The organism is Candidatus Goldiibacteriota bacterium (genome assembly GCA_016937715.1).
Classification (GTDB): Bacteria; Oederibacteriota; PGYV01; order PGYV01; family PGYV01; genus PGYV01.
The window spans coordinates 1-115,343 of record JAFGWA010000050.1; the positions used below are offsets into that span (position 1 = coordinate 1).

The window sequence follows — 115,343 nt, forward strand, 5'->3', positions numbered from 1 at the left end:
GGGGGAGTACAGTCAATGAAAATTTACGCTTAATTTTCATATAGGGATACTTTTTTTATTGACTGTTTTTTACATAGATATCCCTACGAAAACAAAACCAAAGACCGCAGATACCAAAACAAATACTACCCAAAAAAAAGCCCCGGGCTTGTGCCCGGGGCTTTTTGGATTACTTTTGTTTACTTATTGCCTATCAATATCACAAAGTTTTTACTGTTTTCAATTCCTTTTGACTTAATTGACACTTTAAGCACATACGTACCCGCGGCAAGTTTGTGACCTGCGGCGGATTTTCCGTCCCACTGTACCGAATGTTTGCCTGTGCACACATTTGATACTCCGGTTATAACCTGCTTCCACATAAGCCTTCCCTGCGCCGTGAAAATTGCCAGTGTTACAACCGCGTTCGGGTCGTCCACAGCCATTAATTTATTATCCGCTGACTGGGACTGTATCGTGCCGCCTTCAACAGTGTACTGCAGATATGTTGTGTCCCCGCTTACAGCCGGGTTTGGATAGCTTAACACGCTGCTTATGCTTGCTGTAAGGTTGGTGGCCTGCGCTGACGGTTCGTTTCCGTATACTAATGCTCCGGAAACATACGCTGTCATTCTGTCTGTGCGCGCGTAAACCTGGCTTGAAGCAAAGCTCCAGTCGTTTGACTGCAGCATGGAGCTCCAGTCTGTTTTGTTGAACCTTGCCTGAACTTCCGCGAACTCATTAGGCGCAAGCACAATTGAAGAATTAAACTTGAAGCTTATGTAGTAATTCTGGGTTCCCAGGGCTGTCTGCACGGCAGATACTGACATGTTCTGCGTGATAGTGCTTCCCTGCGGAAGTTTTCCCGCCCAGTCAATGAAACCCTGAACCTGCTGTCCTGACGCCGAATCAGAGTTTATCCAGTACCTTACTTCCATTCCGTTTAAGTTAAGTGACGCGCTTCCTGTATTAACCACCCTGAACGAAGGATGCGGGCTTGAAACATTTTCTGAATCCGAATTCTTAAGCATAATTGTGAAGTTTGCCACGACAACCTGCGTGGATGTTGCTGTCGGCGGTACTGCCGTGTTTGTAGCTGTGTTTGTGGCTGTCTTTGTAGCTGTGTTTGTCGCAGTGTTTGTCGGAGGTAATGAAGTTGAAGTTGATGTCGGCGGTACTGTTGTGGATGTGGATGTTGCTGTAGGCGGTACTGAAGTATTTGTAGATGTCGGAGGTACTGTTGTAAATGTGGATGTTGCTGTAGGCGGTAATGAAGTATTTGTTGATGTAGGCGGTACTATTGTACCTGTAGATGTCGGAGGTACCTCTGTATTAGTTGCCGTGTTTGTCGGCGGTACTGATGTATTTGTTGATGTTGATGTCGGAGGCACAGCCGTGTTTGTCGCGGTGTGTGTTGAAGTGTTTGTCGCTGTTTTTGTTGCCGTGTTTGTAGCTGTATTTGTTGATGTGTTTGTCGCTGTAGGAGTTGATGTTGCAATTACAGGCTGCGGTATTATCTGAATAGCGCATACTTTCGCGTTATCCACGGCTGCCGGCCCGAATTCAATTGTAATTTTTCCGCCGGCCGGTGCTATGTTGTTAAACACCATGTCAACCGCTTTGTCCGCGCCTGCCGCAGCAAAGATATCATAATTTGTCATAACTTCCGTGCCGTTTACAGAGACATTAAAGCTGCGTGAACCTGCTGCCGTAAAATATGTCTCTGCCATTTTTAATGTCACCTGATAAGAACCCGCGGGAACATTAAACGTGTACGTGAACGGATTGCCGTAGCGTTCGCTCTGATACAGCGCCATGTCTGACGATGCAGGCAGCGCGCCCGATACTGTTTTTGTGGTGCTGTACGCTGTTCCGCCTGTAAAGTTGGTGTCAGCCGACCACGTAAAGCCATTGGAATCAACATACGCTGTTTCGCGTCCGGAAACCACGCGCCAGGTTGTTGCTGTTACAGGTGTTGCCGTTAATGTCGCTGTCGCGGTTGCGGTTGCTGTGGCTGTTAATGTTGCTGTCCTGGTGGGTGTCGCTGTTACGCCGCCATCTTTTGCAAAAGCCAGGTCATCAACGTAGAAATTTCCGGTGGTGGTGTCTGTTTCCACAAAAATCCTTGCAACCCTTAAAAGCCCGGTCCATGTGACGTTCGCGGAACCGCTTACCTGGCTCCACTGCGTGCTGTTGGCAGCGGCAGAACCTAAGCTTATATACTTTCCGCCTTCGTCATCTTTTATATAAAGTGTAATCTTTGCGTTATCCGTGCCTGAAGCAAGCCTTGCCCACGCGCTTGCGCTGTATGTTCCCTGCCCGTTCTGCAGCAGATACCACAGTATGTGCTGGCCAATACCCTGATACGCCTGCGACCTGTTTGAAACCCTTGCGGACTTTGTTCCGCTGTGTACTATTGAGGTTTCTTCCGCTATCGCGCCGCCGGACATTTCGTTGAAGCAGTATATGGAACTTTCAAATCCGCCGTTGTAAATACCGTTCACGGGATTCAAGCCTAACACTGTCTGTATCGCGTAATACGCGGGTTTCTTATTATAATTCGTGTCAAAGATAAGCGCCGCGTCTGACGCGCCGTCGGTAAAGCCCGGTATCCAGGAATGTTTGTCCGTGAAGCCCCACAGGAACATTTTCTTTATGTTAGGGTGCGTCATGGTGAAGAACGTCATATCAGCGTACGCCTTTGCCTGTGACTGAAGTTTTGTGGAATCAACAGGAACCGGTATTGCCACGTCAAGTTCCGTCACTGTTATTTCCAGCCCAAGCGCGGTAAGCCTCTGCGCGTTTTCATAAATATCGTCGTTTAAGCGCCAGCTGCTGCTTACATGGCACTGCCAGCCCACGCCGTCAATAGGCACGTTCTGGGCTTTCATATTTTTAACCATATCGTAAATGTAATTTGACTTGCCGTTTAAACCTTCATTGCCGTAGTCATTGTAATAAAGTTTGGCGTTAGGGTCAGCTTCCCTTGCCCATCTGAAAGCGTTGGGGATGTAATCGCCAAGCTTCTGATACCAGAAGTCATTGGAACGGTAGCCGTAAGGCGCTCCGTCTGTGACAGCTTCGTTTACAACGTCCCACTGGTTCATCTTTCCAGCGTACCTGGCCGAGATTGTCTGAACATACGACTTAAGCATATCGCTTACCTGAGTGCTGGTGTAATTTCCGGAACTCATCCAGCTTGGGACCACCGTGTAATACACAAGTACGTGTCCCCTCATATCCATATTGTTCGCGTCCCTGAAATTTTTGTAATAATCTGTGGTTGTGAAATTGTAAGAATACGGCGCTGTCCACAGATACGCCTTAAATTCATTTTCCCCGCCAAGCCAGTTGAATTCTTTGGCAAGCGTGGTCCTGTAAATAGCTTCGTTCTGAAGCGGGCTGTTTGCCGCTTCCGCTCCAAAAAGCATTCCCTTTGCCGCGGCAAGGTCCCTTAACCCGCCTGTAACAACAGGAATTGTGGGCGTTCTTGTCGGTGTGGGTGAAGCAACACCCTGCGTGTTTGTGGGTGTATTTGTCCTGGTAAATGTTGAAGTAATCACCGCGGTATTGGTGGGTGTTGTTACCGCTCCCTGATAGAAACGGTACGTATATATATTGAAAAGGTTTCCTGTTCCGCCGGTGAATTTAAAGAATATGTCTTTCACGCCGGATAATCCGCTTACATTGCACGTAACGTTCTGCCATGTCTGCCATCCGCCTGTTACGGGAACAGCGCATGTGCCCGCAATTGTGCCTGTAATGCTGCCTACGCGTATTTCTATATTGCCGCCCGCACCCGCGCTTGCGATGCGTGCTTCAAAGCTTGAAGCGCCTGTTCCAAAATCAAAATTCTTAACCTGAATCCAGTCGCCGTTTTCTATAAACCCTACATCCAATCCGCCTTCAGTGCATGTTTCGGTCTGAATTCCGGATTCCTTTGCCATGGTTACCGCTTTATTAGTTGTATACGGATTCGCCAGTTTAAGCGCGTTTACGCCTGTTGTGGTTGTAACCACTTTCTGTATGGTTCCGTCCGCGTTAAAATACATCCTGTCAAGCGCGACGCTTCTTTCGTATATACCGTTGCAGTTTCCAAGGTTAATGTTGGAAAGCCTTCTTGTGTGATAAGCGATGTACCAGTCATCCCCGATATTTACTATTGAAGCGTGGTTGTTGTTTCCGCAGTTATCCGGCGGATTGCCCAGTATTGTACCGCGGTGCGTAAAGCCTGTCATAGGATTGCTGCTGGTCATGTAGTCAATTGTCGCAGCAGGTGAAGCGGAAAAATCAGTTGAATACGAAAGATAATATATTCCGTTTCTCTTATTCATAAACGGCGCTTCAAAATACCTTGGCGCGTCTATGGTTACGGCCGAGCCGCTTATGCTTATCATGTCAGCGTTAAGCTTAATTACCCTTAAATTGCCCGGCCCGCCGCCGCCAAAATACATGTACGCCTGGCCGTCGTCGTCAACAAATACACCGGGGTCAAATACATATGTCATGCCGCTGCATCCCGGTGTGCTGCCTGTAATTATCGCGCGTCCTACAGGGTCTGTCCATGGCCCTGTCGGGCTTGTGCTTCTTACAACGCCTATGCTTCCGCCGCCGTTGCCGTAATAAAGGTAATAATAGCCGTTCCTGTAAATCGCGGCCGGCGCGTATGTAAGGCCCGCCCACGTGGTGCTTGACGCCTTGAAAGTTTCGCCTTCATCTGTCCAGTTTACAAGGTCATCGGATGACATCAACGTTACGTCGGTTATGTCATAACCCGTTGCCCCGTCTTTATCGTGCGAATTATAAATATACATCCTGCCGTTAAACCAGCAGGCATTTGGGTCCGCGGTGTATTTCTGATACATAAGCGGGTTGCCGCCAAAGAGCGTGGTTATCGGCGTGTTTACCGGTGTAACCACAGCGGTTGCAGTTGATGTGGCAGAGCTTTGTACCGTGATTGTAAACGCCTGCGTGGATTTTGCGCCGCACGCGTTTGTATATGTGGCGGTAAATACGTTTATCCCCGCGCTTAACGGTATTGATGTAAGCTCTCTTGAAGTTGAAGTGAATCCGTTAGGGCCGGTCCAGCTCCATGTGCCGCCGGTTGTCGGCTGAGGCCCAAGGTTTACTGTTGAAGGAAGCGACGCCACTGTAACAGCGGCTGTCTGCTGCCATGCGCCGGTGCCAACCTGAAGGTAAGGTACTATCGCGGTAGGCACGCACGGTGTATTTGTCGCCGTAGGCCCTACAGCGCTTGAACCCACAAAAGAAACAATGCTGCGCGCCGGCAGCGTGTATGTAAATGTGTTGCCTGACACGGAAACCGCGGGCTGCGCCACAAGGTTTACGCTTGCGCTTGTAATCCACGGCGTTATGGATGTTACACTGACGCCGTTTAACGCGAATGTCTGGCTTGTCGCGGAGCTGTTATTATTAATTGCCACAAAAACAATTTTAGACGGTGACGAATTGTTTGTATTCTTAAACGCGCTTACCTGCACGCCGGACGTGGGCGATGCTGTCGCGGCCATTCTGTAATATCCCGGCCTGATAAACTTGCTGTAGCTTCCCAGCGCGTAAGCTTTTATATTGGGCTGGCCGTTTGTTATCATATCCTGAAGCCACCAGTAATGGAAAGCGTTCATGCTTGCGTTTACAAGGCATGTCTGCACCCATCCCGCCTGCTGCAACGCGCCGGAAATATCGGTGGTGTTGGCGGAAATTTCGGTTTCCCAGAATTCCTGATTGGTAACCTGCGTAAAACCGTATGAAGAAAGCGGGTTTGGCATAGCGCCGTAAAGGTGCGTTCCAAGTATGCCCACATAAGACGCAGTTGTGGGGTTGTTCATGGCTGTCGCTGCCAGATTCATTCCGCCGGGATTAATAGGTTCCGGTATCATAATCTTGGTTGTAAGCCCCGCCGCGTTAAGCGCGCTTTTAAACGCGCGCACAAAAACTTCAAACTGCCCGGCTGTCCAAAGGCATGATTCATAGTCCGGGTTCCAGTTGGGTTCATTCTGCGGCGAAACAGCGTAAAGGTCTATGCCGCGGCTTTTAGCGTACTGAATATATGAAACCAGATAGTTTGCGTACCCGGTATCCGCCCAGTTAGGCGTTCCGGATTCCGCGCCAAGAAATGTATTATTAGGCATGTCTCCGTTTACATTATTATTTGCCTTGTACTCCGGCGGAGGAGACCATTCAGCAGCCCAGCAAAGCAGGTTTGAATAGGCCGCTTTGGCAGCCACAAGGTTATTAACTTCAGCCGCGTGGTTGCCGTTTGGGTCAATCCTGGCCCTTAGCGATGAAATCCCGATATGGCCGTTTACATTGTCGTCGGCAAAAAGGGTTGTTGCATTCCCTCCTGCCAAACCATACCATGCGCTTGATACACCAATGGCACGGATGTACTGGTACGTGGTGCCTGCATCAACGGTACATGTACCCGCGTGCAGGACCGGAACAAACAACATCAAAAGCACGATCAACAACATACTGACTTTTTTCATTTTCCGCTCCCCTTTACTTTTATTTTTTTCTTCTCAATTATTTTTAGTCTCACTTTTATATGAACGTTCATATTTTTTTGCTTAAAAAAACCTATGTTTATCTCTCTGTTATCATTGCATATGAACGTTCATACTTTAATACAAATTTACACCCGTAAACCCGGTTTGTCAAGAATTATTTTTAAGAAATTTGGTTTTTGGACAAAAACAGCCAAAATATGGCTGTTTTACACTGCAGAATTATGTTTATTTTGCGTTTTAAAGTTGACTTAGACATATCTCTATCCGGTGCGATTTATAAATCCATGTAAACTTCCGACCTATGTTTAATGGAAATCACTATGACCTTGTTTCTTATTTCATCAATCTGATAAATCACCCTAAAGTTGCCTACCCGCAGACGGTTATAGTCGTACCCTTTTAACTTTATAGACATCTGCGGATGTGGGTCATTCTTTAACTGTGATATTTTTTGAAAAATTACCTTTGCTTCCTTCTTGTTTATTTTTGAAAGGTCTTTCTCCGCCTTACTATAATAAATTATTTCATATTCCTTCATTTACAACCCAAGGCGTTTTTTAACAGATTTTTCATCATGAAAAACTTTGTTCTTATCGTTTTCATATCCGCTTATAGCTTCCATATCCTCCATAAGCTCCTCTTTCGCAATTTCCCTTCTTACTTCATGCTCTATCGCATTGGCAAGAAATTTCTGGATTTTAATCCCTGTCCTGCCGCAGAAATCATTCATTAAGTCCCTTTTATCGTTTTCAATCTTTACCGTAAATGAAACCACTCTTGGCATCGTAATCCGCCTCCTAAATTCTGATTTATTACTTTTTTCAATATAATTATAGCAGCGGTTTAATATCAAATCAAGTATAAAAGTGTTACTTTTTTACTTAGACAAAATTCCATTAACTCCTTACGCGGATTCCCGTTTAACCAGTTCCGGTTCAAAGACAAGATTTTTTGGTTCTTTTAACTTTCCCTGCATTGCCTCCAGCGTTATCACAAACGCCTCGTTTCCCATTCTTTCCACCGGATGCCTTACAGTTGTAAGCGAAGGCGTAAAAGCCGACGCGACGGGTATGTCGTCATACCCTATAACGGCAATATCTTCCGGCACGCGAAGCCCGGCTTCTTTTACAGCGTTTATGGCGCCTATTGCCGTGCTGTCGCCGGCGCCGCAGAATATCGCGTCAATATCCCTGTGGGACTTTAGAAGGTTCTGCGTAATGGCGCGGCCTTCATTTATATAGTTGTTGTTTACCTCTGCCATAATCTCATCGCGGACTGAAATGCCGCGGCTTTTAAGCGCCTTTTTATACCCTTCTTCCCTTTCTATTATAGAAGGCCATGTCTCGCCGCCTGTCTTTGCCATTCCTATGTACGCTATATTGCGCCTTCCTTTATTTATAAGGTAATCCGCCGCCGCGAAAGCGCCTTTTTCATTGTCACATTTTACGCTGTTCGCGCCATCCAGATACGCGTCTATCAGAATTAATGGAATCCCGGCTTTTTTTAACTTTTCCATGTGTTCCTGCCCCGGTTTTATGCCAAGCATTATTATGGCGTCCGCTTTTCTGTTGAAAATAATAGAATCAATTATCTGGTCTTTGAACGCGCCTTCGCCCCTTGTGGAATACGGTATCAGGTCATAATTTGCCGACATGCCGGCTAAGTGCACGCCGTCTTCAATTTCGCGCAGAATATTCATTCCAAAAATAGACGTGAACCGCGTGCTTATAAAAGCTATGGAGTCCGCCTTGCCGCCCACAAGCGCCCTGGCTGCTTTGTTGGGCCTGTACTGCAGTTCTTCTATTGCCTTTAACACCCTCTCTTTTGTCGCGGGCGCCACTTTATCCACGCCGTTTACCACAAAAGATACCGTGTTGTATGAAACTCCCGCGATTTTCGCGACGTCTTTTATCGTTGCCATTTATTTGTTTACCTTCCCCTTTTTATTCTGCCTTATTATAAAAGTATTCTCGTTATAATTACCCTTCCTTTTATATACCACCTTATCGCACAGGGCCATTATGGTTTTTATTCCCATTTTTCCGCCAAGCCCTTTTTTCAGCCTGCGGGATGTATCCGGAATTTCATGCGTTGTCATGTCAAACTTTGCCCCTGAATCCAGAACTGTTATTTTAACTGACGGAAATTCAAGCTTCATTATAATATCTGTCTTTCCCGGCTTTTCCGCGTACGCGTGCCTTATCAGATTCTCTATGTGCTCTGTTATTGACACTTTCATTGCCGATATTTTATCCTGCGCAAAGCCGTTGTTCTTCATTGCCGCGTTTATAAATTTTCTTATCACGCCCAGGTTCTGCGCTTTCGCGTCCACTTTTAATTCGGATACTTCAGCTTTATTTGGCATAGCTGTCCAGCGCCTCTTTTACTGTTTCATAACTGCCTATCACGCCGTCTATTCCCACAAGGCCGTACACCCTTTTCGCGTCAGCCTGCATGGCCGCAAGCTTCATTTCACTTCCTGACGCCTGCAGCGATTTGAATTCATTTAAAAACGCGGTCCACCCCGCGGAACTTATAAAATCAAGCTGTTTCATATCCACCACATATTTCGCTTTTTTATGTTTGGACGAAATTTCTTTAAAGCCCAGCGTGAAAGCCGCGACCGACGAAGAGTCCAGCTCGCCGTAAACCCGCACAATTATTATTTCTCCATCCGCGTTTTCCCTGATTTCAAATGACATTTTATCACCTCCGTTAAGCTGTCCTTCCTATAGACAGTACAGCGATATCATCGCTTTGTTCCTCTTTACCCGTAAAAACATCAACATCATTAAGCAGGCCGTCAATTATTTCCCGGCATGCCCTGCCGCCGTTTTTCTGCAGTGACGCGGCAGCCCTTTCCATACCAAACCTTCCTCCGGATGCGGCTTTAGCCTCGCTTATGCCGTCCGTAAAAAGAAGCAGCCTGTCACCCGTTTCAATTTTAACGGTTATCTTTTCAAGGCGCGCTTCAAAATTATTGCCTTTTAAAATTCCTATAGCCGCGCCTTTGGGGCAGTAAGATTCCACCGCGGCCGCGCCGCTTTTATAAAACAGTATTTCGTGGTGCCCTGCAGACGCCATTTCTATCGCGCCTTTTGCCGTATCAAGCACGGCGTAAAAAATTGTCGCGAAAATATTTCCTTCCACCCTGCCAAGCAGCCCGTTGTTAAGGTTTATAAGGACGCGCACAGGGTCGGAATTTAACACGGCTTCGGTGTTTAATATGCCCCTTAACATCGTCATAATAAGCGCGGCAGGCACGCCTTTGCCCGATACATCCGCCATTACTATGCCAAACCTTCCGCCTGTAAGCGGGATTACATCGTAATAATCCCCGCCTATTTCTTTAGCGGGTTTATAAAACGCGGATGCTTCATAATTTCCCATATCGGGAAATTTCTTAGGCAGCAGCGAATCCTGAAGCCTGCTTGCAATTTCAAGTTCTTTTTCCATTGCCAGTTTTTCAAGCGCGGTTTTCTGCGCGCGTTTCAGGTCATCCGTCATGGCGTTAAAAGTATCCGCAAGCAGCCCAAGTTCATTTTTTCTGTTAATCATAATTTTGTGGTTTAAATCCCCGCTGCCCGCAATCTTTACGCCTTCGGCAAGGGTGTTTATGGGCTTTGTAATTGCCGTGCTTAAAAAGAAAGCGCCGATAACACTTAAAATTACCGCAATTACCGTCACCAGCGCAATGTTCATATATGTGCGCTTTAGCGCGCGGCCGATAAGGTCATACGATACCGCGACGCGCACCACGCCTGTCCTGGCTTTGTGTTTGGCAACTGCCGCGGCGGTAAATTCTATTAATCTGCCGCCGGACGCCGTTTCAAATATAATGTTTTTCGCGGCGGTTGTTTTTATTGCTTTACCGGGCGGCGCGTATCTTTTTTTCACCTGCGTCATGTCATTATGCGCGATTATAACGCCGTTTGAATTTACCACCATGGCATAAATTACGCCCTTATTCTGCATCGCTTCTTTTAACACTTTCGCGGCTTCAAGTTCGTGTTTCATCATTATAAAGTCCGCGATGTTGTTGGCTATATTACGGGCCGTGCTTATACCCCTTAGTTCCACTTCGTTTACAAGGCTTTTCTTATGTATGTTAAGCAGCATAAAACTCATTATTCCGGTTATGATAAGGGTAAGCGACAGAACAACACCCATCACTTCCCATTTCATGCTTTTAAATTTTTTGTTCATTCTATCCCGCGCCTTTTAAGTTCTTCAAGTTCCGCCTGTGTTTTTCTTAAATCCCTCTGCGATTTTACGTCATCCGGGTTTATTGCCAGGACTTTTTTCCACATTTCAACCGCTCCCTTTAAATCACCCTCTGTGTAGCTGTTAACGGCAAGATAATACATCCTGTCCGCCGCCTCTTTCTGTTCCCGGGTCAGCCGTACTTTACCGCTGCCGGATTCCATGTCTTTTTTTGCTTTTAATATTAAAGCTTTCAGGGCTTTATTTCCCGGCCTGCGCTTTAAGGCGTTTTCCCACTGTTTAATTGCCTCATCATACTGTTTTTTCTCGTATAATTCAATGCCCGCGGAAATATAACCGTCGGTATCGCCGCTGTAATCCGTGCCTTCCGCGCTTTTTATTTTTTCTTTAAGTTTTTCTTCAAGAATCTTTTTCATTTTCAGCGACGGCTCGTAATCTTTTTTCCATTCCAGCGATTTTTCAGCCTCTGTCAGCGCGTCTTCAAATTCATTTCTAAGGTAATAAGCGTAGGCGCGGCGGTAATACGCTTCCGCCTCTTCTTTTAATTTTATTTTATACCTTTCTTCCACTATCCTGCGTACTTCTGCGTAAATACTTCTGCGCCTGTGCGCTTTCTGCTCTTCTAAGGTCATACCAAACGCGTATGAAAGTGTGTACCTGTCCATCCTGCCAAAACTGCCGTTTGACACAAACGCGTAATCAAATTTAATATCATATAAATAAAGGCCCGCGCCAAAAGTAAATTCCCCGTCTGTATAACCCGCCCTGACACCCGTAATACCCGCCCATTTTACCTCTATGCCAAACCTGTCTTTAAAACTTTCCTTTTCACCCGCAGAGATGTCATAAGCGGCCTTAAATTCAAAATCCGCGAATTTGTGTTTTGCCAGCACCCCAAGGGTGTATGTGCGGCCAAGCGTTTCCGTGACCGACTGCATTGAAAAAGCCGGCGTTATAAGGTTACGTGCAATAAGCCCGGCGCGCAGAAAAGAAAAAGGTTCGTACAGTAAGCCGATATCCGCGCCGAATCCGGCGTAGTTAAACCGCGCCATATTGGAGTAATAGATGTCAATATTCGCGCCCGCGGAAAAGCCGTCGGTTATTTTGCGCGCGTACGATAAGGCCGCTTTGTACTGGCCGTTTTTAAAATCAGAAGTTTGGTTTCCGTTTATGTCATAACCTTCCATACCGTCAGCGGAAAACATAAACAGCGCCGCGCCTATGGTCCCAAAATTAAGCAGCGGCTGCCCATAGGAAACCGACCCGTAAGACACACCTTCATATAAAGGGTAATACAACAGAGCAATTTCCTGTTTTTTAACAAGCACAAGCCCCGCGGGGTTGTAATGTATGGCGGACAGGTCGTCTGCCACGGCGGTAAAAGCGCCTGCCATGCCGTCCGGCCTGGAACCGGCCCCGGCCATGAATACGTTTTCACTGCCGTAATCGCCGGGCGATGCCATGACGGGAAAAAAATAAAACACCGCAAGCGCTGCCAGCGCCGTCAGTTTAATTTTTTGTATACCTGTCATAACCGCGGCCTTTTTCACAAAAACCTCATCACCCGTTAAAACCTGTTTTTATTATCACCTTAATACGGCCATTTTTTTAACAAGTTTTGTTGTGCTGCCTGTTGCTTTATCCTTAACTTCCAGCACGCATAAATAAACGCCGGACAACACTTCAATTTTATTCTCATTCGTACCGTCCCATTCATCTTCAGAATGGCGCCCCGCGGATTTTACGGTTTTATCCAGAATTGTCTTTACGTGTTTTCCCGTGACGGTGAAAATTTTTATACTTACTTCCGCGTCATTTTTAAGGTGGTAACTGATAACCGCGGGCGACTGCTTTGGGTCCACCGGGTTTGGAAAAACATGAAACGATTCTTTAAGCGCGGGCGGAACCGGCGTGGCTGTTGCCGTGGGGCTGGGGCAGAACCCAAGCATAATATCCCCCAGATTCGCCGAACTTTCCCAGTTATCCTCATCCCCGTTCCATACAAGCTGTCCCACACGCTCCGTGGTGCCGTTGTTAAAATCAATCTGCACGTCAAACTGATAAAAATTTCCGGTTACAGGGACAACGCCCAGCGTTGACCACGGTATCATCACTTCCATTATATAGCCTGCCGCGTCATAAGTGCTTTTATACACAAGCCCGCCCGGCGGCAGCGCGACAGTGGCGTTTAAGCAGAACTGCAGGCTGTCGTAGCTTATCATAAAATGAAAATCGCCCACAGAGCCGGGATAAGGCTGGCTGCCGTGGTCATTGGCCATATCAAGGTATATTTCCACCGCCGAATCATTGTAATTGGCGCACGCCACCTGCGTGGCGTTTAAATAGGAATCATTTACGTCAATCCCGACGTACAGGTTGTCATTATCCCACAGGGTTTTAAAACTGCCGGAAATATTATTCGGGTTTGTTCCAAGGCACAGTTCAGAGACCTGATATTCCTGCGCGGATGCCCACGAACTTTCATTCATTAATCCGTCAATGGTAATTCCACGCGCGCATCCGGCTGTTGCCGTCAATGAAGCCGACATTGTTATATAATAATTTTGATTCGCCTGGCTTCCGCAATCATCTGTATATACCGCAGAAAAAGTGTTAAGGCCGGGTGTTAAAGGTATTGCTGATAATTCACGCGATAACGAAGTAAATCCTGACGGCCCTGTCCAGCTCCACGTGCCTCCCGTTAACGGCTGCGGCCCAAGATTTACCACAGCGCCCTGATTTACGGTAACAGTATCTGTCTGCTGCCATGTTCCGCCATTTACCTGCAGGTATGGAAGTACTACAGGCGTAGAACACGGCGTGCGTGTGCAGGTGGGGGTGGGCGGCATCGGGTTTATCTGCACAGCGCAGACCTGCGCGTTATCAATAGAGGCCGGCCCAAACTGTATTAATATCTGCCCTGCCGCCGGCGATATATTATTAAAAGTTTTGCTTAACGCCCTGAAAGCGGAACCCGCTTCATTATAAATATCAAAATCGTCAAGCACCCGCGTGCTGTTTATAAAGACGTCAAATATCCTGTCACCGGCAGCTTCCCAGTATAATTCCGCGAATTTAAGCGTAACCTGATAATCGCCCGGCGGCACATTGAACGTGTACGTGAAAGGATTCCCGTACCTTTCATCCTGATAAAGTATGCTGTCAGCGGTATTTGCAACCGCAACCGTGACGCCGTGTCCGTACCCGCCGCTGTAATTTGTATCCGCTATCCAGGTGTTGCCCCAGCTGTCAGGGTATACATCGCCGCCCGCGTTTACCCGCCACACAGATGAAACCGCAATGTTATATGTAGGGGTAATAGTGGCGGTAGCCGTGATAGTAAGCGTTGCCGTTGCGGCGTTAGCGGCGCACGCAAATATTAAAGTATACAGGAGGACATTCAGGCTTTTAATCAGAGTTACCGGAGCACTTGCCGATTTTTTCATAAACACCCCGCAATATTAACGTACATATTATCCGGGTTTTTTTTAACCGGGTAATTATACAATATGGACATTTCAAATACCCTATCTATAATAATGTATACGGTCAGAATATACCGTTGTGCGCGGGCTGTCAATAAAAGATATTTCCCCCTGCCTTAAATCTCCATCTTTTTCAGCCGGTTAATCCCCGCCCACAGCGAAAATACGGTGATTGCAACCGATGAAACAAAAGCCGCGGCAAACAGCCATATATATTCCCGCGGGTTAAATACAATCGCGCGGACAAGGGTTGACCTGTAATAATCCCTTACAGGGTCGGCAATAAGGGCAAGCGTTATGCCTATAAACACCATTGTCACAAACATGTACGAAAGCCCGGCTACGCCGGTAATCATCTCTTCCGCGTTTTTTATTTTAAAATTCGCGAAATACCCCCCAAAACCAGTGCCCACCCCCGATATCACCAGAGTCACGCATACGGTGGAAAATATGGTTACATAATTAATGAACGGGTCTGATTTTAAAATCTTAATTGAAAGCAGCGCTATTACAAGCCCGATAATCATCATTGGAATTCCGTAAGCGATAAACTTGTCAATGACATACTTTGTCATTGTAGAGGGGGCGGAGCGGTATATCCAGAACGCGCGCCCTTCCACGCTTATCACGGGAAGAATAAACCTGGAACCAATAGCGGAAATTATGAACCCTATAAAACCTATATTAAGGAAGTAAATTACGTTTTTAAGGTCAAACAGTTCGGACGGCATCTTGTACATATTAAAAAGATAAATGACCACAACGCCGAAAAGAAAAACCACCTGTATCCACTGCGAAGTGTCCCTTACAAGGTATTTCACATCCTTGATAAGCTGCGATTCAAACACCTTTCTTCTTATAAAAACGCGGCCGGCGGCAAGCGGTTTTTCTTTTTTATAAATCCCTTTTTTTCCGTAGCCGTCAAAGTACCATAAACCGGCGGCTTTTATTACAAGGGCGAATATAACAAGCGCGGCTGACCCGTACGCCAGCAAAGGGCCGATACCGCGGTAAATGCCGTAAGCAGTAACGTCCTTTACGATGGAGATAAAATGCGTATGCGGCAGAAAGAAGCTTTCCGGAGTGCGCAGGTATTTTAAAAACTCCGAAACATCCTGCATGGAACCCGCGGACAGCTTTTCCGGTTCCAGCATCCTGAAATACAGGACAATCCCCACAAGAAAAATACCGCTCATCGCTATTGCTATGTTGCGTATGCTTTCCGCCGGAAAATATCTTACCAGCACAAGCGTAAGCACAATACCCGCGGACGCCATGACAATAAAAAACGGAATATGCGCGGCCATAATAAAAAGGTACTGATAAATATCTATTTTTAAAACAGTACTGTATGCCGCAAAAACGGGAATGGACATTAAAAGCATCATCCAGCACGCTTCAAAAATTATCTTTAAATACTGAAAAGTAAAAATGTCTTCCGCTTTTATAGGCGAGCTGAAAAGAAAATCCATATCGCGGCTTAAGTATAAAACAGGAATTGCCGATACCACAGCCGACATCACAATCATATAGGAGAAAGTCATATAGATAGCGGACAAAAGCCTGTTTACCAGAAGCCCGCCAATTAACTGCGCCCCGTAAAAGTGTTTGAAGATAAAAAAGAAAAGCTGATATATCATAGGAAAGAACACCAGCGAGAAAACAATCAGCAGAAAGAACTTAACAAGATCCCCCTTTACAGGGTGTTTAAACTTGTTTTTAAACTGTGTAAAATAAAACCCTGAAAGTAACGAAATCTCCCTCATATAACCACCTTTCCTTCTGCTTTAAATAGTAATATAGCTATTATAATACAAAAACACACTAATTACCCGGCTTAAACACCGGCCGGTTTTTTACAGCCAATTACGTACAACAAGTTCAGAATTTTCAATGTTTCCAGCTTTAATAAATCTAATATCTTTAAGCATACGCTTTTTTATCTTCGGCGAAGCACAGAAAAAAGCTTACTTTCAGGAACTCTTATTCAATTTAATCCCTTTAAGCGTTTTTATGCCTTTTTGCGTTGCAATATACTTTTGTTTGGAACTGCTTGGTTTATCCGGTATTGTCATTTTAATCAGGTTGTGTTTTATAAGCGGTTTTATAATTTCGTTCCTTGTCCTGCTTTTATTTGTTTTTCCAATCAGCTCCATTACGGCCTGCAGCGTTGTTTCACCGGAAGCTGCGGTTAATACAGCCACCGCTGTGTTTATACTCATGAACTTAGGACAGACCTGAGACAGACTTGGGACAGACTTAGGATCAACCTGAGACATTGACAGTGTTTTTTCAGATACGTTTTTATCTGCAGTTGCATCAAAAAAGGCCTTATGTGGTTTTATAACTGCCAGAAAGTAAGTTCTGTCTTTATTTGTTTCAAATACAGGCACCGGAGACCCGTTCACTTTCAACGCACGCCTTATTTCCGGAAAACCTGTGCCTTTTGCCTCTGTCATATCAAGTTCTTTCAAAAAATCTCCTATTCTCCTGTTCCTGTATTCACGCACAGGTACACGCTCTTTTTTCAGGTCTTTATTATCTATAGGCGGCATGGGCCCGGGTTTTGATATTATTTCCATCCTGTCAGGAAATATATTTACCTCAACAGGGTCTCTATAATCGTAACCCTTATGATAAACAGCATTGGCAAGAATTTCTTCAATTGCCTCATAAGGATAATTAAATACCCGTTCCGCTTCTGCGCGCCCGGGTATCTTGCTGATTTTTTCCTTAATAACCATATTTTGAAGATACAACAGAGCATCTTTTAGCTGTCTATGCACAGGCCCTCTGAAAATTTTTTCCGTAAATTTCCTGCCTGTGCCTTCATTGTCCTCAAATTCCGCTATTTCAATTCTCGCCCCGGGGAAGAACAACTCCGGATCATCTGAAAACATCAGCAGTCCCGCGTTTAACGGTTTTAAATTTTCTTTTGAACCGCGGCAAACCTGTAATAGCCTGCAAAGCTCCGGCAGAGCCACACCCTTTGCGCTCTCATATAAACCGCTGCCTGTGTCTTTTAAAAATTGAAGTATTATATCCCTCTTCATATCCCGTATATCGGCATTATGGTTAACCCTGTCGTCAAACGGAATGCGGGCAGATATTTCCAGAAGCTGTTTTTCCTCATGCTGATTTGCTTTTACTGTTGTGGAATGCCGCCTGATATAATAAGCCTTTTCTGAACCTTCATAGCTGACAGGCGCCTTATATGGACGGTTTTCCCCTCCCGGCACCCATAATACCAGGACTCTTTTTTTAAGATAAATTTCAGGAGATAGAATCACCTGCGGAAAAGGTAATATCTTATACTGGGTTTCGATTATTTTCTTTTGGTATGCTTCAACCTGTGATTCTTTCAGGCCGGCCGGCGGAAGTTCAGGTGCACCATCCGAGGATTTAACACCAAAAATTATATAACCGCCCCCGATATTATTAATATCATTTGCAAAAGCACATATTGTCTGCGTTACTTTTTCCGGATTAAACCCTTCCTTATAATCCAGCCTGTCAGACTCTACGGTAAGGCCTTTGAATAATTCCTCTATCTTTATGGGTAACGGCATTTAACCTCCTGCTTTGCCATACAAAGCATATAATATTAATTATTGTATGGCAAACATAAATATATTTGTCCATTAAAAAACTTTTTAGCTGTGTTCCCGGGTCTTTTAATCCCTGTCTTTCCACTTCTTTTTTTCATTGTGCCGGTCAAACTTGGGCGGGCGCGCGGCTTCATACGGTTTTGGCAGCGGTATCAGCGGCACCGCTGTAAAACCTTCATGCGGAACCTTATGGTGTTTTACAACCGGAATAACCGTCCTTATAATACTTTCAATATTTTTTACTTCCAGCCCCTGGTCAGGGGTGGCCAGCGATATCGCGCGGCCTGTCATGCCGGCGCGGCCTGTCCGCCCTATCCTGTGCACATAGTTGGATGCGTCATCAGGCAGGTCGTAATTAATCACAAGTTCAATTCCTGTCACGTCAATGCCGCGGGCTGCAATATCCGTGGCAACCAACACCCGGTACTTTTTTGATTTAAACCCTTCAAGAGACCTGTTTCTTTCATGCATGGCAAGGTCTGAATGTATCTCTGCCGCGGCAATACCGGATTTTTTTAATTTTTGAGCAATCTTCGCCGCTGACTTTTTTGTGCGCGTAAACACAAGCACGCTGCCTGTCACTTCCTTTAAAAGTTCCAGCACAAGCACGCTTTTCATCTCTGCTTTCACCACGTACATTTCCTGGCTTACAAGTTCTATAGCCGTGCCCGCAGGCGCTATTTCCGTTACAACCGGCAGGCGCATATATTCTGAAGCTATTTTTAAAATATCCCCCGGCATTGTGGCGGAAAAAAGAAGCGTCTGCCTCTCTTTGCTGATGACAGATAATATTTCCTGAATATCCCTTAAAAACCCCATATCAAGCATTCTGTCCGCTTCGTCAAGGACAAGAAAATTAACTTTATTTAATTCCAGATTTCCCCGGTTAAGGTGGTCTATAAGGCGCCCCGGCGTGGCAATAATGATATCCGGAGAACGCCCGATTCCGTCCACCTGCCCCTGCATGTCATGGCCGCCGATAATTACAAGGCTTTTCATTTTAAACGCCGGGATAAGCTGAAGCAGGGCTTCGTTTACCTGAAGCGCAAGTTCGCGTGTGGGTAATAAAATCAGGCCTTTGCCCCCGTTTTTTGCAAGCATCTGCACCATAGGAATGCCAAAAGCAAACGTCTTGCCTGTTCCGGTCTGCGCTATTCCTATTATATCTTTTCCTTCAACCGCTATGGGAATGGCTTTTGCCTGTATCGGGGTGGGTACGGTGAATTTTAATTTGGCAAGGATATCAAGTATCTTTTTATCAATCCCCAGCCCTGAAAATAAAGCGTGAGTATCCGTCATAGAATTGATATCATCCGGTACATCATGATTTGATATTATTTTTATCAGTTATCATAAAAAACAGGTCTTCCAGCCGTTCTGTCCTGTTGGCTGCTTTAATCTGCTGCACGGTGCCTGTTATTAGAAGTTCCCCTTTGTCTATAATCCCAACCGTGTCGCACGTCTCTTCCGCGGTTTCCATTGAATGGGTGGACATAAAAACCGTCATGCCTTCCTTTGCCGCGGCTTTAAGTTCGTTCTTTAGCACCCGCATGGACTTGGGGTCAAGCCCCACCATTGGCTCGTCAAGGATAAGCACCTTAGGCGAATGTATCATTGCCGCGACTATCAGAAGTTTCTGGCTCATGCCGTGCGAATAGCTTTCTATAAAGTCATTTACAAAATCACCCACGCCAAAAACTTCCACATACCTTTTATACTGTTTATTATAGTGTTCTTTATCCACCTTATACAGGTTTGCGATAAATTCAATAAACTCTATGCCGCGCAGTTTTTCAAACATATACGGGTTATCGGGGATAAGCGAAAATTTATGTTTGTATTCAACGGGATTATCGCTTAAACATATCCCGTCAATACATACAGAACCGGAAGTAATCTCTGTCAAGCCGGTCATCATCTTAATGGTGGATGTCTTACCCGCGCCGTTGGGCCCTAAAAACCCGAAAATCTCGCCCTGCTTTATTTCAAGGTTAAGCCCTTTGACCGCGGTAAAACTTCCGTATTTTTTTACAAGGTTCTCTATTTTTATCATTTGGCCTCTTCGCCCGCTTCTTTTTCAATTTCGGGGGTGACATTAAATTTATTTTTGAAGTGTTTGATGATGGTGGGGATAAAAAACGAAAATATAAAAAGCAGCACCGGCAATACCACATCCGCCCTCCAGATGTCAGCGGAAAGCGATTTTATTATATCTTTATGAACAGCATACTTTATGGCAAGTTCTTTTAAAGCAGACACCAGAAATGTAATTACCACAAGCCCCGGTATTACGCCTATCACCGTGCCCCAGAAAAAATCCCTGAACCTTATCTTGGAAAGCCCCACCGCGAAATTAAGGTATGTAAACGGCACAAACATAAGCCTTAAATACATGATAACCGAAAAACCGTGTTCCGCCGCTTTTTCATCAAGCGCCTTAAAATGCCCCTTTTCCAGCATCTTGGACGCCATGTCCCTCATCAGATAGCGCGCTATATAAAACGAAACAGCGCCGCCAAGGTAAGCGCCAAGAAGGTTTAAGGCAAGGCCAAACCACTGCCCGAAAAGCAGCGCTCCTATAGAAGTGAAAATACTTGCAGGCACAAAAAATAAAAGTGATAACGCGTATATCAGCACAAACATAAAAGGCGCCCAGAAGCCAAGGCCGTCAAGGTATGCCTGCAGCCCCGCGTAAAATTCCTGCCTTCCGTCTTCCGTAAAGAAATAATGCGACAGCGGGGAAAATTTAAGCACATAAACCACCGCGGCTATAAAAAGGATAAGTATTACAACCTTTAATTCTTTTTTCATCTTTATCTCCCCGTTTTATAAATTTAACTAATTTTATCACAACTTGCGTTTAAAGACAAAAATATATTAAAACCCGTTTAATTATAACTTTTGTCCCGTATTTTTTTTATGCTATACTGTTGAAAATCAGGAGGCTTTAAGCAGATGAACGAAACCGACAGTAAAAGGTCTTTACGGGTAATTATAACCGGGCTTATCGGGAATGTCTCCCTTGCCGCTTTAAAAATGGCGGCGGGTATCTTTGGACACAGCCAGACAATGATTGCCGATTCCGTAAACCACATAGGGGATACCCTGTCAGATATCATGCTGCTTGTAGGCCATAAATTCTGGACCGCGCCCCCTGATGACACACACCCCCACGGCCACAGGCGCATTGAAACTTTTATAGCAATTATAGTCGGTGCGCTTATAGCTTCAACAGGAATTTTTATAGGCTATAACGCCATAATCACTTTCCGGGAGCCGCAAGGCGCAAAACCGGAGCTTATTGCCCTTTACGCTGCAATATTTTCCATGATAATAAAAGAACTTCTTCACCGCTACACAATAAAGCACGGCAAATCACTGCGCTCCCCCGCTTTAATAGCAAAAGCCGCGGACCACAGGGCGGACGCGGTGGAAGCAATTCCCGCGGCGCTTGCGGTTGCCGGCGCTATTTTTATCCCGCAGTGGGGGTTTCTTGACCACGTAGGCGCGCTTATAGTAAGCGTCTTTATTATTCAGATGTCCATTAAAGTAATTGTGCCTTCATTCAACGAATTAACAGACAAAGGCGCGCCGCCGGAAACGCTTGCGGCAATAGAGGATTTATGCATAAACGTGGAAGGGGTTAAAAGTTTTCACAAACTGCGCACACGCCACCTTGGAAGCATGCTTGCCGTGGAAATTCACATCCAGATTGACGGCGATTTGACGGTACGCGAGGGGCATATTATTTCCGGAAAGGTCAAAAACTGCCTTTTAAATTCAGACCTTGATATTATAGACGTGGTAATTCACATAGAGCCTGAAAAATAAAAAAGGCGCGGCAGACCCTGCCGCGCCTTTAGAAATACTTTTATTATTTAACCTGCTGTTCCGCCAAATCGCCTATTACAGGCAGTTTAAATGTCTCTTTCTGAAACGCCTTTACCATAAGAATAACCCATAATACCAGGATTCCAAGGCTTATAGCAGGGCTTAACACCGGCCCTATTACCGGAATAAAGGCAAGAATCATCCCCAGTATTCCAATTACAAAACTTGCTATGGAAAAAAATATTGACTGCAGCGCGTGAAACTTTACAAACTTGCTTTCTTTTTCCGTCAGAAGAAAAATCAGCCCTGTTACCCAGCCAAGCACATAGCAAAGCAGCCCTTCCACGTTTTCTTCAATTCCCAGTGATGTTTTCTTTTCATCCGCCATTTTCAATTACCCTCCTCTATGATTTTAAATCCCTGCAATAATATATAATAATTTCAAAATTAAATCAAATTTTTTTATGTTATAATTTATTCGCCTGAAGAAAATATTAACAGGAGGTTACTCATGAAAAAATTAATTTGTTCCGCACTTATATTTTCATTAATCACCGCAGGAATATTGGGTTCGGCAAAACCGGCGTTTGCGGCAACAGCCGCCGAAGAAGACGCAGAAGCCACAAAGTTTGCTTTATTAATAACCGCAGGCGTATTGGGCGTTGTGGCTCTTATAGTGCTGGCAGATTCAGCCGGAAGAGAAGAACTTGCAAAAGCCGAAAAAGTAAGGCTTGATGCCCTTGCTGTTTCCAATAATGAAAAACTGGACAAATGGACGTTTGACGACATGCTTGCCGAATACGGCAAACCCACGGAAATAACGGAAGGCGATACTATAAAAATAGCCGTATATGACGAACGTGTGGCCACCGTTGTGGAAAACACGGAATATCAGTCCGCCACTTTTCTAAGCAACGCCACTTCACAGTCGTACGCAAACACCTTAAAAAACGGCGTCCTTAAAACCTTCATATTTGATAAAAAGACAAAAAAACTTACCAAGTGGCGGTATCAGGTTTTCAGAGGCGGGTCGGCTATAACAGACCGCGCGGGCCAGAAATAAAATTTAAACGGCAGGCAGAGTAAAGCAGAATTCAGAACCTTTGCCTTCTTCAGATTCCACCCATATATCCCCGCCGTACCCTTCTATAATCTTTTTGCATTTGGCAAGGCCTATTCCGGGCCCTTCATATTCATCTTTTGTACAAAGTTTCTGAAGTATTATAAATATTCTCTGAAAATATTTTGAATCTATCCCAATACCGTTATCTTTCACGCAAAACATCCAGTGCTTATTTGTTTTTTTTGCCGTTACGCTTATAACAGGCCTGTTCTTTTTCGCCGAGAACTTTATGGCATTATCCAGAAGTTCCATAAAAACTTCCCCCACCTGGCCGCTTTCAGCCGATACCATCGGAAGTTTTCCGATGTTTATTTTAGCTTTGCTTTTTACTATTTTTTCTTCCAGCCGCTTTAACACCTCTTTAACCGCAATATCAGTATCGGTTGTCCTCTTCTCATTGTGCGCCTGCTGAATTGACATATACTGTATAAGCCCCCTTAACAGCGCACTCATCTGTTTTACGCCTTCAACCGCAAAATCTATATACTGAAGCGATTCCGCGTCAAGGGCCGTTTCATTCTTTTTCTTAAGCATCTGCACATAAACAGATATGGTCCTTAAAGGTTCCTGCAGGTCGTGCGACGTTGCAACGGCAAACTTATTAAGCTCATAATTGCTTTTTTCCAGCGCGTCTATAGTGTCTTTAAGCCTTTCCTGCATTGTCTCAAGCTGCGTTACATCCACAATATTAACAAAATCAGCGGGTTTCCCTTCATATTGAATTGTTCTGGACAGGATATTTATCCACTTTATTTCCCCGGTTTTTGTTACAGCCTTAACCTGATAATTATTTATCACATCTTTTTCACCGGACTGTTTTTTTAAAGCCTGTTCAGCCACAAACGCCCTGTCATCAGGATGAACTAACTGTAAAAAACCTCCCGGGCCCATCCCATAGAGTTCCTCCCCTGAATAACCGGTTATTGTCAAATACCCTTCATTAAAATATTTAATTACATTATCCTGCAGAATCATAATCCCAAGCATGGACTGTTCTGACAGCGTTCTGAATTTTATTTCGCTGGCGGCAAGTTCATCCTGCGCCTTTTTCATATTGTCTTTTTCTTCATTAAGGGCGCGGTTTAATTCACGCACTTTTCCAATCTGAATTTCCAGCGCTTCATTTTTTGTCTTAATTTCTCCCGCGCGCTCTTCCACCATCTCTTCAAGCTGCTGCCTGTATTTTGCCAGTTCCATCTCTACCCTTTTCTGCCTGCTTCTGTCAATTCCAAAACTTCTTACCCCTGTTAAATTTCCGGTTATTCCATAAATTCCCTTATTTGTCCACGCCACCCATACGCGTTCCCCGTTTTTACGCGTGTTCTCATTTTCGCTGGAAAAATACCTGTCAGGCGCTTCATAAATACTTTCAAGAAGTGATTTTAAATCCCTTCCCGTGCTTTCAAATTCAGGCACAATAGTGCCCACAACATTTTTTCCCATTATCTCGCCGGCAGTAAACCCAAAAAAAGAAAGGGCAAACTTATTCATATATATAACCTTTCCGGTTGTATCCATGTCCAGTATTATTGTGCTGGAATTTTCAATTAAATCCTTATATTTAGTTTCGCTCTGCAGAAGCGTAATAACGCGCTTTCTGTAAACAAGCCAGAAAATTAAAAGGGAAAGGGCGCCGCCGGCAAAAAAAACCGCGGTTAAAACAGGCATATCAAAAGATGTTTTTTCCGGATACGCATAAAGGATAACACCGGCAGATAATAAAATTAATACCGATAAAATTATTATCCTGAAGGCTTTATTCAGGCGGATTAAAAGTCCACTATCCACAAATGCCCCCGAAAATGCATTTATTGCCCATATATAAACCTGTTCACCGCACCTGAATTAATTATAACATATTTCTATTTGATTTTAGGAGCGCCATTATGTATTATGGCTTTAACGTTAAACTTAGGAGTAAACCATGAAAAAAATACGAATTGCTTATTTAGGCGCGGGAGAAATATCTGACAGGTTTATCACACAGGCGCAGGCGCTTAAAAACACACAGCTGTGCGCCATATATTCAAGGCACATAAAAAACGCCGCCGCAAAAGCAAAAAAGTTTTCCATACCGGTATATTATGATGATTATACGAAGATGCTGGAAGAAATTAAACCGGACGCAGTTATAGTTACTTCGCCTCACTCCCTGCACGCGCGCCACGCAGTTGACTGCTTAAACGCGGGGTGCCATGTGCTGTGCGAAAAACCAATGGCCGTTTCATTTAAAGAAGCAAAAGCCATGGCTGAAGCTGCCAAAAAAAACAAAAAACTTTTAATGGTCTTGCCTTTTGACCACTACCCGCACTACCTGGCATCATTTGATTTAATTAAAGAAAAATATATCGGGAAAATAATTTCAGCGCACTCTGAACTGTCTTTCCCGGGCCCTCCCAGAAATAACTGGTATTATGATAAAAAAATCGCAAAAGGCGGGGCTATGCTGGACGTCGGATGCTACGCTTTATCCAGAATGATAACCATAATGGGCGGGGTAAAGAAGATATCCGCTTTTTCAAATATGCTGCTGCCCAAAAGGATACTTGAAGGCGGCAAAAAAATAACCCCTTCAGTTGATGACAATAACGTTATGATTATGGAATTTGAAGGCGGGGTTTTTGGCACGGCAAAAGCCATGTGGCAGCACCCGTACGTGGAAAACAGGACTGTTATTTACGGCAGGCACGGCGCGGTATATATCCATTTTGACGGAGTGGATGATGCCCCCGGAATTGTGGTGCAGACAAAAAACCCTTCAAAGAACCTTAAAAAAATAAAATACCGCGGGCTGCCTGACTGTTATACCCCGGTTAACATGCCCAAATGGGGGCCCAAGTATGACATTATGGGAAGATTTGTTGAATATATTACCGCGGGTAAAGTTATCTCTTATGACGCAATACAGTCCCTTCATATAATGGAAGTAATGGATAAAGCGTATGTTTCGGCAAAAACAGGAAAAATACAGTTAATAGAAACGCCTTTCAGGGTCTGGTGGGATAAGGAAAAGACAATACAGAAATTTAATAATTATGTTTAATTTTTACGTAAAAGACATAAGCCATTCAAAAGCTTCTTCTTCAGTTTTAAACAGCTGAAGTTTTCTTTCAGACTTTGCCATGACAGACTGAAGCATCTTCATCTTGATTTCAGGAAGGCACGCGACCGCGGAAGCTTTTATAAAAGGGGTGTTTTCTTTCAGATAATTTATAAACATTTCATGGTCGGTAAATATCGGGGTATTTTCCCCGCCTACAGCTATGGATAAAATGGAATGAGGCGGTTCTTTGGACACAAGATCCATGGATTTATTAAGCATCTCCGCGAATTCAGATGCATCGCAGTCTTTCATATCATGATAAAGTATCCTTTTGCCTTTATAATCCATAAATTTTACGTCAAACATATCTTCTCCTGTTTTTTGCCTTAACATATTATAACCTAAAAATAAGGCAAGTAAAGCCGGAAAGGAAAACAAACCGAGGGACGGATGCACAGAGGGACGGAGGGACGGAAGTAAAGGCAAAAATAAAACCAATATTGAAAATTCGAAATTGGAAAATTGTATGAACAGAAACAAAACAGGGATTGGGTATGTTTTTTCAGAACGTGCCGCACAAGCACAGTATATATGCGCCAGTGGCGGTTTAATGCAGCGGCGGCAAATTCGTATGTACCGCGAATTCCCGATTGCCAATGAATTAACATGCCTGTTGATTCCGGGTTTATTTGGATGCAAACATACCAATTTGCGGCGCGTGCTGAAAAAATATACCCAAACCCTGTAAAGCCCGAATCCGGCAAATCAAACCATACAACTATTCGCTGTAATCGTTTATAAACTTTAATACTTCAGATTTTATTGAATCGCGAATATCCCGGATTTTAGCCAGTTTTTCTTCTTCAGTACCTTCGGCTTTTGACGGGTCATTAAACGGCCAGTGCAGTTTTTCGCCTGTTCCCGGGAATATCGGGCAGCGCTCCGCGGCTTCCGCGTCGCACACAGCCACAACATAGGAGAATAATTTTCCCTGTTTATAAAAATCAAACACGCTTTTGGTTTTATTGCCGGATATGTCTATGCCGTCTTCCGCCATAACTTTTACAACAAGGGGATTTAAAACGCCCGGTTCCAGCCCCGCGCTTTCAGCCGTGAACTTTTCCCCTCCGAATTTATTCAAATAAGCCTCTGCCATCTGCGAACGCGCGCTGTTGTGGATACAGATAAAAAGCACTTTTTCCATAATTTCCTCCTGCTTTAAATTTAATTTTATATTATTTTCTATCAGGGCCGTTAAGCGTTAATGAACTTATTGTTAATTTTCAGTTAAAAGAACGCGCCATATAAAAGGTATATGGCAGCCGCAATCACAAGAACTCCGCACACTTTTTTAATAAAAATAACCGCTTTTGATTTTTTGCCCCAGCGCAGATATTTTTCCACAAGTTCCGTGAATGTTCCGGCAAGGACTATTACACCGCAGTGTCCCGCGGCGTAAAGCGTGACAAGGCTTACAGAGTACAAAAGATTTTTTGAAGCCTCATTAAACGCCACTGCCAGCATCGGCGCCATATAGGCAAACGTGCAGGGACCAAGCGCCACTCCAAAAACCAATCCTAAAATAAAAGCGGCAATGTATCCCCTTTTTTCAAACTTAGGCTGGCTTATATTGTTCAGGAAAGGAAATGAAATTATTTCAAGCAGATAAAGCCCCACAATAATAAATACAACGGCAACAAAAACATTTCCCCACACTCCGGTATTTCCAAGCATTTTCCCCATAAGCCCGGTTATAACCCCGATTACCGCGATAGTTATAAGAATACCCATAGAGAATAAAAAAGAAAGAAAGAACGCCTTCTTGACCGTAATTTTATCGCCCTGTGACCCTACAAAACCCACTATAAGAGGGATGCTTGCAAGGTGGCACGGGCTTAAAAGTATGCTTAGTATCCCCCAGATAAAAGAAGCTGTAAGCGCGATTGCCGGCGCTTTATCAAGCGCAAGGGTCAGCGATGAAAACAGTTCCTGAATCATTTTACTTCCTCCGCGGCAATTGCCTTTTTTATCACTTCATTAAGCGCGCCTTTGTTGAATTCAGAAGCGCTTGCGCTGTATATCACCGCGCCTGTTTTATCCGTAAATACCAGATAGGGGAAATATCCCATCTTATATTTATCCATTACTTTAACCGTTTCACTGTTTTTTGCTTTATCATAGACATCAAGGACGATAACGCCCTGATAATTATTAACTGCCATAAATTTTTTCATTTCCGTTTCCATATTCACACACCTGTTTTTAACGCACGTGCACGCGCTGGAATCAACCGCCAGCACAACTGTCCCGGTTTTTACAGAAGCGCATCCGGCAAATAAAGCGGCCGTTATAATTAACGCGATTTTTCTAATCAACTTTTACGCCTCCCTGTTTTAATACAGGCAGTATCTGTTCCAGGGGATAAAAGCCCGTGTGCCTGTGAAATTCTTTCCCGTTTTCATCCAGGAATATCTGCGTGGGAATTCCCCGTATGCCGTACTGCTTCGCGTACGGCTCGCCCGCGGGCGTCCACACATCATGAAACACCACCTTTACATCTTTTCCGTATTTCTTCTCTATTTCTTCCATTACCGGCACCATCATCTTGCACGGTACGCATTTAACAGAGCCAAGTTCAATAAATGTGACTTTTACTTTTGATACCGGGTTTGCCGGTGCGGCTTTAACCGCAGCTTCAGTTTCCTTGGGTTCAACCTTATCTGTACCAACAGCTTTAGGCCTGCTTCCCGCGTAAACCGAAACCGCAAACATAAACATTAAAATTACAACAGCTGCTTTTTTCATTTTTTTCTCCTTAAAGCCCAAGGGCTTTTTTAATTTCAGCTTCTGTGGGAACTTTACCCGCAATCACCACTTTGCCGTCAACCGCCACCGCCGGCGTCATCATAACGTTATATTTCATAATCTCGCTTATATCTTTTACCTTTATCACTTCCGCGTCAATTTTATTATCCGCCACGACTTTTCTTACAACCTCTTCTGTCTTAATGCACTTTGGGCATCCTGTTCCCAGTACCGCTACTTGCATATTATTACCTCCATTAACCGCCCGGCCGGCATGAAACAACGCCCTTGCCTTTTCGCGGGTTTATTTTTTTATCTTACCGCCGCCGTTTTTACAACACCGTTCAACAGCAGCTGCCGCCGCACCCGCAGGAGCCTTTTTTGTCAATAGAAGCGGAATTGCCCGGAGTGTTATTATTTACAGCTTTCTGAATTTTCATAAACGCTTCTTTTACAGTATCATCCGACATTCCTGTTTCCCCTTTTTCAAAACCAAAAGAAGTAACCACATAAGACTCTGATTTGACCCCGTGCCTGTCCATTATTTTCTGAGAGCATTTTACAGGACAGCCGTCTATAACAATAACCCTGTCAGCTTCTTTCGCGCCTTTAACAAAGCTTTCAATATCCGCGCCGGCTCCTGCCAGGCAGTACATTCCTCCATGCCCTGCCACAGACAGCATCCTTGCCGTCCTATCACTGATAAAACCCACATCAGCCGCGCCTGAACACGCGCAAATAATATTCTTTTCTGCTCCGCCGCAGCAACCGCTCATAAAAAATACCTCCTTTAAAATAAAAACCCGTACAGCATACCTGTTACAGCTGACATCACTATAACAAGCCCCACATATACAGTTGTTTTTTTAAATCCCATAACACTGTTTATTACAATCATGCTTGGCAGGCTTAAAGCAGGGCCTGCAAGAAGAAGGGCAAGCGCCGGGCCTTTGCCCATTCCCGCGCCTATTAAGCCCTGCAATATCGGAACTTCAGTAAGCGTTGCAAAATACATTAACGCGCCAGCAACTGACGCGAATAAGTTCGCGCCTATGCTGTTGCCGCCCACAAGCGACACTATCCACTTTGACGGGATAAGAGCCTCGTGGCCGGGCCTCCCCAGAAGGAATCCCGCGGCAAGAACGCCGATAAATAAAAGCGGAAGTATCTGCACCGCAAACCCCCACGATTCTTTCATCCATTCTTTTTTCTCTTCGTTATTGAACCAGCCAAACACCATAAACGCCAGAACCACCATCAGACCGCCGGAAACTATCCATTTGGCTTTATATATCATGTTCCATACAGCCATTGATTCGTCTTTTCCCCAGTTTAAAAATACAAGTATTGCTGTCATTACAAAAAAATATGAAATAAGTTTCCAGGCAGGCCTGCCCTTATCTGTATCTTCCTGCGCGGTAAATTCTTCCATACGCTTTTCTTCTTCTTTTTTAAATATTAATTCCATTAAGAGCCCGATTATTACGGAGAACCCCACAGCCCCTGCAACACGCGCTATTCCCAGTTCCAGTCCAAGCACCCTTGCTGTCATTATCATTGCCAGCACATTAATAGCCGGGCCGGAGTAAAGAAAAGCCGAAGCCGGCCCTATGCCCGCGCCCCTTTTGTATATGCCCGCGAATAAAGGCAGAACAGTGCAGGAACATACAGCAAGCACGCTGCCCGAAACAGACGCCACCATGTACGCGATTACTTTATTGGCTTTTGCCCCAAGGTATTTTAAAACAGCGCTGCTCTTTATAAATACAGCTATGGCGCCTGCTATTAAAAACGCCGGAACAAGGCATAATAACACATGCTGCCTTGCGTAATCCTGCGTCATGTACAGCGCTTCCATGACGGCGTTCTTAATAACTGCAGAATCCACAGGTACAAAATAGAAAATAAGAAAACCGGATAAAATATACAAAAACTTTTTTAATTCACTCATAAAAATCTCCTGATATGCTTTTATGCGCTTTGGTGCATATAATAAATTAAAAAAAATAAAAGTCAGCCCGTATTTTCAGCAGCAGCACGCGCCGTTATTTTTGCCCGATGAAAGAATGGCGGCGGCGCAGCCGGGGCCGGTTTCAACGGTTATGGCGTTAAACCTGCAGTTTAACGCGCACGCCCCGCATTCAATGCACGCGCCTTTATCCGCAAGCGCGGCTTTATTGCCGTCCATTTTAAACACAGCGCGCGGGCACACCTTTACGCACATTGTACAGCCGGTGCACTTGTCCGGATTGTAAACCAGCGAGACCGCTTCATCCAGATATCTTAGTTTCATGCCGTCACCCTTATTATCATCTCCGTAATTATAAGCAGCAGCGATATTACACCGCCGGCTATGATAAACGGAATGGAATTTTTCACTTCAGTTTTAACGCCGGAAATGGACGTAAATGTTGAACACCCTGTATAGTTCATGGCGGCAAAGGATGAAACCGCGGTTATTATTAATACCGCCGCGGGAAGGTGCAGCGCCATATACGGACCGCTTAACACGCCGGAAAACAAAACAAAAAATACCGCGCCTGTAATTCCGGCGTAAAGGCCTTTAACTGAAAAATACCTGCCCGGAAGCACCGGTAATAATAACGAAAATAAAACAGAACCTGAAATCATTCCTGTCAATGCGGCGTACAGATAAAACATGCCTCGGTATACAGCGTCATACAGCACAAATCCCCTGCTTCCTATTCCTGATAAAACTATTACCGCTATCATGGGCCAGAACAATTTGTCCATTGCCAGTATCAGCTCCAGCCACGAAACTTCAAGCCTGCGGCCGGCATTAAAACTTACTTCCCTCATTTTCTCATCCGTTTTCATATTGTTATCAAGAAAATATTTTATGTCATACGCTTCCACCGGCCCAAATACAGCCTTGTATCCGCAAAGCTCTTTTACCTTATGAGCGGCCACTCCCGGCGCTGACAGCTGCGGTAATATTACCGTATCATGTTTAACAAGCCGTCCAAGATTAGACCTTAATATCTCCTTGGACACTTCTTCGGCGCTGAAAGTGCCTTTACCCGCGGAACACCACACATTAACTCCTTTGGTGTCAACCGCAAGTATCCAGCTATTAATACCTTTAAGCTCCCTTTTTAATACATCAAATGACAGTTTGTAATTCGCGGAAACAAACACAGGTGAATTTTCATCCGGCGTGTTGACAGCGTAAACGCCGGGCTCAACCGCATAGCCCATGCGTTTAAAACCAAGCCTTACCATAGCCTCGCCCATACGCTCCGCGGAGCCCCACCGGGTGTTCACCCTTGGTATTTCAAGGCCGCCTGATGTTACCGTGCCGTCTGATTCAGGCTCTTCATACTGAATCTGTGTATTTATCCCGCCGCAGCACGGCTGTTTGGCTTTTGAATTATCCTTCGCGGGATTATTTTTCATTAAAACCTCTCTTTAATTTAAACGCCGCGTTTACAAGAAGCACAAGCACGGGAACTTCCACAAGCGGCCCTATTATCGTGGCAAAAGCCTGGTGTGAACTTATGCCAAAAAGCCCTATAGCCACGGCAATTGCAAGTTCAAAATCATTGCTTGCGGCAGTAAAGGATACAGCCACGGTCTGTTTGTATGTGGCGCCCAGTTTTTTTGAAATTATAAAGGTGCCAAACCACATAATAAGAAAATATATTATCATCGGAACCGCCACAATAAAAACATCCAGCGGCTGTTTTACTATGTATTCGCCTTTCATTGAAAACATCACTACTATTGTAAAAAGCAGCGCCGCCAGAGTTACAGGGCTTATCTTTGGTATGAATTTTTCTTCATACCATTGTTCGCCTTTTAAGCGCAGCAGCAGATACCTTGTCATAATACCCGCAAAAAACGGGATTCCAAGATATACAAGCACAACTTTAGCGGATTCCCACATGGATATATTTATTTCAAGCCCTTTTGTCAGACCGAATAACGGAAGCAGGAAAGAGATAAAAAACCAGATGTATACCGCGTAAAAAAGCACCTGCGCCAGCGCGTTAAAAGCCACCAGCCCTATTCCAAGCTCCCTGTCGCCGCGGGCAAGGTCGTTCCAAACTATAACCATGGCAATGCAGCGCGCAAGGCCTACAAGAATTACGCCTATCATGTATTCGGGATGGTCGCGCAGGAAAAGCACCGCAAGGCCAAACATCACCAAAGGCCCTACAACCCAGTTCTGCACAAGGGAAAAAGCCAGCAGCTTCTTATTGCTGAACACTTTACCCATCTTTTCATATTTAACTTTTGCAAGGGGCGGATACATCATAAGAATAAGCCCTATCGCTATAGGGATTGAAGTGGAGCCTATCTGCATTGAGGATATAAATTCGGAAGCCTGCGGCCAGACAAAACCCAGAACAATACCCGCGGCTATTGCAAGAAATATCCATAAGGTCAGATACCTGTCTACAAAAGAAAGTTTTATTTTTTCTTCCATCATTTCACCTCTTTATCCCGCAGCACACCTGCGGGGATTTTATGGAGCCGGCGGTTTTTTGGGCGTCAGTATCGGCGGCAAGTTCTTTTTTTATGATGTTATTTATCCCTTTGGTTTTTGGATTGTTATTAACCGAGTAGTAAACCCACAGCCCCTTTTTTGTATCAGTGACAACACCCGCGTTTTTTAAAACATTAAGGGCTTTTGACACCGCGGCCTGCTTCATGTTAAGGGCGTTTAATATCTGGCAGACGCACAGCCCGCCTTTCGCGTTCTTGGAGAGCAGAAGCTTGACAATTTTAAGCCTTGTTTCATCCGCGTAAGCTTTGAATATTTTTACCATTATTTCCCTCCTGTATTACTATATGAACATTTGGTAATATAGTTATACAGGAGTATTTTATGGAAGTCAATATTTTTATTTGAAAATTAAAAAAACCGCGGGATTACTCCCGCGGTTTTTTGGATGTGATTTAAAGGTTCTTACTGCCCCATTTTGCTGCTGTCTTTTGTATATACATCAATTAAATTTTTAAGTTTTGCCATCGCCCTCTGTTTTTCATCTTCAGAAACGCTTGCTTCTATTGTTTTTACCGCTTTGCCCTGCCCGTTGACGCCCGTTATATTACCGGTATAAATAACGCCTATTTTTCCTTCAACTATCTTCCAGTTTTCATCATACCTTGCCTTGATAATAAACTGCCTGGTTTTTACCTCTTTTTCAACAACACTTTCAGTCGCTTTTTTTCCGCCAAGCATGTTTGAAAACAGGGTATTTGTAAGCCTGTCACCTTCGCTTCTCATCTTGTAAGATTCGCCGACAAGAATAACGGGAAGATTAGTTGAATTCCTTACTATCTTTAAACCGTCATCCAAAAGGCACTTTCTTGCCGCATAATACGCTTCCGTATAACCCGCCGTCATTACAATCTGGCCTTCGGCTTCCTGCGCGTTGTAGTTGGATTTAACAATGTACTTTTCCAGCTCCGCGCACCCCGCAAACATAAAAACAAAAACAGACAGCATTAAAACAATTACGGATTTCTTCATGGTACCCTCCCGATTTTTTTTCCCTCAAAATAATTATAAACAATATAATACTTTTTGTATAGCCGGTTTTTGACGGAGGATTTGGGCATAAAATTTACTGATGTCATTTAGTTTTTACCCTTATGCGCTTTTTTTGTTTTAACCCCTATACTTTCCGCGAATTCATCCAGATTGACGGCGGTTGCTTTCTCGTTTGCCATGTAATTAGCGTATGTAAGGTAATCACTCTGAATCTGCCTCCTGGTTAATTCATTCTTTACGGCTTTTTCAATAAATTTATTCAATTTATACCCTTCTTTGTCGCAGAATTCCCTTAATTCGTTTTTAATTTCGCTGTCCATCTGGATTGTAAATGAAGACATTTTCACGCCCATTTTTACTGCCTCCTTTTAATTATCCTTGCCTGCCGCTCTTTTACTTTTCATTCTTAACTAAATTTAACAGAAAATAACTAAAAATCAACAAATTATAACAGATTTAGTTTTAAATGGATTTATATGAGGGACGGATGTGTTTTGCATTAGTAGACGCGGGTCTTTAGCCCGCGGTTTTTTGCGTTCTATCTTTATTAACCTTCTTACAAAACAACTTCAACTACCGCGGGCTGAAGACCCGCGTCTACCACTGCAGATATTATTTAAACGCCCTGTCTGGGGTCAGACCCCAGACAGGGCGTTTAATACAAATCAAAACATAAATCTAAAAAACGCGTCTTACTTATTTTTCGCAGCCGTAAATTTCCACCCCATCTATCATCAGTTCCACGCTCTGGTGGGGCTGTTCCCTTGTCTGCCACTGGATGTCCTTTATCATTGAAAGGGCGTCATCCGGTTCTACAAACGAGCCCCAGTAAGGCTCTTTCACAAAAGAGTAAATGGACATGTCAAAAAGCTGCCATTCGCCGCTTGTTTCAAATTCCACGCCCAAATGATTATCGCCTTCGCCCTGTTTAAAGTCCGGGTGTGTGGAGATTAATTTTACCCTGTATTTTTTGCCGTCGCCTTTATGCCAGAAACGCACTCCGCCGCACTTTGTTAAATTTATTGTCTGCCCGTCCGCGGATAATTTTGTCCCCATCCCTATGTATCCCCACTGAAACATTGTGGTGACCTTTCCTTTCATGACAACGGCTTTGCCTTTATTATCTTTTCCGCTGCCGCTTTTTTCAAAATTACTGCCGGGCTTTGGCCAGATTTCTGACGTGCCGTTATTACTTTTATCATCATAGGTGTACCAGATGTATCCAAGAAGGTTTTTAGAGCCCGGATTGGATGAATTATCTATAAGTATTTTTACCCCTGTTTCAGGTGTTACCGTAAAAGTAATTGTAATCGTGGGCGAAGCCGTGCACGTGGGAGTTGTTGTCTCTGTGGGAGTGGATGTGACAAACGGCGTTACAGTACCTGTGGGCGTAATTGTGGATGTGGGAGTGGCCGTAACATACGGCGTAACAGAATGCGTCTGCGATATTGTGGGTGTAGGCGGGGTGTAGTTGACAAGTTTGATATTATCCAAAAGAATAATTGTCACCTTATCCGCTATCCCTATCCACATAAGTTCGCTTATGAATTTATCACCTGAAACCATCATATCCTGTACCGGAAACCTTGCTTTTGTCCATTTTTCTGAAACAGGTTTTTCCGAATAATCATTGACGTTAAGCATCATATCGCCGGAAGCGCCCATGCTTAAACCAAAATACAATTCAGGCATAACGCCTTTTACAGTTTTTATATCAAATTCAATGTAGTTATAACCCTGCGGGTCAGCGGGTTTTTTTAACCGCCATATTTTCTGTATCTCTGTATTATTTCCCAAAAAGTGCATCCTTAACGCCCTGCCTTTTACCCCTCCGTTAAAATCCATCACGCCTTCCGGCTGCCCCTCTGTTCCGTCTTTTATCCTTTTGCCTTTTGTGTCGCCGTCATAAATTAAATCTTTCGGCACCGGCGTGAATGTGGCAGTTGCCGTGGGAGGCGTCCCTGTTATTGTGGCAGTGGGAGTATATTCCGGGCCGTCATATAACAATCCCGCAAGCGCGTATATTAAAGACGCGTTCCAGTTTATGGCAATTTCATTTGTCGCAAAACTTCCGTATTCATCTTTCCACCCTTTTGCGTCGTGGCCGCCGCCGACAAGATATCCCGGCCATGGCTCTTTCTGATTATCGGCCATGGATCTTCTGTCGTGCGGGTCCAAAGGAGGATTGTGCCCTATTCCGGTCACATACGACCTGCCGTAATAGTTTCTTCCAAATATGTGCGCCGCGGCGTCCGCGGCGGTTTTTAAATACGCTTCATCGGGTTTTATTAAATTGGCTGACCGCAGTATTAAAGGCTGCCTTGCCACGCTGCCGTTGCATCCCCAGTAATAGGACGTGCCAAGCCCCCTTGCGTACGGGTTTTCAGACGCGGTTTTTGTAATAGAATCGGCACAGGCGATTAACTGCTTTTTCATGTCATCAATAAGGGTATTATTTTTACCTTCACGTTTTGAAAATAAGTAGGTAACCATTCCAAGATTTTTTACATTTGGCCAGTCCCAGTCTGTGTCAAACTTGGAAGGATACTGCGCCGCGGCTTTTTCAAACTCTTTTAAATATTCTGATTTTCCTGTCGCGTCCCACAGCTCCGCGTACATCCACAGCCTGTCATCGCTGTCGCCCGTGTCATAAGCGCCGGTGGAAAAATCTTTCTGGTCGGATTTATGGTTGTCCGGATTTGCCTTTAAAAAACGCGCCGCGTTTTCCGCGGCTAAAATATAATTCTCTGCCGCGGATGAATCATAAGGTTTTAAATTTTTTGCCATAGCAGCAAGCACAGCGGCAAAGTCCGCGGTAGCCGCGCTTGACCACGGCACAAAATACCTGCGCGCCCTGTCCCTGTCCGGCATTACCGCGCCGGGAAATGATAATGTTGAAATTTTATGATAAACGCTGCCGTCATCCGCCTGCATTTTTAAAAGCCAGTCTGTTTCATATTTTATCTCCGCCAGGTAATCCGGTATTGCGCCGCCCGATTCGGGAATATCAAGTTTTATCCTTTTTATAATATCGCCGTACTGCTCCCACGCTTTTAACATAAGCCCTACTGTGATGCCGGCGTTGACCGTATATTTCCCGTAATCGCCCGCGTCGTGCCAGCCGCCTGTGCCGTCTTTTCTGCCTGTGCCGCCCACATAATCAAGATAAGCGTCATCTGTATGGCACTCTTCGGCGCTAAAAGTATTGCCATTATGTACGGCACTTACAGCGGTGCCGCATCTCCAAAGGTACATTCCCATTACTAACGTATAAAAAACTGAATCATAAACATTTTCAGAAATTACAAAATTACACGACCTGCCCGCATGCGCGGCTTCTATATAATATGTACCCGGGGTTGTAAGACCGGAAAAATCAATGGTGCATAAATCCTCCCCAGTTTCTTTGTCAAACACAGACTTTAATACCTTTCCATTATATACCGCTTTATTATCCGCGGCAGACTTTACAGTAAATTCACCGCACTTACCCGCGACAGTGGCAAACTTTGCCATTTCCGGCTTAAACCCCACGGAATTAAGGCGGATTTTACCGCTGATTTCAGAGGCAAAAACAGGCAATACGCAAAGTATTAACAGAATGGATATTATGGATTTTTTAATCAGTTTAAGGTTCATTTTTCATCTCCGGCGTTTTCGCGCAAAAACAGTTTTAAACCGCTCTATTACAATGCGCCCGCGCCGTAAACGTTGCAATAAAAAACCGAGGGACGGAGGGACAGATGCACAGATGGACGGAAGGATATTAAAACAGATGCTTGAACGCTTGGATGTTTGGAGGCTTGATAAAGACAGTTACAAAATACAAATCAAAAACCACGGGTTGAAAAAAATAACATCATGTATAAAAACCGTAAATTTTAGCCGTTCTCCCGGGCGGGATATTAGAAACTTTTACTCATTTTCCAATACCATGTAACGACCGGTTTTACTTTTTTTCAGGTAGTGTGTGTTTTCGCATATATTACATTTAATTTTTTTTGGGTCTTCTTCGGTCTCAATTATCCACTCCCTTTTCCCGCATGAACACACAAACAGGCTTTGAAACCTGTTATCCTCCCAGATTCTCCCAAAAATTCTTTCCTTTGCCACCATTTTTTTCTCCCTTCTGTCCCCCTGCATCATTAAGCTATGTTCGTAATGATCAGGACCCAATACAAATATATATCTTTGTAATTATTTTGTCAAGTAATTATTTTGAAGAAACGATGGATGGTGAAGCAGATGGTTGGACGCTTGGATGTTTGGAGGCTTGGTAAAAACAATTACAAAAGACAAATCAAAGACCGCGGGCTGAAGACCCGCGACTACCAGAGCATAATTTTTCAGGATGAAAATTTGCAGTGGCACTATAAAATTTACTTGTAAAAATTAGGCGGCATGCCGAAATAACAGGACATTTCTATTTTGCGGATTAGGGGGCGTTATCAGTTTTTGTTTAAAGCCTAATCAACCTGATTGAGTTCAGGCCTTAAAATTGAACTTTTTATTATCCGGACTGAAATTATTAAGATTTATTCAATACCTTTCAATATTTCAAGCATTCCAATCAGGCCTGTTATTTTTACATTTTGCGTTATATGAGACATTTGTGCGCCGTCCCCAAGAGTCACAACATGCGCCGTGGACCAGGCTACCTTTTTATTCTTCGCTATAACCAACTCAATATTCTTTGCAGATTCAGAACCTACATTTATTCCCGATTTGAACTCAAACAAATGAAACTTACCTTTTTCTTCCACCAAAAGGTCTATTTCCGGCCCTTTATCAGCCCTGTAAAAATGCATATTGCTTTTGTAAAACGAAGTATTCAGCAGTTTCTTTTTTGCCTCTGAGACACAGTAATTCTCAAATATCTGCCCCGCCATGGCATGAGAATATATGTCATTCTCCGTTCTGATGTTGTTCACTCTGCAGACCAGGCCTGTGTCATAAAAGTATATTTTTGGTGTTTTTACAAGCCTTGTCCTGACATTGGCGTGATATGGGTGCAGATAGAATATAATACCGCTTGCTTCAAGTATAGAAAGCCATTTTTTTATTGTACTGGCAGATACACCGCAATCATTAGAAACAGCCGCCATATTCAGCAGCTGTCCCGGCCTTGAAGCAAGTATCCTTATAAATTTATCGTAAGTTTCAAGATTCCCTACATTGTAAAGACTGCGCACATCCCTGTCTATATATGTTGTCAGGTAACTTTCATACCATCCCGGGATATCCATAGTTTTGTCCAAAACAGGCTCCGGGTATGTTCCTCTGGTGCATGCAAATTCAAACAAAAGGCGTGTGGAATCAGCCCCGGTAAAAACAGCCAGTTCGCCCGAACTAAGTGTATTCATATGCAGTATCCCCACGCGGCCGGCAAGAGACTCGGTGAAACTTTTCATAAGTAAAAAATTCTGAGAACCGGTAATTACAAACCTTCCTTTTATTTCACGTTCATCATAACGGGCATTGTCAATTTCAATTTTAATGTATGACATTACAGCAGGTGCGTATTGTAACTCATCAATAATTACTTTTTCAGGCAGTTTTTTAACAAATAAAGCCGGATCATTTATTGCCATGGCTCTTTGCCTGGTGTCATCCAGAGAAACATAGGCATATTCTTTACCAAGCACTTCCCTTAATACGGTTGTTTTCCCGCATTGCCGCGGCCCGGTAAGGGAAACCGCGGGAAAAGCGTTGATATACTTCTTAATACGGCTTTCAATATCTCTTTTTATGTATGTTTTCATAACTTAATCATATATCAAGTAATTAATATTGTCAATTCGCAAATCCATTGTAACAAAGTGGAATTGCGAATTTTCTATTTTTACGCAATAAAATTAGGTGTTTTTTAGGTTGTATTTTATGTGTATTAAGAGAATTACGTTGACATGCTGAATCAACAGGACAATTCTATTTTGCAGAATCAGTAAAGGAGGTGGGGAAAACAGATGCTTGGACGCTTAGATGTTTGGAGGCTTGGTAAAGGCAGTTACAAAATACAAATCAAAGACCGCGGGCATAAAAACCCGCGTCTACCACAACAAGACAACGGCAGTTAACAGGAATTTTAAAATTTTGAAACTGTTTCCCTCGCCCATTTTTCTATCTTTGCCCAGTCCCTATAATCCCCCTCCGGCACGCCTTTTTTAAAAGCCGGCATAAGGGTTAAAAGGCTCATGGGAAAACGCAGAGTTTTAAAATCCACCTTACCCGCAAACAGCCCTTCGCTTACAGGCTTAACAACGTTCCTTACCGGGTCCAGATAGCCGGCTGCGGTCTTTCTGCTATCAGGCGTGTCTTTCTGCATTGTCAGGCAGACAAGAAAATAACCCACCGGAACCTTTAAAAGCGCGTCTTTGCGCGCGGAAACAAATTTCACGACAGAGCCTTTTATTTTACCCATAACAACCGCGCTGCCGATGATAACACCGTCGTAGCCTTCAATTGATTTAATTTTATTCACGGGCTTCACATCGGCGTGCATTCCTTTTTCGGAAAGTTTCTTGCCGATAAACTCCGCGGTTTCAGCCGTTGACCCCGAAAAAGTACCGTAAGCCACAAGTATTTTCTTTGCCATGATAGTATCCTCCATTAAGAATATCCGAGAGACGGATGCACAGATGCACAGATGCACAGAGGGACGGTAAAAACATCCCCAAATCAACTACCGCGGGCTAAAGACCCGCGTCTACCAATTCCAAAAATTCTATCCCGTAAACGTTTAACCCATATCCCATAAATAGAACATTTTTAAGACAAGAGCCGCGCCCTAAAAAGACGCGCCTACCAGTACATAAACCAAAAAACGCGCGGATGACAAACCAATTCAAGTATACGGACAGCGCGGGAGAGCTGTCCCTACAAATACAAAAAATATACAACGCAGATAAAAAACATAAAATTTTACTTTACAGCCCGTTTATCCACAAACCACACCGTTCCCGTTTCGGGGGTGATTTTCGCGGCGGGGTATTCTTTTTTATCGGCTCCGCGTTCTTCCAGCACTGACCTTATTATGTTTCCCTTGCCTTCTCCGGACACTATAAACACCACATTGCACGCGGAATTTATAACCGGCAGGGTCATTGTAACGCGTTCCTGCATATTATCAGCGGTTTTTAAACTTACCACCCATCTCTTTTTCTCGTTAACCGCTTCATGGCCGGGGAATAATGACGCTGTGTGGCCGTCCGCGCCCACCCCTAACAGCATAAGGTCAAAAACAGGCGTCCTTTTTTTTCCGTTTACCGCGGCCATGGACATAAAAAACTTTTCCATCATGCGCTCATATAGTACAGCCGCGTATGACGCGGGAGATACTTCCACCGGCACCCTGAAGATATTTTCCTGCGGTATGTTAACCTTTGAAAGAAAACTTCTGTATGTCATGTAATAATTGCTGTCTTCCGATGTGTGCCCTGTGTAGCGTTCGTCGCCCCAGAAAACAAAAACCCTGCGCCAGTTGATTCCAGCGTTAATATCAGCTTCCGCAAGTTTTTCATATACCTGCTTTGGAGACTTTCCGCCGGACAGCGCGATAATACACCTGCCTTTATTTTCAATGCTGTTTTTAATAATACCCGCGATATACAGCGCGCTTTGCGCGCTTAATTTTTTCATATCAGGAAATTCATGAACCGTTATTTCCATTTACCCTCCGCTGTTCAAAATATCAATTACTCTTTTATTATCCACTTTCTGCCGTCCTTTTCAATAAGCATATCCGCTTCTTTGGGGCCCCATGAGCCTGCCTGATACATATTAAGAAACTGCTGTTTTTCGCCCATGCCGCACGATTCCCACTTTTGCAGCAAAGGCTGCAGAAGCTGCCACGATATTTCAACCCCTTCTTTGCTCCAGAACAGCGTCCGGTCGCCCCGCATGCAGTCCAGTATAAGGGTTTCATAATCATCGGATCTCTGCCCGCCGAACAAATCATTGTAATTGAATTTCATTTCAAGCGGGGCAAGGCACATTTTAGAACCCGGCATTTTTGCCTGAAAGGTAAGGTTTACGCCCTGCTCCGGCTGAATTGCAAATACCAGTATGTTGGGAGACATTGCATTGCCCTGATGTTCCCTGCAGAACATGCATGAAGGCACTTTTTTAAACACAACGGCAATCTGCGACATTTTGCGTTTCAGCCTTTTTCCCGCCCTTATATAAAAAGGGACGCCTTCCCACCGTTTATTATCCACAAACATCTTTAAGGCAAAATAGGTTTCCGTGCAGGAATCTGAATTAACCCCCTGTTCCTGCCTGTAGCCTGTCATATTATTACCCGCGCCATACTGCCCCATAATTACACTGTCTTTTAATTTACTTTCATCAAATGGGGTTATTGATTTAAAAAACTTAATCTTTTCACTTCTTACGCTGTCCTCATCCAGGCCCGCGGGATGCTCCATACCTATAAGGGCTGCAAGCTGAAGCATATGATTCTGAAAAACGTCGCGCAGCGCCCCGTACTTTTCATAATACCCGGCCCTGTGTTCCACGCCGATATCTTCCGCGAAAGTTATCTGAACATGGTCAATGTATTCGCTGTTCCAAACCGGTTCAAAAATCATATTGGCAAACCGGAATACAAGAATATTCTGCACGGTCTCTTTGCCAAAGTAATGGTCAATACGGTATATCTGCCCTTCAGAAAGGTATTGAAGTAATTGAAGATTAAGTTCTTTGGCGCTGTCCGTATCGTGCCCAAAAGGTTTTTCATACATAACCCTTATAAAAGAGGATTTATCATCTGTTTTTTTTAAAAGCCCGGCTTCATGAAGGCACATTGTAATTTTTCCAAATACATCCGGCGGTGTTGCCATATGGACAATAAGGCTGCCGCCTGTATCAAATTTCGCGGCCAGTTCATCCGCGCGTTTTTTCAGGTTTAAAAGGGCGTCCTTGTCGTCATAACCGCCGGGGACGTAAAAACACCTTTGCAGAAAATCCGTAAGCCGCGTTTCAATAACCGTTTTATCCGACTTTCTGACCGATTCTTCAACTGTCTTTCTGAATACGCTGTCGTCCATCTTTGTGCGCGCGTACCCCAGAACAAAAAACTCTTCCGGCACCCTGCCGGCGCAGTAAAGGTTATATAAGGAAGGAATAAGCTTTCTGAAAGCCAAATCGCCTGAGGCGCCCGGTATTATCACCCCGCATTTTACCCCTTTTTGAATTTCACACGCGGCGTGCGCCTGCGTGTTAAGATGCACCTGAACTTTATCGCCCTTATTTTCCATCATTTCTCCCGGAATGTTTTACCGCGCCTGCCGAAGCTGAATTGGTTTTTACGTCCGCGTCCGCGCCGGCAGTCTCGTGGCCGCCGAATTCATTTCTTAAAGCAGCCGTTATTTTATTGGCAAAGACATCCTTCTGCCTTGAATTAAACCTTTTAAATAAAGAAGCCGCAATCACATCCGCCGCCACGCCCGAATCCACCGCTTCTTTTAAAGCCCAGCGCGCTTCGCCGGAATCCTGCACATATCCCTGAATTGCAGACAGGCCTTTGTCTTTTTCAAAAGCATTTTCTAAAAGCCCAAGCATCCACGACCTTATAACACTTCCGTGATTCCACGCCCCTGCAATCTTTTTTAAATCAAAATCATCGGCATAAGGCGAGGCTTTTAATATCTGAAACCCCTCGGCGTACGCTTCCATCATGCCGTACTCTATCGCGTTATGCACCATCTTTACATAATGGCCCGCGCCCGCCCTGCCGCAGTACAGATACCCTTTTTCAGGAGAAAGAGTTCTTAACAACGGTTCTATTATATTAAAAGCCTCTTTGCTGCCGCCTGCTGTTATGCCATAACCGTAATTTAAACCCCACACGCCGCCGGACACGCCCGCGTCCACATACATGATCCCGTATTTTTTCAGTTCTTCAGCGCGTGTTATCCCGTCTTTATAATGCGAATTCGCGCCGTCAACAATAATATCGCCCGCTTTTAACATCGCCTTTAATTCATCCACGTGCCGCTGCGACACTTCGCCCGCAGGCAGCATAAGCCACACCACGCGCGGCGCGTCAAGTTTATCCACAACCTCTTTAAGCGAATACACGCCTTCTATCCCTTTTTCTTTTTCGGCTTCTTTTGTTTTTTCCTGCGTGCGGTTATATGCAACAACATTATGCCCGCCGCGCGCCAGGCGCAGCGCCATATTTAATCCCATTCTGCCAAGCCCTATTACAGCAAGTTTCATTTTAACCTCCGGATATTAATTCTTTTTAAGAAGCTCTGCCGCTTTTGCCGCTATGTTTTCTGCGGCCATGCCGTAATTTTCCATCACTTTATCGCCCGGCGCTGACGCGCCAAACTTTTCCACACCAATCACTGTTCCGTTATCTCCCGCAAGGCCTTTAAAAAACGCGGGATGCGAAGCTTCCACAACAATACGTTTTGTTAAATGAGAAGGTATTACTGATTCACGGTAAACTTCTGTCTGCCTTAAAAACATTTCATAGGACGGAAGCGATACAACCCTTGCGGTTAAATGCCTGTTTCTTAACAGCTCCGCGGCTTTTAACGCGGGATGCACTTCTGAACCCGTGGCTATTATTAACACATCCGGTTTTTCACCGCCGTGTTCCAGCACATACCCGCCTTTTTGCGCGTTTTCAAAAACTTTATATTTTTCATTATCCAAAACAGGCAGGTCCTGCCGCGTGAATACAAGGGCAAAAGGCATTTTTTGCGTTACCGCCATGTACCACGCAGCCACGGTTTCATTCGCGTCCGCCGGCCTTATCACGGTAAGCCCCGGTATCATGCGAAGCGACGGAAGCTGTTCCACCGGCTGGTGCGTGGGGCCGTCTTCGCCAAGACCTATGCTGTCATGCGTAAAAACAAATATTGAATGCGTTTTCATAAGCGCGGCAAGCCGTATCGCGGGCCTCATGTAATCAGAGAATATAAGAAATGTGGCGGAATACGGGATAATGCCGCCGTGCAGCGCCAAGCCGTTTACAATCGCGCCCATTGCGTGCTCGCGCACGCCAAAATGTATATTGCGGCTGCACATACCCGAAATGCCAAAACTTCCCTGCCCTTTTAATTCTGTTTTGGTGGACGGCGCCAGGTCAGCCGACCCGCCCATAAATTCCGTCATATATTTTTCTATAATATTCATTATTTTTCCGGATGCCGTGCGCGTGGCAATTTTTTCACCCGCGGTGAAAAATTCCAGATTTTTTTTAAGTTCTTCATTAATACTGCCGCTTAAATACTTATCCAGCAGCCTGTTTTCTTTGGGGAATGATGACCTGTAAGCTTCCACCCTTTCATTCCAGTCGCGCTGCGCTTCCGCTCCGGTTTTTGCCATTTCCTTAAAATTATCGGACACTTCCTTTGGCACGTAAAATTCCCTGTCTTCGGGCCAGCCAAAAAACTGTTTTGTCTTTATCACATTTTCTTTTCCCAGAGGCTCGCCGTGAGCCTGCGCGTTATCCTGCCGGGGGGAGCCAAAACCGATATGCGTTTTTATAATTATAAGCGACGGGCGGTTTTTTTCCCGCTTTGCTTCGTGTATCGCCCTTTCAATATCATAAGTGTCATTGCCGTCAGCCACAACAGGCGTATGCCAGCCGTACGCTTCAAACCTTGCTTTCACATTTTCCGTAAAAGATATATCCGTGTCGCCCTCTATGGAAATGCCGTTATCATCATACAGGTAAATTATTTTTCCAAGTTTCATTGTACCTGCAAGAGACGCGGCTTCGGAAGCAACGCCTTCCATAAGGTCCCCGTCCGATACAATGCCGTAAATGTAGTGGTCTATTATACTGTGCCCTCTTTTATTAAAACACCCGGCAAGCGTTTTTTCCGCGATTGCCATGCCGACGCCCATTGCAAACCCCTGTCCCAGAGGCCCTGTCGTGGCTTCAACACCGGGAGTTAAACCGTATTCAGGGTGCCCGGGGGTTATGCTTTTAAACTGCCTGAAATTTTTCAGGTCATCCAATGAAATACCGTATCCATAAAGATGAAGAAGCGAGTATAGAAGCGCGCTTCCATGGCCCGCAGACAGAATAAAACGGTCCCTGTCCGCCCATTTCGGGTCAGCCGGATTGTGCTTTATGAATTTGGAATATAAAGTATATATCATAGGCGCCGCGCCCAAAGGCAGCCCCGGATGTCCGGATTTCGCGCGTTCCACCATATCTATGGACAGCATGCGCAGCGTGTTTATTGAAAGTTCTTCTGTTATTTTCACTTTAACCCCCCTGCCGGCTTTTTCACCTGGCGGGTTTTACATTTAACTTTTCGCTATACATATCAATTGAATACCTGTTTTCCGCGGGCAGGCGCGCCGGCCTGTTGTCTTCCTGTTCTTTCTGCCAGTCAGACAGGATAGACATGTCATTGCCTTTTTTACCCACGTTAATAAGCGTTACCACTTCAAATTCATCCGGGATTGAAAGCGCTTCCCTTGTTTTTTCCGGAGAGTACCCCGCAATTGGGTGCGCCACAAGCCCAAGTTCCACGGCACGCAGCATTAAATTTCCCACCGCTATTCCCGTGTCAAAAAGATAATACAGCCTGTCTTTAATCACGCAGTCAAAATCTTTTTTTGCAAGCACAGCTATTATCATGGAGTCTTTGTTTGCCCATTCATTGCCTTTGTTTAAAGCCGCCTTTGCTTTTTCCAGCTGTTCTTTTCCTTTTACAAATATGAATTTTGCCGGCTGATTGTTAAAACATGAAGGGGCAAGGGACGCCGCGTCTGCAAGTTCTTTTACTGTTTCATCTGAAATCTCCACAGCATCAAACGCCCTGTGCGCCCGCCTTGCGTTTATCGCGTCTTTTACATCCATAACATTCCTCCATCCGGTTCAACGGATAATGTTTTAAACTGCTAACCTGACGGACAGCGCAGGAGCGCTGTCCCTGCAAAGCCCTTGTTCCCGCAGAACAGTTTTTTGACACTGCTTTATTAATATCAGCCCTTACGCTTTTATTTAACCTTTAAGTCCTTTGATAAATCCCCGAATTTGTTACACACGGCCTTAACCGTTATTTTATCGCCGCTTTTAAGCTCCGGAACCGCGTATATAAGCTGCTGGCTTTTGTCATCCGTCTGCACCGTTGTTTCCTGGCTTATTTTTTTTACGCCGTTAACCGAAAGAATAATTTCGTCAACAAAGTGCTTTGTAACGTCTTTGCTTGTGTGCGACACAATCACCTTTACGGTTTTTTCCGTCAGGTCATATTCTATGGATATCCCCGAAGGAGAATGGGCAAATACAGCTCCCGCGAATACAAGCGCGAATAACCCGGTTAACATAATTAATTTTTTCATTTTTCCTCCTTTTACCCTTTAAGGGTAAGAAAAATTACTATTCCGCCGTGAATAAGCGCGGTGAACAAAAGCACTATAGCCAGTATCTTATGCAGTTTTATCCTGTTTGGAATATTTATTTTGAAAAAACCAAGTATAAAAACAATAACCAGAAGCACCGCGCTTGTAAGGCCAAGAGCTTTAATGATAAGTCCCCAATCCATTTTATTTCCTCCCTTATTTTCTTTTTTTAAGAAATTCCAGGACTTCTTTAATATCCGGAACTTCTTTTATAGGATATATCTTTGACCACAGGACTTTTCTGTCCGCCCCAAGTATTATATTGAACCTTCCGGATATACCCATCTTTTCAATAAACACATCCATTTTTTTGCTTATTTCGCCGTGCGGCCAGAAATCGGACAGAAGGTCTGTCTGTTCAATTTCAAGGGATTCAGCCCACGCTTTTTTGGAAGGCGCAGGGTCACAGCTTATCCCCAACGGCACAACATTTAAATCTTCAAAAGCGTCATAATTATCTTCAAGCGATTTCATCTGTTTGGCGCACACGCCGGTCCATGCAAGCGGATGAAACGATAACAGAAGCCTTTTTCCCGTAAAGTCAGCGGTATTAACTTCAACATCCGACTGATTTTTTAATACAAAATCTCCGGCATGTTCCCCAGGTTTTAACATTGTAACCCTCCATAATATAAGCCGTTATTTAAATCTTTGTGTTTAATATATCCATTACCGTGCCTGCTTCCCTTTTTCTTATATACAGCGGGGTGTTGTCTTTGTTTAAATACGGCGCAAGCTTTTCTTCAAACACCGGCTTGTTATCATTGACGTATAATATACCCAGCGGCCATGGGCCTTCTTCAAGGCTTTTCTTAAACGCCTCCGGTTTATTCTTTGGGTCATACCCTTCTTCTATTATATATGTGTTTTCCTTAAACCACCTGTGGGTATTAACCTTGTTAAACGACACACACGCGGAAAAAATATCCACCAGCGCGAACCCTTTATGATTTATCGCCGCCTTAATTATTTCTTTTGATTTTTCCTGTTCTCCCGCTGACGCGCGCGCCACAAAAGAAGCGTCAAGCGCTATGGCAAGGGCTGCCGGGTTAAGCGGGTTTTCAAACACGCCGTCCACCTGCACGGGGGTGGTAAACCCCGGGCGCGACGTGGGCGATGCCTGGCCTTTTGTAAGGCCGTAAACCATATTATTGTGCACAATTACCGTGATGTCGGAATTTCTTCTTATGGCGTGAATAAAATGGTTGCCGCCTTCGCCGTACATATCGCCGTCTCCGCTTTCCACTATCACTTTAAGCAGCGGGTTAGCCGCTTTAATCGCGGCTGCCGGCGGAAGCGACCTTCCGTGAAGCCCGTTAAAGTAGCTTGTATTGTAATATTGCGGCGCTTTAGCGGCCTGCCCGATTCCTGAAACAAAAACAAGATTCTCTTTGGGAATGGCAAGTTCTGTAAGCGCGTTCATTACTATATTTCTTATTCCAAAGTTTCCGCAGCCGGGGCACCATGCTATTTCAACATTTTCCTTGCCGTATAAATTTGCCATATCAGCGCCTCCCTTTCTTTTTTTCGGCCGGTTTTCTTATCTTCTTTCCTTTAATAGCCGCGCTCTTTTTCATCAATTCTGCCAGCCCGTCCGCGGAAAAAGCCAGCCCGTCATAGCGCAGAATTTTATGGCCGATATCCAGCCCGGTTTCTTTTTTTATAAGCCCTGCAAACTGGCCTGTCTGATTATTTTCTATCATCACGGCTTTTTTTGCTTTCTTAATTATATCAGCCGTGCTTTTATGAAGCGGATAAACCTGGGAATAGTGAAGTATTGCCGCGTCTTTTAAACCGGAAATTTTTATGGCTTCCAGCGCTGTATTTAAAACCGAACCCCAGCATATAAAAATAGTTTTATAATTTTTGTTTCCGTACAGGGAAGGTTTAATTGCAGCCGCGTTTAACAGCGCGGATTTTTTCATCCTTTTTTCTTTCATCTTAAGCCCGATGCCGGACAAGTCTTCTGTTATCCTTCCGTCTTCATCGTGCTCGTCTGAATCAAGGCACACACATCCGGTGCCAAACCCGGGCACGCCGCGCGGTGAAATTCCGTCTTTTGTAAGCGCGTAGCGTTTGTAACCTTCTTTTGTTTCAACTATATAATTCTGATTTTTGTGTTCTTTTACTTCAAACCGCGGTATGTTGTAGTACGTATCCACAAAATACTGGTCTGTCATTATAAAAACAGGCACCTGATATTTATCCGCCGTGTCAAACGCCTTCCGCGCAAGTTCAAACGCCTGCAGCGTATTGCCCGGCGCAAGAATTACGCGCGCGAAATCGCCGTGCCCCGCGTGCAGCGCAAGGTTTAAATCGCCCTGCTCTGTCCTTGTGGGGTATCCTGTTGCAGGCCCCGGCCTTTGCGCCAGGTGAATAACCACGGGAGTTTCTGTTATTCCCGCCAGCGACACCCCTTCTGTCATAAGGTCAAAACCGCCGCCCGAAGTGGATACCATTGCCCTTGCCCCCGCGTACCACGCGCCCAGCGCCATATTAATCGCCGCTATTTCATCTTCTGCCTGCTCCACCGCAATCTGCCCTTTATGCGAATATTCCGCAAGCGCGGTAAACACGGAAGTCCCCGGCGTCATCGGGTAGGCGAATGCCGCGCTGCAGCCGCCGGCTATCGCGCCTATTGCCACAGCGTCCGCGCCTGACAGCATAAATTCATCCTGTATTTTTATATTTTTATCTATTTTAATTTTGAAATTATTTTTAACCGCGGTCCGCGCGCCCGCTTCATAACCGGCGGCAAAAGCTTTTATATTTCCGTTTACTGTCTCTTCGCCTTTTTTACCGAAAAGTTTTTGAATAAAATCATCCGCTGTTTCTTTTCCTATGCCTATAATTCCGCACGCCGCTCCTGCCGCCACCATGGAAGAAAATAAAGGATTTCCAAGAGCTTCGGCAATTTTGCCAAAAGCAATATCATTTACACGGCTATCCTGTAACAATGCCGCATCGCCCGCTATTATTGTGTTTTTATCAAGCCTGTACGCGTATCTTGCAAGCGCTTCTTTTTCAAGGGGGATGAAAATATCCGTCTTATCCACGGGGGCCGCCGCCCTGTCCTGCGATACCCTTAACATAGTGGCATTAACGCCGCCGCGCACGCGTGACATATATTCTTTGGTGGCAAAGACATTATACCCGGACTGTTTTATAAGTTTTATAAGGATGGTTTCTATTGACTGGATTCCCTGGCCTGCTTCGCCGGACAAAACTATTGATACTTCGCGTTTTACCCTGTTATCGGCTGACTTTATTTTCATTGAATCCCCCGTTTTACCTTTTTAATAAAGCAGTTTTATAAGCGGTATGCGCGCCCCAAAGGGGCGCGCATACCTTTTTACATTAATAGTTGGATTCTTTAATTTCAAAAAACGCCTTCGGATGGACGCACGCCGGGCATTTATCCGGTGCTTCCGTCCCTTCATGCACGAAACCGCAGTTACGGCATTTCCACCTTACAACATGAGACTTTTTGAAAACTTCGCCTTTTTCAATATTAGCGGCAAGTTTGCGGTAGCGTGCTTCATGTTCCGCTTCCACTTTTGCAATATTCCTGTAACAGGCGGCTATCTCTTTAAACCCTTCCTGTTCGGCCGTTACCGCAGCGCCCGGGTAAAGTTCTGTGTGTTCTTCCTGTTCGCCGTCGGCTGCCGCTTTTAAGTTTTCTAAAGTATTGCCTATTACTCCGGCCGGATACATAGCGGTAATTTCCACCATTCCGCCTTCAAGAAATTTAAAAAATCTTTTTGCGTGTTCTTTTTCATTCTCCGCGGTTTCCATAAAAAGTTCTGCAATCTGTTCATACCCTTCTTTTTTAGCCGCGCTTGCAAAATAAGTATAACGCGTCCTTGCCTGAGATTCCCCCGCAAAAGATGCCAGAAGGTTTTTTTCTGTCTGTGTCCCTTTAAGTTTTCCCATTACCGTTCTCCTTGTGATGTATAAAATTTAAAATCCTTTTTTTAACTTCTTAGCGCTTTAACAAATTAAGCAATTAAGCTATAGCTTAAGTCTTTATATTTTCCGCTTCTGCTTATCTGCTTATAGCTTAAACCGCTAGTTTTTCCGGGCTTCCAGACTACTTCGCCCAAAGGCCGTGCTTATTACAGAACTCCCTTACAACCGATATCTTTGCCACGGGAATCTGAAAAAACACTTCAGGTTTGTCCCCGGGGTTTAAATCTTTTCTTGTTACAAATCCGTCCGTGGATATCACCTCTATAAACTGTATCCAGTGGTCAGCTTCCATAGGATGCGGCACTGAACCAATTTTAACCAAAACTCCGTCCCCTGATGCTTCTATTACAGGAACGTGTTTTTCGCCGGCGCCGTCCTTGTTTTTTTCATCCATAAGCTTCATGGGTTCCCCGCAGCAGATAAGTTCCCCTTTTCCCGGTACAATATCTTCCACAACATTACCGCATACCATACATTTGTAAATCCCCATTTTTTCAGCCATCTTACTCCTCCTGTTTTATTTTTTTCCAGCAGTTTTTTTGCCATTGAAAGTTTTAAAAAGTGGTTCTGTTCTTCTTTTATTATCTGCTGCACAATTTCCGCGTGTTCTTTTTTGACAATGTTTTTAATGCCTTCATACAGGGTAATTGAATCCTGCTCCCTGTCCATTGCAAAATCCACGGCATGAATTATATTATCCATCTTTTTTTCAGCCGCGGCCGCGTTAAACTTTTCCTTTTTAAAAACAATTTTTTCTTCTATGTAAACTATAAGGTTTTCCATGTATTGTTCAGAGAACTCCGATAATGAATATTTGCCCTTAAGCTGTGTCATCATTTTCTCAAAGGTCTTTTTATGTTTTTCCTCTTCTTTGGCAAGCGCCAGCATCACGCCTTTTATGTCCTTATTTCCCGCCATTGATGCCGCGTATTCATAGAACTTTTTGCCGTTTTCCTCTATCTTTATTGCCACCTTAAAAACATCTTTAATATTTACAGTGCTCACTTTTTATCTCCGTTTTTTTAAATAAGATTGATTGTTTTGTGCTTTTCCACTACCGCCTGTGCCATGGCGTCTATGGCCTCAAAATCCGCTTTTTTGGGGTATCCCTGAACTTTAAGCGGCGCTATCAGCTCGCCTTTAAAATTTGGCACCATTGCCGCAAGCGCTTCCTGCGCTTTTTCCATCCAGTTCCACCCTGTTATAAGTGATAAAAATTTTGTCTTTGTCCTTAACGCGTTAAACAGGTACACCACATTGGCCGCCACGGGATGAACTCCCGCAAGCACGGTTGGCGCGCAGACTATAACCGTTGCCGCGTCCACAAGGTCCATTGCAATTTCGCCTATATCGGCGTTTGAAAGGTTATACAGTTTTGTCCTTACCCCTTTATTTGCCAGCGAATCGGCAAGGTGTTCCGCCGCCGCTTTCATGCTGTGATGCATGGAGATATAAAGCACAAGCGCGTAATTTTTCACGTCGTCCTTTATCCATTCGTCATACCATGACATCACTTTTGCCGGATCGGTATGCACCACTCCGTGGCTTGGGCATATCATTGCCGGATTGATGGAGCGCACAATTTCCATGTTTTTCTTTATCACATTCCGAAAAGGCGACATAATTTCCGCGTAATACCTTTTGGCGGAAGTATATGTGTGCGCCGTGTCAAATATATCCGAAACAGCCACGTGCGAACCGAAATAGTCGCAGGTAAAAAGAATTTTATCCTCTTTTAAAAGGGTAACCATGGTTTCCGGCCAGTGTACCCACGGCGTAAGAAAAAACTGAAGCGTCCTGTTTCCAAGGGATATTTCCTGCTTATCCGCGACAGCCATAAAATCACTGTCGTTAAGTTCAGGCATAAAATCCTTTAAAAAACCTTTGCATTTTTCATTGGTCACTATTTTCGCGCCGGGGAATTTCTTTAAGACCGCCGGCAAAGAACCGGAATGGTCCTGTTCCGCGTGGTTGGCGATTACATAATCTATTTTCGTGACTCCCAGAAAATCAAGGTTCTTAAAAAGTTCATAGGTCTTAACCGGGTCCACCGTGTCAATTAAGGCGCACTTTTCACTGCCTTCAATAAAATACGAGTTGTAACTTGTGCCTTCCGGAAGCGGTATCAGTTCGTCAAAAAGTTTTCTGTCCCAGTCAACAGCCCCCACCGAATTAATACCCTGCGCTATCTTTTTTACAGCCATTTAATCCACCTTCCTTTTCTTAATTTGCGCCGGTTTCCTTTAACTTCATAAGAACTTCAGCCGCGTGGCCGGCAACCGACACTTTTTCCCACACAGATGCTATTTTACCCTTTGGATCAATTAAAATTGTTGTACGGACAATTCCCATATATTCCCTGCCCATCATGTTTTTCTTCTGCCACACTCCGTAGACTTTAAGCACGTTTTTTGATTCATCGCTTAAAAGCGTAAGTTTAAGGTTATGGTTTTTTATAAATTTCCTGTGGCTTTCGCAGCTGTCGCCGGAAATGCCAAGCACTTCACAGCCAAGTTCTTCAAAGCCGGAAAGTTCTTTGGAAAAATCCCTGGCTTCAATGGTGCAGCCCGGAGTGTTGTCTTTGGGGTAAAAATACAGCACAACCCACCTGCCTTTAAAATCTTTAAGGCATACGTTTTTTTCAGCGCTGTCTTTAAGGCAGAAGGCCGGAGCGATGTCACCGGTTTTTAGCGCGGCCTTGCCGTTGCTTTTTTTTACGGCTTTCTTTATAATTTTTTTTAAACCTTTTACCGCTTTTTTCCCAGATGCTTTTTTCATTATTTTTTCCCCCTGCTCTTTACGCACTCCGGACACAAACCTTTAAGATACACGTGTTCCTGCGTGACCTTATACCCCTTTAACCATTCCGGCACGCATGTGGCGCATTTGACATTAAAATCGCTTACGCCGCCGCATTTTTCACAGATAAAATGGCCGTGCCTTCCCGTAAAAGCGTCATACCTGGAAATACCGTCTTCTATGGTGATTTCTGACACAATGCCTTCTTCTAAAAAAGTCTTTAACGTATTGTATATACTTGTCCTTGACAGTGTGGGTATTTCATTTTCAAGGCTATTAAACAACCGGTCTGCCGTGGGATGGTTTCTTTTATCAAGAAGGTATTTAAGCACCTTCACCCTTATTACCGACGGCCTTATTTTTTTTCCTTTTAAGAGAGCCGCAACTTCCTTTTCCGTTTTTTCAGATGTCTCCACTTTTTTAACTCCCGTTTACACGCCTGCCTGGGTGGAATCCACAAATACCCTTAATGACAATTCTTTATCTATCATAAAAAGCGCGTCTTTTGAATCGCCTATTAATTTAAGTTTTTCCGCCAGTTCGGATGAATTAGCCTCTTCTTCCACCTGCTCGTCAATAAACCACTTTAACATTGACGCGGACGCGTGGTCTTTTTCGGCAATGGCTATGTCCATAAGATTGTTTATCAAAGCTGTCACTTTCTGTTCGTGGGCGTACGCCGCTTCAAACATTTCCAGGGGCGATTTCCAGTCATCGCGAACGGTTTCAACCGCCGGGAATACCGCGTGTCCGCTTCTTTCAAGTATGAAACGGTAGAATTTCATCGCGTGCGTCATTTCTTCCTGCGACTGCACGTAAAACCAGTTGGCAAAACCCTTAAGGTTTACTTCGGTGCACTTGGCTGACATTGAAAGGTAAAGGTACGCCGAATAAATTTCCGCGTTAACCTGTTTGTTGATTGCCTCTTCCATCTTCTTTCCGATTTTCATCTTAGACCCTCCGTTTTTGTATTAATTACAACTTTGAACTAATTACAAATATACAACCCGCCCCCGTTTTTGTCAATACTTTTATTTAAAGCGCTTCCTGCGGGCTTCCGCCGTCCTTAATAAGCTTTTGTATTTTCATATAGTCTTTTGTGTCGCCGATAAGGATTGCGCCGGCAACTTTATTATCCCTTATGAATATCTTTTTAAAATTTTCATTTTCCTTTTTAACTTCCGCCTGCGTCCCTTCCCCGGAAACGTCGCCCATTGACGCAAGTTCTATACCCGCCACTTTAAGTTTAACCGACATTACAGTGCCTTTATATTCCGCGCTTCCGCCGGTTATATGCGAAGCCGCCGCCGCCGCCTGTTCGCGCGCGGCAGGCCATATGCCGTACACCCTGCCGTTAAATTCCGCTATATCGCCGCAGGCGTAAACCGAATCAATATTTGTCCTGCCAAACCCGTCTATCTTTATTCCAAGCATTTTTTCAATTCCGGTATTTTCTGCTATCTTTAAATTGCTTCTTATGCCGGCTGACAAAAGTACCATATCGGTTTCTTCAGATGTGTCATCCGAAAATTTCACTGTTTTTCTGCCCGACGCATCTTCAATAGCGGCTGTCTGTTTATTCAGGATAAAACTTAACCCCATATTTTCCAGTTTTTCCTTTAAGATAGCCGCCGTTTCCGCGTCCAGCTGGCGCGGCAGCAGCCTGTCAAACACTTCAACTATTGTAACTTTTAACCCGTGCTCTTTTAAACTGTTGGCGGCTTCTATACCCAAAAGCCCTCCGCCTATTACCACGGCTTTTTTTCTTCCCTTAGCGTACTGCATAATATTCTTTGCGTCATCAATGGTGCGCAGGGTGAATACGCCTTTGTCTTTGGCGCCCGGAAACGGCGGAGCAAAAGAAAACGCACCCGCGGCAATAATCAGCTTGTCATAGTTAATTAAAACCCCGCCCGCTTTAACCTGTTTTGCCTCCGTATTTATTTCTTCCACAACAGTTGAAAGCAGCAGTTCTATTTTATTATCAGCGTACCATTCGGATTTTTTAATAAATATTTTCTCTTCCGGCACTTTTCCGGTTAAAAATTCAATCACCCGCGGCCTTGAATAATACGGGTATCTTTCATCCGATATTACCGTGATTTCGCAGGCAGCGTCAGCTTTTCTTGTCTCTTCAGCGGCAGTCGCGCCTGCAGCGCCGTTGCCGATTATTACAACACGCATAACTTAAGCGTTCTTTTCAAAATCTGATTTGGAAGCTCCGCATTCCGGGCAGGTCCAGTCATCCGGAATCTGCTCAAAAGAAGTTCCGGGGGCAATACCGTGTTCAGGGTCTCCCTTTGCCGGGTCGTAAACATAACCGCAAACCACACATGTCCATTTTTCCATAATTAATCCTCCTGATTTGTTTGTATAAATATATCGGCTAAAAAACAGGGCGCATTCCTGACGCCCCTGCAAAAACCTCTGCCCAAAACTCATATAATTACTATATCATAAGGTTTTAACAAGTCAACCGGACATAAACATAATAATTATTTCCATGAAGTTTTTTTAGGCCGGCCCGCGCGTAATTATGCTGTTTTAATTAAGGATATCTGGCGATAACGGCGGAAAAACAAACCGTGCCGGTTGCTCCGGATGCCAATTGGGTGTAAACCCAGTATACAACCTTTATGTCGCCGTAATAATTGACCCCGCAACCCGAATCGCAGGATACGTAATCCATGGCATACGGCACAGTATCCCATATATTAAACGAAACAGCCTCGCTATTGGCATTTGTATATTCAATACAAAATGTTATTGTGTCCCCAAAAGTCCCTTTAATCGGATTAGCGGATTTTATCATTGGTATATTAAGTCGCCTTTCAAAAGCCCCGATATCAGTGACGCCGTTAAAAGGCCGCGCGTTATTGTCAAAATCAACAGCAGGCGCGCCGGAGTTGGTTCCCAAATCAAGGCATTTAACCGAAGAGGATGAAAGCCTTAAATCAGGAGCTGTCACCGAAGCATCTATCACTTCCGTCAAAGCCGGGTTATATTGGCAGCCTGTACCGTATCCCGAGCCCGAAATCGCGCAATAGGTAAAATAAGGTTTCATGCCGGCGTGAAGATTTGAAACATCATTGGTATTGGCAAGAAAAAAACAGTTTTTTATAAACCCCACAGTGTTTCTGTAGTCCCCTGATGAACGCAGGACATTATAGTTATTAAAAAAGGTGCAGTTCAAAGCCTGAATCCTAAGCCCCTGATTCGGCACATCATCATAAAAAGCGCTCATTGCGCCGGTAAAGTTTCTTATTATGCAGTTTGTAAGATTATAAGTATACTGAGTGTTTCCGCCGCCGTTGGCCTGAAGAAAACTTAAACCGTTACAGTATGAACTGCCGATGATTTCGGTCCTGTTAAGGGACACCTGATCATTGGTATTTGTATCCCATGATGAAGTGTTCACAATAATATTATTATTTACCGTTGAAGTCGATGTCCTCATCAGGACACAGTTATCAATTGTAACATTGGGGTGCACCTGGCCTCCCCCTTTCAGTTCTATAACATTGCCTCCGCTTGAACTTGAATGATTCATGACAATATCGGAAATTGTCCAGGCAGGCAGGGATGTTGTTATATTGTTAAGAACAAAAGTTGCCCCGGAATTATCCGCGCCGTCCCAGGTAAAACGCTGTCCGTTTTGGGATGTAATATCGCACGATTTGCCCGCGGTTGTCCATGTCATGTTCTCTGACAGATTCGCCCTTAATTCCAGCGTGTCGCCGGTTGAAGCTCCGTTATATGCCGCCTGTATTGAAACATAATCGCAGCCCGAAGGGCAGATTGTATAAACTGCGCCGTAAAGGTGCGAAACGGCTTTCATAAAGAATAAAACCGCGCCTAAAACAGCCGTTTTAAACGCGGTTTTATCCATTTACCTTCTCATCACGATAATCTTATCTATTTTACCCGCTTTTTTATTATCTTCGGAATTAATCACGTAATAATAAGCGCCGGAAGCAAGGCTTTTAATTACACGATTCGGAATTTTAACCGTATTTAATCCCGCGTTTCCCGGGCCTGTTGTAACTGACTTTATCAGCCTGGAACTTACAGTATATATTTTAATATCCAGCTCCCTGTATGCCCTGCTGGCGTTAAACCTGATATTAATGTCTTCTCCTTCATCCGCGTTTACAGGGCACGGATAAACAAAAACATCCTGAATTTCAAGCTGATCCGATACATCAGGCGTATACGTTGCGGTTGCAGGAACATAGTAAGTCAGGGTCGGGGTAAAAGTAAACGCTATACCCGTTGCGGTATGTGTATGCGTGGCGCTTAACGTGTAAGTTGCGGTATTTAAGGGAGTGTTTGTCCTTGTGTATGTTGCGGTGTTTAACGGCGTGTTTGTTCCTGTAAATGTAGATGTGTAAGTAAACGTATTCGTGGCCGTAAAAGTCAGAGTTAAAACAGCGGTTGCCGTATTTGTCTGCGTGTTTGTATATGTATTGGTTGGTGTGTCCGTATAAGTTGATGTTGCTGTATCCGTATTTGCCGGAGTCTGCGTGCTTGTATAAGTTGCGGTATATGTGCCGGTATCCGTAAACGTTTCCGTAAAAGTAAACGTGGGGCCGCCCGGTGTTATTGTGTCAGTAAATGTATTGGTTTGTGTAAATGTATACGTGCTTGTGTGTGTTGAAGTGTTTGTATAAGTCTGCGTGGCAGTGGGTGTCATTGTTGAAGTCACGGCAGGCGCGGCAGGGCACACAGCGCATCCAATAAGCTCTACTTCATCCACCCATAGTTCTGCCGCAGCAGGAGTCCCTGCTGTCCCGTTAAAATTAGTCTGCCACTGAAATTCTTTTGCATGCGTTAATACAGTCACTAAATCCGCGGCTGTTCCCCAGCCGGCCTGTGCAAAACTTGTAAAAGGAACACTAAACTGCGTCCACGAAACAGGGGCATTAAAGACATACTTATAATCATCATAACCTGTAAGGGTTGCGCCGGCGGAATTTGTATAGGGTACCTTTATATAATAGGATTTCCCGTCGCCTTTTACATAAAACCTTATCCCCGTGCATGAACTTATGTCTGTTTCATCAAAGACAGGCGTTCCGGCATCCGAAGAAAGCTGCGTCCCAAGGCCAATACAAGGATAATCAGGCGCGTTAACCGCGCCGACTGTGCCTGTCATTCTCATGGCATATGCGGTTGATAAAGCGCCGCCGGCAGAAGGCGGGCAGGAAGCTGCTCCGGACGCAGGCGCAATATATGTTTCACCGGGATAATCCGGGTCGCCGGAAGCATAAGAATACCAAAAACCTCCGAAACTGTTTCCCGAATCTCCGTCATCAAGATTGTCAAACACACATACTTCGCTTGACGTGGGCGTCGCAGTTGCGGTATATGTTGCTGTATTTGAAGGCGTTGCGGTCACAATTGCTCCGCATGTTCCCGAACCAACAAAACTTACCACGGCTTTTTCCCTTGTCACTATATAATGCATAACTTCATCAGACGGGGCGAACCACATATTGTCAAGGCCGCCGGCTCCGTATGTGTTGTACACATAATTAATATGGTCAGACAAAACCGTTTCATTTGTGTCATAATCACCCGGCACTGTACTGCCGGCTTCCACCGCATGCGTAAAATAAATAAGCCATCTTGGCCTTGTGTCGGACGCCGCACTATCCGCCATTGCATTATAAGAAGCCGCGGTTGTGTCTTTCATAAAAGCATTCCTGTTTATAATAAAAGGATTAGGCGGCATAATATCCGCGTAATTATTACCCGTAAAATTTTCGGCAGAAAGCATCAGGCCCGAATCCCGTATGCATGTCCAGTTAGTTGTATTAACATACGGATAAACAAAATGCGTGCACAAGTACCCGGGCCACCTTGCTTCAATCGCCTGCTTAACAGGAAGCGTTTCGGTGCTTATGTTGTCGCATGTTACAGCCTGATGCGAATAATTATGGTCAAAAAAGCTCCAGCCTTTTGAATACAGAGTGTCAAGTTTCAGCCAGCTCATACCATAGCTGTCTGTGGTTGCGGGATTCTGCGAAGTATTAAGCGCAACGCCGCCCCTGAAACCTTTTGCTTCAAATATCGGAAGAGCAACGTCATGGGTTGACGGCCTGCCGTCATCAAAAGTGAAAGAATACGCCCACTTTTTATCATCATAAAGGACAGCCTTGGTTACAGTATCAAGGGCGCCGCCCGAATAATTTGTCCTTACAATCTGAATATCATTTCCTTCAGCCGTGAACATGCAGATATCAGATGAACTGTCATAGGAAGAAGGAATCTCCACAGAATCGCAGTACACCTTCACGGAATCGCAGTTGCCCACATGCACCTTTAAGGTAAGTTTTTTCATGAACGCCATAGAAGGCACCTGCGAGCGGTCTATGTTTATATTCACGCAGTCCTCAACAGCGCCTCCGGGCGTGTTTGTAACAGTCGGAGTGAATGTCGGCCCTGACAGCGTGGCTGTGTTTGTAAATGTCGCGGTAACAGAAACGCCGCCAAGTTCAATTGATGTGGTTCCGGTAAACACCCTGTTAAAAGTAACGTATAATTTGTCATTTGCGTCATCAAGCGAACAGTACATATCAGTTCCGTCCGACAAAGTTGAACCGTTTACGCTTATTAAAGGCAGGGCGGAACCCGTATAATTATTAAATATGAATGTCTGATTTTTAAGGCTTTTAGCGCCAAGCGCCAAGCTTAAAACCGCGCTGTCTGACGCGCAGTTTGCTTCCCATGCGTGATATATATGGTTATACCCGGCCGGTTTTAATGTATAGCTTCCCGCTGTGCTGTAAAGGTTCATTTTTCCGGCTGTAACAACACTGCCTGTTGAAGCCGTCAGCGGATTAACAAGCGAGTGTATATCCGATGATTCTGTCACAAGTTTTCTTACGTTATCGTCTGTTTTCTTGCCTGTATGAATCAACAGAGTAAACCCGTTTGTGGGATAAGCCGGCCAGTCTTTTCTCCATGTCCAGTCAGGGACAGTTGATTTATGGACCGTGCCGTCCTGGCTTGATTCCCCGCCTGCCGCGCCGTACGGAAGCTGCCATGTCATTTTATCGCCGTACCAGTTCTGAAACCCGTTAGCCTGATAATTAACGCCCCAGTTGGGCGGCATTGTTGCAGATGTGCTTCCTATATTAACAGGCGCGGAAATAAAACCGCCCGCTGCCGCCTGCTGTGTAAAATCCAGCGTTGATACGTACCCTACTTCCCTGTCCGGTGTGTCTTTCCATTGCAGAGTGTAAGGCACGCCTTTTCCCGGAGTATTATATGTATATCCGGATGAAAAAGGAGATGAACCTGTTGTTTTAAATATCCAGCTTGCCGCGCTGCTGTCTGTGGCGCTGAATTCTATTCCGTCTATGCTCTCTGTAAGCGTGTTTGACGCGCCTGTCCCTGTCCAGTTTATTTCGCAGTAAGGCGACCGTATATCATGACCCCATGTGCCGGCCGGCTGTGATGAAAAATCATAGGCGATAGAATCCACTATATAATCATTGCCTGTCCTTACCATATATATCCACTTCGCCTTAAAAGAACCCTTGGCATGGTCTGCGTCATCCCCATATATATCCATCTCTGTTTCATAAATGGCGTGATTATCCCCTTTATAAAGTAAAGTTGTTGTGGGGTTAAATCCGTCTTGTTTTGAATTTATCCAGCCGCGGCCCGAATAGCCGCTTTTAAGGTATATAACATGGTTTATCATGAAACCAAGGCCCGACAGGTCTCCGGCAGGATTACTTTCATTTATATTTACGGCAGATGCGCCGTCCATATATGTAAATTTTGAAAGATAACCTCCTTTATAACCATGCGGATTGCCCAAGGCCTTTACAATGCCGGCTGACCTTGGCAGGCCCTGAGAATCTGTCCAGTTTATGGTATCACAGGTATTTGTATTAACTGTCACCCCCATATCCACAGTAACAGGTGCCGAATACACAATAACCGAAAAAAACATGGCCGCAAGTACAGTAAGCATCTTTTTTATACCCATAAAGCGCCTCCTTTTATTCTGAAACGTTTCAGGGTCTTGTTTTAAAACATCTGAAACGTTTCAGTTTTAATTTAAATATACCCCCTGTTCAGCTTATTGTCAAGAAAATTTTCAGGTTTTTCTTAAAATAATTTCAGGCGCGAAATATTCATCAACGTTTTCTACAGAACACATATCCGCGTAATTTTCAGCAAGTTCAAACGCCCTTTCCCCCATCCTGATTAACGGCTGTCTTATTGTGGTTATTTCAAGGGCATCCGCAACATCAAAATCATCAGTGCCTATCACTGATATATCTGCCGGCATTTTCATGCCTTTTTCCGCGCAATACTTAAAAACGCCCATCGCCGTAAAATCCCCGCTTGCGCAATATATGCAGTCCGCACCTTTTTTTACCATCTTTTCGGCGCCTTTATATCCGGAAAGCTTCAGATCTTCGGGAAGATACACCGGACTTTCGCTTATAAGCACGTTCTCCGATTTAATGCCTTTTTTTGAAAGCGCCGATAAAAAACCTTTTTTTCTTTCCGCCTGGGAAAAAGCATATTCCGTATTTCCAAGAAGCACCGCGGGCTTTTTCTTTCCCAATTTTATAAAACGTTCGGCGGCAAGCCTTCCGCATTCATGGTTATCGATATTAAGAAAACAGCCTTTTTTTGACGCTCCGGCATCTATTATTATAAGCGGCATTTTTGCTTTTTCATATTCGTTAATAACTTCCTGAAGCAGTTTGACCCCTATTATAATTACGGCATCCGACGACCTTTCATGCAGGACCTTTATCATTTCGTTCTGAGCTTCCGACCAGTCATATCTGGCAGACCTTAATATTATGTCATATCTGCTTTTTTTCATTTTTTCTTCAATGCCCCTCACTATATACATTTCATAAAGGGAAAAAAGCCCGGGAGTTACGACAGATATATGATGCGTTTTTCCTTTTACAAGGCTGCGCGCGGTCTGATTTGGAATATAACCCATTTTTTCAATGGCTTTTTTTACCTTCTGTTTTGTCTTATGGCTTATTTCTTTGTCATCATTAATAGCCATTGACACAGTTGAATAAGCAAGGCCCAGCTCCCTTGCAATATCCTTTATAGTCACCCTTTTCATTAAAAGCTCCTTATTAAAAATTTTTATTATTTTAACATAAATAAATTAAAGTTCCCGTTTTAGTTTATACCAAACCGCTAAACTGAAAAAATAACATTAACATTTAACAGCTTTATTCCCCGTTAAAAAACTTTCCAATTATGGCGCCAAGGCCGCCGACGGAAAGCGATAACGGAAACACAAGCCATATTAAATATATTGAAAGCAGCGAAAACTGGCTTGGCTGTGACATATTTTTTGAAACATAAAAAGCGGAAAATCCCGCGGCGGCAATTGCCCCTGCAAGCATCCCTATGTACATGCCTGTCCTCTCCGCGTCATTTTTTCTATAAGTATGAAGGTTGCAAAGGGAGGTTATTGTGACAAAAGAAAGCGGCACAAAGGAAAATGTCAGCAGGTTCCCGTTAATATCCCTTTCAGTCATACCATAAGTTGACAACAGCGCGCCTGTAAGGGCGCTTCCCATCTGCCACATGGAACGGTTAAATTCAACACCTTTTTGAACCTCTTTTTTGTCTTCATCAGTCAGCCTGTCCATGTATTTTTTCTCGGGGACGCTGACGCAGCCGGCAATATTTACAGCCATTATCAACACAAGGAAAGCCGCGGTTATTTTTTTCATATTTCACCGCCTCCGGCAAACAGGTTTTCTATGTTTGCCCAGATGACGCCAAGCGACGGAAAAACAAATGCCGACGCGGTTATCATCCAGGGAATAATCAGCGCGTCGTTGGATGTCCTTGAAGCAGCCGGCCCTGTCGCAACAGCGGCATATAACAGCCCGCCTATCACAGCCCCCATTGTTACTCCCGCCACAGTAAAATCAAAAAGATACTTTCTTTCTTTTTCATTTTCCGCGTAACTTGCAAGATTGGCAAAACTTGTGACTGATAAAAACATTACCGGAAGCGCGCAGGTAACAGCTGTCTTAATGCCCGGTTCACCATTTGATGTAAGCCCTATGGCCACACCCGCAAGAACAGAACCTGCCTGCCATAATTGCCTGCTTAATTTTACCGCCTGAATTTCCTGCTTTTTTTCTTCAGGCGTCATTACATTCTGCACCCTTTTATCAGGCATAGTGGCGCATCCTATGAAACAAGCCAGCACCAGGGGCGCCAGATATTTTGCGGTTTTTAACATCTGTTCCTCCTTATTATAATATCTGCCTTAATATCAGCAAATATCATACCGCAGAGAAAACCTTATAAATAAGGGTATTAAACAGAAATTAACCGCGCATTTTTTTGCGCTGTGAACGCTGCATTGACAGCGAATTTAAAAGAACAGAAACAGAACTGAATGCCATGGCAGTGCCCGCTATCATGGGGTTTAACAACCCCATTGCAGCCACGGGAATTCCAACAATGTTATATATGAAAGCCCAGAACAGATTCTGCTTTACTTTTTTTACCGTAAGGCGGCTTATCTGAATAAGTTTTACCACGTCAAGCGGGCTGTTTTTCATAAGCACCACATTGCCGGCCTCTGACGCTATGTCCGCGCCTGACGCAAACGCCGCGCCCACGTCCGCGGATGCAAGTGCAGGCGCGTCATTGATGCCGTCACCCGCGAAAATCACAATGCCGTCTGATTTTAATTTTTCCACCGCTTTTATTTTGCCTTCGGGCAGAACCGCGGCTGTGATATTTTCTATTCCTGTCTGCCTTCCGGCGGCAGCGGCTGTCCTTTCATTATCCCCTGTCACCATATGCACGGTAATACCCATTTCTTTTAACAGCGCTACCGCTTGGGATGAATCTTTTTTTACCAAATCCTGCGCTGCAGCAAACCCAAGGCAGTTTTTTCCGTCAGACAGTATCATAAGGGTTTTGCCCGACTGTTCCATTTCCATTATTTTATCGGCACAACCGTCAGTATCCGCGCCTGCCTCTTCTATAAATCTCATGTTACCAATATAATATTTTCTGCCGTTTATTACACCTTCCACTCCCCTGCCGGGAAAATTCTTAAAGTTTTCCGCCTTTAAATTTGAATTACCCGTTATTTTACCTTCAATATTTTCCACAATAGCCAAAGCAAGCGGGTGTCCGGAATTTTTTTCCAGAGAATAAAATATGTTTATGACATCTTCTTTCTTAATCTGATTATCCGCAAACGCATCCAGCTCCGTAATAACAGGTTTGCCCTCTGTAATGGTGCCTGTTTTATCAAAGACCACATTTTTTGCCTTTCCGGCAAGTTCAAGCGCGGATGCGTCCCTGACCAGTATCCCGGATTTTGCCGCAAGGCCGGATGCCACAATAACAGCGGCGGGAGTTGCAAGGCCAAGCGCGCACGGGCACGCCACAACCAGCACAGCCACAGCCGCCGAGAGAGCGGCATCAAAAGGATTGCCCGATACCATCCATGTAATAAAAGTAATTAACGCGATTAATATTACCGCAGGCACAAAATATGAAGATACCGTATCAGCCAGTTTCTGAACAGGCGGTTTGGAAGACTGGGCGCGTTCCACAAGCACAATCATCCGCCCAAGCGTGGTTTCCAGCCCCACCTTTTCCGCGCGAAACTGAAGTGTTCCTTCCTTATTAATAGAGCCCGCCATGACCTTATCCCCCGGCTTTTTCGCCGCGGGCATTGCCTCGCCCGTTACTATGCTTTCATCTATTGATGACTCTCCCTGCGTGATAATGCCGTCCACCGCGGCTTTATCGCCGGGTTTTAAAATTATAATATCCCCTTTTTCTATTTCATTTGTGATTATTATTTCCTCTCTGCCGTTTCTTATGACCACAGCTGTTTTAGGGGCAAAGTCTATAAGTTTCTGTATTGAATCCGCGGCCTTTTTTTTGGCAGCCGCTTCCAGATATCTGCCAAGCAGTATCACGGTTATAAGCACGCACGACGTTTCAAAATACAGATGGTGCCCGTGTCCGGAAAGTATCAGGTATACGCTGTAAAAATACGCGGCGCTTGTGCCAAGCGCGACAAGCGTGTCCATGGACGCGGAAAAACTTTTTAACGCGTCAAATGTTTTTTTGTAAAATTCAAACCCCGTTACAAACTGTACGGGCGTGGCAAGCAGCCAGATGATATAAGGCTGAAAAGGTATGGTTCCGGCGGCAATAAACATGCTTAATATGAAGACCGGGAAGGTAAACACCACGGCGAATATGAATTTAAAAAACGCTTCTTTTCGCGCATCCCTTTTATCACTGTCTTTTATCACTTTATATCCGCGCGATTCTATTACTTTTTCTATCTCTTTCTCTCCTATAAGTGACGGGTCATACTTTACAGAGGCGTTTTCAAGCGCAAGGTTGACAGAAATACTTTCCACGCCGTTTTGTTTTTTAACAGAGCGCTCTATAACGCTTACACAGCTTGCGCAGTGCATCCCCTTAATTCTGAATTCTTTTTCCTGCATTTCTCCCTCCGGTTTTAAATCTAATTTTCTATCCCATAACCTTTTATCCCATATCCCATAGATGAAACCTGAGGGACAGAGGAAAAAATTCAAGCTATAGGCAGTTAAGCAATTAAGCATAAGCGTAGAATTTAGAACAGTTTTTCCGCTATAGCTTAAATGCCTATAGCTTAATCTACTGTATTTATAAATCAACTGCCGCGCCCTAAAAGGACGCGCCTACCAGTATAAAACATAGCACCTTAACAACTTAAGCAATTAAGCTATAGCTTAAACCTTTATATTTTCCGCTTCTGCTTATAGCTTAAACCGCTCGTTTTTCCAATCTTCTAATCTTCCAATCCTCTAATCTTCTGTTCTATACCCTGCTCCCTCTATCGCTTCTTTTATCTTATCCAAATTTATCTTTTTTTCATCAAAGTGTACCCTTACTTCTCCCTTTTTAAAATCCGCCTTCACTTTTATTACCCCTTCCAGTTCCACCAGCGCGTCGTTTATATTTGCCTCGCACCCTGTGCAGTGCATTCCCTGTACTTTAAGCTTTATGTCCATTTTACCCTCCGTAATAAATACCGGGCGCCTTTATCAGGCGCCCGGCAAAATCATTTAAATTACTTTGCCTCTTTCATCATTTTGCATTTTTCCATGCATTTACCGCGGTTCTCCAGCCAGCCTTTTGCAAATTCCTGTATTTTTGCCGCGTCAGCGCCGTCTTTTTTTGCTTTAAGTTCAATTACAGCGCCTTCCTTTGTGTTCTTAACGGAAAAATCCGCGTTAAGCCCGCAGCACCCTTTCCCGTCTTTATTATTCATGCAGTCTTTTGCGTCTTTTCCCTGCATCTTCATCTTTGCGCATTCCATATCTGAACTTTTAGTTACAGCCTTATCAGCGGCTAATGCCGATACCGCGAACAACATTGCAAAAACCATAAGTAATAAAGTTACTTTTTTCATACTTGCACCTCAATTTTTTATTTTTTAATACCGTTACAACACTTACTTTTATATCACCATCCTTTCCTTTTTTTATAATTTCAGCTCCCCTTTATCATATTTAAAATTTCCGGACCTTTTACAATTGCAATGACCGTAAGCGTGACAATGTACACGCAACCAAGCACTATTCCCGCAATTGCAAAATTTTTTCCGCCTTTTCCTTCTGCCGCCACTTCTTTTAACGCGAACACTCCCATAAAAATTGCCAGAAGCGCTTTTTCCAGCCCTAAAAGGTTTAAAAAAGAGATAATTCCCGCAACTAACGCAAATACCGCGAATCTGCTTCTACTCATGTTTGCACCCCTTTACAGGACAGTTTGTAATTCCCTTTTCTTCACAACACGCGCACATCATTGCCGAACACCTGCCGCAGAATTCAATATAGTTTGCCGGGGCAAATAAATTTAAAACGCTGCCCGGAATTATAGAACCCACCGCTATTTCTTTTACCATCCCCGACGTTTTATCGGACGTCACCCCGTAAACCGCGGGTGATGAAAGCATTAAAACCGAAAATATAAGGACAAATACGGATAACGCCACAGGTATGGGCAGCCACTTAAAGGAAGGAATTTTTACCTTTGGCGCGGCTTCAAGCTTTGAATACAATTTCTGCCTGAAATAAGGGTCAATTTGGGTATCATGTTTCACAGACAGCAGCTTTTCCTGCGCCCTTTTAAGTTTTTCAAGTTCCATCCTGCATGTTTCACAGGTAATAATGTGCTGCGCTACCTCTTTGGAATCCGCGTTATTCAGTTCTTTATCCATAAAAGCGCTGAGTTTTAAAAAGACTCTTTTATGTTCCATAAAACACTCCTTAAACATCATATTTTTTCCTTCACATGTATAAACGTGAAGAAAAGAAAAAACCTGCGGTAAAAATAAAAAAATTTTACAGATTGCGGGCAGATACAGGCTATGCCCCTTAGACAGACACAATAATCAATCTGCCGGTACCGTGCTGCCGGGTTCAGGATTTATAAGATAAATTACACACTCTTAAGCTTTATTTTCACTGCTCAGGGCTTTTATTATGCTCCGCATACATCTTCTTTCTTGCTTCCACCTTTGAAAGAATGGTATCCAATTTCTGCGTAAGCGTTCCGGCAGTAAAAGGCTTTACTATATAACTGTCCGCGCCTGCCATAAATCCTTTTTCAACATCGTTTATCTGCCCTTTCGCGGTAAGAAAGATAACAGGCACTTTTGCCGTGCTTTCATCGTGTTTTATTATTTTACAGGCTTCCAGTCCGCCCATTACCGGCATCATCACATCCAGCAGTATCACGTCAGGCTTTACTTTTTTTAAAAGTTCCAGCACTTCTTTCCCGTTCTCCGCCATGTGCAGTTCAAAGTTATCTTCCAGTGTTTCCTTTACCGCCTCCCTGATTACCGGTTCATCTTCCGCCATTACAATGACTTTTCTACCCATTACTATTGCCCCCTTTTCTGATTTTTGGCACCTGAAATGAAAATTCGCTGCCTTTTCCCGGAATGCTTTTTACTTTTATTTCACCGCCGTGAAGCTCTATTATTTTTTTACTTATAGCAAGCCCTATGCCCGCGCCGCTTATTATTCCCCCGGCTCCGTCTTCAACCCTGAAAAATTTCTGGAACAGTTTTTTGCAGTTTTCCCCTGAAATCCCAATGCCTTCATCAGCCACAGAAATTATAAAACTATCCTTATTTTCTTTCAGTTGTACTTTTACTTCCCCTCCCTTTGGTGAATATTTAATGGCATTTGAAACAAGATTAATTATAACCTGGGTTATCTTTGCCCTGTCAATTTCCACTGTAACCTCTTTTTCACATCCGCTGATAACTATCTTATGTTTATCTGAAGCATTCATATACATTAAGGCCGTTTCCCTTAATATTTCAGAAACATCCGCGGTTTCAAAAGAACCCACAAGGCCGCGGCCGGATTCTATCCTTGACAGGTCAAGCACATCATTAATAAGCGCGCCAAGCCTTTTTGTCTCCCTGTATATCACAGAGGCATATTCCCTTATTTTTTCCGGGGACGGATTCCTTTTAATCATCAGGTCGCTGTAAAGCAGTATCGGGGTTAAAGGCGTTCGAAGTTCATGCGCGACCATGCTCATGAATTCATTTTTCATCTCTTCCATCTTTTTTTTATCTGTTATTTCATGCAGCACAGCCACGCAGCCGGCAAGTTTTACGCCTGCCCCTTTCATGGGCGCGAAAATACAGATAAACGTCCTTATCTCTCCTGACTTTCTTATCGTAATTTCTTCTTTTATCTTTTTTCCTGACTGCATTACTTTTATAAACTGGTCAGTCATCAGTTCGTTTTTAAGTTTTCCCGCCAGTTCGTTAAACATTATCCCGCTTCTGGCGGAAATAAGTTCTTCCGCTTCCCTGTTCATGGTTACTGTCTTTGTTTCCTTATTAACAGCTATGACCGCGTCCCCCATGGATTCAATAATCGATACAGTTCTGTCCTTCTCTTTTGAAAGGTTTTCATTGATTTTTTTAAGTTTGGTATTTATCCTGTCTACGGCTTTGGTTATATCGCTTCTGTATTCCCCGTCTATTGAACTTTGCACTGCAGTCCGAAAAGTCCCTGTTTTTTTTCCATATGTTTCCCGCAGCAGTTCAAATATATCTTTCCAGCGTTCAGACCCGTATGAAATCTTATTCTCAAAAGCCCTGTCAAGTATCCACTCCGCGGCCATAACCGCTGTGGACATGTCGCTGTTGGAATTCCCGCTGATATGTGAAAGTTCATTCAGGCTGTATTTGATATTCCGCATCAGGGATGACGCAAGGCCGGATACTTCATTCGGATTATATTCCGCCCGCTCTCCGAATGATACTTCTTTCATTTTCTCAAGCATGCCTTCCAGCACAAGAAAACAGTTCATTTCGGCGGCAGACGGATTACGGGCCACTTTTTCAGCAATTGCCGCGGCTTCACGCGCCATGGACTGAACTCTGAACATCCGCCCCTCTTCGCACTGTTCCACAAGCGCTTCAAGGTCTTCCTTCAATACCTGCGCGTCTGATATTTTGGCGTGCCTTACACTCTGGGAAAGATTGTATATTCTGCTTAAGATTATCCCTCTGTTTGTTTCCTGTCCTTCCATTCCAGCCCCCTGCAAAAAATAGAACATACAGAACCAGGGATTTTAAAAGAATACGCCCGTTTTTGATTTCTCCCCTTACGCTATGAAGTATATACACGCGCACACAACAAAGCAAGTTTTTGCCTTTAAAGATAATTTTACTTTTACCTTTTATTCTGATAAACTTTGTTTACTAACGCTTCTAAAATCATGCGTCTAAAAAGACCGGAAAACGGTGACAAATGAAACTGGAACTGAACTACGCGAATCTTTGTGAAATACCTTTAAAAAACGCCATAAAGTTCCCCGGCAGGGTTTCCCACAGGTACAGAAACGGCGAATCCGGTTTTTCAGAAAAAACCTGGCTGCAGTTTGCCGAAGACATTAAATGCCTTGCCGCCGGATTTTCATTTTTTGGAGTAAAAAACTCGGCAAAGGCGTCATTTTTCATTGACAACAGATATGAATGGTCTTTAACCGACTATGCCCTGCTTATGACAGGGGCGGTTTCCGTGCCCCGCGGCTCTGACACGCCGCCAAAAGAACTGCATACCATCTTTATACATTCCGATTCGTCATTTTTAATAATGGAGAATAAAACCATCCTTAAGGAACTTCTGGTGGATTTTACGCCCGCGGAACTTGCCCTTATTGAACGTGTTTTTATTGTTGATAAGAGCGATACAGAAATTCCCGATTACCTTCCCCCTGAAAAAATAACATACTATTTTGAAGTGCTTGAAAAAGGGAAAAATATCCTTAAAGAAACTCCCGCGGCAGCGGATGAAATGATACAGAGAATAAAACCATCCGGAATTGCTTCCATTATTTATACTTCCGGCACTTCGGGAAATCCCAAAGGTGTAATGTTAACACAGGTAAATTTTCTGCATAACGTACGCGCCCTAAGCCCGCTGCTTGAAGCTAAAATAGACGACGCCGAAACCACCCTTTCCGTTCTGCCAAGCTGGCATGTATATGAAAGGACTTACGAATACTGCACCGCAGCGTGCGGGGTAACAACTTTTTATTCATCCGTAAAAAACCTGCAGGAAGACCTTATATCACAAAGGCCGCAGATGATAGCTTCCGTCCCCCGCGTGTGGGAAACTTTTCACAGAAAAATATTAAGCAAAATAGACAAAGCTTCACCTGTTAAAAAAGCTGTTTTTTATTTTTTTCTGAATCTGTCTGAAAAAAGGCTTATAACGCAGAATGCCATCAGCGGCAACAGGATATATTTTAAAAAGAAAGGCGCTTTAAGCCTTTTATTATCATCTTTTTTCCGCAGGCTTAAACTTATTCTGCTGCACCCGCTGTATATGGCGGCTTTTAAAATATTCACCCCCGTGCGCCAGGCGCTGGGCGGAAATTTAAGGGTTTCTTTTTCAGGCGGGGGTTCGCTTCCAATGCCGGTTGACCTTTTCTTTAATTCTGTCGGAATAAAACTTGTAAACGCCTATGGAATGACAGAAACCGCGCCCGGCACCATTACAAGGCGCGTGTATAAAAATACCCTTGGTTCAATCGGTATTCCCCTTGACGAGACAGAGGTAAAAATATTAAAAGAAGACGGCTCCGCGGCATTACCGGGAGAAAGGGGAATTTTATTCGTCCGCGGCCCGCAGGTTATGATGGGTTATTATAAAAATCCGGCAGCCACCGCTGAAATACTTTCAGCTGACGGCTGGCTGAACACCGGCGATATTGGATACGTAAGCGAGAGCGGCGATTACACCATTACGGGCAGGGCAAAAAGCACTATAGTATTGTCCGGCGGAGAAAATCTGGAGCCCGAACCTATAGAGGAAAAACTTAAAGAATCGGATTTTGTGGAACACGCGGTTGTGCTTGGCCAGGATAAAAAAGGTCTTACCGCGTTTATTTCCATGAACGAAGAACGGTTAAAAGAGTTCGCGGAAAAATGGAAGATATCCTTTGAAGAACTTATGCATAAAAGCGGCGAAATCATCATGCACAGCAGGCTTTCCGAAGAAGTCCGGAAAGATTTTAAAAAACTTATCAACAGGGAAAGCGGCTTTAAACCCTGGGAAGCTATCACCAACATTGTACTTCTAAAAAAGAAATTTTCCATCGGCGATGAACTTACACAGACCTTAAAAGTCAAAAGAAAACATGTGGAAAAAAAGTATCACCACCTGATTAAATAGAAGGCCTTGAGCCCCTGAATATATTTCTTTCTTCAAGGTTATCACGGAATAATTCAAGTTTATTTTTTAGCATTTTAGTCATGCTAAGCATGGTATAAAAATTTTCCCTGTTAACCACGCCTTCTTCAAGAGATTCACACAGCTTAAACTGTACTTTTATAAGAAGCCCTCGGACTTTTACCGCCTGCTGCAGTTTAAATGCCGTATCAACCGATTCAAAACCGTCAAGAATGCCTTTAAACATATCCACGGCATTTTTCCGCAATTCAACCCTTAAAGCCGTGGAATTAAAACCGTTTTTCTCGTCTGTAAGCACAAATACCGCATCAAGAAACTTTCTTACCCCGGTCACAATCTGCATTTCATTTATCTCTTCAGTATTCATTTTTGTCCCTCCATATTTTCTTACAATACATACAAGCAATAAGCATACCGTTATCCCTTTAATAGAAATGCCTTATTTTATTAGGCACATACAGAATCAAATTGTGCAACTTTATGCGCATTACAGCGCATGTGCGCAAATGCGCAACTGTACTAAAATTAAACAGATTTTTTTATTTATAATCCCTTATTATTCGATTATACTGTTTATAGAGGTGATTATATGAAAAGAACCTTTTTTTCAGCATTATTGGTGTTACTCTTTGGCGCCGCACTGTTTGCGGATGATTATACGCGCATGATCGAAGCGCGCGTTTATAAGCTTGTAAACGCGGAAAGGGTAAAGCACGGGCTAAAACCCCTGGCTGCCAGCGAAGAACTTTCCAATATCGCGCGGAACCACAGCCGCGACATGGTAAAACGCTCTTATACTTCCCATGTAAACCCCGACGGCCTTGACCCGACAGCAAGGGCAAAAAAAACCGGTTTCAAAACTGATAAAAAATTAAAAAACGGCATCCGTCGCGGCGTCGGTGAAAACATTTACGAACATCAGGCAATTATGGTGGAAGACGGGGTTCATAAACCGATTATAGAACCGCCTATTACGGTTTCGGAAAAAGCCATTGACGGCTGGATGAACAGCCCCGGCCACAGAAAAAATATTATGAATGAAGGTTATACAAAAGTGGGAACAGGCGTATCTGTTTCAAAAGATAACAAGGTTAAAATCACTCAGGTATTTTTTTAAACATAGCGCTTTAGCAAATTAAGCAATTAAGCAGAAGCGAAAAACTTCTATCTTACGCTTATGCTTATCTGCCTACTGCTTAACTGCTTACTTTTGCTTACGTCCCTCATGTTTTACAGGGGCCGGGTATATTTTTTCAGCACGCTCCGCAAATTGGTAATCTTGTATCCAAACAAACTTGAAATCAACAGGTATGTTAATTCATTGGCAATCGCAAACTGCCGGCACATCCAAATATGCCGGCGATGCATTAAACAGCCCCTGCCGTATACACACTATACTTACGCGGCGCGCACTGAAAAAACACACCAGGCCCCTGTTTTAAAACCCTCAATAACTCACACGGGTTTTGTTTTATATTTGTTGTCTTTACTTCCGTCCCTCCGAGCTGCGCATTATTTACCTTTATATATCCCCTGTCCTTTTGTATAATTAATTAAAGCTATTTTTGGAGGGTCAAATGTCCGAAAAAAAATATGTAGGCGCTATAGACCAGGGAACCACAAGCACCCGCTTTATCCTTTTCACCAAAAACGGCGAGCCTGTATCTTCCCACCAGATAGAACACAAACAAATATACCCGCAGGCCGGATATGTGGAGCATAATCCCGCGGAAATTTGGGAGAACACACAGGAATGCATTAAACAGACCCTTTTAAAATCAAAAATAAAACCGGAAGAAATAGCAGCAATAGGAATTACCAACCAGCGCGAAACAACCGTAATATGGGATAAAAATACAGGAACGCCGCTTTATAACGCAATAGTCTGGCAGGATTTAAGGACAGCGGATATCTGCGATTCCCTTGCTAAAAACGGCGGCCAGTACAGATTTCAGAAAACAACCGGCCTTCCCCTTGCAACTTACTTTTCGGGGCCAAAAATAAAATGGCTTATTGATAATGTCCCAAAAATCGCGGACGCGGTTAAAGCAGGCAGTACTGTTTTTGGCACAATGGACGCGTGGATAATATGGAACTTAACCGGCGTCCACGCCACCGATGTTTCCAATGCAAGCCGCACAATGCTTATGAACATTGAAACCCTTAAGTGGGACAAATCAATGATGAATCAGTTAGGAGTACCGGATTCAATACTTCCAAAAATATGCCCTTCTTCTTCCGCGTCGGCATACGGCGTGACAAAACCGGACGGTGTTTTTAAAACATCAATTCCTGTGACCGGCTGCCTTGGCGACCAGCAGGCCGCGCTTTTTGGACAGGCGTGTTATGACGAAGGCGACGCCAAGAATACATACGGCACAGGGTGCTTTCTTCTTTTAAACACCGGACACAAACCCATAATATCTTCAAACGGGCTTATTACCACCGCGGGATATTTAATAGAGGGCGAAAAACCCGTATACGCGCTGGAAGGTTCTGTGGCGGTTGCAGGTTCGCTGGTGCAGTGGTTCCGCGACAAGCTTGGCATAATATCTTCAGCGCCGGAAATAGACAAACTTGCGGAGTCAGTTGAAGATAACGGCGGTGTTTATTTTGTACCCGCTTTTTCCGGGTTGTTCGCACCGCACTGGCGCAGCGACGCGCGCGGGCTGATAATAGGGCTTACCCATTTTACCGGCAGGGCGCAGATAGCGCGCGCGGTTCTGGAAGCAGTTGACTTTCAGGCGCGCGAAATTTTTGAAGCCATGGAAAAAGATTCCGGTATAAATTTAAAATCCCTGAAAGTTGACGGCGGTATGACCGCAAGTAATTTATTAATGCAGTTCCAGGCGGATATCCTTGATGTTAATGTCATCCTGCCAAAAGTTGCGGAAACCACAGCCCTTGGCGCGGCTTACGCGGCAGGGCTTGCAGTTGGGTTCTGGAAAGACAAAAATGAAATCCGCAAAAACTGGGCGCTTGCAAAAGAGTGGAAACCGCAGATGGCGCAGGAAAAACGCGAAAAATACTTTTCAGAGTGGAAGAAAGCAGTGGAACGAAGCAAGGGCTGGATTTAATTTTATCGCCATAAAACAATTATAAAAGGGACAGATGAAAACAAACTATGATGTAATTATAATCGGCTCCGGCATTGTCGGTTCGCTTATCGCGCGCTATTTATCACGGTATGAACTTTCCATACTTGTCATTGAAAAACAGGCGGACGTAGGCATGTGCCCTTCTTCCGCCAACAGCGCTATTATTCACGCGGGCTATGACCCCAAACCCGGCTCTGTGAAAGCCGTAATGAACGCCGAAGGAAATAAAATATGGCACACACTTGCGCCCGAACTTGGAATCATGCACAAAGAAACAGGCAGCTGTGTCGCGGCAATAGGAGAAGAGGAACTTCCCGCGCTTGATGAACTTCTTGAAAACGGCAGGGCAAACAAAATTCCCGGGCTGGAGATTATAAACGGAAAAGACTTTATAAAACAAGAACCGCTTATTAACCCGCTGGTTTCGGGCGTGCTGTGGGCTCCCACTGCTATGGTAATAGACCCTTTTGGCGCTGTGCTTGCGGCGGCAGAAAATGCCGTAACTAACGGCGCGCAGTATCTGTTTGAAACGGAATTTACTGATTTTATTTTTCAAGACAGTAAAATCACCGGAATAAAAACAAACAAAGGCGGTTTTTCATGCCGCTGGGCAATAAACGCGGCAGGGCTTTATTCCGATGAAGCCGCGCACAAAGCCGGTATAAGAAAAGATTTCAAAATAATACCGCGCAAAGGCGGCTATCTTGTATTTGACGCGGCAAAATTTCAGATTAACAATGTCCTGTTCCCTGTGCCGTCCGGCCTTGGAAAGGGCACGCTTGTGTCTGTCACAACCCACGCCAATATTTTAATAGGCCCTGATAATGAACCCGCTTCTGATAAAGAGGACACATCAACCACCGATTCGGGCATGGCCGCGATAATTTCGGGTGCAAAAAAACTTATCCCTTCAATTGACGAGCGCAATGCGATTGCAATGTATGAAGGCATACGCGCCAAAGGCAGCGGCGACAGGGACTTTATTATTGAAAGGCCTGAAAGCGTAAACGGTTTTATAAATATATGCGGGATAGAATCTCCGGGCTTTGCCTCCGCGCCCGCAATTGCGTTAAAAGCAATAGAACTTATGAAAGAAGGCGGAGAAAACTTTAAAGAAAAAAAATCCTGGAACCCCGTAAGAAAACCCTTCCCCCATTTTCACAGAATGTCTATGGAGGAGAAAGCACAGCTTGTGAAACAAAACCCAGCGTACGGAAGAATTGTATGCCGTTGCGAAGAAGTGACAGAAGGCGAAATTATAGACGCCATTCATTCCCCTGTGCCTGCGCGCACGTATGACGGTATAAAACGCAGGACGTGGCTTGGCACAGGCCGCTGCCAGGGCGCCTTTGATTATCCGCGCGTGATACAGATACTGGCACGCGAACTTGGAATTGACGAAACAGAAATTACAAAAAAAGGAAAAGGCAGCAATCTGGTTTTTCGGAGGACAAAATGCCTTTAATCTACGATGTCATAGTAATCGGCGCCGGGCCTGCGGGGCTTGCCGCCGCTATAGAGGCAAAAAAAACCGGCGCAGCGCGTGTACTTATAATAGAAAGGAACAACGAACCGGGGGGCATACTTACACAGTGCATCCATAACGGATTCGGCTCCGTAATATTTAAAAAGGACATGCCCGGCCCTTCTTACGCGCACAATTTCATCACGCAGGCGCTGGAACTTGGGATAGAAATGGTGTTTGACACAATGGTACTTGACATCACCAAAGAGCGCGTTATTTACGCTACCAGCAAAAACGGGTTTATGCAGTTTGAAGCGGGCGCGATAGTATTGGCAATGGGATGCAGGGAGCGCACACGGGCACAGATAAGAATTCCCGGCACAAGGCCTGCCGGCGTTTTTACCGCGGGCATGGTGCAGAGACTGGTAAATATAGAAGGGTTTATGCCGGGTAAAAACTTTGTAATACTTGGCTCCGGGGATATTGGAATGATAATGGCAAGAAGGCTTACGCTTGAAGGGGCAAACGTAATAAAGGTTGTGGAACTTATGCCCTACCTGACGGGATTACGCAGAAATTACGTTCAGTGTCTGCAGGACTTTAATATCCCGCTGGAACTTTCCACCACAATTAAAACAATTAACGGGAATAACAGGGTTGAATCCATAGAGACCGTAAAAGTTGATGAAAGTTTAAAACAGATTCCGGGAACAGAAAATATTATTGCCTGTGACAGCGTGCTTTTGTCAGTGGGATTAATTCCTGAAAACGAGCTTTCAAAAAAAGCCGGAGTTATACTTGACCCGCTTACAGGCGGGCCAAAAGTTGATGAAAAAATGGCTACAAATATACCCGGCATCTTTGCCGCGGGTAACGTTGTCACAATATATGACCTTGTGGATTATGTTTCTGAAGCAGGCTTTACCGCGGGTAAAAACGCGGCATTGTTTGCGTCTGAAAAAAACCCGTCATCGCCGGACACAATTAAAATTACGCCCGGCGAAAACGTAAGGACAGTTGTGCCGCAGGCAATAAATAAAAGATTAAACGATGAAGGCCAAATTTTAATTGAACTTAGGGTCACAAAAGATTTCCCTTCCCCTGTTAAAATCGAACTGACAGACGGCGATAATGTGGTGCTTTCATTCAGGGAAAAATACGCGCGCCCCGCGGAGATGATAACGCTAAAAATAAACCCAAAACTTTTCATGGAAAAAACCGCAGGTATATCCGGCGCCCTAAAAGTGAGGGCGATATGACAAAAAAATTCATATGCATCAGATGCCCCAAAGGGTGCGAAATAACCACCACGCTTGACGGCAGCGGCGTCATAACAGAAATTACCGGCAACAACTGCAAACTTGGCGTTGATTATGTAAAAGCGGAAGTAACCGACCCGCGCCGCACACTTACCACAACCGTGGAGGTAATTGGAGGAGAGCTGCCTTTATGCCCTGTCTGGACAGAATCACCTGTCCCTAAGGATAAAATAATGGAACTTGCAGATGCATTAAGGACAATAAAAGTAACCGCCCCGGTGAAGATAAATCAGATTATCCTTGAAAACGCGCTGGGGTCGGGAATAAATGTGGTAGCGGCAAGAGAAATAAAGAGCACTATCCCATAAACTTTTATCCCATATCCCATAAATAAAACCGCAGCTTGGCAGCTATGTGGCTTGGAAGTGAAAACCAAAAACATCAAAATTCTAGATTCGAAAATTAGATTAACACATGCGGGGGTTGGGTGTGTTTTTTCAGGGTGTGCCGCGCAAGCACAGTGCCTATACGGCAGGGGCGGTTTAATGCTTCGGCGGCAAATCCGTATCTGCGGGAGTTCCCCATTGTCAATGACATTAACATAGTGCTGATTTCAAGATTGTTTACCTTCAAGAATACCAATTTGCGGCGCGCCCTGAAAAAATATACCCAACCCTGCAGGGCGGCCTGGAAGAAAAATCGCGAGGGACGGATGCACAGAGGGACAGAGGGACGGAAGTAAAACTAAATACTTCAATTAAACTTTCTGACATCATGATAGTTTATGGTCTATTTATGGGATATGGGATAATAATCTATGGGTTAAAAACTCACCATTTTGCTTCGTGTTTTTCTGTTACGCCGTACGCTTCTTTGATAATATATTTCTTTTTTCCGTCCTTTATATATCCTGAAAATCTGCCAAACGGCTGGGTATAAACGCTTTTTATTAAAAGGACATTGATATTGGCAGCCCTTTGCCCTTCCGGTTTAAACACAATATTTACGTTTTTATTTTCCACTTTCCACTCTTTCATCATATCTTTTTCATCGTAGCAAAAATTTGTTATTCCGGCGTCAAACCGCCTGCCGTTAATCCAGAACGCGTTTTCAGAGTGTCCGTTTTTATTTATGCCGCGGGAAAAATTAAAGCTGATATTATTACCTTTTGTGTCCGTTCCGCACCCTGACGCCCAGTCCCAGACAGTACGCCTTTGTAAAACGCCAAACGAAAAATCCATACTGCCGGCAGGTATGGGTTTATCAATGACATATACCATCCCCTCAATGTTCATAGCACCCTTAACCTTCATTCCGCATTCTTTCATTGTATAGTTAAAGCCTTGATTACCTTCCATTGTCACAAGATTTAAGCTGTCCGCAAAGCGCGTAAACGTTATGTCAATTTTAGCTTTTTTATGAATTTCGCATTTAACCAAAGCCTCTTTTGCGGTTAATATAACCTTCGCGTCAGCCCTTGAATTTCTAAATTTAAATTCCCCATCAGACGCGCTTCCCGTAAATTTTGTATTTAACGCGAACGGGACAAGAAAATCATATTTTTTTATGCTTTTATCTTTTCTGTCAAAAACATACAGGAATAATTCAGAAAGATATCCGGCGTGGACAATTGCCATGCCAAAAATAAGATCTTTACAGTATATTCCGGTAAACAGCCATCTTTTATGGCGGAAAATTTCCATTAATTTTCTTCCCAACGGCTGCATTTTAAACTTGCCCGGCAGCACATATTGATTAATATTAAGGCTTTCTATAGGCCCTTTATGAAAACCAAAAACAGGTTCTCCGTTATCACCTATTAATAAGTTTTTCATATTAACCCCCTGATACTGACCCCTTATTTTTTCCACTTTGTGTTCTGAATTCCGCCGCCTTTTTTTACAGTCTCTGTCATCCACTTATAAATATCCGCGAAAATCTTCTTTCTGTCTTTTTCTATTGTAAGCGCGTGATATGTATTTTCATATTTAATAAGGCGTTTTTCAGATTTGATTTTACCAAATATACTTTCCATTGATTTTGTGTTAATCAGATAATCCTGATCCGCTATCAGAAACAGCGCGGGTATTTTTATACTGCCGGTTTTAAACCCCGCCTTAATCTGTTTTAAGAGAATTTCCCTAAGCGGGCCTGCCGCCGCAAAACGGTGCTCTTTTTTCTCTTTTTTAAGCCACTGCAAAACCGATTTATCGTGGGTAAGCTCCTCGCTTTTAAACGGCATCGCAAAAGGCCTTTTGGGATTGATGACAGAGTTTAAAAAGATATTTAACCTGTAGCCAATACTCATCTTCATATTGTCCATATACGCAGGCGAAACTTCAATAACTCCGCTGTAATTCTGGTCATATTCAATAAGGTTAATGTGTGATATTAACCCGCCCATAGATTCGCCGATTATAAAAACAGGCGCGTTTGGATTTTCGCTTATTGCCATGGCTTTTAGCGCGGCAATGTCCCTGTAATAAACCTTAAAAGATTTCGCATAACCCGGTTCCTGCGCAAGTACACCATAACCTTTAAGTTCAACGGCATAAACCGCGATTTTTTTCGTGTTCATAAATTCAGCAAGAAATTTCCACCTGTCAGTATGCGCCCCCATTCCGTGAACCGCGATGATGACCGCTTTAGGTTTTTTTACCCCCCACTTCCTGAAATAAATCCCGTTTTTTTCTTCAGGCATAGCACCCTCCAGGGAATGTATTTGTTTCCATAATTATTATAACATAAATTATAAAGACTGCGGCTCAGCGGCTCGGCAGATAGGCGGATCATAATACAATCGAACTGCAGTAACAAACAAATAAGGGTTATGTGTGTTTTTTTAGAAGCGCCGCGCAAGTTTACTATATATGCGGCAGGACGGATTTAATGCCACGACGGCAGATTCGGATGTTGCGCGAGCCCCCGATTGCCAATGACGTTAACCTCTCTGATGATTTCAAGCTTGTTTGGATGCAAGAATACCAATTCGCGGCGTGAACTAAAAAAATACACATAACCCTTATTAAAGATGTCCCCGCTTCTTTCGCTCATATATTCGCTTCATCGCGTGGATTTCCGCTCGCAAGCTCGCTCCAACCGCGGGCTGAAGACCCGCGTCTACCAAAACAAAATCAAAATAATTTAAACTGCAAAAAAACCTAGGCCTGTTCTTCGGCTTTTAGCTTTGATGTTATTTTATCCATCTCTTCTATCATAACTTCAAGTTCCCTGTACCCGTTGTCCATTTTTTTGCGGAACTCGTCATATTCGGCTTTTAACTGCTGAATTATGTCTTTTTCACCGTTGGTATAGGCGTCAGCCAGTTTTATGTTAAGCGCTTCCATAAACTCTTCATTTTCATCTATCTTTTTCTCCGCTTCGGTTATCTTTGCCGCGATTCTCTTATGCTGTTTTTCCAGCTCTTCGCGCGTGCTTTTCTGCTTTATGCTGTCTTTTTCAACTCTCTGTTTCTTTGGTTTCTTTTCGTCTTCTTCCCATCCTTCTTTATCAAGAAACTCCTGATATGACCCTTCAAAAACAGAAACTTTATCCCTGTTAAAAACAATAAGCCTGTTGGCAAGGTGGTGCAGAAAAAGCTCGCTGTGCGTTACTATGATAACAGCGCCGTCAAAGTTATCCAGCGCCAGCACCATAGAATCGCACGACTCTATGTCAAGATGGTTTGTTGGTTCGTCAAGCAATAATATATTCGCGGGGTTAAGCAGAATTTTACCCAGCGATACGCGGCTTTTTTCCCCGCCGGAAAGTACGGATATCTGTTTTAACGCAAGGTCGCCGGAAAACATCATAGCGCCGCAGACCTTTCTTACTTCGCTGTATTTTAAATCCGGCCTTACTTTTGAAAGTTCCCTTTCAATTGTAAGCGACGAATCAAGCCTTTCTATATTGGTCTGCCCAAAATACCCGGCACTGGCTTCAGGATGTAATTTTACGGTTCCTTCTTTTGGCTCCAACTCGCCCACTAAAAGGCGCAGTAAAGTGGACTTTCCTTTGCCGTTTTTTCCAATGACGCATATCCTGTCCCTTTTTTCCACGTCAATTGAAAGGTCTTCTATAAGCATCCTGTCATCTGTATATCCAAAAGAAAGGTTCTTTACCCTTAAGGGCATCTTAGCTTCAAAATTTTTGTAATTGAACTTAAAGCCAAGCTCCTGGATGTTTGAAAGTTCGTCCTTTTTTTCCATTTTATCAAGCGCTTTAATACGCGACTGTACCATGGAAGCGCGGGTGGCCTGCGCGCGGAAACGGTTTATAAAATCTTCCGCTTCTTTTCTTATCTTCTGTTCTTTCATCCTTGTAATTTCATAAATTTCCTCTTCGGCGGCTATCTGGCTGAAAAGTTTTTCTGTGGGCCCCTGAATTTTCTTTATCTTGTTCCTGTGTATCGCCATTGTGTGCGTGGTGACAGTATCCATAAATTCCCTGTCGTGGGTGATTATTAAAAGTTCATTTTCCCTGCGCTGCAGAAACTTTGCCAGCCAGCGGATGGATATGATATCCAGATAGTTTGTAGGCTCGTCAAGCATTAAAAGGTGCGGTTCTGCAAGAAGCACTTTGGCAAGATTTAAACGCACCTGAAACCCGCCGGAAAATTCCGCCGGCGACCTTAACTGGTCGTCTTCAGAGAATCCAAGTCCGGACAGCATTTTTTCCGCCTTCCATACCTGGTCTTTTTCATCCTCGCTTAAACCAAGGCATGCTTCCAAAAGCACGGTTGGCTGGGTAAAATCAAGGTGCTGCTTTAAATAACCTATAGTGTAATTCTTGGGTAACGAAAGCGTGCCGCTGTCCGGTTTAAGTTCTCCGGAAATAAGTTTAAACAGCGAGGTCTTGCCGGAGCCGTTTCTGCCCACAAGGCCGATACGCTCCCCGCTGTGAATATTAAACGTTACATCGTCCAATATCATCTGTTCGCCGAATTCCAAAGTCAAATTGTTTACCTGAAGCATTTATGCCTTACCTCTTTTTTTAATATTCTTAAACCTTTAATAAGCCAATATAATAACATTTTTTAACCCCTATTTCCATACCCTTGAAACCCGGCGCGCCCGCTGTTTTCGGCGCTTCCAATTTTACCTGTCATGCTGTATTATATCAGCCATGATAAAAAAAGACAGGCGTCCTAAAAAGCACTTACAGGCAAAACACGGCAATAACAGGCAGCCATCGGCGCGCCCCGCGCAGCCGTCCGTCACATCTGCCGCGCGCAGGGATATTACCCTTACAATTGACGGCTTTGCCTATGGCGGCGACGGAATCGCGCGCTTTGAAAACAGCACGGTTTATGTCCCGTACGCGCTTCCGGGCAGCACAATTACCGCCAGAATAACAGAAGAAAAAAATAAAGTTATTCAGGCAAGAATGGTATCCGTAACAAAACAGTCGCCTTTTTACACAAAACCCGAATGCCCTTATTTTGGCGAATGCGGCGGCTGCGATTTTATGAATATGCCCTACGAAACACAGGCAAATTTTAAAATTGACATAATACAGTCCCTAATGGAAGAGACCGCCGGAATTAAAAACCCGCCTATGAAGCCTTTAATACGTTATGAAGAACCGCTTCATTACCGCAACAGGGCGGAATACAGGCCGGCGGTAATTGGAAGCAAAGTTTCACTTGGCTTTTATCGCGCGCGCAGCCACGAAGTCATAGGTATTCATGAGTGCCTGTTATTGCACCCGAAAATAAACCTGCTTGCAAAGATAATTACTGACTCTATAAACGAAAACCCGCACAGCGCGTCCATTTACAGCCCTTCAAAACATAAAGGCTACCTGCGCCACGTGACAATAAGAATAAACAGCCGCGGCGACGCGCTTATCACCTTTGTGGTAAACGGCAAAGAGCCAAAACAGTTTATCCTGCGTGCCGCTCAGGCGCTGCAGGCACAGCCCGGTATAGCGGGTATTCTTATCAACTTTAACATGGAAGAGACAAATGATGTCTTTGGTTCAAGAGAAAAAATTCTTTACGGCAGGCCGTCTATAATAGAAACCGCCGCGGGCATCTCGTTTAAACTTAATAACAGCGCCTTTTTTCAGGTAAACGCGGTTATGATGGAAAAAATGGCTGAATTTGTCGGCAAGAAAATCCCTGACAGGGCATCTGTCCTGGATTTGTACGGCGGTGTCGGCGCGCTTACCCTTCCGTCGCATAAAAAATTCAGGGACATAACCGTAATTGAAGCAGACAGGGACGCTGCCCAGAACCTGCGCGAAATAATCAAATGGAATAAGATATCACACGTAAACATAATTACAAGCAAAGTGGAAGACACAATAGACAGGGTTCTGGAAGACAAATCCTTTGACGCCGCGGTAATTGACCCGCCGCGTTCAGGGATGCACCCGCGCGTAATAAGCGCGATTAAGGCAGCCAAAATAGGAACGCTTATTTATATTTCCTGCAACCCTTCAAGTTTTGCCCGCGATATAGCGGATTTAAAATCGCATTACCACCTTGATGAAATGACGCCTTTGGACCAATTTGCCCAGACATACCACACGGAAATAATGGCGAGGCTAAGCATTATATAAAACATAGCTATTCAGCTGATTAAGCAATTAAGCTATAGCGGAGCCTTTGCTTTATCTTTCGCTCTTGCCGGCCTTCTAAGCATCTAACCTTCCAACCATCTGCTTTTCACGCATTTGTTTTTTCCATTGCATACTGTACAATTAGTATTGCAGGGGGTGTATATGGAAAAACAGCTTGTTGTAATTACAGGGTGTGATTCAGGTATAGGAAAAAGCCTTTGTGAAACATATCTGAAAAATGGTTACGCAGTGGCTGCTTCTTTTCTTTATAATTCCACGATAAATTCCTCCCATGACTTTTTTCAGAAAAAAATGGATCTCAGGCTTACCGAAGATATAAAAGCTTTTTATAATTTTGCCCTGTCAATACTGCAAAAAGGCTTCAGCCTTTCTCATTTTATCAATAACGCGGGGGTGGCCGTGTTTGGCCCGGCGGAAAACCTTCCGATTGCCGCCTACAGGGAAACATTTGACATAAATTACTTTGGTATGGTGGCCCTTGTAAAAGATTTCATCCCGCATCTTATTTCATCCCGCGGAACTATAATAGTAATAGGATCCACCGCCGGAAAAGTTGCCACCCCGTTTTCTTCCCCTTACTGCTCATCTAAATTTGCCGTTGAAGGTTTTTGCGACTCTTTGAGAAGGGAACTTATACCTCACAGAATAAAAACAATCCTTATTGAACCGGCAGGAATTCAAACGCCTATCTGGAAAACAGGGTGGGAAAATGCCAGGCAGAAGTATTTCCGGCACTTTGACAAAAAATACCTTAAATCTTTTGAGATAATGGAAAAAAAGGTGATATTAAATCCCGCGGGAAGGCTTTCGCAGGAAAAATGCGCGGAAAAAATATACCGCATATCTTTAAAAAAACACCCGAAAGCAAGATATATGATAGCAAAAAATTATCTGACAGAGTGGCTTAAACTTCACGTACCTTCGCCGATAATTGATTTTGCCCTGCCAAAAATACTTGGAATGGATTATGGAAAAAAGAAGCCGCAGATTTAATCAGCCGGAACAGTAAAATAAAAAGCGGCGCCTTCGTTTACGCGTGAACTTACCCATATTTTTCCTTTGTGCTGGGTTACTATTTTTCTGCAGACTGCAAGCCCTATTCCCGTGCCTTCATATTCATCCCGGCTGTGCAGTTTTTCAAATATTTCAAATATTTTTTCCTTATACTCTTCTTCTATTCCTATGCCGTTGTCTTTTACGCAGAACTCCCACTCATTTCCCTTTTTCTCCGCGGAAATTGTAATTTCGGGTTCTTTAACATTTCTTGTAAATTTAACCGCGTTGCCTGTAAGATTTTCCATAAGCCTTAACATCTGCGTTTTTGCCGCGCGTATAACCGGAAGATTTCCTTTGCTTATTTTTATATTAGACTCCTGTATGGCCGCGTTCATATCCATAATACAGGTCTGTACAACTTCATTCATATCCACGTCCGTAAAAGGCTCTGCTTTGCTTTTATTGCCAACCCTTGAATATTCCAGAAGGTCTTTAATAAGCTGCCTTAACCTTAAGGCCCCGTTCATTATATTATCCAGGTATTCTTTTCCTTCCGCGTTTATGTCCGTGCCGTACTTTTTAATAAGCAGCTCCGAATATATATATATCATACGCAGCGGTTCCTGCAGGTCATGCGACGCCACATACGCGAATTTTTCAAGTTCTTCATTTGATTTTAAAAGCTCTTCCACTGTAATCTCAAGTTTCTTCTGCGCTTCTATTACCTGTGATATATCAATAATGTTTATAAGGGTTGCCGCAGAATTTTCAAACATTATATCTTTCTTATTAACCGCCACCCACGTTGCTTCACCTTTATTATCCCTTAATATCAAATTACATGTAATCTCATGACGGCACTCTTTAAACCGTTCTTCAGTAACCACTCCATTTTCATCCTGTAGTTTTGCCAGAAAACCGCCAAGCGTAAGCATCTGCGCCTCTTTATAATCAATGGCTGAAAGGTCACAAAAACCTTTGTTCGCGAAGACCACCTTACCTTCCTTCACTATAACAATTCCCATCATCTGCTGTTCAGCAAGGCTCCTGAATTTTTCTTCAGACACCTTTACCGCTTCCAGTGCCGTAAAAATATCCGTTATATCCCTTGCTTCTATCACAATCATTTCAACCCTGCCGTCCCTTCCCATTACAGGGGAAATTGATACATCCGCTTTTATTTCCCTGCCGTCAGAAAAACGGATACTTGTTTCATATCTGAATATTTTCCCCTTAGAAGCTTCCTCTACGCCATACTTCAGCTGTTTATTGTCAGCCTCATTGATATACCGCCACGGAACATCCCAGATTTTTATACCTTTGACATTTTCAAAAGAACCGGAAAATATATCAAAAGACCTTTTATTGGCATCAATTATACTTCCATCCGCGGTCAGCAGCCCGACAAAATCAAAAGAGGATTCAAATATGGCTTTAAAACGGTTTTCGCTTAATCTCAACTCATCAAGAGTAATCTTAATTTCTTTTGTCTTTTTATCAACTTCATTCTTTAAGGACTTATTCCAGACAAAAAGCACCATGAAAACAAAGAAACTTAAAGCCACAAAAATCGACAAAAAAAGTATCAATTCCCTTCTGCTGATTATTTCCGCGCCGCGCCAGGCAACATCTGTTTTTTTATATTCTTCCGCGCTTATCGCGTTAAAACCTTTTTCAACAACAGCCAGCAGTTCCGTCCGGTTTTTATTCACAGCCCTGTGAAAGGCCCCTGTATAAAGGTTCATACTGTACTTAAAATCATCCTCTATTTTTCTTTTATTCAGATAATATATCGCCGGCGGCTTGTCCACGCAGAAAACTTTTATCATACCCGCGGCGGCTTCGGCAATAATCTCCGCGTAATCGCTGTATTCTGTCATTTCCGTTATGCCGTTCTTTTTAAGCACCTCAATGCAGGCATCATTCGTTTTTACGCCTATTTTAAACCCATGAAGCGACTCTATATCACGGATACCGGATATATCTTTATGAAAAAACACGGGAACCTCTATAACAGCGTACGGATGGGTAAACAGGTACTTTTTCTGCCTTTCCGGAGTTTTAAAAATTGAATCTATAACATCCGCCTTGCCTGTATCCATTTTTTCAAACGCGCTGCTCCACTGCAGCCCTTCAATATTTACCTTTATACCCGTCTTTTTCTCCCAAAGTTTCCAGTGGTCTATTGAAATACCGACAAGTTCGCCGTTTTTTTCGCGAAAAGAATAGGGGGGATAATTGTCATCAATTACAACATTAATTTCAGATATTGTCCCGGCAGGCATTATATAGACAGGAAAAAATAAAATTAAAACAAAAAAAATCACCAGTACGCGTGCAGTCCCTGTTTTCCCCATTTTTACCCTCTTAGCACTCGTGTTTGTCATCTTACAAAAAAGGCGGTTTGGAAAAATCCGGTGGGGTTAATTTTATTCGGGCTTCAAACCCGTCCCGCGGATTGTGTCCAAACCACCCGCCCTGTTCCTGATTTCCCGGTATTGGATCCACAATCATTATACACAATAAAAGGGGGGAAAACAAATTTTCATTATAAAAAAACCGCTCTGTTTTCTAAGTGAAAAATTACCGCTTAATTTTTTCCCTGATACTGACTTTCGAAAAAACAGTCTCTATTTTTTTCAGCAGAACTGCCGCGGAGAAAGGCTTTATTATATAACTGTCCGCGCCGGCATTAAATCCATTTTCAACATCAGTTACCTGCCCTCTTGCGGTTAAAAACATAACCGGAACTTTTCGCAGGCTGCTTTTTGACCTTATAACCCTGCACGCGGTTATTCCATCCATTACAGGCATCATTATATCCAGTATAATAAGATCAGGAACATTTTTTTCAGCCGTTTCAACGGCTTTTTTCCCGTTCTCCACGGCTTTTACATCATAGTAAGGAGAAAGCGTTTCTACGATGGCACACATTACGGAAGATTCATCTTCAGCCAGTAAAATTTTTTTCCTTTCCATTTTCTGTCACCTCTTTTGTATTTTCTTTTTTAGGAAGGAATACACAAAATTCGCTTCCTTTTTCTTCTTCGCTTTTTACAGTTATCCTGCCGCCGTGCAGGTCTATTATGCGCTTTGTTATTGAAAGCCCTATGCCTGCCCCTCCCGCAGAGGACTTAATTTTACTGTCCTGCACCCTGTAGAACTTATCAAAAATTTTCTTTAAATTTTCCGAAGATATTCCTATGCCTTCATCAGATACCGAAAAAAATGATTCCTCCGCTGATTCACCCGCCTTTATTGTAATACTTCCCCCTTCAGGCGAATATTTTACGGCATTTGAGATAAGGTTGATTAAAACCTGTGATATTTTATCCCTGTCCGCGAAAACTTTTACAGGCACCGGACAATCACATATTATTTTATGCCTGCCCGCAGACGCTGAAAATGTGTTCTTAACTTCACAAATTATGCTTATAAGGTCATTATGCTCGCGTGATAAAGGTATTTCTTTACCTGCTTCCAGCCTTGACAGGTCAAGCACATCTCCAATAAGCGCGCCAAGCCTTTTTATCTCCCGGTTAATGATAAGTGAATACTCCCTTGCTTTTTCAATCCCGCACTTTCCCCCGCTTATCAGCTCGCTGTAAACCTGAATAGGAGTCAAAGGAGTCCTTAACTCATGTGAAACCATATTTAAAAATTCCGACTGCATTTCTTCAAGTTTCTTTTTTTCAGTGATATCCCTTAAAACAGCAACACATCCCGGACGCCCGCCCCCATTTTCCTTTATTGGAACAAGTATAACGGCATAATAAAACAAAATTCCGGATCTTTTTATCTCTATTTCAATCTTTTTTCTTTTATTACTGCGTATCACCTTTATAAGGCTGTCTTTTAATTGTGACGGCGTAAGCGTTTCAAAAAACACTTCGGCAGTTATTCCATTTTTAGCTCCAAAAAGCTGCTGGGCGGCCCTGTTTAAAAAAACACCTTTTATTTCATCATCTACAGCAACAACAGCGTCTTCCATACTTTGAAGAATTGTTTCCGTCCATAAGAACGACTGCATTTCTTTATACATTTTTTACCCCTCTATTGTTTTTTACACAGTTATAATGGCTTATTACTGTTAATAAAAAGCAAATATACCGATAAAATACCGTTATTATTTAAAAATAAAAAAAGCGCCCTTGTATAAAGAGCGCTTTTTTATTTGCTTTATTCTTTTTCCGTGCCATACCCCGCAGGCCCTTTTGAAGAAATAACAACCTGTTCCGGTTCTTCTTCTTTTTCTTCTTTTGTGTTTTTCCCCCAAAAAAGATCTATTGATATTTTTTCTTTTGATTTTTTCTGTTTTACATTCAGTTCAAAAAAAACATTCTTCTCGGGGTTAAGCTCCACAACTTCCTCCCCTTTCTGAACAAAAATCTTTCCTTCCTTAAGGCTTTTCACGATGCCTTCAAGATAGCCTACAGCGTCATTAAGTTCCATCAAACCTTCCATGCCAACCTCTTTTTTTTCCATACAATCCTCCGGTTCAGTTTTTATCGGGGCTTATTGTCAGGTCCTGCCCGTTTTCCTGTATCTTTTCCCACGACATTTTTATTTCAATCTTTTCGCTGTGTTTTTTACTGCAGGCTTCCACTTTAATTTCAATAATCTTTGACGGTTTAAGAACCACAATTTCCTCCGAACTTCTGATATAAATTGTTCCTGTTCTCATGCTTTTCGCAAGCTCTTCAAAATATACGGCAGCCTTTTCCATATCAACATCCCATTTTGCTTCAATTTCTTTTTTTGACATTAAATTTTCACCTCCTTTTTTCAGCGTTTGAACCTTCAATAATCTCAATAAGAATTTCGGTAGCCTCATCAAAATCCACACCTCCTGTAATCTCATAAACCGGCATGTTTTCAAACAATTTCAAATATGCTTCTTCAGTACCGTCGTACTGCATTTCTCCGCTGTACTGAATAAAAAACAGCCCTGTATCCTTCATAAAAGCCGGTAATAGATTCCTTTTTCTGTACAAATCAACTTTTTCACATTTAACCTTCTGTTCCGCTCCCCTTTTCCAGTTTAAAATCACAAGTGATTTCATCGGCGCTTCAAGTACAAACCTGTTTTTTCCAAAAACTTCATCAATCTTAACGTCATATTTATGTTCCAGCTCCCACAGTTCATCAACAGGTATTCTGAAATATTCCTCCCTTTCCTCCTCGGGAATAACATTTATCAGGGCGGAATTCCCAAGTACAGTCCCCGGATTAACCCTTGGCAGCTTAGGTATCCCTTTCATAACAATCCCGCCTTTTTCCTTAACTGCAATTACCCTGTCATTGCTTATGAATTTCATGCCCCGCCTCATCATATTAAGCGCCATTGTGGATTTTCCGGCGCCTGAAAATCCGCTTATACACATGCCGTTATTCTGATAACATATTCCTGACGCATGCATTAAAAGGCCGCCTTTTTTTAAAAGCCATTCTATATACCTGTTGTTTATAAAATTTACAATCTGATTATCATTTAACGCGCACGGCCCGACGGCAGTGCTGACATTTTTACCGGTAAGAAATACCATCCCGGTAATTATCTTTTTTATTATCCTTCCTCCCGCGATATCCGCGTACTCTTCCTTTATTTTTTTCTTGCCGGGTTCAGGCTGCTTTTTTATGAATTTAAGGTCAAAATCAGGGGCTTCACCGTCAACGGCTTTAACAACAATATCCGCGTTCAGCGCTTCATCCGTGAATTCACCGTAATAATCAGAAAGTTTTTTTAACAGATTTTCAGAATTTGATTCAACCCTGATAACACAACCGCCAAAATTAAGCGTAACAGCGCCTTTTATCCTTACCGATCTGTTTATTGTCTCATTAAACTGTTCAACACTTATGCTTTCTATCACCTCATTGCCTCCTTTAATACATAATCAGCGTATATTCCGGCGGCATCAATACCGCACGCGTCTAAAAGCCCCCTGAAACCGCCAAAAGCCGATACTTCAAAGACAAAAATCCCTTCTTTAGCTTCAACAACATCAACACATGTAAAATCAAGTTTAAAAATATCACGCGCTTTTCTTGCCAGATTTATTATTTCATCCGAAGGATTATACTTAACATACTTTCCGCCGCTGTTAATTGTAGTGTTCCACGCGCCTTCATTTTTCATCCTTGCATAAGTACCTATATATTCATCGCCTATAAACGTTATGCCAAGGTCCTTATCAGCGATGTTGATTATTTTTTGAATGTATATTATGGGATTCCCGGCTTTTATAAAATCACTTACGCATTCATCAACATTATCAGTTTCGGCATCAATAACTTTCATGCCCCTTGCCTTGGTTGAGAATAACGGCTTCAATACAGCCTTTCCAAAATCTCTTACCGCCTCTGACGCAAGCACGGCATCAGCGGTTACAAAAGTCGGAGGCATTGGAATCAAACCCTCCCTTAAAGACGCCGTACAGCTTAAGCGGCCTATCATCTGTTTCATTGTATCCGGATCTGAAAAAACTTTTACCCCGCGCCTCTTCAGCATTCCCGCCATTTCCAGCCTGTCAATACAGGCAGGGGAATACTCACTGTCTATTTTTTTTATAATTACAGCATCAAGTTCAGACAGGTCTTCACCCTTATAAAAAAGCGTGTTTTTTTCAAAATCAGCTGTAACTTGCGCCATATCAATCAGAATCACAGAACCTGTTTTAGCTTTAATGCTTTGACACATTTTTTCGGTTGACCATCCGCCCGGAATTCCAATTACACCTGTTTTTTTCACTTTTAATTACCCCAGTATTCAAGAATTCCGGAAGGCAGCCTGAAACTTTCCGGTTTTTGCGAATATTCAGCCGCTTTTTTAAGAAGATAAAACGCTTTCATATACATTGCCTTTGAAAAATCTTTGTCAAGCTGAAACCGTGTTGAAGTCATAAACGACCTTGCAAGCGCCATCGCCATTCTTAATTCAAAAGTCTTATCCTGATTTTTTGAAGCAAAATCAGACACGAACATAAAAAATTCATTTATTACAAAATCAATCTTCATCCGTATGTCGCGGTCAAAAAACGGCATCCTGTAATTTGAGACGATAAAAACAGAAGCATCCTGAACGTAATCTCCGGCGCCTGAACGGTGAAGGTCTATGTAGCTTATTTTTTTTCTGTCTGTGTCATAAATTATGTTATCAGCGTTGCAGTCCCCGTGCAGCATAACGCAAAAAGGCGCAAACAGTACATTTTCCGCTTCCATGGCTTTTTTTAGAACTTCTTCATGTGACATTGTTTCCATCCTGCCTATTACGCTTTTTCCTTTTTTAAATTCCGGATGAACAGCATAAACATCTTCCAGCCTGTCCATCAGCTGTTTAATAAAACATCCTTTTACGGGCCGGGTTTCTTTTGTGGACTGCCATATACCGCCCATTTTTTCTGTCATCGCATTTAAAGACTCTTTAACAGCAGGCATCTGCCCGTTTATTATTATGTCTTTAATCGTGGAACCTTTGATATATTCCAGAACAATGGACGCATTCCTGCCATTCTTATTAAAATTAAGCACCGCAGGCGCAATTCCCGGCATTATTTTCTGCCACTTTTCAATACTCTCTTTTTCTTTCTCTATTTTCAAAGCAATACCTTCTTTAAAAATAACCCCTTTGGTGTTTCCGCCGTTTTTTTCAAATACTTTTCTTATGGTATTGCCGGATTTTGTTTCGCCTACAGATTCCATCATCATATTTTCATCTTCACTATTGTGCCGAAGCGCTTCAAACTGATGAATTTTTATCCGTTCCCCGAATACAACGGAAATAACAGCCTCTCCTATATTTAAAATACAATCCCCGACACGTTCCAGATGCTGAAAAATAAAAAGCGCGGTTATGCTGTTTTCCGCGGACCCGCCTGATTTTAATCCGGTAATAATATCGTTTAGCGTGCTGGCATAAAGCACGTCAATTTCAGACTCCGCTTTACATATTTTCATCGCAAGATTAACATCTTTTTTTTTCAGAGCCTTCACTATTAAATTGATTGCCGGTATAATCACTTCAAAATAATCACTATGATTAAAGTTCTTCATGAACTGCTTGTCTATAAGGTATTTTACCTGCCTGGAAATGTTTACGGCGTGGTCAGCAATATGTTCAAGGTTAGCACTTATGACAACGGCAGCCCTTACATAATCTATCTCGTTTCTGGAAATCTCCTTATTTTCTTCAAGATACGTGCCGCTTTTGCTTTCAATCGCGTTCTTCATATTATCAATACAGTCATCTTTAGCCTGGATACGTTCCGATAATTTAAGGCATTCTTCCGGCGAATCAAGGACACGGCACGCGTCCTGCAGCTGTTTTACCACTTCAATTGACAAAAACTGAAGTGTTTCTTCAAACCCTTTTAAATCTTCATGCGCTTTTTTCACGGTTCTCATTTTCTTGCTTCTTCTCTGCTTTCAATGACAAGCGTATCTGTTTTAAAATTCCCGGGATTTTCGCCGTTTTTCCACCAGCACTTTAACGACAGTTTTATACTTCTGCCTTTTCTTCTGGCCCGTACCTCTAAATTTAACAGCTCTGCCGGTTCCAGTATTATTTTTTTATCGCCGCTGCCCAGTATAATTTTGCCCTGCATAAAACCATCTTTTAACGCGTCAAGGTATTTAATCAGCGATTCTTTATCCTGAAGCGATTCATATTCAAACTCGTCTTTCACCGTGCTCATTTAACACCTCCGCTTAAAGCCTGTTTTTATACTCTTTAATTGTTTTCTCTTTTGAAAAACCGCATTTTTTCAGCGCATTTTGTATTTCCGGTTCTTTCCATGCCGGCTGAAACCCTATCTCCCTTTTTGATTTTTCCGCTTCCTGAAGCTCCTTGGGGCGTACTTTTTCCCCAAGATGCGTGTCATCTCCCATAAATACCAGTTTTCTTCTTTTTGATTTATTATTAGCGGTTACATTAATAAGAAATTCCGTGAATTCTCTTGACTGCGGATTCCACACTTCAAAACCGTCAATATCATAATCAGCCAGCAGTATAGGCCAGAATTGCTCCGGGTGAGGGACAACTATTCCCGCCCCCGCCACCCTTGCTTCTTCAATCACTTCATGCGTGTTAAAAAAGTAATCATGGCTGAATCCTTTTTTCACTTCTTCCTTCACGGCTTTAAGAAACAACTGGCACATGTCTATAACTCTCGCGTCATATACATTCCGAAGCTCATCAAAAAAATTCCTGATAAGTTTGTTTTTAATAATACCCGGCAGTATAAATTTTTCATTCTGCCTGAAAAGGGCCGCAAACTTTTTCGCGTATATTACCGTAAATTCAACAAGTTCCGCCGGTACCCCTGTTGCTTCAGCGGCAGTTTTTTTAATCTTTTTTTCTGCGGGCGACATTCCGTTTAACGCGTTTAAAAACTCATACATCTGGCTTGAACGGTATAAAAAGGTGTGTGATATCATTGATACAAGTTTCGCCGCCTTTTCAGATTTAAAACCCTTAAAATGCAGAAGCAGCTGGACTTTCCTGTTGAATTCCGGAGAAAAACAGTCAACTTCAACCCCGGAAAAACCCTCAAGTTCAAGTATTTCGTTATGCTGCGTCGGAATAATAAGGCTGTCTGCCGCATTCGGAAAAGACGCTTTTACCCTTCTTAAAGCAAGGTCAACAGGTACAAATTCCGGATGCCAGTGAACGGCAAGCACAGCAGTTTCTTTAGTGTCAACTAATTCCGGTAAAATCAGTTCTTTTTCTTTTTCAGGGCTGATTCCGCAAAATATAACTTTTCTTAAATATTCCGCGTCCTTATCCGTAACTTCCCGCGGAATATCGCTGATTTCACGGATAGCGCCGCCGCTTTCGCGCCGGCTGATTCCTTTAACTTTAATTTTATTCATCTATTCTCCTCAATTGTCTTTATCAGAGAGATTATGCCCTGTGTTTGTGAAAATCCATTAAAGTATTTATTAACTTTCTATAAAGCGCCCTTAACAAAATAATAACCCTGTCTTAATCGTAAATACCCTCTAATATTGTTTAATTAGTCAGGTACACAAAGGAGAACATTATGAAAAAAGCAGACCTGCACGTGCATTCAAGTTTTTCAGACAGGCCTTCGGAATGGTTTCTTCAGAAACTTGGCACGGCGGAATCATACACCGCCCCTGAATTTATTTATAAAAAGTGCATGGAAGCCGGTATGGATTTTGTCACGGTAACCGATCATAACTGCATAAAGGCATCAATGATACTTAAGAAACTGCACCCGGAAAATGTTATTCCCGGGGTTGAATCCACGGTTTATTTTCCTGAAGACGGCTGTAAAATTCACCTTTTAATTTACAATCCCACGGAAAACCAGTTCGGTGAGATTGAAAACAAAAGGGAAAACATATATAAACTGCGTGATTACCTGCTCTCTGAAAATCTGGCGCATTCCGTGGCTCACGCGACTTATTCGGTAAATAACATCCTTACTCTGGAGCACCTGGAAAAGCTTATACTTTTATTTGATGTCTTTGAAGCAAGAAACGGCGCAAGAGATTCGCACAGTAATTCCGTGTGGACAGAGGTTCTTTCATCGCTTACAGAAGAACACCTGCAGCGCCTTGAAAACAAATACCGTATCAGGCCGGCAAGCCGTAACCCCTGGATTAAGGGAATGACCGGAGGCAGCGATGACCACGCGGGTATTTTTATCGGCAAAACCCACACAATTTTTCAGGCAGACAGCCCGCAGGAAGTTATAGACGCGTTACGAGATAAGCAATGCAGCGCGGGCGGCAGGCATAATAATTACTTATCTTTTGTCTTTGCGATTTATAAAATCGCATATGATTTTTCAAAGACAAAAAGCTCCGGTTCCGGCGGCAGCCTTTTCAAAAGCCTGAGCGAATTTATATTCGAAAAAGACAAACTTTCATTAAAGGACAAAATGAAAGTTAACCATATTAAAAACAACGCGAAAAAAAACGAAAACAAAGTAAATCTTCTTTTGACCAATCTGGTTGAAGAACTTGGAATGGAAAAAAATACCCCCGCGGAAAAACGTTTTGAGCTGGTTCATTCCAACGTTTCAAAAATAGCGGATACCTTTTTGACCGGCTTTTTTTCATCCCTGCAGACCGACTTTAAAAACGGGGATATAACAGCCCTTATAAAAAACATTTCAGCTTTAATCCCGGCGGGATTCCTCTCAGTTCCCTTTTTCACTTCACTGCACCACTTCAACACAAACAGGGGCCTTATTAACAGCCTGAAATCAAAATACTGCCCCAATATGCTTTCTAAAGGAAAAAGAATCCTTTGGTTTACAGACACCTATAAAGATTTAAACGGCGTATCGGTAACTTTAAATAACCTTATGTCTCACGCGCGGCAGATGAAACGTGATATCAGCGTGGTTTCCTGCGCGGAAGAATCCCCCCTTAAACTGGATTCTATTTACAGTTTCTCCGTACCTTATTATGAAGCGTGCTCTTTGAAAATTCCGTCTATGCTTATGTCGCTTAAAAAAATATATGAATATAATCCTGATGAAATCTATATTTCAACTCCGGGCCCGGTAGGGCTTCTTGGGCTTCTGGCCGCAAAAGTACTGAACATAAAAGCCACTTCCATTTATCATACGGATTTTTCGCTTCAGGCGGCTAAAATCACTTCGGATTCCGCCATTGAAACGCTTGTTGATTCATCTTTAAAATGGTTCTATTCACTCTCTGACAGCGTTCAGGTTCCGTCCCGGGAATATATAAAAACACTTAAAAACCGCGGCTATGACACTTCAAAAATGTCCGTTTTCAGGCGCGGCCTTGACACCTCTTTAATAAAACCCGTTGAAGATGCAAGGGTAAAACTAAAGGAACAGTTTGGTATTCCGGAAAACGGCCGTGTTCTTCTTTATACCGGCAGAATATCCCGCGATAAAAATCTTGATTTTTTATCAGATGTATACCGGTCATTGCTTCCTGAATTTCATGATCTTAAACTTCTGATTGCGGGTGACGGTCCATATTTGGACAATCTTCGCGCGAATACCGCCGGTTTAAAAGGAATATATTTTTTAGGCAGGCAGCCTCAGGAAAACATGCCCTTAATCTACTCTTCCGCGGATCTTTTTATGTTCCCCAGCGTCACGGACACTTTTGGAATGTCAGTGCTTGAAGCGCAGGCATGCGGAATTCCCGCAATAGTTTCCGACAAAGGCGGGCCGCAGGAAATCATCATAGATAAAGAAACTGGTTATGTCCTGCCGGTTTGTAAGGATCAGTGGGTTACAGCTGTCAGGGACTTTTTCAAAAACAGCAGTGAATTTCCCGCAGTGCACGAAATTATGAAATTTAAAGCAAGAAGAAACGTGCTTGAAAATTATTCCTGGGAAAAAATAATAAAATTAATAACCGGAACCGCGGCTGAAGATCAGGATGAAACTTCCGCATACAGCGAACAGGATGTGTTTACAGGGGTTCTTTGCTGACGCTCTGCGAAGCCAATTCAGAGACCAATAACTCCATTTCTTCGCCGAATTTGTTAATTTCATTTAACAACCTTGAATTATCAACTGCCGTAGCCGCAAATCCCGCCAGGTCAACGCACAAATCAACATCAATCTGGCTGAAAGGCTCAAGATTCCTGGTATTGTAGACTTCAAAAAAACCAAAAAATTCATCCTGTTTTCCAAGAATTGGAACTGATATAAAATTTCTGATTTTAAAAACTTTTTGAACTTCTGCCGGCATATACTGGTTTCTGTCGGTATTATTGCAAAGGTAGGGTTTTTTGGTTTCCATAACCATCCCGGATATCCCCTTGCCCCTTTGAAACTTATATTCAAGAGGAAGCACCCTTCCATTCACACCATATTTATTAAAGACCACTTTGGTTCTGTTGAACAGCGCGGCCGCCCCGGTCTGCGCGCCTGAAAGTTTTATGGAGCTTTCTATAAGCGCGTCCATTATATCGTCTATATCCAATAAACTATTAAGGTTTTTACCAAGATTTATAAGCATATGAAGCCTGTCCTGATACTCATAAGCGGAAGCAAGCATTTGCCTGTACCCGTTTACATTATTAATCTCCATTGTTCACCTCTCTTATTATTTTGACACAATCCGTTATAAGCACCGGCACGCCCTTTTTATCAAAGGCAGCGCCTGAATAATATGTTTTTTTTAAATCTATGCACTCTACCGCCGCTGTCATACAGCTTTCAGTGACAGGAATCAAATCACATTCCAGCGCGGCTTTTAACCCTTCAAACATAAGAACACAAAATATCCTGCTGTTTATATTTGACCGCCTGATGCCGCCAAATATACGCGCGGTTTCTACACATTTTATTTTTTCACATCCGGAATATATAAAATCAGAATTTTTTTCTCTGACAATGTTATTTTCAAACACGCACATCACAGAGGAAACATAAGCTTCCGGAAGAAGGAAAACCCTTCCATTTATAACAATTTTTACACCATCAATCACATTAATACTGGCCGGAAGCCTGATTATAAAAGTTGAGCCCTCTCCTTTTTTTGTCTTTAGTGTTAAATTCCCCCTTAAATCTTCAACATACTGCCTTACAACATCCAGGCCAACACCTCTTCCGGAAACCGAATCAATTCCTGAGGCAGTGGAAAATCCGGGGTGTGTTATTATCTTTAAAATCCCCGTATCATCAATAATGCTGCCCGCTTCTGCCGCTCCTGTTTTAACGGCTTTATCCATTATATCTTCGGCAGATATCCCCTTTCCGTCATCCCGGACTGAAACAAAAAAATTTCCCTCATCAGAATATGTATTTAAAGTTATTCTTCCTTCTGGGTTTTTCCCTTTTATCACCCTTTCTTCAGGTGTTTCTATTCCATGCCCTATCGCATTCCTTATAATATGCGCAAGGGGCTCGCTTATCCTTTCCGCAACACTTCTGTCAGCTTCATCAGCACCAAGATTATAAACAAAAGAAACCGTCTTGCCGGAAGCACGGCACGCTGTTAAAGCGGCATTTTCCATCTTTTTCATTACAGGAGTAAGGCTTACCATATTAATACCGCCGGCGGCTGTAAAAAGCTGCGGTAAAATATGAGACAGTTTTTCAATCTCTTTTAACATGAATATTATATCTTCGTTTTTCCTGTCTTTTACTTTTTCCGCCGCAAACTTGACTGTTTTTACACAAGCCGTTAATTTTAACACCACAGCCATTAAGGCCCTTGCTTTTTCAGGCTTTATTTTCAGATACCCTTCATTTTGCCCGTTATTGGTATTAAAATTGGTTTTTCCGTCCGGGGACGCTCCTGAAAAATTTTTCTCACCTGAAACCGAAGCCGTTTCTTTTATCATCGCGCAAAACGCGTATAATACCCCTATAAAACCGCGGGTGTTTTTAACAGCGCCTTTTCTGAGTAAATCCAGCATATTTTCAGCGTTATGCGCTGTTTTTCCAAGCACATCAAGTTCAAGCGCGAAAGCATCCCCTTTAATTGTATGAAAAATTCTGAATAATTCCCTTGTTGAATCCTGCCCTCCGTCACGTTCAAATACAGCAAGAAGTTTTTCCGCCCTGTCAATATTTTCCGCAGTTTCAAGGTAAAAATCATCTATGATGTCTTTATCTTTCTCCTGCACAAACTTTTTTTCTGTCATAAAACCCCGCTGCTGTTTATTAAACTTTTTAATTTATTTATAATGGATCAACCGTGTTAACATTTCATTTTCTTACAGTTATTAATACATTTTTTGTATATAACATAAATAAAACACCCTCTTAACAGGTAATTAACGCCGCAAAGGCATATTTATGTATATGAAAAACACAACGAAAAAACAATACGCCCTTTTTTGTTCAGGGAATATAAAGGCCGCCCTTGACGCAGGCTGCATAAAGGAAATCCTTGAAAAAATAGAGGTTTCAGAGATTCTTTTCGCGCCGGTTTCCGTAAAAGGCATAACCGGCTATAACGGCGCAATTATACCCGTATTTGACCTATCCGGATCATATTCACGCTTTCCCGGCCGGGAATCCTCCGGCAGCATAACAGCTGTAATAACCACAACAAAAGGCACTGCAGCCATACTGTTTGACAGTTTTAACGGGATGGGTACAGGAGACGATATTAAAAACACCCAAAGTTCGCCTTTTTTACAGGAAGTGATTATTAATGATTTGAATTACAGTTTTGTTGACCCTGAAATGCTTGTAAGCACCGGTTTTTTCAAATAACACACAAAACGGAGGAATTAACCAGATGCGCGCCACACTTAAAACCAGAATCACATTTTTTTTCCTTATCGTGGGTATAATACCGGCACTTCTAATAACTTACTTATCAATGCAAAGCATGGAAAAATCACTTAACAACCTTTCATATTCCAATATCATTTCCGTACACCAGATTAAACAGAGAAATGTGGAAAACTATTTCCGCAATAAAATAGAGCTGTCTTTAATGGCCTCTTCTAACCCTTCCATTCAGGCGGCGCTGCAGGAACTTTTAACGGCCCGCGCGGCGGGCCCTTTGGCATGGTATAACGCTCAAAAAAAGTCAGACACGGTATTAAGAAGCCTTAAAACCGCGTATGAATGTTATGACCTTATTTTTCTTGATTTAAAAGGAACCGTTATCTATTCCCTTGAACAAAAAGAAAACTTATCCGGAATTAATCTTACTTCAATAAAAGGGCTTTCAAATATAATCAAAAATTCAATTCCCGGCATATTCGTTCAGGATTATGTACTTTTACCTCAGATTGGCTATACCCCGTGCCTTTTCATCTGTTCACCGGTTTCATCAGGACAAAAAATATCGGGTATTTTATGCGCCATAATGACTCCCGGAGAAATAAACCGGCCCGTTCAGGAAGGTGAAATTTACAGAGATTCTGTTCAAAGCAGCGGAATAACACAAGCCGGTGCGAATGTAGGTGAAATTTATCTGATTGGAAACGATAAAAAAATGAGATCAGACTCTTTCCTTGACCCCGAATATCACTCTGTTGCGGCTTCACTTGCCGGAAATTTAAAAGAAAACGGCGTGGATACCGACCCGGCGGAATCAATTGCAGCTTATGGAAGGTCTTCTACAAAAGAAACCAAAAATTACCTTGGCATAGATGTCATTTCCAGCTACTCGCCTCTTAATATACCCATGCTTAAATGGGGAATTATAACGGAAATAGACAAAAAAAACGCTTTCCCGTTTTTGGATTCAACAAAATTTCTTATTCTTCAGATTATTATCGCAAGCGCGGCTTTAATACTTTTTATCGCGGTTATATTATCAAAATCAATTATAAAACCTATAAATAAAGTCATAAATGACCTTATCCCGCTTTCACAAAATGTCTCTAACGCTTCAACACTGGTTGAAAAAAGCTCTAAGATGCTGGCAGAAAGCGCTTCTGACCAGGCAGCGTCCCTTGAAGAGACTTCCGCCTCTTTAGAACAGCTGTCGTCCGGGGTGGATGCCAATGCCGAATCAGCAAAAAATGCTGATATTATGACAAGTAAAACCCAGGATCTTGTAAACGACATCAGCGACAGGACGAAAAAAACCCTTGATGCGATAAACAAAATCAAGAAAACTTCGGATGAAACGGCGGAAATTATCGCCACAATTAATGAAATTTCATTTCAGACCAACCTGCTGGCGGTTAATGCTTCCATTGAAGCGCGAAAAGCCGGTGAAGCCGGCAGGGGATTCGCGGCGGTGGCAGAAGAAATACGAATACTTGCGGAAAGGTCTTCAGTAGCCGCAAAGAACACAAAGAAACTGGTGGATGAAGTAAAACAGAGCGTTGAAAGCGGAGTAATGATATCCCTTCCCGCAAATGACAGTCTGAAAAAAATATCCGAAACAACAACACAATTAAAAACAATTACAGAAAATGTTTCACACTCTTCCCTGGAACAGGCTTCCGGAATAAGCCAGATTTCCTCTTTGGTATCCGAAATGGACAGAATGACACAAAAAATATCAATAAGCTCCCAGTTGTCTTCTGATGAAAGCAAACAGCTTGCAATACAGGTTAACACGCTGAACAAAACCGTTGATTTGCTTTCAGAAATTACCGGTACCAATAACATTTTACAAAAGAAATCACTTTTTCTTTCAGCGGCCGGAAACAGATTTTCCCATATTTTAAGTTTCTTTAAAAAAACGAAGGAGAAAAAAAATGATTAAAGTACTGGTAATCGACGATTCACCGATTCAGCAGAGGCTGGCAAAAATTTACCTTGCTCAGGAAGAAATGGAAACAATACACGCAAAGAACGGGAAGGAAGGCATAGAAACCGCTATAGATAACAGGCCCGACCTTATAGTACTTGATATTGAAATGCCGGAAATGGACGGCATAGAAACGCTTAGAAATCTGAAGTTGATTGAAGAAACAAAAAATATACCCGTTATGATGTGCAGTTCCCTGCGGGATGAAGAAATAGTGGTGGAATGTCTTGCCATAGGCGCCGCGGGTTATGTGTGTAAACCGCATGGGTTCAGGGGTTTCAGGGATTCAGTAAAATCAATACTCCCGGAAACAAAAATAAAAAACGGGGAACCGGCTTAAACTCAGTCGGCTTCCTCGTCTGTTTTTACTTTTTTTTCGCGCCCGTTTTCGTCTTCAAAATGGTGCTTAATTGTTTTCCCGTCTATCATATAAACAATGTCTTCGGCAATATTCGTAATATGATCCGCCATTCTCTCTATATGTTTTGAAACAAGTATAAGCCTTATACCCCTTTTAATATTATTTGTATCTTCCATCATATATGTCAGAATTTCCCTGAAATTCTGAACATACAGTTCGTCAATCTGGCTGTCTTTTTTACAGATTTCCCTTGCAAGGGCCGAGTTTTCATCAACAAAAGAAAGCATCGCGTCTTTTAACATCTGCCTTGTTTCTTCAGCCATAGCCGGTATTATTATCATCGGTTTTAGCGGCGGGTGTTTTGACAGGTATTTGGAGGCATACGCCACATTTATAGCAAGGTCGCCTATACGTTCAAGGTCATTATTTATCTTCTGAATTGATGTAATAAATCTTAAATCAACAGCCATAGGCTGCCGTTTGGCCAAAAGTTCAAGGCACTGCCTGTCTATCATAATTTCAAGCAGGTCAATTTCCTGGTCATTTTCTATTACCTTTTCTGCAAGTTCAGAATCGCGCTCAACAAGCGCTTTTACCGACTGCATAATTGCCGTCTCTACAAGCGACTGTATTTTTAAAACTTTCTTTTTTAAATCATTCAGTTCTTCATCAAAATGTCTTTCCATATTTCCTCCCATATCGGTTTATAAACAGCAATATGACGGATGCCTGTATCTGTTCTATCCAAACCTTCCCGTTATATAATCTTCCGTAATTTTTTTATCCGGCTTGGTGAATATTTTTGACGTATCCCCGTATTCCACCATTTCTCCAAGCATAAAAAACGCGGTCTTATCCGCCACCCTTGCCGCCTGCTGCATATTATGCGTCACTATTATTATAGTATAATTTTTCTTTAACTGCTGTATTAATTCTTCTATTTTTGCGGTTGAAATCGGGTCAAGCGATGCCGTGGGCTCGTCCATCAGTATCACTTCCGGCCTTATTACAAGGGCGCGCGCTATACACAGCCTTTGCTGCTGCCCTCCTGAAAGGTCGTAAGCGTTTTTATTAAGGTCGTCTTTTACCTCTTCCCATAATCCCGCTTCGCGCAGGCTGTTTTCAACCTTTTCATTCAGATCAGCGTTATTTGTAAAAAGCCTGTTAACCCTTAATCCATAAGCAACATTTTCAAAGATAGATTTCGGAAAAGGATTTGGTTTCTGAAAAACCATGCCTATTTCACGCCTTAACCTTGAAACATCCACTGATTTACCGTAGACATTGTTTCCTTTAAATTCAAGCAGCCCTTCCACACGCGCTCCCTCTACAAGGTCATTCATTCTGTTTACTGAACGCAGAAAAGTTGACTTGCCGCACCCGGAAGGCCCTATCATTGCAAGCACTTCGTTGTGTATAACCTGCATATTAACATTTTTAAGGGCATGGTAATTTGTATAATAAAAATTAAAATCCTGTACGCTGATACAGCAGTTTTTTTCTACCATTTCCTTTTTCTCCTCGCTTTTATTCTGATAAAGATTGCAACCGCATTTATCGCAAGCACAAGCATAAGAAGCACAAGCGCGGTTCCATACGCAATTTCCATCTGTCCGGCCTGGCTGCCTTCTGTCATTAAGGCGTAAATATGATAAGGCAGCGCCATAACCTCTGAAAACAGCGAATCCGGAAGTTTGATCGTAAAAAATGTGGCGGCCGTGAACATTATAGGCGCAGTCTCGCCCGCGGCGCGCCCTATTCCCAATATCACGCCTGTTATAATACCTGAAACGGCATTGGGAAGAACCACCTTATACATTGTCTGCCACCTTGTGGCTCCAAGCGCCAGCGAAGCTTCTTTAAAAGCTTTTGGAACCGACAGCAGAGCTTCTTCCGAAGTTGCAATTATTGTCGGAAGCACCATTATTCCAAGCACTATTACACCCGACAGCAGAGAGACTCCAAACTGCATAAACTTCACAAGAAAAGCCAGGCCAAAAAGCCCAAACACAATAGAAGGCACACCGGCAAGCGAATTTATTCCTATCCGTAACATCCTGACCAGACGCGGGCTTGTATTATATTCAGTAAGCCAGATTGCCGTAAGAACCCCTAAAGGAAGAGAAAAAACAATTGCCCCTACAGACAGCATAAATGTTCCGACAATGGCGGGAAAAATACCGCCTTCTGACATGCCATTTTCCGGAAATTTCAGAAAGAAATCCGGATTAATAACGCCTATGCCTTTTACAACAATAAAACCCACAAGTACAACAAGCGACAGCACCACAGCAAGAATACAAAGATAAAGCAGAATAAAACCAAAGGACTGGCTTTGATATCTTTTTCTGTCAGTTGCCTGGGTTTCTATCATGGAATCCGTCATTTATTTTTTCCCTTTTTTATATTCTCTGCAATTACGTTAAATAAAACATTAAAAAGAAAAAGGATAAGCCCCATCGCAAAAAGCATATAATAATGGTGGTCACCGACCACTGTTTCGCCCATCTCGCCCGCTATACACGCTGTCATAGGCCTCATCGGGACAAAGATATTATCAGGAATTCCCCTTGACCCGCCGGCCGCCATTAAAACTGTCATCGTCTCTCCCATGGCCCGTGAAATACCAAGAATAATTCCGGTTAAAATACCCGACCTTGCCGCCGGCACCGATACTCTTGTAATAGTTTCCCATTTTGTTCCGCCCAGCGCTAAAGACGCATGCCTTAAATCTTTTGGAACGGCTGTAATGGCATCCTCTGTAATACTTGCTATCGTGGGGACTGACATTACCGCAAGCAGAATAGCGGCGGTGAAACCTGTAAGGCCTGTATTAAGGCCAAAAATATTTTTTATAATGGGCGCAAGAAAAACTATTCCAAAGAAACCAAGCACAACAGAAGGTATTCCGGCCAGCACTTCCATCGCGGGTTTTACAGCTTCCCTTACCCTGCCCGGCGCTAATTCCGCAAGATATATCGCGGCACCGACACCAAGCGGAACCGCAATAGCAATAGCTGTAAAAGTAACGTAAAAAGATGCAAGCATAATAGGCCACATACCAAATAAAGGAGGGTCATCCGTAGGCCTCCACTGCTGCCCAAAAAGTGTATTTATAATTCCGTATTCTTTAAAAGCCGGCAAAGCAGTAACTATAAGCGTCATTGCTATCGCAAACAGAAAAAGGATTGACACAAAAGAAATGGAAGGAAGCATCTTTTCAAGAATATTTTTCTTCATACCTGCGTATGTTGTTGTCTTTGCCATTTTTATCTTCCTTAATATTATTTTATTTGAAATAATTATACTTTTTCTGTGTTGTGTGGGCGTTAATAAATTGTTAATTTTATGTTAAGGCTTATTTTTTAAAACAAACCCTAAACCGGCCGTATAACACACCCTGTTTTTGCCTTTTCTTTTAGCTTCATAAAGGCAGTTATCGGCAAGTTTAAGAAGGTCTTTATATTCAAAAGTTCCGGGCGTCAACGAAGCAATCCCGCAGCTTATTCCAACGGCCACGGGAGCCGGGCCATATTTAACATCCCATTTTTCAATATTTTTCCTTATCATATCCGCTGTCCTTCTGGCGGTATTTCCGTCGCATAAAGGGCATATTATCATAAATTCATCACCGCCAAACCTTCCCGGTACGTCCATGCTTCTTATCCCGTTTTTAATGAATAAAGCCACTGAAGCAAGAATATGATCGCCGCAGTCATGCCCATAGGTATCATTAATTCCCTTAAAATTATCTATGTCGGCAAGTATAAGCGCCAGGTTAATTTTATCTTTAAGGCATAATTCAAACCACTTCTTCAGTTCCAATTCCATATATTCTTTATTATACAGGCCGGTCAGATAGTCATAACTCATTTTCTGCTTAAGTTCATTATGATCGCTCTTTAATATATCATAACTTTCTTTCCACAGATTTGTAATACCCCTGTGTGTAACAATACCTTCTATCACGCCGTTTTTAATAACAGGAACCCTGCTTATCATATTAGCGTCCATAACAGCATATGCCAGCTCTGCCTGAATTCCCGGTTCCACGGCTATAACCCCGTTCTTCATAACTTCAGCGGCGCTTGACAACAAGGCGGCTTCTTTTTTTTTCGCAATATGTTCTATTATATCCGTCCTTGTTATAATTCCGTACGCTTTTCCTGCGTTGTTTACAACCACAGCCGCGCCGGACATGGACTCTGCCATTTTTTATATTACTTCTATAAGCAGCTCTGTATCACGCGCTGTCAGCACGGATTTAGACATTATATCACTGACTTTTATCCTTCTCATCCCCGTGTCCCCACATCCTTATTCCTTATAGCCGCTTAAAAAAAAACCGCGGCCGTGCTTTTAAGCACAAGCCGCGGCTTTAATTACTGAAATGTCTTATCTTACAGGAACATAACCCACTTCTTTAACAATCTGCTGCCCGTCCGCGCTCATTACAAAATCAATAAACTTTTTTGTAAGCCCTTCCGGTTCACCGTTAGTATACATAAAAAGCGGCCTTGCAACTTTGTACGTTCCATTTATTACATTGGCTTCCGTAGCCATTACGCCTTCAACTTTCAGTACTTTTAAGTCATCTGAAAGAAAAGCAAGCCCTACATAACCAATTCCGCCCTCTGTATTCTTTACATTCTCGGCAACTTCCCTGTTGGAAACTGTCATTATCGCGTCATCGCGAAGTTTCGCGCCCCTTAACACAAGCTCTCCGAACACTTCATAAGTTCCTGAAGTTGTATCCCTTGAAATTGCAACTATAGTTGAATTATTTCCGCCTACCTGGCTCCATTTATTGATTTTTCCGCTGAAAATATCGCGGAGCTGATCAAGTGAAATGGCATTGATAGGGTTTGATTTGTGAACAACAAGGGCTATTCCGTCTTTAGCAACAACAGTTCCCACTGCATTAACGCCTTTGGATTTAGCGTTAATTACCTCTTTTGTCTTAATTGCCCTTGAAGCGTTTCCGATATCGGCTGAACCGTCAAGAATAGCAGCTATTCCAACTCCCGAACCGCCGCCTTTAACCGATACTTCAACGGAAGGGTTCGCCTTCATAAATTCTTCCGCCGCTTTCTGCGCTATAGGAAGGACTGTCGTGGAACCCGTAAGAGAAATCTTATTTTCTGACTTTGCCGCCCAGGGCCAGTTCCACGCGAACGCGGAAGCCGCAAGCACTGTCATTGCTGATATTACCACTGCAATCTTTAATAATTTTTTCATTTTTTTCTCCTTTTTATTGTTATTTCTTTAAACTCACTTTAAACTTATATTACCAGCTCCACTTCGTCTGTGCCATCCAAAGATTTGTTGTTACAGGGCTTGACGCTCCGCCGACCTTATCCTGTTCCATCTGATAGTTAAGCTGAAGAAGGACTTTTTCTGTAACATCATAGTTTACGCCTATCGCGTATACATTTTTTTCGTCCCTTACCTTTAATGTATCAGGGTTTGATGTCATGTACATCGCATGCGCGCTTACCCCGTCAACAATTTCCATTCCAAGATACGCGCTTAAAAACTGGCCTATTCCGCTTTTTCCGGATGATTTCTGATTCTTTGATTCAAGGGCTTCCACAAAACCCGATATTGGTCCGCTTCCAAAACCCAGAACAACCGCTTTCCTGTCAGCATACTTTGCAAGGCTTGAAGGCTGGCCGTTAACCTGCTGATCTTCGCCTATCTGATGCCCAAGATATGAACCTCTTACATATAAACCCGCTAACGGAACTATATTAACACTGGCAATCACAGACTTAGCAAGGTTTGTTTCCGCTTTTTTATAGCCGTTGCCGCTAACAATACCCGCTTCAAAGTTACCAAGCTCTGCAGGAAGGTATCCCCTTAAAGTCACTCCATAATCCGCGCTGTCTGCAAGTTTATATTTGTCTTCAAGCGCTTTCTCAATAAGCGGGTATTCCCATGTGTCTATCGTTCCAAAAGGCACAGGCTGAAGTCCGGCTCTTAATGCAATTCCCGCGTCCTTTAATAAAGGAAGGCTCTTTAAATCCACATAAGCGTATTTAACCCATGTGCCAAAGTTAATGTTGTTCTGCTCCGCTGTATTTTCGTAGTCAAGTGTCAGCGCGCCTTCATATCCGTCGCCTTTTGTCTTTACCCTTATGTACGTCCTTTTTACTTCAAACGCGCTTGTCTTTTCTTTTACGTTGTCATAACCAAGAGTATACCTGAACCAGTTGTATCCGTATATCTTTGTGTCCGCCATTACATTCCCTGCCATTGACATAACCATTACAGCTGCCATCAGTAAACCAAAAACTTTTTTCATTTAATTTCTCCTTTTAGATTTTTTACTTCTGTTTCTTTTATTTCCGTGTTTCCTTTTTTCTGTTGTAAGCACCTCCGTCTTTACCTTATTTTTTATTCTTTCCTTTGCGGAATTTATTTTCAAACTTATTATTCATTATTGTGATTAATTCCCTTTAAATCTTGTGTTAATTTCTTGTTAATCTTCAGGCGCCTTAATCCTTTCTGTTTTAACTGCCTTACCCTTTCTCTTGATATGCCAAGAACCCGCGCTATTTCTTTAAAAGGCTTTCCTTCAACAAGCGATAATTCAAGGACTGCCTTTTCAGCTTCAGGAAAATCATCCGGAATTACAAAAGCGGTTTTTATATACTCTTCTTCTTTTTCCTGCGGGGATTCGCTTTCAACGCGGTAAAATTCAATATTTTCATTTTCATAAATATCCATATCAATAATATTTATGCTTTTTTCTTTTTTTAAATAATCAAGGATGCTTCCCTTTACAAAATAAGTGGCATAGGTGGAAAACTTCGCGCCTTTTGTCTCGTCAAAACGCTTTGCCGCCTCCATTATTCCCATTACCCCTTCCTGATACAGGTCATCAAAACCCACGCCATAATGGCAGTATTTGGAAGCAATGCTTTTTACAAGCCCGGAATTTTCATTAATAATTTTTTCTTTATCCAACACAACTCTCCTTAATCAGGTTTAATACAAATATAGACAAAACCTGTTAAGGTAAAATTGCCGCTGAATTAATTTATGGTTAAGGGGTTTAAGGCTGGTTATTGCGGGTAAACGGAATTTATGACGGTGTTTTTTGAAGTTGAATTGTAAATTTTGAACCTTTTCCCGCGGTGCTTTCAACTTTAATCTCGCCTCCGTGAAGCATTACAATATGTTTTACAATTGAAAGGCCAAGACCTGTGCCTCCAAGCTTACGCGAACGCGACCGGTCCACTGTATAAAATCTTTCAAACAATCTGGGTATACTTTCTGCCGGAATTCCGCTTCCGGTATCAGATACTTCTATGGCAATGCCGCCTTCATTTTGACTGACACTGACTGTCACATTTCCTTTTTCCGTGTATTTAACGGCATTATCAATAAGATTAATAAGCGCCTGTTCTATCCTGAATTTTTCCGTCTTTATTACAGGCAGATTTTCGCTGACATAAACGCGCATTTCAAGGTTTTTAGAAAGCATCTTTTTATCAAACATTCTTACTGTGCCGCTTACAAGTTCATTAAGGTCGGTGTCCTCAAAATTCAGCGCGCCGGCTTCAGATTCAAGGTTTGAAAGGGTCAGCAGGTCTTCAACAATATTTATAAGCCTTTCTGTGTGCCTTTTTATGATGCCCAGATATCTTCTGCCGTCTTCATCTTCTGTTTCCGCTTCCATTGTCTCTGTAAAACCTTTTATCGCGGTTAACGGGGTCTTCAGCTCATGTGAAACATTTGCCACAAGGTCTTTTTTCATTTCTTCAAATTCCTTAATACCGGTAACATCATGAAAAACAACCGTTCTTACGGATGCCTTCTCTAAAAAACTTACATTTATTATATAAGCCCTTGAGTTAATTTCCATGTGTTCCGAATAACCCGACGAGTGCGTTTTTGACTTTTCCATCATCTCATTGAACCTTTGAGGAAGCATTGCTTCCCAATAATACCTTCCATCCGCTTTTTCTTTTAAGGGGGAATGAACGCATATTTCCATGAAACTTTTATTTGCAATAAGTATAAGCCCTTTGTCATCAACCACGATAAGAGGTTCATTCATGGAAGAGATAATAGCGTCAAGTTTTTCTTTCTGCGAAGAAATCTCCTCAAACTGGCGTTTTATCCTGCGCGCCATATCATTAAAGCCGTCAGCCATAAGCTGTATTTCATCGCCGCTGACCACATCAACCGATACGTTAAAATCACCCGCTGACATTTTTTTTGCGGCATCCCCAAGTTTTCTCACCGGATCTGAAATCTTTCTTGCGGCTAAAAACATAACAACAAGCGACAGAATGATAATAAGAACGGTAATATTTATTATTTTTCCGGTTAAATCCCATATAAGGTCATTCACCCTGTGTAAAAACATGCTTAAACGTATCACCCAAACTGTGTTTCCCGCTTCATCGGTAAAAGGCATTGCAAGATAAAGCATTTTTTCTTTGGTTGTGCTGCTGTACCTTACCGAGTATCCAAAATCCTTGTTCCCCTGCCCTTTTAAAGCCGCGGATATTTCAGGCCTGCTGATATGATTATCCATTAAATGAGGGTCTTTTTCCGAATCGCCAAGGACAACACCGGATTTGTCAATAACAGTCACGCGGGTTCCTGTTTCTATTTCAGTCTGTATAAGATATTTTTCAAGCCCTTCATAGTTTTTTTGTTTAACAAACGAATCCACCCTGGGCATCATTAAGCCGCCCATTATTTCAAGCCTTTCGGTCAGAGAGGAAATATAATTATTTCTGATTGTCCTGAAAGAAAAGAATATTACCAGAAAGGAAAAAAATACAATTACAAGCACAAACCATGTAAATATTTTTTTAAAAAGGGAACTTTTCATTCTTCCATTTTATAACCGACCCCGCGGATATTTGTTATCATTTTGCCCGCGGCGCCAAGTTTTTCCCTTAAATGTTTTATATGTACATCTATGGTCCTGTCCACTACTGTTTTTTCATCGCCCCAAAGCCCGTCTAAAATCTGTTCCCTTGAAAATACCCTGCCCCTTTTGGAAACTAATATCTTTAAAATATTAAATTCCGTCGCGGTAAGATTAACAGTTTTTCCTCCCGTGGAAACCTTATGCCTTTCCGTATCTATTTCTATCATTCCCGCTTTTATTTTCTTTTCTTCTTCACCGCGGGCCGGCCTTCTTAAGACTGCTTTGACCCTTGCGGTAAGTTCGCGCGGGGAAAAGGGCTTTGTGACATAATCATCGGCTCCAAGTTCCAGCCCCAGCACCTTGTCTGTTTCGGAAGACTTGGCGGTAAGCATTATAATAGGAATATCAGATGTATTATTGTCTTTTTTCATGGTTTTACACACTGTTAAACCGTCAATTTCAGGCATCATAAGGTCAAGTATTACAAGCGCGGGTTTTACTTTAACAAGAGATTTTAAAAACGACTTTCCGTCGCCGTATTCTTTTGTCTTAAAACCCTCTTTTTGCAGGTTTATCGCGACAAGTTCGGCAATATCTTCTTCATCGTCCACTATTGCTATCAATTCTTCCATTTATTATCACCTCTTTTTTTTTAATCTTACAAAAACCGTGTTAAGAATCGGTTAAGAATTGATATTTATTGCATAAAATCCTTACGCGCCCTTATAATATTTTAACCTGGTCCATTGATTTTACTATTATCTCCACTTTACCTTTATAATCCTTGACCCTTCCTTCAACCCTTACTTTTTTATTAAGAAAGTATTTTTCCGGAGTTTCAGGGAACTTAACAAAATCAGAGGCAAATATCACCAGAGAAAGCCCCTGTTTATAATTTTTATCAAAATTTAAAAAACATACCTTACCGCTGTTATACGACCCGACAATAACACCTTCTGTCACCACATACCTGCCTAAATATGAAGCGGCATCCTGCGGCTTTATCTTTACCATCTCTTTTGTTTCAAAATCCGAAACGGAACGGGTACTTGCCGGGAGCGCGGCTGAAATTTCAGAGGAAGCCGGGCTTATTTTTGATACCTTTTTTATCTCATCAATTATTAAAAATTTCACCGCAATAATTATAAGCAGAACCGCAAGGGTTACAAACCCTGTTTTTTTATAAAAATCCCCATTGTTCATCTCATTTCCCTCCCACCGGCTCCCTGTTCCCACACGCCTTTTTTAAACTGCCTGGCAATGTTTTCAAGCATAAGGAATTCTTTGGTCCTGGAGCATTCGGATTTGGCGTAAACATAAGCGTATCCGCTTTTAACCAGCTCCGCGTTTACCAGCACACCTTCTTTTGTATAAACGTATGCCAGAAGCCTTCCATATTTATCATTCATATTAAGGGTGTCATATTCTATTATTACTTCTTTCCCCTGTATAAGATTTTTAACATACGCTTTTGCTTCTTTTCCGAATTTCTGCACGGGCAGGTCAGGGTGATGAAGTTCCGGGGTGTCAATACCCAGAAGCCTTACAAGATTATCGCGTTCTTTTATCTTTATGGTATCCCCGTCTATAACCTGTTCAGTTACAGCGGTAAACTTTACCCATCTTTTCTTTTCATTCGCGGCTTTAATGGCAGTATTACCAAGCCATACAATTCCAAGCACCGCGGCAGTAAGAATGATTACAGAAACATAAAAATTTTTATTTTTCATATATTAACCCCTGTTATTTTTTAAAACTAAAATATTATAACATAAATTTGACACACTGAGGGACGGATGCACGGAGGATCGGAGGGACGGAAGTAAAACCAGATACCAAATCAACTGCCGCGCCCTAAAAGGGCGGGCCTACCAAGGCATTAAAACAAGAAATCAAAACAAAAACCGTACATGTTGCTGCGGGTTTCAAAACAGGGGTTGGGTGTGTTTTTTCAGTGCGTGCCGCGTAAGCATAGTATGTATGCAGCAGAAACATTTTAATGCCACGCCGGCAGATTCGTAAGTGCCACGAATTCCCGGCTGCCAATGACGTTAACCTGCCTGTGGATTTAAAGTTTGTTTGGATGCAAGAATACCAATTTGCGGCGCGTACTGAAAAAATATACCCAAGCCCTGTAAAACCGAGGGACTGATGCACGAAGGGACAGAGGGACGGAAGTAAAAACAAATACCAAATCAACTGCCGCGGGCTAAAGACCCGCGTCTACCAGAACATAAAACCAAATCAAAAACACGCGCCCTAAAAGGACGCGGCTACCAGATCTAAACCAACTTTCCAAGCTGCCGAGCTTCTGAGCTGCTGAGCCGCCTTCTTTACCCGCGGGGATGGAACTTCTTATGCATGTTTTTTAACCTGCTTCTGTCAATATGCGTGTAAAGCTGCGTTGTGGAAATATC

General features: G+C 43.2%; 110 protein-coding genes (1 of these 110 running past the window's edge). 16 read left to right on the forward strand and 94 right to left on the reverse strand.

The genetic code is table 11. The annotated features are described in order from the left end of the window. Positions 1 to 179: 179 nt before the first annotated feature. The 14 genes from JXR81_05400 to JXR81_05465 all read right to left on the reverse strand — a co-directional run bounded on the left by JXR81_05400 (position 180) and on the right by JXR81_05465 (position 20,637). Complete coding sequence (locus JXR81_05400; protein MBN2754287.1) at positions 180 to 6,488, reverse strand: endo-1,4-beta-xylanase; 6,309 nt, start codon at positions 6,486 to 6,488, stop codon at positions 180 to 182. A 295-nt stretch (positions 6,489 to 6,783) separates the two neighbouring features. Continuing rightward, positions 6,784 to 7,047 (reverse strand): type II toxin-antitoxin system RelE/ParE family toxin, encoded by a 264-nt coding sequence (locus JXR81_05405; GenBank protein ID MBN2754288.1) that lies wholly within the window; start codon positions 7,045 to 7,047, stop codon positions 6,784 to 6,786. Further along, complete coding sequence (locus JXR81_05410; protein ID MBN2754289.1) at positions 7,048 to 7,293, reverse strand: hypothetical protein; 246 nt, start codon at positions 7,291 to 7,293, stop codon at positions 7,048 to 7,050. Positions 7,294 to 7,413: 120 nt separating this feature from the next. Continuing rightward, complete coding sequence (locus tag JXR81_05415) at positions 7,414 to 8,430, reverse strand: LacI family DNA-binding transcriptional regulator (protein ID MBN2754290.1); 1,017 nt, start codon at positions 8,428 to 8,430, stop codon at positions 7,414 to 7,416. Further along, positions 8,431 to 8,874 carry an ATP-binding protein gene (locus tag JXR81_05420; GenBank protein ID MBN2754291.1) on the reverse strand — a complete coding sequence of 148 codons (444 nt, stop codon included), beginning with the start codon at positions 8,872 to 8,874 and terminating at the stop codon, positions 8,431 to 8,433. Continuing rightward, positions 8,864 to 9,211 (reverse strand): STAS domain-containing protein, encoded by a 348-nt coding sequence (locus JXR81_05425; GenBank protein ID MBN2754292.1) that lies wholly within the window; start codon positions 9,209 to 9,211, stop codon positions 8,864 to 8,866. The genes JXR81_05420 and JXR81_05425 overlap by 11 nt, the downstream gene beginning before the upstream one ends. Positions 9,212 to 9,224: 13 nt before the next feature. Further along, positions 9,225 to 10,715, reverse strand: a complete 1,491-nt coding sequence (locus tag JXR81_05430; GenBank protein ID MBN2754293.1) for a SpoIIE family protein phosphatase — start codon at positions 10,713 to 10,715, stop codon at positions 9,225 to 9,227. Next, positions 10,712 to 12,283 (reverse strand): PorV/PorQ family protein, encoded by a 1,572-nt coding sequence (locus tag JXR81_05435; GenBank protein ID MBN2754294.1) that lies wholly within the window; start codon positions 12,281 to 12,283, stop codon positions 10,712 to 10,714. The genes JXR81_05430 and JXR81_05435 overlap by 4 nt, the downstream gene beginning before the upstream one ends. Positions 12,284 to 12,319: 36 nt before the next feature. Continuing rightward, positions 12,320 to 14,179: a hypothetical protein gene (locus JXR81_05440; GenBank protein ID MBN2754295.1), complete on the reverse strand. Its 1,860-nt coding sequence runs from the start codon at positions 14,177 to 14,179 to the stop codon at positions 12,320 to 12,322. 155 nt (positions 14,180 to 14,334) lie between these two features. Further along, complete coding sequence (locus JXR81_05445; protein MBN2754296.1) at positions 14,335 to 15,984, reverse strand: hypothetical protein; 1,650 nt, start codon at positions 15,982 to 15,984, stop codon at positions 14,335 to 14,337. A 207-nt stretch (positions 15,985 to 16,191) separates the two neighbouring features. After that, positions 16,192 to 17,787 carry a putative DNA binding domain-containing protein gene (locus tag JXR81_05450; protein ID MBN2754297.1) on the reverse strand — a complete coding sequence of 532 codons (1,596 nt, stop codon included), beginning with the start codon at positions 17,785 to 17,787 and terminating at the stop codon, positions 16,192 to 16,194. A gap of 105 nt (positions 17,788 to 17,892) precedes the next feature. After that, positions 17,893 to 19,125 (reverse strand): DEAD/DEAH box helicase, encoded by a 1,233-nt coding sequence (locus JXR81_05455; protein MBN2754298.1) that lies wholly within the window; start codon positions 19,123 to 19,125, stop codon positions 17,893 to 17,895. Between the two features lie 22 nt (positions 19,126 to 19,147). Then, the gene (locus JXR81_05460) at positions 19,148 to 19,879 is read right to left on the reverse strand and encodes an ABC transporter ATP-binding protein (GenBank protein MBN2754299.1); all 732 of its coding nucleotides are present in this window, start codon (positions 19,877 to 19,879) and stop codon (positions 19,148 to 19,150) included. Continuing rightward, positions 19,876 to 20,637 (reverse strand): TVP38/TMEM64 family protein, encoded by a 762-nt coding sequence (locus JXR81_05465; protein MBN2754300.1) that lies wholly within the window; start codon positions 20,635 to 20,637, stop codon positions 19,876 to 19,878. Before JXR81_05465 ends, JXR81_05460 begins: the two co-directional genes overlap by 4 nt. Positions 20,638 to 20,781: 144 nt before the next feature. Here JXR81_05465 and JXR81_05470 point away from each other — a divergent pair, with 144 nt between their 5' ends. After that, positions 20,782 to 21,657 carry a cation transporter gene (locus JXR81_05470; protein MBN2754301.1) on the forward strand — a complete coding sequence of 292 codons (876 nt, stop codon included), beginning with the start codon at positions 20,782 to 20,784 and terminating at the stop codon, positions 21,655 to 21,657. A 43-nt stretch (positions 21,658 to 21,700) separates the two neighbouring features. On the opposite strand, the gene JXR81_05475 is transcribed toward JXR81_05470, so the two are convergent. Further along, positions 21,701 to 22,045 carry a DUF4870 domain-containing protein gene (locus JXR81_05475; protein ID MBN2754302.1) on the reverse strand — a complete coding sequence of 115 codons (345 nt, stop codon included), beginning with the start codon at positions 22,043 to 22,045 and terminating at the stop codon, positions 21,701 to 21,703. 123 nt (positions 22,046 to 22,168) lie between these two features. Between JXR81_05475 and JXR81_05480 the strand changes: the two genes are divergently transcribed. Continuing rightward, complete coding sequence (locus tag JXR81_05480) at positions 22,169 to 22,720, forward strand: hypothetical protein (protein ID MBN2754303.1); 552 nt, start codon at positions 22,169 to 22,171, stop codon at positions 22,718 to 22,720. A gap of 3 nt (positions 22,721 to 22,723) precedes the next feature. Here JXR81_05480 and JXR81_05485 read toward each other — a convergent pair whose 3' ends face one another. Continuing rightward, on the reverse strand, positions 22,724 to 24,568 hold the full coding sequence (locus JXR81_05485; GenBank protein MBN2754304.1) for a PAS domain S-box protein: 1,845 nt from the start codon (positions 24,566 to 24,568) through the stop codon (positions 22,724 to 22,726). Between the two features lie 136 nt (positions 24,569 to 24,704). On the opposite strand from JXR81_05485, the gene JXR81_05490 reads away from it, so the two are divergent. Beyond that, positions 24,705 to 25,823: a Gfo/Idh/MocA family oxidoreductase gene (locus JXR81_05490; protein MBN2754305.1), complete on the forward strand. Its 1,119-nt coding sequence runs from the start codon at positions 24,705 to 24,707 to the stop codon at positions 25,821 to 25,823. Between the two features lie 3 nt (positions 25,824 to 25,826). Here the strand turns inward: JXR81_05490 and JXR81_05495 are convergent, their stop codons facing one another. Continuing rightward, entirely contained in the window at positions 25,827 to 26,189 is a 363-nt protein-coding gene (locus JXR81_05495; protein MBN2754306.1) for a hypothetical protein, read from the reverse strand. Between the two features lie 160 nt (positions 26,190 to 26,349). On the opposite strand from JXR81_05495, the gene JXR81_05500 reads away from it, so the two are divergent. Continuing rightward, entirely contained in the window at positions 26,350 to 26,571 is a 222-nt protein-coding gene (locus JXR81_05500; GenBank protein MBN2754307.1) for a hypothetical protein, read from the forward strand. 30 nt (positions 26,572 to 26,601) lie between these two features. Here JXR81_05500 and JXR81_05505 read toward each other — a convergent pair whose 3' ends face one another. From JXR81_05505 to JXR81_05740, 48 genes are all read right to left on the reverse strand, one after another. Then, positions 26,602 to 27,027 (reverse strand): arsenate reductase ArsC, encoded by a 426-nt coding sequence (locus JXR81_05505; protein ID MBN2754308.1) that lies wholly within the window; start codon positions 27,025 to 27,027, stop codon positions 26,602 to 26,604. 83 nt (positions 27,028 to 27,110) lie between these two features. Further along, complete coding sequence (locus JXR81_05510) at positions 27,111 to 27,821, reverse strand: cytochrome C biogenesis protein (protein ID MBN2754309.1); 711 nt, start codon at positions 27,819 to 27,821, stop codon at positions 27,111 to 27,113. After that, positions 27,818 to 28,198 (reverse strand): hypothetical protein, encoded by a 381-nt coding sequence (locus JXR81_05515; GenBank protein ID MBN2754310.1) that lies wholly within the window; start codon positions 28,196 to 28,198, stop codon positions 27,818 to 27,820. Before JXR81_05515 ends, JXR81_05510 begins: the two co-directional genes overlap by 4 nt. Continuing rightward, the gene (locus JXR81_05520) at positions 28,191 to 28,595 is read right to left on the reverse strand and encodes a thioredoxin family protein (protein ID MBN2754311.1); all 405 of its coding nucleotides are present in this window, start codon (positions 28,593 to 28,595) and stop codon (positions 28,191 to 28,193) included. The genes JXR81_05515 and JXR81_05520 overlap by 8 nt, the downstream gene beginning before the upstream one ends. Before the next feature lie 43 nt (positions 28,596 to 28,638). Beyond that, positions 28,639 to 28,872: a TM0996/MTH895 family glutaredoxin-like protein gene (locus tag JXR81_05525; GenBank protein MBN2754312.1), complete on the reverse strand. Its 234-nt coding sequence runs from the start codon at positions 28,870 to 28,872 to the stop codon at positions 28,639 to 28,641. Between the two features lie 100 nt (positions 28,873 to 28,972). Then, complete coding sequence (locus tag JXR81_05530; GenBank protein MBN2754313.1) at positions 28,973 to 29,404, reverse strand: putative zinc-binding protein; 432 nt, start codon at positions 29,402 to 29,404, stop codon at positions 28,973 to 28,975. A gap of 14 nt (positions 29,405 to 29,418) precedes the next feature. Beyond that, positions 29,419 to 30,579: a permease gene (locus JXR81_05535; protein ID MBN2754314.1), complete on the reverse strand. Its 1,161-nt coding sequence runs from the start codon at positions 30,577 to 30,579 to the stop codon at positions 29,419 to 29,421. A gap of 75 nt (positions 30,580 to 30,654) precedes the next feature. Next, the gene (locus JXR81_05540) at positions 30,655 to 30,921 is read right to left on the reverse strand and encodes a 4Fe-4S binding protein (GenBank protein ID MBN2754315.1); all 267 of its coding nucleotides are present in this window, start codon (positions 30,919 to 30,921) and stop codon (positions 30,655 to 30,657) included. Next, positions 30,918 to 32,045: an acetyl-CoA synthase subunit gamma gene (locus JXR81_05545; protein ID MBN2754316.1), complete on the reverse strand. Its 1,128-nt coding sequence runs from the start codon at positions 32,043 to 32,045 to the stop codon at positions 30,918 to 30,920. The genes JXR81_05540 and JXR81_05545 overlap by 4 nt, the downstream gene beginning before the upstream one ends. Continuing rightward, positions 32,035 to 33,081: an ACR3 family arsenite efflux transporter gene (arsB, locus tag JXR81_05550; GenBank protein ID MBN2754317.1), complete on the reverse strand. Its 1,047-nt coding sequence runs from the start codon at positions 33,079 to 33,081 to the stop codon at positions 32,035 to 32,037. The genes JXR81_05545 and arsB overlap by 11 nt, the downstream gene beginning before the upstream one ends. A 1-nt stretch (position 33,082) precedes the next feature. Then, entirely contained in the window at positions 33,083 to 33,421 is a 339-nt protein-coding gene (locus JXR81_05555; protein ID MBN2754318.1) for a winged helix-turn-helix transcriptional regulator, read from the reverse strand. A 140-nt stretch (positions 33,422 to 33,561) separates the two neighbouring features. Further along, a complete protein-coding gene (locus JXR81_05560) occupies positions 33,562 to 34,128 on the reverse strand; it encodes a hypothetical protein (GenBank protein ID MBN2754319.1) in 567 nt (188 codons plus the stop codon). Positions 34,129 to 34,235: 107 nt separating this feature from the next. After that, positions 34,236 to 34,502, reverse strand: coding sequence for a hypothetical protein (locus JXR81_05565; protein MBN2754320.1), 267 nt, complete (start codon positions 34,500 to 34,502; stop codon positions 34,236 to 34,238). 343 nt (positions 34,503 to 34,845) lie between these two features. Beyond that, entirely contained in the window at positions 34,846 to 37,788 is a 2,943-nt protein-coding gene (locus JXR81_05570) for a glycoside hydrolase family 9 protein (protein ID MBN2754321.1), read from the reverse strand. A gap of 276 nt (positions 37,789 to 38,064) precedes the next feature. Continuing rightward, a complete protein-coding gene (locus JXR81_05575; protein MBN2754322.1) occupies positions 38,065 to 38,292 on the reverse strand; it encodes a hypothetical protein in 228 nt (75 codons plus the stop codon). A 392-nt stretch (positions 38,293 to 38,684) separates the two neighbouring features. After that, positions 38,685 to 39,911: an ATP-binding protein gene (locus tag JXR81_05580; GenBank protein ID MBN2754323.1), complete on the reverse strand. Its 1,227-nt coding sequence runs from the start codon at positions 39,909 to 39,911 to the stop codon at positions 38,685 to 38,687. A 323-nt stretch (positions 39,912 to 40,234) separates the two neighbouring features. After that, positions 40,235 to 40,744 (reverse strand): flavodoxin, encoded by a 510-nt coding sequence (locus tag JXR81_05585; protein MBN2754324.1) that lies wholly within the window; start codon positions 40,742 to 40,744, stop codon positions 40,235 to 40,237. A gap of 326 nt (positions 40,745 to 41,070) precedes the next feature. Further along, on the reverse strand, positions 41,071 to 41,817 hold the full coding sequence (gene pgl / locus JXR81_05590) for a 6-phosphogluconolactonase (protein ID MBN2754325.1): 747 nt from the start codon (positions 41,815 to 41,817) through the stop codon (positions 41,071 to 41,073). 26 nt (positions 41,818 to 41,843) lie between these two features. Further along, complete coding sequence (zwf, locus tag JXR81_05595) at positions 41,844 to 43,406, reverse strand: glucose-6-phosphate dehydrogenase (protein MBN2754326.1); 1,563 nt, start codon at positions 43,404 to 43,406, stop codon at positions 41,844 to 41,846. Further along, complete coding sequence (gene gnd / locus JXR81_05600) at positions 43,396 to 44,370, reverse strand: decarboxylating 6-phosphogluconate dehydrogenase (GenBank protein MBN2754327.1); 975 nt, start codon at positions 44,368 to 44,370, stop codon at positions 43,396 to 43,398. Before gnd ends, zwf begins: the two co-directional genes overlap by 11 nt. Before the next feature lie 15 nt (positions 44,371 to 44,385). Then, positions 44,386 to 46,380, reverse strand: coding sequence for a transketolase (tkt, locus tag JXR81_05605; GenBank protein ID MBN2754328.1), 1,995 nt, complete (start codon positions 46,378 to 46,380; stop codon positions 44,386 to 44,388). Positions 46,381 to 46,402: 22 nt separating this feature from the next. Then, positions 46,403 to 46,981, reverse strand: a complete 579-nt coding sequence (locus JXR81_05610) for a nitroreductase family protein (protein MBN2754329.1) — start codon at positions 46,979 to 46,981, stop codon at positions 46,403 to 46,405. Between the two features lie 140 nt (positions 46,982 to 47,121). Further along, positions 47,122 to 47,466, reverse strand: coding sequence for a hypothetical protein (locus JXR81_05615; protein ID MBN2754330.1), 345 nt, complete (start codon positions 47,464 to 47,466; stop codon positions 47,122 to 47,124). 11 nt (positions 47,467 to 47,477) lie between these two features. After that, positions 47,478 to 47,669: a hypothetical protein gene (locus tag JXR81_05620; GenBank protein MBN2754331.1), complete on the reverse strand. Its 192-nt coding sequence runs from the start codon at positions 47,667 to 47,669 to the stop codon at positions 47,478 to 47,480. 13 nt (positions 47,670 to 47,682) lie between these two features. Then, positions 47,683 to 48,141 (reverse strand): redoxin domain-containing protein, encoded by a 459-nt coding sequence (locus tag JXR81_05625; GenBank protein MBN2754332.1) that lies wholly within the window; start codon positions 48,139 to 48,141, stop codon positions 47,683 to 47,685. Positions 48,142 to 48,169: 28 nt separating this feature from the next. After that, entirely contained in the window at positions 48,170 to 49,030 is an 861-nt protein-coding gene (locus JXR81_05630; protein MBN2754333.1) for a 2-oxoacid ferredoxin oxidoreductase, read from the reverse strand. 1 nt (position 49,031) lies between these two features. Next, entirely contained in the window at positions 49,032 to 50,801 is a 1,770-nt protein-coding gene (locus JXR81_05635) for a 2-oxoacid:acceptor oxidoreductase subunit alpha (GenBank protein ID MBN2754334.1), read from the reverse strand. 82 nt (positions 50,802 to 50,883) lie between these two features. Continuing rightward, positions 50,884 to 51,459 carry a rubrerythrin family protein gene (locus JXR81_05640; GenBank protein ID MBN2754335.1) on the reverse strand — a complete coding sequence of 192 codons (576 nt, stop codon included), beginning with the start codon at positions 51,457 to 51,459 and terminating at the stop codon, positions 50,884 to 50,886. Between the two features lie 157 nt (positions 51,460 to 51,616). Continuing rightward, positions 51,617 to 51,997 carry a desulfoferrodoxin gene (locus JXR81_05645; protein ID MBN2754336.1) on the reverse strand — a complete coding sequence of 127 codons (381 nt, stop codon included), beginning with the start codon at positions 51,995 to 51,997 and terminating at the stop codon, positions 51,617 to 51,619. Beyond that, positions 51,895 to 52,500: a ferritin family protein gene (locus JXR81_05650; protein MBN2754337.1), complete on the reverse strand. Its 606-nt coding sequence runs from the start codon at positions 52,498 to 52,500 to the stop codon at positions 51,895 to 51,897. Before JXR81_05650 ends, JXR81_05645 begins: the two co-directional genes overlap by 103 nt. Before the next feature lie 17 nt (positions 52,501 to 52,517). Next, positions 52,518 to 53,699: an FprA family A-type flavoprotein gene (locus tag JXR81_05655; protein MBN2754338.1), complete on the reverse strand. Its 1,182-nt coding sequence runs from the start codon at positions 53,697 to 53,699 to the stop codon at positions 52,518 to 52,520. Positions 53,700 to 53,718: 19 nt separating this feature from the next. Continuing rightward, positions 53,719 to 54,273: a thioredoxin-dependent thiol peroxidase gene (bcp, locus tag JXR81_05660; GenBank protein MBN2754339.1), complete on the reverse strand. Its 555-nt coding sequence runs from the start codon at positions 54,271 to 54,273 to the stop codon at positions 53,719 to 53,721. Then, positions 54,273 to 54,710 carry a transcriptional repressor gene (locus JXR81_05665; protein ID MBN2754340.1) on the reverse strand — a complete coding sequence of 146 codons (438 nt, stop codon included), beginning with the start codon at positions 54,708 to 54,710 and terminating at the stop codon, positions 54,273 to 54,275. Before JXR81_05665 ends, bcp begins: the two co-directional genes overlap by 1 nt. 15 nt (positions 54,711 to 54,725) lie before the next feature. After that, on the reverse strand, positions 54,726 to 55,244 hold the full coding sequence (locus JXR81_05670) for a ferritin (protein ID MBN2754341.1): 519 nt from the start codon (positions 55,242 to 55,244) through the stop codon (positions 54,726 to 54,728). A gap of 85 nt (positions 55,245 to 55,329) precedes the next feature. Then, on the reverse strand, positions 55,330 to 56,478 hold the full coding sequence (locus tag JXR81_05675; protein MBN2754342.1) for an NAD(P)/FAD-dependent oxidoreductase: 1,149 nt from the start codon (positions 56,476 to 56,478) through the stop codon (positions 55,330 to 55,332). A 3-nt stretch (positions 56,479 to 56,481) separates the two neighbouring features. Beyond that, on the reverse strand, positions 56,482 to 56,643 hold the full coding sequence (locus tag JXR81_05680; protein MBN2754343.1) for a rubredoxin: 162 nt from the start codon (positions 56,641 to 56,643) through the stop codon (positions 56,482 to 56,484). Between the two features lie 199 nt (positions 56,644 to 56,842). Further along, positions 56,843 to 58,183, reverse strand: coding sequence for a DUF11 domain-containing protein (locus JXR81_05685; GenBank protein ID MBN2754344.1), 1,341 nt, complete (start codon positions 58,181 to 58,183; stop codon positions 56,843 to 56,845). Continuing rightward, on the reverse strand, positions 58,184 to 62,296 hold the full coding sequence (locus JXR81_05690; GenBank protein ID MBN2754345.1) for a CIA30 family protein: 4,113 nt from the start codon (positions 62,294 to 62,296) through the stop codon (positions 58,184 to 58,186). A gap of 111 nt (positions 62,297 to 62,407) precedes the next feature. Next, entirely contained in the window at positions 62,408 to 63,409 is a 1,002-nt protein-coding gene (locus JXR81_05695) for a LacI family DNA-binding transcriptional regulator (protein MBN2754346.1), read from the reverse strand. Between the two features lie 112 nt (positions 63,410 to 63,521). Beyond that, on the reverse strand, positions 63,522 to 64,031 hold the full coding sequence (locus JXR81_05700; GenBank protein MBN2754347.1) for a hypothetical protein: 510 nt from the start codon (positions 64,029 to 64,031) through the stop codon (positions 63,522 to 63,524). Continuing rightward, on the reverse strand, positions 64,028 to 64,552 hold the full coding sequence (locus tag JXR81_05705) for a hypothetical protein (protein ID MBN2754348.1): 525 nt from the start codon (positions 64,550 to 64,552) through the stop codon (positions 64,028 to 64,030). The genes JXR81_05700 and JXR81_05705 overlap by 4 nt, the downstream gene beginning before the upstream one ends. Before the next feature lie 88 nt (positions 64,553 to 64,640). Continuing rightward, positions 64,641 to 66,800, reverse strand: a complete 2,160-nt coding sequence (locus tag JXR81_05710) for a copper-translocating P-type ATPase (GenBank protein MBN2754349.1) — start codon at positions 66,798 to 66,800, stop codon at positions 64,641 to 64,643. Positions 66,801 to 67,145: 345 nt separating this feature from the next. After that, the gene (locus tag JXR81_05715; GenBank protein ID MBN2754350.1) at positions 67,146 to 67,352 is read right to left on the reverse strand and encodes a heavy-metal-associated domain-containing protein; all 207 of its coding nucleotides are present in this window, start codon (positions 67,350 to 67,352) and stop codon (positions 67,146 to 67,148) included. A gap of 59 nt (positions 67,353 to 67,411) precedes the next feature. Continuing rightward, positions 67,412 to 67,753 (reverse strand): hypothetical protein, encoded by a 342-nt coding sequence (locus tag JXR81_05720; protein MBN2754351.1) that lies wholly within the window; start codon positions 67,751 to 67,753, stop codon positions 67,412 to 67,414. 80 nt (positions 67,754 to 67,833) lie between these two features. Continuing rightward, a complete protein-coding gene (locus JXR81_05725; GenBank protein MBN2754352.1) occupies positions 67,834 to 68,088 on the reverse strand; it encodes a DUF4190 domain-containing protein in 255 nt (84 codons plus the stop codon). Further along, on the reverse strand, positions 68,081 to 68,602 hold the full coding sequence (locus JXR81_05730) for a hypothetical protein (GenBank protein ID MBN2754353.1): 522 nt from the start codon (positions 68,600 to 68,602) through the stop codon (positions 68,081 to 68,083). The genes JXR81_05725 and JXR81_05730 overlap by 8 nt, the downstream gene beginning before the upstream one ends. Positions 68,603 to 68,807: 205 nt before the next feature. Then, positions 68,808 to 69,227, reverse strand: coding sequence for a response regulator (locus JXR81_05735; GenBank protein ID MBN2754354.1), 420 nt, complete (start codon positions 69,225 to 69,227; stop codon positions 68,808 to 68,810). Beyond that, positions 69,220 to 70,905, reverse strand: a complete 1,686-nt coding sequence (locus JXR81_05740) for a PAS domain S-box protein (GenBank protein MBN2754355.1) — start codon at positions 70,903 to 70,905, stop codon at positions 69,220 to 69,222. The genes JXR81_05735 and JXR81_05740 overlap by 8 nt, the downstream gene beginning before the upstream one ends. Before the next feature lie 221 nt (positions 70,906 to 71,126). On the opposite strand from JXR81_05740, the gene JXR81_05745 reads away from it, so the two are divergent. After that, on the forward strand, positions 71,127 to 73,055 hold the full coding sequence (locus JXR81_05745; protein ID MBN2754356.1) for an AMP-binding protein: 1,929 nt from the start codon (positions 71,127 to 71,129) through the stop codon (positions 73,053 to 73,055). Here the strand turns inward: JXR81_05745 and JXR81_05750 are convergent. Beyond that, on the reverse strand, positions 73,048 to 73,440 hold the full coding sequence (locus tag JXR81_05750; GenBank protein MBN2754357.1) for a hypothetical protein: 393 nt from the start codon (positions 73,438 to 73,440) through the stop codon (positions 73,048 to 73,050). The two genes, JXR81_05745 and JXR81_05750, sit on opposite strands and share 8 nt — an antisense overlap. Before the next feature lie 222 nt (positions 73,441 to 73,662). On the opposite strand from JXR81_05750, the gene JXR81_05755 reads away from it, so the two are divergent. The 5 genes from JXR81_05755 to JXR81_05775 all read left to right on the forward strand — a co-directional run bounded on the left by JXR81_05755 (position 73,663) and on the right by JXR81_05775 (position 79,263). Next, entirely contained in the window at positions 73,663 to 74,190 is a 528-nt protein-coding gene (locus JXR81_05755) for a CAP domain-containing protein (GenBank protein ID MBN2754358.1), read from the forward strand. Between the two features lie 460 nt (positions 74,191 to 74,650). Continuing rightward, positions 74,651 to 76,150, forward strand: coding sequence for a glycerol kinase GlpK (gene glpK, locus JXR81_05760; GenBank protein ID MBN2754359.1), 1,500 nt, complete (start codon positions 74,651 to 74,653; stop codon positions 76,148 to 76,150). Between the two features lie 34 nt (positions 76,151 to 76,184). Then, entirely contained in the window at positions 76,185 to 77,636 is a 1,452-nt protein-coding gene (locus JXR81_05765) for an NAD(P)/FAD-dependent oxidoreductase (protein MBN2754360.1), read from the forward strand. Next, a complete protein-coding gene (locus tag JXR81_05770) occupies positions 77,627 to 78,895 on the forward strand; it encodes an FAD-dependent oxidoreductase (GenBank protein ID MBN2754361.1) in 1,269 nt (422 codons plus the stop codon). The genes JXR81_05765 and JXR81_05770 overlap by 10 nt, the downstream gene beginning before the upstream one ends. Beyond that, positions 78,892 to 79,263, forward strand: a complete 372-nt coding sequence (locus JXR81_05775) for a DUF1667 domain-containing protein (protein ID MBN2754362.1) — start codon at positions 78,892 to 78,894, stop codon at positions 79,261 to 79,263. Before JXR81_05770 ends, JXR81_05775 begins: the two co-directional genes overlap by 4 nt. Positions 79,264 to 79,725: 462 nt before the next feature. Here JXR81_05775 and JXR81_05780 read toward each other — a convergent pair whose 3' ends face one another. The 3 genes from JXR81_05780 to JXR81_05790 form a co-directional block, all read right to left on the reverse strand. Further along, positions 79,726 to 80,730 carry a DUF2804 domain-containing protein gene (locus JXR81_05780; protein ID MBN2754363.1) on the reverse strand — a complete coding sequence of 335 codons (1,005 nt, stop codon included), beginning with the start codon at positions 80,728 to 80,730 and terminating at the stop codon, positions 79,726 to 79,728. A 23-nt stretch (positions 80,731 to 80,753) separates the two neighbouring features. Further along, on the reverse strand, positions 80,754 to 81,596 hold the full coding sequence (locus tag JXR81_05785) for an alpha/beta fold hydrolase (protein ID MBN2754364.1): 843 nt from the start codon (positions 81,594 to 81,596) through the stop codon (positions 80,754 to 80,756). Positions 81,597 to 82,056: 460 nt separating this feature from the next. Continuing rightward, the gene (locus tag JXR81_05790; protein MBN2754365.1) at positions 82,057 to 83,868 is read right to left on the reverse strand and encodes an ATP-binding cassette domain-containing protein; all 1,812 of its coding nucleotides are present in this window, start codon (positions 83,866 to 83,868) and stop codon (positions 82,057 to 82,059) included. A gap of 151 nt (positions 83,869 to 84,019) precedes the next feature. On the opposite strand from JXR81_05790, the gene rlmD reads away from it, so the two are divergent. Beyond that, positions 84,020 to 85,459 (forward strand): 23S rRNA (uracil(1939)-C(5))-methyltransferase RlmD, encoded by a 1,440-nt coding sequence (gene rlmD, locus JXR81_05795; protein MBN2754366.1) that lies wholly within the window; start codon positions 84,020 to 84,022, stop codon positions 85,457 to 85,459. A gap of 162 nt (positions 85,460 to 85,621) precedes the next feature. Continuing rightward, positions 85,622 to 86,473, forward strand: coding sequence for an SDR family NAD(P)-dependent oxidoreductase (locus JXR81_05800; protein ID MBN2754367.1), 852 nt, complete (start codon positions 85,622 to 85,624; stop codon positions 86,471 to 86,473). Here JXR81_05800 and JXR81_05805 read toward each other — a convergent pair. The 10 genes from JXR81_05805 to JXR81_05850 all read right to left on the reverse strand — a co-directional run bounded on the left by JXR81_05805 (position 86,470) and on the right by JXR81_05850 (position 96,346). After that, the gene (locus tag JXR81_05805) at positions 86,470 to 88,833 is read right to left on the reverse strand and encodes a transporter substrate-binding domain-containing protein (protein MBN2754368.1); all 2,364 of its coding nucleotides are present in this window, start codon (positions 88,831 to 88,833) and stop codon (positions 86,470 to 86,472) included. The genes JXR81_05800 and JXR81_05805 overlap by 4 nt on opposite strands. A 226-nt stretch (positions 88,834 to 89,059) precedes the next feature. Continuing rightward, complete coding sequence (locus tag JXR81_05810) at positions 89,060 to 89,455, reverse strand: response regulator (protein MBN2754369.1); 396 nt, start codon at positions 89,453 to 89,455, stop codon at positions 89,060 to 89,062. Beyond that, positions 89,427 to 90,518 (reverse strand): PAS domain S-box protein, encoded by a 1,092-nt coding sequence (locus JXR81_05815; protein ID MBN2754370.1) that lies wholly within the window; start codon positions 90,516 to 90,518, stop codon positions 89,427 to 89,429. Before JXR81_05815 ends, JXR81_05810 begins: the two co-directional genes overlap by 29 nt. Before the next feature lie 137 nt (positions 90,519 to 90,655). Further along, complete coding sequence (locus JXR81_05820; protein MBN2754371.1) at positions 90,656 to 90,961, reverse strand: amphi-Trp domain-containing protein; 306 nt, start codon at positions 90,959 to 90,961, stop codon at positions 90,656 to 90,658. 13 nt (positions 90,962 to 90,974) lie between these two features. After that, on the reverse strand, positions 90,975 to 91,241 hold the full coding sequence (locus tag JXR81_05825; GenBank protein ID MBN2754372.1) for an amphi-Trp domain-containing protein: 267 nt from the start codon (positions 91,239 to 91,241) through the stop codon (positions 90,975 to 90,977). Between the two features lie 7 nt (positions 91,242 to 91,248). After that, on the reverse strand, positions 91,249 to 92,349 hold the full coding sequence (locus JXR81_05830) for an HprK-related kinase B (protein ID MBN2754373.1): 1,101 nt from the start codon (positions 92,347 to 92,349) through the stop codon (positions 91,249 to 91,251). After that, positions 92,346 to 93,227 (reverse strand): GAK system ATP-grasp enzyme, encoded by an 882-nt coding sequence (locus JXR81_05835; GenBank protein ID MBN2754374.1) that lies wholly within the window; start codon positions 93,225 to 93,227, stop codon positions 92,346 to 92,348. The genes JXR81_05830 and JXR81_05835 overlap by 4 nt, the downstream gene beginning before the upstream one ends. A 2-nt stretch (positions 93,228 to 93,229) precedes the next feature. Next, positions 93,230 to 94,879 (reverse strand): phosphotransferase, encoded by a 1,650-nt coding sequence (locus JXR81_05840; protein ID MBN2754375.1) that lies wholly within the window; start codon positions 94,877 to 94,879, stop codon positions 93,230 to 93,232. Next, entirely contained in the window at positions 94,876 to 95,169 is a 294-nt protein-coding gene (locus tag JXR81_05845; GenBank protein MBN2754376.1) for an amphi-Trp domain-containing protein, read from the reverse strand. Before JXR81_05845 ends, JXR81_05840 begins: the two co-directional genes overlap by 4 nt. 13 nt (positions 95,170 to 95,182) lie before the next feature. After that, positions 95,183 to 96,346, reverse strand: a complete 1,164-nt coding sequence (locus tag JXR81_05850) for a hypothetical protein (GenBank protein MBN2754377.1) — start codon at positions 96,344 to 96,346, stop codon at positions 95,183 to 95,185. 170 nt (positions 96,347 to 96,516) lie between these two features. Between JXR81_05850 and JXR81_05855 the strand changes: the two genes are divergently transcribed. Beyond that, positions 96,517 to 98,925 carry a glycosyltransferase gene (locus tag JXR81_05855; GenBank protein ID MBN2754378.1) on the forward strand — a complete coding sequence of 803 codons (2,409 nt, stop codon included), beginning with the start codon at positions 96,517 to 96,519 and terminating at the stop codon, positions 98,923 to 98,925. Here JXR81_05855 and JXR81_05860 read toward each other — a convergent pair. Together JXR81_05860 and JXR81_05865 are read right to left on the reverse strand one after the other, a co-directional pair. Continuing rightward, on the reverse strand, positions 98,906 to 99,529 hold the full coding sequence (locus tag JXR81_05860; protein ID MBN2754379.1) for a GAF domain-containing protein: 624 nt from the start codon (positions 99,527 to 99,529) through the stop codon (positions 98,906 to 98,908). The two genes, JXR81_05855 and JXR81_05860, sit on opposite strands and share 20 nt — an antisense overlap. Further along, on the reverse strand, positions 99,519 to 101,090 hold the full coding sequence (locus tag JXR81_05865; GenBank protein MBN2754380.1) for an Hpt domain-containing protein: 1,572 nt from the start codon (positions 101,088 to 101,090) through the stop codon (positions 99,519 to 99,521). Before JXR81_05865 ends, JXR81_05860 begins: the two co-directional genes overlap by 11 nt. Positions 101,091 to 101,250: 160 nt before the next feature. Between JXR81_05865 and JXR81_05870 the strand changes: the two genes are divergently transcribed. From JXR81_05870 to JXR81_05880, 3 genes are read left to right on the forward strand one after another with little or no spacing between them, the layout of a single operon-like run. Continuing rightward, positions 101,251 to 101,667, forward strand: coding sequence for a chemotaxis protein CheW (locus JXR81_05870; protein MBN2754381.1), 417 nt, complete (start codon positions 101,251 to 101,253; stop codon positions 101,665 to 101,667). 25 nt (positions 101,668 to 101,692) lie between these two features. Continuing rightward, the gene (locus JXR81_05875) at positions 101,693 to 103,627 is read left to right on the forward strand and encodes a hypothetical protein (GenBank protein MBN2754382.1); all 1,935 of its coding nucleotides are present in this window, start codon (positions 101,693 to 101,695) and stop codon (positions 103,625 to 103,627) included. Further along, complete coding sequence (locus JXR81_05880) at positions 103,620 to 104,012, forward strand: response regulator (GenBank protein ID MBN2754383.1); 393 nt, start codon at positions 103,620 to 103,622, stop codon at positions 104,010 to 104,012. Before JXR81_05875 ends, JXR81_05880 begins: the two co-directional genes overlap by 8 nt. Before the next feature lie 2 nt (positions 104,013 to 104,014). Here JXR81_05880 and phoU read toward each other — a convergent pair whose 3' ends face one another. The 13 genes from phoU to xerD all read right to left on the reverse strand — a co-directional run. Beyond that, complete coding sequence (gene phoU, locus JXR81_05885; GenBank protein ID MBN2754384.1) at positions 104,015 to 104,719, reverse strand: phosphate signaling complex protein PhoU; 705 nt, start codon at positions 104,717 to 104,719, stop codon at positions 104,015 to 104,017. Between the two features lie 54 nt (positions 104,720 to 104,773). Beyond that, the gene (gene pstB, locus JXR81_05890; protein ID MBN2754385.1) at positions 104,774 to 105,541 is read right to left on the reverse strand and encodes a phosphate ABC transporter ATP-binding protein; all 768 of its coding nucleotides are present in this window, start codon (positions 105,539 to 105,541) and stop codon (positions 104,774 to 104,776) included. Continuing rightward, positions 105,535 to 106,407, reverse strand: a complete 873-nt coding sequence (gene pstA, locus JXR81_05895; GenBank protein ID MBN2754386.1) for a phosphate ABC transporter permease PstA — start codon at positions 106,405 to 106,407, stop codon at positions 105,535 to 105,537. The genes pstB and pstA overlap by 7 nt, the downstream gene beginning before the upstream one ends. An 8-nt stretch (positions 106,408 to 106,415) precedes the next feature. Continuing rightward, positions 106,416 to 107,273: a phosphate ABC transporter permease subunit PstC gene (gene pstC / locus JXR81_05900; GenBank protein MBN2754387.1), complete on the reverse strand. Its 858-nt coding sequence runs from the start codon at positions 107,271 to 107,273 to the stop codon at positions 106,416 to 106,418. Between the two features lie 111 nt (positions 107,274 to 107,384). After that, positions 107,385 to 108,245 (reverse strand): diguanylate cyclase, encoded by an 861-nt coding sequence (locus tag JXR81_05905; GenBank protein MBN2754388.1) that lies wholly within the window; start codon positions 108,243 to 108,245, stop codon positions 107,385 to 107,387. A 183-nt stretch (positions 108,246 to 108,428) separates the two neighbouring features. Then, complete coding sequence (locus JXR81_05910; GenBank protein MBN2754389.1) at positions 108,429 to 109,271, reverse strand: phosphate ABC transporter substrate-binding protein; 843 nt, start codon at positions 109,269 to 109,271, stop codon at positions 108,429 to 108,431. A 49-nt stretch (positions 109,272 to 109,320) separates the two neighbouring features. Then, positions 109,321 to 110,337 (reverse strand): hypothetical protein, encoded by a 1,017-nt coding sequence (locus JXR81_05915; GenBank protein MBN2754390.1) that lies wholly within the window; start codon positions 110,335 to 110,337, stop codon positions 109,321 to 109,323. 128 nt (positions 110,338 to 110,465) lie between these two features. Beyond that, positions 110,466 to 111,002 (reverse strand): sigma-70 family RNA polymerase sigma factor, encoded by a 537-nt coding sequence (locus tag JXR81_05920; GenBank protein MBN2754391.1) that lies wholly within the window; start codon positions 111,000 to 111,002, stop codon positions 110,466 to 110,468. Between the two features lie 118 nt (positions 111,003 to 111,120). Continuing rightward, a complete protein-coding gene (locus tag JXR81_05925; protein ID MBN2754392.1) occupies positions 111,121 to 112,884 on the reverse strand; it encodes a HAMP domain-containing protein in 1,764 nt (587 codons plus the stop codon). Beyond that, positions 112,881 to 113,558 (reverse strand): response regulator transcription factor, encoded by a 678-nt coding sequence (locus JXR81_05930; GenBank protein MBN2754393.1) that lies wholly within the window; start codon positions 113,556 to 113,558, stop codon positions 112,881 to 112,883. Before JXR81_05930 ends, JXR81_05925 begins: the two co-directional genes overlap by 4 nt. 91 nt (positions 113,559 to 113,649) lie before the next feature. After that, the gene (locus JXR81_05935; GenBank protein ID MBN2754394.1) at positions 113,650 to 114,129 is read right to left on the reverse strand and encodes a hypothetical protein; all 480 of its coding nucleotides are present in this window, start codon (positions 114,127 to 114,129) and stop codon (positions 113,650 to 113,652) included. Continuing rightward, positions 114,126 to 114,656 (reverse strand): thermonuclease family protein, encoded by a 531-nt coding sequence (locus JXR81_05940; protein ID MBN2754395.1) that lies wholly within the window; start codon positions 114,654 to 114,656, stop codon positions 114,126 to 114,128. The genes JXR81_05935 and JXR81_05940 overlap by 4 nt, the downstream gene beginning before the upstream one ends. A gap of 603 nt (positions 114,657 to 115,259) precedes the next feature. Continuing rightward, a protein-coding gene (gene xerD, locus JXR81_05945; protein ID MBN2754396.1) for a site-specific tyrosine recombinase XerD crosses the window boundary here: on the reverse strand, positions 115,260 to 115,343 show its final stretch. It continues 807 nt past the right edge of the window; 84 of the gene's 891 nt are visible here — the last part of the coding sequence; its start codon lies beyond the right edge, outside the window — the gene reads right to left on this strand; its stop codon occupies positions 115,260 to 115,262.

Coding starts and splice junctions, on each gene's coding strand:
- JXR81_05845 (MBN2754376.1), bottom strand. CDS start 95,169: ATGAGCACGGTGAAAGACGAGTTTGAATATGAATCGCTTCAGGATAAA.
- JXR81_05655 (MBN2754338.1), bottom strand. CDS start 53,699: ATGGCTGTAAAAAAGATAGCGCAGGGTATTAATTCGGTGGGGGCTGTT.
- JXR81_05645 (MBN2754336.1), bottom strand. CDS start 51,997: ATGGCTGAAAAAATGGGGATTTACAAATGTATGGTATGCGGTAATGTT.
- JXR81_05690 (MBN2754345.1), bottom strand. CDS start 62,296: ATGGGTATAAAAAAGATGCTTACTGTACTTGCGGCCATGTTTTTTTCG.
- pgl (MBN2754325.1), bottom strand. CDS start 41,817: ATGGAAATAACGGTTCATGAATTTCCTGATATGAAAAAATTAAGCGCG.
- pstB (MBN2754385.1), bottom strand. CDS start 105,541: ATGGTAGAAAAAAACTGCTGTATCAGCGTACAGGATTTTAATTTTTAT.
- JXR81_05695 (MBN2754346.1), bottom strand. CDS start 63,409: ATGAAAAGGGTGACTATAAAGGATATTGCAAGGGAGCTGGGCCTTGCT.
- JXR81_05410 (MBN2754289.1), bottom strand. CDS start 7,293: ATGCCAAGAGTGGTTTCATTTACGGTAAAGATTGAAAACGATAAAAGG.
- JXR81_05940 (MBN2754395.1), bottom strand. CDS start 114,656: ATGAAAAATAAAAATTTTTATGTTTCTGTAATCATTCTTACTGCCGCG.
- JXR81_05440 (MBN2754295.1), bottom strand. CDS start 14,179: ATGAAAAAATCGGCAAGTGCTCCGGTAACTCTGATTAAAAGCCTGAAT.
- JXR81_05775 (MBN2754362.1), top strand. CDS start 78,892: ATGACAAAAAAATTCATATGCATCAGATGCCCCAAAGGGTGCGAAATA.
- rlmD (MBN2754366.1), top strand. CDS start 84,020: ATGATAAAAAAAGACAGGCGTCCTAAAAAGCACTTACAGGCAAAACAC.
- JXR81_05565 (MBN2754320.1), bottom strand. CDS start 34,502: ATGGGCGTGAAAATGTCTTCATTTACAATCCAGATGGACAGCGAAATT.
- JXR81_05815 (MBN2754370.1), bottom strand. CDS start 90,518: ATGTATAAAGAAATGCAGTCGTTCTTATGGACGGAAACAATTCTTCAA.
- JXR81_05825 (MBN2754372.1), bottom strand. CDS start 91,241: ATGTCAAAAAAAGAAATTGAAGCAAAATGGGATGTTGATATGGAAAAG.
- JXR81_05860 (MBN2754379.1), bottom strand. CDS start 99,529: ATGGAGATTAATAATGTAAACGGGTACAGGCAAATGCTTGCTTCCGCT.
- JXR81_05810 (MBN2754369.1), bottom strand. CDS start 89,455: ATGGAAAGGAAAAAAATTTTACTGGCTGAAGATGAATCTTCCGTAATG.
- JXR81_05630 (MBN2754333.1), bottom strand. CDS start 49,030: ATGGCAAATTTATACGGCAAGGAAAATGTTGAAATAGCATGGTGCCCC.
- JXR81_05520 (MBN2754311.1), bottom strand. CDS start 28,595: ATGTTTGCGGTTTCGGTTTACGCGGGAAGCAGGCCTAAAGCTGTTGGT.
- bcp (MBN2754339.1), bottom strand. CDS start 54,273: ATGAAAAAAGCATCTGGGAAAAAAGCGGTAAAAGGTTTAAAAAAAATT.
- JXR81_05820 (MBN2754371.1), bottom strand. CDS start 90,961: ATGGAAAAAAAAGAGGTTGGCATGGAAGGTTTGATGGAACTTAATGAC.
- JXR81_05500 (MBN2754307.1), top strand. CDS start 26,350: ATGAACAGAAACAAAACAGGGATTGGGTATGTTTTTTCAGAACGTGCC.
- JXR81_05875 (MBN2754382.1), top strand. CDS start 101,693: ATGCGCGCCACACTTAAAACCAGAATCACATTTTTTTTCCTTATCGTG.
- JXR81_05635 (MBN2754334.1), bottom strand. CDS start 50,801: ATGAAAATAAAGTCAGCCGATAACAGGGTAAAACGCGAAGTATCAATA.
- JXR81_05710 (MBN2754349.1), bottom strand. CDS start 66,800: ATGCAGGAAAAAGAATTCAGAATTAAGGGGATGCACTGCGCAAGCTGT.
- JXR81_05805 (MBN2754368.1), bottom strand. CDS start 88,833: ATGGGGAAAACAGGGACTGCACGCGTACTGGTGATTTTTTTTGTTTTA.
- JXR81_05540 (MBN2754315.1), bottom strand. CDS start 30,921: ATGAAACTAAGATATCTGGATGAAGCGGTCTCGCTGGTTTACAATCCG.
- JXR81_05535 (MBN2754314.1), bottom strand. CDS start 30,579: ATGAGTGAATTAAAAAAGTTTTTGTATATTTTATCCGGTTTTCTTATT.
- arsB (MBN2754317.1), bottom strand. CDS start 33,081: ATGATGGAAGAAAAAATAAAACTTTCTTTTGTAGACAGGTATCTGACC.
- JXR81_05585 (MBN2754324.1), bottom strand. CDS start 40,744: ATGGCAAAGAAAATACTTGTGGCTTACGGTACTTTTTCGGGGTCAACG.
- JXR81_05725 (MBN2754352.1), bottom strand. CDS start 68,088: ATGAGTAGAAGCAGATTCGCGGTATTTGCGTTAGTTGCGGGAATTATC.
- JXR81_05425 (MBN2754292.1), bottom strand. CDS start 9,211: ATGTCATTTGAAATCAGGGAAAACGCGGATGGAGAAATAATAATTGTG.
- JXR81_05680 (MBN2754343.1), bottom strand. CDS start 56,643: ATGGAAAAATGGACATGTGTGGTTTGCGGTTATGTTTACGACCCGGCA.
- JXR81_05925 (MBN2754392.1), bottom strand. CDS start 112,884: ATGAAAAGTTCCCTTTTTAAAAAAATATTTACATGGTTTGTGCTTGTA.
- JXR81_05730 (MBN2754353.1), bottom strand. CDS start 68,602: ATGGAACATAAAAGAGTCTTTTTAAAACTCAGCGCTTTTATGGATAAA.
- gnd (MBN2754327.1), bottom strand. CDS start 44,370: ATGAAACTTGCTGTAATAGGGCTTGGCAGAATGGGATTAAATATGGCG.
- JXR81_05765 (MBN2754360.1), top strand. CDS start 76,185: ATGAAAACAAACTATGATGTAATTATAATCGGCTCCGGCATTGTCGGT.
- JXR81_05505 (MBN2754308.1), bottom strand. CDS start 27,027: ATGGAAAAAGTGCTTTTTATCTGTATCCACAACAGCGCGCGTTCGCAG.
- JXR81_05465 (MBN2754300.1), bottom strand. CDS start 20,637: ATGAAAAAAGAATTAAAGGTTGTAATACTTATCCTTTTTATAGCCGCG.
- JXR81_05685 (MBN2754344.1), bottom strand. CDS start 58,183: ATGGATAAAACCGCGTTTAAAACGGCTGTTTTAGGCGCGGTTTTATTC.
- JXR81_05785 (MBN2754364.1), bottom strand. CDS start 81,596: ATGCCTGAAGAAAAAAACGGGATTTATTTCAGGAAGTGGGGGGTAAAA.
- JXR81_05735 (MBN2754354.1), bottom strand. CDS start 69,227: ATGGGTAGAAAAGTCATTGTAATGGCGGAAGATGAACCGGTAATCAGG.
- JXR81_05935 (MBN2754394.1), bottom strand. CDS start 114,129: ATGAACAATGGGGATTTTTATAAAAAAACAGGGTTTGTAACCCTTGCG.
- JXR81_05855 (MBN2754378.1), top strand. CDS start 96,517: ATGAAAAAAGCAGACCTGCACGTGCATTCAAGTTTTTCAGACAGGCCT.
- JXR81_05470 (MBN2754301.1), top strand. CDS start 20,782: ATGAACGAAACCGACAGTAAAAGGTCTTTACGGGTAATTATAACCGGG.
- JXR81_05880 (MBN2754383.1), top strand. CDS start 103,620: ATGATTAAAGTACTGGTAATCGACGATTCACCGATTCAGCAGAGGCTG.
- zwf (MBN2754326.1), bottom strand. CDS start 43,406: ATGGAAAATAAGGGCGATAAAGTTCAGGTGCATCTTAACACGCAGGCG.
- JXR81_05415 (MBN2754290.1), bottom strand. CDS start 8,430: ATGGCAACGATAAAAGACGTCGCGAAAATCGCGGGAGTTTCATACAAC.
- JXR81_05705 (MBN2754348.1), bottom strand. CDS start 64,552: ATGTTAAAAACCGCAAAATATCTGGCGCCCCTGGTGCTGGCTTGTTTC.
- JXR81_05715 (MBN2754350.1), bottom strand. CDS start 67,352: ATGGACATAAAGCTTAAAGTACAGGGAATGCACTGCACAGGGTGCGAG.
- JXR81_05770 (MBN2754361.1), top strand. CDS start 77,627: ATGCCTTTAATCTACGATGTCATAGTAATCGGCGCCGGGCCTGCGGGG.
- JXR81_05910 (MBN2754389.1), bottom strand. CDS start 109,271: ATGAAAAAATTATTAAAGATTGCAGTGGTAATATCAGCAATGACAGTG.
- phoU (MBN2754384.1), bottom strand. CDS start 104,719: ATGGAAAGACATTTTGATGAAGAACTGAATGATTTAAAAAAGAAAGTT.
- JXR81_05930 (MBN2754393.1), bottom strand. CDS start 113,558: ATGGAAGAATTGATAGCAATAGTGGACGATGAAGAAGATATTGCCGAA.
- JXR81_05620 (MBN2754331.1), bottom strand. CDS start 47,669: ATGGATTGGGGACTTATCATTAAAGCTCTTGGCCTTACAAGCGCGGTG.
- JXR81_05615 (MBN2754330.1), bottom strand. CDS start 47,466: ATGAAAAAATTAATTATGTTAACCGGGTTATTCGCGCTTGTATTCGCG.
- pstA (MBN2754386.1), bottom strand. CDS start 106,407: ATGATAGAAACCCAGGCAACTGACAGAAAAAGATATCAAAGCCAGTCC.
- JXR81_05870 (MBN2754381.1), top strand. CDS start 101,251: ATGAAAAACACAACGAAAAAACAATACGCCCTTTTTTGTTCAGGGAAT.
- JXR81_05800 (MBN2754367.1), top strand. CDS start 85,622: ATGGAAAAACAGCTTGTTGTAATTACAGGGTGTGATTCAGGTATAGGA.
- JXR81_05640 (MBN2754335.1), bottom strand. CDS start 51,459: ATGGGAAAACTTAAAGGGACACAGACAGAAAAAAACCTTCTGGCATCT.
- JXR81_05625 (MBN2754332.1), bottom strand. CDS start 48,141: ATGTTAAAACCTGGGGAACATGCCGGAGATTTTGTATTAAAAAATCAG.
- JXR81_05580 (MBN2754323.1), bottom strand. CDS start 39,911: ATGAAAACATACATAAAAAGAGATATTGAAAGCCGTATTAAGAAGTAT.
- JXR81_05570 (MBN2754321.1), bottom strand. CDS start 37,788: ATGAACCTTAAACTGATTAAAAAATCCATAATATCCATTCTGTTAATA.
- glpK (MBN2754359.1), top strand. CDS start 74,651: ATGTCCGAAAAAAAATATGTAGGCGCTATAGACCAGGGAACCACAAGC.
- JXR81_05510 (MBN2754309.1), bottom strand. CDS start 27,821: ATGATTCAGGAACTGTTTTCATCGCTGACCCTTGCGCTTGATAAAGCG.
- JXR81_05790 (MBN2754365.1), bottom strand. CDS start 83,868: ATGCTTCAGGTAAACAATTTGACTTTGGAATTCGGCGAACAGATGATA.
- JXR81_05420 (MBN2754291.1), bottom strand. CDS start 8,874: ATGCCAAATAAAGCTGAAGTATCCGAATTAAAAGTGGACGCGAAAGCG.
- JXR81_05670 (MBN2754341.1), bottom strand. CDS start 55,244: ATGAAAATCGGAAAGAAGATGGAAGAGGCAATCAACAAACAGGTTAAC.
- JXR81_05400 (MBN2754287.1), bottom strand. CDS start 6,488: ATGAAAAAAGTCAGTATGTTGTTGATCGTGCTTTTGATGTTGTTTGTT.
- JXR81_05555 (MBN2754318.1), bottom strand. CDS start 33,421: ATGGTAAAAATATTCAAAGCTTACGCGGATGAAACAAGGCTTAAAATT.
- JXR81_05915 (MBN2754390.1), bottom strand. CDS start 110,337: ATGAAAAAAGTTTTTGGTTTACTGATGGCAGCTGTAATGGTTATGTCA.
- JXR81_05495 (MBN2754306.1), bottom strand. CDS start 26,189: ATGTTTGACGTAAAATTTATGGATTATAAAGGCAAAAGGATACTTTAT.
- JXR81_05460 (MBN2754299.1), bottom strand. CDS start 19,879: ATGATAAAAATAGAGAACCTTGTAAAAAAATACGGAAGTTTTACCGCG.
- JXR81_05450 (MBN2754297.1), bottom strand. CDS start 17,787: ATGCCGTTACCCATAAAGATAGAGGAATTATTCAAAGGCCTTACCGTA.
- JXR81_05720 (MBN2754351.1), bottom strand. CDS start 67,753: ATGAAAAAAGTAACTTTATTACTTATGGTTTTTGCAATGTTGTTCGCG.
- JXR81_05755 (MBN2754358.1), top strand. CDS start 73,663: ATGAAAAGAACCTTTTTTTCAGCATTATTGGTGTTACTCTTTGGCGCC.
- JXR81_05865 (MBN2754380.1), bottom strand. CDS start 101,090: ATGACAGAAAAAAAGTTTGTGCAGGAGAAAGATAAAGACATCATAGAT.
- JXR81_05545 (MBN2754316.1), bottom strand. CDS start 32,045: ATGAAAAATAATCCCGCGAAGGATAATTCAAAAGCCAAACAGCCGTGC.
- JXR81_05745 (MBN2754356.1), top strand. CDS start 71,127: ATGAAACTGGAACTGAACTACGCGAATCTTTGTGAAATACCTTTAAAA.
- JXR81_05740 (MBN2754355.1), bottom strand. CDS start 70,905: ATGGAAGGACAGGAAACAAACAGAGGGATAATCTTAAGCAGAATATAC.
- JXR81_05490 (MBN2754305.1), top strand. CDS start 24,705: ATGAAAAAAATACGAATTGCTTATTTAGGCGCGGGAGAAATATCTGAC.
- JXR81_05750 (MBN2754357.1), bottom strand. CDS start 73,440: ATGAATACTGAAGAGATAAATGAAATGCAGATTGTGACCGGGGTAAGA.
- JXR81_05455 (MBN2754298.1), bottom strand. CDS start 19,125: ATGACGGATACTCACGCTTTATTTTCAGGGCTGGGGATTGATAAAAAG.
- JXR81_05445 (MBN2754296.1), bottom strand. CDS start 15,984: ATGAGGGAGATTTCGTTACTTTCAGGGTTTTATTTTACACAGTTTAAA.
- JXR81_05525 (MBN2754312.1), bottom strand. CDS start 28,872: ATGCAAGTAGCGGTACTGGGAACAGGATGCCCAAAGTGCATTAAGACA.
- JXR81_05780 (MBN2754363.1), bottom strand. CDS start 80,730: ATGAAAAACTTATTAATAGGTGATAACGGAGAACCTGTTTTTGGTTTT.
- JXR81_05700 (MBN2754347.1), bottom strand. CDS start 64,031: ATGAAAAAAATAACCGCGGCTTTCCTTGTGTTGATAATGGCTGTAAAT.
- JXR81_05905 (MBN2754388.1), bottom strand. CDS start 108,245: ATGGCAGAGTCCATGTCCGGCGCGGCTGTGGTTGTAAACAACGCAGGA.
- JXR81_05430 (MBN2754293.1), bottom strand. CDS start 10,715: ATGAACAAAAAATTTAAAAGCATGAAATGGGAAGTGATGGGTGTTGTT.
- pstC (MBN2754387.1), bottom strand. CDS start 107,273: ATGAAGAAAAATATTCTTGAAAAGATGCTTCCTTCCATTTCTTTTGTG.
- JXR81_05610 (MBN2754329.1), bottom strand. CDS start 46,981: ATGGATGTAAAAGACGCGATAAACGCAAGGCGGGCGCACAGGGCGTTT.
- JXR81_05475 (MBN2754302.1), bottom strand. CDS start 22,045: ATGGCGGATGAAAAGAAAACATCACTGGGAATTGAAGAAAACGTGGAA.
- JXR81_05405 (MBN2754288.1), bottom strand. CDS start 7,047: ATGAAGGAATATGAAATAATTTATTATAGTAAGGCGGAGAAAGACCTT.
- JXR81_05560 (MBN2754319.1), bottom strand. CDS start 34,128: ATGAAGAAATCCGTAATTGTTTTAATGCTGTCTGTTTTTGTTTTTATG.
- JXR81_05840 (MBN2754375.1), bottom strand. CDS start 94,879: ATGAGAACCGTGAAAAAAGCGCATGAAGATTTAAAAGGGTTTGAAGAA.
- JXR81_05530 (MBN2754313.1), bottom strand. CDS start 29,404: ATGAGCGGTTGCTGCGGCGGAGCAGAAAAGAATATTATTTGCGCGTGT.
- JXR81_05850 (MBN2754377.1), bottom strand. CDS start 96,346: ATGAATAAAATTAAAGTTAAAGGAATCAGCCGGCGCGAAAGCGGCGGC.
- JXR81_05675 (MBN2754342.1), bottom strand. CDS start 56,478: ATGCGTGTTGTAATAATCGGCAACGGCGCTGCAGGCGCGACTGCCGCT.
- JXR81_05480 (MBN2754303.1), top strand. CDS start 22,169: ATGAAAAAATTAATTTGTTCCGCACTTATATTTTCATTAATCACCGCA.
- JXR81_05575 (MBN2754322.1), bottom strand. CDS start 38,292: ATGCAGGGGGACAGAAGGGAGAAAAAAATGGTGGCAAAGGAAAGAATT.